A 114,021-nucleotide genomic window follows, 5' to 3' on the forward strand; every position below is an offset into this window, starting at 1 on the left:
TTCTGGAGCCCATTGGAAATATTCCGCCAGCCGAAGCCGAGGAGCGATATTACGCCATGCTGGACGAACCAGCCATGGCCGCATAACTTAAACCAAACAGCCTCCGGCAGACCCGGTGCGGTTCAAATTTATCAATCTTCGAACCTTCTATCCCCGCCGCGTCGAGTTCAATGAGTACCTTCAGTGGGCGGCGGACAAACTGCAAGATTTCGCCAGGTTTAAAACAGAAGTCCGGTCGGTATCGCTCGCGATCCCCGGAAACCCCGCCGCCTCTCCTATCATCGTTGAAACAGTGGACAGCGCTGGCAAAAGTACCTTTCGAAAAACTCGAAACCTGATTCTGGCTGACGGCGGCTCTCCTAAACTACCGGTCGGATTGACCCCGACAAAGCGCGTATTTCACGGCAGCTCAACACTAAAGCATCTTGAGGAACTGGAGTTGGTTGATACGCCCAATACCGTGTTCCACATCATTGGCTCAGGCCAATCCGCCGCAGACATCTTCGCCTATCTATCAACTGAATTCCCATTTTCTCAGATTAAGATGACCCATCGATCCTTTGCTATGAGGCCTGAGGACGATAGCCACTTTGTGAATGAGCTCTTCATGCCATCAGGAGTGGAGCTTTTCGAAAAGCTACCTCAGGAGTGGAGGGATAAAGTCGTTAAGGATTATTGGCATGTCACTCACAATGGCGTGACGATTGATATGTTACCCAAATTGTATGAGGCGGTGTATTACGACCGCACATCCGGCACTAACAGGTTCTCATTTAATCCATTTTCGGAATTGACGGAGGCGGAAGAGCTGAATGGCCGAGTTGTCGCCAAAATCCGGGACTTGCCTTCTGGACGTGTGAGTGAAGTCAGGTCCGACGTGCTCATTATGGCCACGGGCTATGACCGCCCGTGCCCACATCCCCTCCTTGAGCAAATCCAACCCCTGCTGAAGACAACGGACGATGGACGGTCCTATCTGCTGGACGGCGATTACAAGGTGGAGAGCTCATCTGGTCCACTGGGCTTCAACGTGTTCCTCCAGGGCTATGCGGAGCGTACGCACGGTTTCTCGGAGGCGTTGTTATCCCTGGTTCCTGTCCGCGCACAGCGTATCGCCAAAGCGGTGATGCAGTAATGGCGAGTGATCCCGTGGGCGACGGCGTCGGGAGCGATGCCCAACAGCTATGCGCTCTCTTCGGGCTAAAAGAACCTGTTGAAGGCAAGACCCTCTATAGAAAGATAACCGATCAGCTCGGAGTTGGCGAAACTATCAACCTCGCCACAATAAAAGGGCTTTCGCTTCTACCAAGCGGCGCTGATTCCCGTGCAATCATCAAAATCGAAGGCGATTTCCCATATGTGATCAAGGTGGGGGCGGCCCGTATAGTCGAGAACGAGAGACGATTCCTGGAAGATGCCGGTGCGGCATTCCCGCGAATTCTTGGTTATGGAAACTACGGCAGTGATCGATGGTACGCTATGGAGGCAGGCGAACCGACATCAACAGAACGTCTGGTTTTCAGCGACCTGATCAAAGGGACGCTTGCCGGCGATTGGTTCGAAACGGTTCGCGACATGACAGCGGACTTGAAGGAGATGATGGCGTCTTCCATTATCGAGCACCGCTGCAATGTTGCCAACTACCATTACACCAAGCGTATTCGCACGATTTTCGGCCGGGCGGATTTCCTTGAATTTGCGGAGAAATGCCTCGGTTCCCGCGAGAACGTCAGCCGTGTTATCCATCAGGGTATCCGGTTGAACGGCGAACAGCTACGAGGCGCCTCAAACTACGATGATGCTGTAAGCCGCTTTTTGCGCGAGTTGCCGTCAACAAAGTCCTCGAGAATACATGGTGACTTTCACCTTAAGAATGTCCTACGACGACGAGGCGGGGGTCGCTTTCTCCTTATCGATCCACGTCTTCAGTGGGACGATCAGCCGATCGACAAATTTGGCTACAGCGATCCTATTTATGACTTGAGCACGATGCTCCACAGCGTTGCTGCGATGACGCAGATTTTGGCAAACATCGATGCTCAAAGATCGGATGAAATCTGTGTGGTTTCGATCAAAAACGAGGCTATCGAGCTAGATCTGAAAATTGATGTCACGACTTCGATAGAGACCTTCCTTTCAAGAGCGGATGAGTTGGTTCCCCGAGAATGTTTAACCCCCGGATGGGAGGTGCGCCTTTTGACAGGCGCAGCAAACGCGCTGTTTGGGTGGTTGAAGTATGAGAACGCAATCAAGACGCAGTCCGCCTGGGCCGCCGTGTACGGGGTCGCGGTACTGTTTCTGAAGGAAGCGGCAACAAGAACAGAGGCTCGTTAAGGAAGACCATGGACAAGATCATCGCCGTAATTGAAAGCAGTTCCATCGGTACGAGCAAACTTCTGCTCGACGGGCTACTTGCCGGTGGATACACACCTCTTTTCCTCAGCCGAGACCCAGGGCGCTTTCCTTTTTATGGAAATCCGGCGATCCGATTTATTGAAACAAACACAAATGACGAAGCCGGGATGCTGCGTGAGCTAAACGAGTTCAACCGCAACTCTGCGAATAAGATTCTCGGCGTCACAAGCGCATACGATTATTATATGCCGGCAGTCGCGTTTCTCGCCGATGCTTTGGGCCTCCCCGGCCAAAAGCCGGAGGCCGCGCGGTATGCGCGCCACAAGCACAATCAGAAAGAAGCTTTTGCTGCAAAGGGGTTGCCGCTTCCAGCGTTTCAAATTTGCAGATCAGCGGCCGACGTCGAAGATGCCGCGCTGAATATCGGCTTCCCCGTCGTCTGCAAGCCAGTCAGTGGCGCAGGGAGCATGGGCGTTAAGAAGTTCGACAACATGCCGGAATTGCTGGCGCACGCAGTCGATTGGCTGCGACAGGCAACCAATTACCGCGGTATACCGATAGAGCAAATGCTACTCCTGGAGAAATTCGTTTCAGCGCCTGAAATCTCGGTTGAGGTCTTCAATGGGCGAGCTCTGGCCCTGACCGAGAAATACATCACTCCGCCTCCGATCTTTCTTGAAACAGGACATCAAGTCCCGGCAAAGCTTGCACAAGAATGGTACGCCGCCGCAATGGAGCTGGCCGAGCGCGCAGTTGCAGCTCTCGACCTATCCTTTGGGTGCTGCCACGTAGAAATGCATGTTCTTGGGGACGGCTTCTCATTAATCGAAGTAAACCAGCGGATCGCGGGGGATCTGATACCCCTTCTGGTTAGAGAGGCGTTTGGCATCGACATGATCGATGCTGTGATAAAATCAACGATCGGCGCGCCCATAGATATCCATGCAGCCCCATCAACATCGGTGTCACGCATAGGTTTCTTGCTTGCCGGTGAGGTCGATGAAAAGTCGCGATCAGCGTTGGAAACAGTTTCTGGCATTCCAAACGTCGTCGAGTGCTATCTGGCAAAGGACCTGCCGACCCAAGTAGAATTTGGAGACCCAAGGGATCGCGTCGGCTACGTCGTTGTGTCGGCTCCAAGTGCATCAGACTGTGAAATCGCACTCAGATCAGCTTTGAAGGCTCTGTCTCTCAAAGACGAGTTCTTTGCCCTTCCCGATAACAAAGCAAAAGCAGCATGACCAACGAAATCGCGGACTTTGACACAGCGTCGCTCATCGGCTCTCCCATCCCTGACACAGACCTGATCTCCACCGATGGTCACCCTGTCAATCTGAGAAACCTCCAAAGTCGATTTCTTGTTGTCTATGCCTATCCTCGTACCAGCGCGCCTGGTGTGGCTCCACTGAAGGATTGGGATGTGATTCCAGGAGCCAAAGGATGCACGCCTCAATCGTGTTCCTTCCGCGATCACCACGATGAACTAAGTGGCCTGGGTGCCGCCGTGTTTGGAGTGAGCACACAAGAGACCGATTATCAGCGAGAGGCTGTCCGAAGGCTTCACCTCCCCTTCCCGCTTCTAAGCGATAACGAGTCGACCTTTGCAAAGTCCTTGGGGCTGCCAACATTTGAAGTCGAGGGCCTGATTCTGCTTCGCCGGCTAACCCTGATTTCGGAGAACGGCTATATCCGGCAGGTGATGTACCCTATCACAAAGCCAGAAGAAAATGCGTCGGAAGTCGTTTCTGTCCTTCGGGACTGGAACAAATGAGGTCACGCTACAACCTGACCATCATCGAACGGACATGGCAGCTAGCCGATGCTTTCGTCATCGCGAGAGGCGCCAAAACCTCGACAACGACCTTGGAAGTTCAACTTTCAGATGGCAGCTTCATGGGCAGAGGCGAGTGCGTGCCAAGCGGCAGCAATCACGAAGACCTGGCTATGGTAAAGGCTGATTTGCAAAATGCCGCACTCAGTTTTGAAGCTGGCGCGAACCCCGGCGACGTCATCGCAGCGATGGTAACCGGCACGGGGCGCAGCGCAGTCGACTGCGCTCTATGGGATTTTCGTGCCAAACAGGCTGACAAACGCGTATGGGACTTGGTGCAGATTCCTGTTCGTTCCACCGTTTCGTCTTGTGTTTCCATAGGCATAGGCTCTCCTTCCGACATGGCGTCAAAGGCCGTGTTGCTTCGCAATTTCTCCACACTCAAATTGAAGCTGCTTGGAACTGGTGACATCGAGCGGATCGCTGCCGTTCGCTCGGTGCGGCCAGATGCGACCATCATCGTAGACGCGAACGAGTCTTGGTCCCCCGCGTATCTTCAGACGTCACTGCCTGAGCTCGAGGCGCTTGGCGTCGCACTTTTGGAACAACCGCTTCCCAGAGACGCTGATGACAGTTTATGCGAAATAGACCGCTGCGTCCCCATTTGCGCCGATGAGAGTTTTCGGAATGCCTTTGATTTACCGAACCTTGTCGGGAAATACGATTTCCTGAATATCAAACTCGAGAAGGCTGGCGGGTTAACTTCGGCCCTCGAAGCAGCCAGAAAAGCATCCGATCTCTCATTCCGCCTGATGGTCGGCTGCATGGTCGGCACCTCTCTGAACGTTGCCCCGGCACGGCTTCTTGCAGAGTTGTGTGAGTTTTGTGACCTGGACGCTCCGCTGCTACTCGCGCAAGATCGCAAAAACGCACTTGCGATTAACAGTGGCCTCGTCGGCCTTCCTCATCAAGCCCTGTGGGGATGACATGGTCCCATTGCTCTTCCAGAAACAAATAGCCTCAGCTGCTTTAGTAAATCTATCCAGAACAATTTACATCACAACCTTGTCGTGGACAGCTATGCAAGTCGGCCGTGACTTTTCATCAGTCGGGCAAGTTCTGCTCTGGGGCAACGTTGCTGGTTTGGTTATTTCGCCGTTTTCTGGCGTGCTCATCGACAAAAACGACCGAAAACTGATAGCGCTGTCCGCAGCTGCTCTGTTTTCGATATCGATGATGGCTTTTGCGGTTATTGCTCATCAAGCAAATGGTATGCCGATCTTCTGGCTATTGTCCATCGTTGCGGGGCTAGGACAGGCAGTCGTAATTCCCACGCAGGAAGCAATCATCCAGGGAGCCACTCCGGAAGAATTGAGGAGATCGCTTGCCCCCACGCTCAACATGGTGCGTCAGGCCGGGCTCATCCTGGGCACTTTGATCGGCGGCTTTCTCGTCTGGTTGTCCCCAACCATGGGGTTTTGTGCAGCGGCAGCCACCATGACGACGAGCGCGCTCCTACTCTTGAGCGTTAATGATAGGGTGCTGCATAACTCGAAGCCTTCAGCGAGGCAGTTTTTTCAAGGGCTTTCCGAAGGTGCGCGATTTATGAAGCAGCCGGTCATATTGTCTTACGCGATCATCTCGGTGAGCGCGTACGCAGTGGGACAAATCTCCAATTCGGTATTGCCAGGCTACATCGAGCAAGTGCTCTCACTTTCAGCCTGGCATTTCGGCGTTGTCGATTCCATGTGGTCTCTAGGCGCTTTTGGCACAGCGCTGGCCATCGCCCGAAGTGATACTCCGAAAGACCGACCATGGCTCGCCCGATTTGGCCTGGTTGTAATGGCGGGATCGTTCGTCGTCTTGTCCGTTATCCATTCTTTTCTGATAACGATCGTCATGTTTCTTGCAATGGGTTTAGGATTTTCGGTTTCGAAAATCCTCTCGGACAGCTATCTTCTGGTGAGTGTCCCTAATCAATATTTCGGTAGAGTGCGGAGCAATCTTTCAACATTCACATCTTTGATGGGGATCCTAATTTACGCACTACCATCTGTATGGTCGAACGCAACAGTACAAGATATTCTGCTTTTCGGTTCAGTCCTCCTCATCATCGCATTTGCGGCAACGTACTTGGTGGACCGCGATAACCACGCCCGAGTCGGGCCTCGGTCATAAACCTCCTAACATTCGACGCGGCGGTGAAACCTAGTGCGATGTAATCAGTGGCGGTCGCGGATGATAAGCCGTTTCGAGTCAGACAAAACCGGGTGACATTAGCCGGATGCGACCGCATGCCAGTTGGATCTAACCTCGGTATTCCCGAAGCGGCGGGCTAGGATGCTGCGTCCACAAGGCCGTGAAACAAAGCATTTCCTGGATGGTCCGCATCAACAAATAACTCCTGGTGCCATTGCAGACCAATCGCAAACGAGTTGGAAATCACCTCGATAGCCTCAACGATACCGTCATCAGCGTAGGCACTTGCGAGAACGGCCGGTGACAGTTGTGCGATCGCTTCGCGATGGAAGGTGTTCACCTCGATGCGAGTTTTGCCAATGATCTTCGCCAGGCGGGATTCCGGGACAATCTCGACCGCATGAAGGTGGTCTCGTTTGTCGTGTTCATTGGCAGTCGGATAGAATGCACGTAGATCGGGCGTCAGGCGACAGCCGTTTAGGCATGCGAGCATCTGCATGCCGGCACATATGCCGAGGATGGGTTTGTCCCTTTCCAGGAAACCCTCGACTATTGCCCTTTCGACCTCGAGACGCTCCGATTGAGGTGCTTTGGATATCTCGCCTGAGATGTACCAATCATCGGGATAGGCAAACCGGCCGCCGACGGAGACCAAGCCGTCGAACTCGTTCACAACAATGTCCACGACTTCAGGAAGATACGGGATGCCAAAAGGAAGACCTCCGGCTTTACCCACTCCCCTGAAATAGCCCTTGGCGGTCTCGTAACGCGTTCCGCCCGTAGTGGTGTTTTCATCAAGAATGATGGCGATGCGTGGCTTACGCATTGGCTCCCGATCCCGTCTCAGTTTTTCAAGGATGAATTTCTGCACGCTGAGGATTAAAAAAAATCGATAGTTGCCGGTTTCATACCAAAACTTGTGAGTAACAACGGACCGAAAGTGGGTTGGTCCGGCGGATTTCGGAAGCGCCGATCGCAGACGATCAGGATGAGACGAGTCTGACCTTGTTTGTCGCCGCGCGGAAACGCCGGAGCAACTCGTATTTCTAAGAGCCGACGGTTTTAGCCGGATGAACTCACTGCGGATCCGCAATTCACAACCTCTATGAAGATATGCCGGAACATCCCCTGAACCATCAACCTCCACAGGTTCCTCAGATCTAAACAAACGGCATTAGGCAGCAACATTATCCAGCTCCGACAGTACCTCCGAGGGAAGCTCTATCGTGGCCGCTGCGAGGTTTTCCCGCAGATGGACTCGTGATGAAGTGCCAGGGATCAGGAGAATATTCGGCGATCGTTGGAGAAGCCATGCAAGCGCCACCTGCATCGGCGTGGCGTTGAGCCGGGCGGCGAGGCTCGACAGGGTCGAGGATTGCAGCGGCGAAAAGCCGCCAAGAGGAAAGAACGGGACATAGGCGACACCTCGAGCGGCGAGCGTGTCGATTAAGGCTTCGTCCTGGCGATGCGCAAGATTGTACTGGTTCTGCACACAGACGATCTCGGTGATCTTGCCGGCTTCCTCAACCTGCTTGGCCGTGACATTAGACAGTCCAATATGCCGGATCAGGCCTTGTTGCTTCAACTCCGCCAGAACCTGAAGCGGCTCATCCAACGAGCCTTCGGCGGGACCATGCACGTCGAACATGGCGCGCAGGTTCACTACATCGAGCACATCGAGCCCGAGATTGCGGAGGTTGTCATGAACGGCCTGTGTCAGGCCGGCGCGCGAAAATGACGCGTTCCACGAGGCGTCAGCTCCCCTGACTACGCCGACTTTCGTGACAATCACCAGGTCGCTGCCATAGGGATGCAAGGCCTCGCGTATGATCTCGTTTGTAACATGCGGGCCGTAGAAGTCGCTGGTGTCGATGTGGTTGACACCGCTTTCCACCGCCTCGCGCAGCACGGCTATGGCCTCCGGACGATCGCGCGGAGGCCCGAAAACGCCTTTGCCCGCAAGCTGCATCGCGCCATAACCCAACCGGCGCACCATATGGTCACCAAGCTTGTAGGTTCCTGAATTTTCAATAGTGCTCATGGATGTATACTCCTTGTCGTCCCCAGAAATAGATGTCTGGCATATGCGGCACAAGCAGCTATAATGTGGACAGGTCGTCCGCTTGGACGGACAATCAGTCTCACGAGTTGGAGAATCGGGTGCCTGACATTACGGACGTCAATGCGTTTCTGCTGGTAGCTCGATCCAGAGGTTTTCGGCAGGCCGCGCGCGAAAGTGGCATCAGCTCCTCGGCGTTGAGCGATGCCGTCAGACGCCTGGAAGAAGACCTTGGGGTAAGACTATTCAATCGCACCACCCGCAGCGTACTCCCAACGGAGGCCGGACGTCTCTTGCTGGAGCGCACCGGACCTGCCTTTGCAGAGGTGGCATCGGCACTCGACGAGGTAAAAAGCAGCCGCGGTCGCACCTCGGGGGAGCTCAGGCTAAATGTCCCGATGAGCGCGGCAAGGCTGGTCCTGCCTGCGATCGTGCCGCCGTTCTTGGCAGCCTATCCGGACATAAGACTGGAAATCGTGACCGACGAGAATTTCGTCGACATCATAAAAAGCGGCTGCGATGCTGGCATCCGTTATGACGAACGGCTCGAGCAGGATATGGTGGCTTTGCCGATCGGCCCGCGTCAGCAGCGCTACGCCCTTGCCGCGTCGTCGCGTTATCTCGCAAGGAGGGGTCGACCGCAACATCCACGAGACCTGCTTTCGCATGATTGTATTCTAGGGCGGTTTTCGGGGCGTGCACTCCCCTCTTGGGAATTCGAACGCGATGGGGAGGAAGTCATCATAAATCCGAAAGGTAACCTCGTGGTCCAGTTCGGCGGCGGCACCGATCTTGGCATCGACGCAGCCATTGCCGGTTCTGGCATGATTTATATTTTCGAGGACTGGCTAAGGCCACACTTCGATCGAGGAGATCTGGTGCCGGTGATGGAAGAATGGTGGCTGCAGTTTTCGGGCCCGTTCCTCTATTACCCTGGGCGGCGCCTTGTGCCCGCGCCATTGCGCGCATTTATCGATTTCGTGAAGCAATCGCACAAGGTCGGAGTAGAATGAGCGGACGCTTCGGTTTGATCTTGAAGATCGGTCCTCGCCTTGAAGGGATACGAACCTGCGGCCCTCACACGTTGAGATCAAGCAACTGAATTAATATGATAAACGACCAAATATCGCCCGTTCGACATGTCATCCGCCGAGGTGGCTAATGAACCAATTGGATAACAGGTTGCAGGTTCAAAACTGCTTGACTGGAAATGCCGAACCCCAGACGGTCACCCGTCTGGGGTCACAATCAAAGATAGAATAGAATCCTTTTGGAATGAGCGGTTCTAAAGGTAGGCTACGCTAGAAGCCCTTTCATGGGGTAAATCAGCGTTCGAATGTTGCAATCCATTCCCCCGAGGGGCCTTTGGTAAATCCGAGTTTGTTATGAAAGGGCTTCGCATTCGCGACGTTCCCTTTGATGGAAGCAATGCAAATTAAGCCCGGCCCAGATGTGCTTTTGGCGCATTCACCGAGGGTCACGATGTAATCGCCTTCCTTTTTCTCGCCCCAACTCATTCCCATTGAGTTCGTCGCTTTGACGTACGCTCGCGCTGCTTCTCTGGGAGAGGGTAAATCCAGCGTCTGGGCCATAGCTGATGCACTCAAAGCAGCGCTTATCAACGTTCCGAAAGTTGTAGCTATTTTCATATTGAATTAAATCCTTGTACTCGTAGCTTGCTAACGGCGGCGAGCCTGCGTTGGCACTCGCACTCGTTCGTGCGTGATCTCAATCATCGCCTTTTCCCTGATGGGTCTACAATATATTCTACGGCGAAGGCGCATTGTTAAGCGGTATGGATAACGGCTCCTTGCAGATCATCGCCGCTTGGCGCTCCGCCGCTCCGCCCTACGCCACCTTCCGACGCCACACTGTGTTCTGGATCGGTGCGAACGCATTGTGTTATCGACGGGGACACGCTCTGGCGCGAAGGTGTGAAAATTCGCATCGCAGATATTGATACGCCTGAGATTTCCAATCCCAAGTGCGAGTCAGAAGCGGAATTGGGATCGCGGGCCACTTCACGGCTGTTGCTGCTCGTCAATGCCGGGCCCTTTAAAATTTTGAAATGGGAAGGTCGCGACGAGGACAAGTACGGCCGCAAGCTTCGTGTTCTAGTGCGCGATGGAAGGAGCCTTGGTGAGCTCGCCAGGGCATGGACCGGCCGCCGGCAACCTTGATGCTAGGGCATTATCATCGCGAAAAAAGCCCGCTAGAATCGGGCTCTTTTCTGAATAGAGTTCTGATTTTGGCCGAGGTCTCTCCCCCTGTTTTCGGCACTTCTGTTGCGCTGGCTGGCTGTTTTTCGCGCGCGGCAACAGGGGGCACAGGTGTTGCATCGGCTACCTTTGCCGCAGCTGCTCTCTTTTCGTGCTCTACTGGAGCGAAAGGATTTGTCGCGGCGATGTGAAGTGCTTCTTCAAAGCCTGCCATAAGACTGCGTAGCTCAACACCGACGCGACATCTTCTGCGTTCGGGCCTTTCGCTTTATACGCAAAGCCCATTTCCCTGCGCCAATTGAACGGCTGATTGCAATATTCCCTCCACCACATTCCAGTTAACGCCCGATTGTTCCCGTTATGGGAAATATTTCTCTTGTTCCCAATTTGGGAATATGATAGCAAAAACTATGCAGATCATCGCCAAGTCCACACTGAGACAATTCTGGGAGCTTCACGCTCAAGCCGAGACGCCCCTAAAAACGTGGCATGCGATCGTCAGCAAGGCTGAATGGGCGACGCCGGCCGATGTGAAGGCAACATTTGGCGCGGCGGTAGATTTTGTTTCCGACAATCGCATCATTTTCGATATATCGGGCAACAAATACCGGCTTATCGTCCACGTCGCCTACCCCTACAAGCGAGTGCTGATCAAGTTCATTGGCACTCACAAGGAATACGACCAGATTAACCCGGAGACAGTGTAATGGATAACATTCGCGCCATCAGAAACGATGATGACCTCGCATGGGCCATTGCAGAGGTCAGCCAGTATTTCGATAACCCGCCTGATCCTTTCAGCACCGATGGCATGCGCTTCGATGTCCTTTCCGATCTCATCGAAGCATACGAAGATAAGCACTACCCCATCGATGCGCCCGAGCCGATTGAACTTATCAAGGCCCACATGGAGCTGACGGGACGCAGCCAAAGTGACCTCGCGACGCTGTTAGGTTCTCGCTCCCGTGCATCCGAAGTGCTGAACAAAAAACGTGCCCTGACTGTCGAAATGATTCACCGGCTGCACAAGGAATGGGGAATTCCTGCCGATTGCCTTGTCGAGCCTTATCATCTCGCCGGTCCGGAACTGAAATACGCCTGACGACTGCCAGCGTCATTCCAAAACTCCAAATAACGCCTGAGAACAACCGCCTGATCAGCCAAGACAGCAAATGGGCAGACAATTCCGACACCTATCAAGCGCGGTCTCTACGCCACCTCTGCGCGCGGGAGGCAGTTCGTGGTAAGCGGCCGCGGTCGAGTTGAATACGGCGTACTTCGAGGTTTTCTGTAACCGGTGTTCTGCGCCACATTGTGCGCGCCGCCGCGTGATCTGTGATCGATGTTCCCTAGACGATCGACAAGGAGTTTTTCCACGGAGGCTACCGCGGAGGTTCTCACGGGTCGACGGGAGGTCCATCGTCACTGGCTTGACCAAGTCAAGCCGGGGATCGTCTCGCAGAGCTTGCGGCTCGGCGTGACGGTGAACGAAGGGGCGGAACGTAGGGTCTGAGGGCGAACCACCTCTCGTCTGAGCCGCCGAGTGTCACCCCGGTTTCCCGCGCCGAGATTGTCGTAGGCCCGGTCACAATCCGTCTTGAGGAAGGTACGTCTGCTGCCCGGATCGCCGCTATCGCGCGGCGCGTCGTTCAGACGTGGCAATCGCGATCACTCGACCGGCTGCGCTCTAAATATCTCACGGATTGACTTCGCTCCTTGCCGCGATTTGTAACCGAAGAGGCCTCCGGAGGGTGCGCGACCATCCTTGCCATTGCAATCGCAAGAATTTCGCCGGCTCTGCCAGACAGAGAAAGGCGATGGCTTGAGAGCCACTCGCGCAGCTGCGGAAGCGCGGACGATGCGGAGCCGCCCGCCAGGCAGAGGCCTTGTACACCAGCAAGGTAGGCCTGAAAATTATCGCTCTGAGAGATAGCATCATCTCCTTCTGTTAAGCCGGCTTCAATCAGGTTTAACATTGCGGGAACGGCTGCCTCCCCGTAGACGTGAAGTCTCGTAAGCGCCGCCCTCATCCAGAGCCGTGCTTCCGGTTGCTCGGAAAGCCGCGCCATCTCGACAATATACGGCTCAAGGTATTTATCAGGCAAAGCCGCAATGCCACTGCTCAGGTTTTCGAGTGACTGCTCTAAAGTGACGTCAATCGAGTCCGGCCAGGTTCTACCGGCAAGCGCACGTTTGATCATCTCGCTTGCTAGCACAGGCAACGCCGCCCGTTCGTTCTCACGCGCGTCGTGCACCAGAACGCCGAGACGCGGAGGTGGTGGCAATATCGGATCTGCCAGAATTTTAAGCTGGAGATCAAATGCCGGCTTGGAGAGTTCATCGACCAGCGGCAGACTGTTGTGATAATCCGTGTAAGCTCTCCACTCCCCAGTCGTTGGTGCGCGCCCAGCCGCTATTGCAGCCTCGATATTGACTGTTATCTCTTCTTCTATACGACTGGTGTCGATTGTCAGCTTGATCCCAAGCGTATCAGTCAGAAATCTGCTCAAATCTTCTTCCCTGTCTACATGTCTTTCACCCCGGCTCAACCGCCGATCAATTTGCCACCAACCAATTTCCTGGACCCAGCCGCCCCCTTGTAGGACAGGCAGCAACAAATATCCGAGCGTACGGTATTTTACTTCGGTGTGCCGATAGATTTCACGAAACGATGCCGACGCCGCGGCTCTGGCATGGGCACTTAACCTGTATACCGAAAGCGCGTCGTCGTAGCCGCGCTGTTTTCCTTCGAATGAGTAACCGCGGCTCTTGACCTGTTGTCGTGTGACCACGAGGTCGGCTTCGGAAAGTGTGGCGTGTTCGCTGATGAGACATAGCCCCTGGCTTGCTTTCAGACTAACGACATCGTTGACGCGGACCGGCGGTGTATGCCGGGTCGGGTGAGGCTGGACTAGCGCGTTTGCACTAAATTTTCCCTGGGCAACCGGGCAGACTGGCCTTCTCTCAAACCGAAACGCATTTGCGCTCTGCTGTGGTTCCAGCTCCATTTGCCCGGGGATCGTCCGCGCCACAATCACCTTTTCCACTGAGCCTGCCAGCAATACAAGAATGCAGAACTCATCGCATCTGTCGCCCTCTGCTTGGCGGAATGCGATCGTCCGTGAATTGAGCGGAAGGCTGACGCGGTTGAGATCGTCCGAAACCCACTCTCGTGCCTCCAGATAAAGCGGTAGTGTCAGGATAAGGGGCAACAAAGCAAGCGTGGTTGGCACGAGCGCGACCGAAAGAAACACGCGACGTGGCCCGCGAAATGGTAAAAACCTGAAGATGATCAGAAAGACTATGCAACTGAGTAGAAGTGACGGCGCCGCCCACAGCGCCAACGCTATTGGAAGACCGATAATGCTTATCGCCGCAATCGTGACCAATTGAGGAATATTGACGACGAGTATTGTCAGGATGACGAGGGCAAGAAGTACCGGAAAAAACGCCTTGTAGACCATAATGCAGCACTATTCAAAATTGCGGTGCATCCGCTCGGTAGGTTGGTTACCTCATTCGCTATTGCCGGAGGTTGCTATTGTAAAGCAAAGTCGGCTGTCATGATTAACGCGAGAAGATTCTTGGATCCAGTCGCAACAGCACATCAGTATCGCGCTTGCGACGCAAGTTCATCCATTGCGAGGCAGTTACGGTAGATGGAACGATCGAATGTTTTAAGCTCTTGATGAAATGCGGATGCATCGACCAGCCGTTTCGTTTGGGCACCGAGCCTTTCGCCTTCCCGCCATGGCGTTCGGCAACAGGTGGCGGATGCAACTGTCGCGCCGGAAACAAGCCATCAAAAGTTGCAGAAAAAGATTGACTCTCGCAGCCACCTGAGTGAGCTTCGCCAAGAAAATGACGGGGAAAACATCAAATCATCATGTCACCAGAACGCTTTAATCAATGCCTGCGGGTGATCCGCTGGACGCCGATCAATATTGCGTCCGCCCTGCAATGCGAACTTTCATGGATTGAGGCGCTGGAAGCGGGCAACGAGGAGGTTCCCGCTGGCCTGGCGACATGGCTTGAGACGCTGGCGCAAGCCCATGAAGCGCTTCCGCCGCCAGCCGCCTACAGAGGAAAACGGTCGACATTGTGATGCGACCGGCAGCTTTCAGCCTTCACCAACGATTGGATTATTCGAAATGAAATATGTCATAGCAGCTCTTGGCATGATCGCCTTTTCAAGCCCCGTTCTCGCGGCATCCTGCGAGAAGAACTTCACGGTCTCAGGCGTACCGATGGTGACGGCCGTCTCTTACAAGTCCTGGCAGGAGCTGCCGAAGGCGAAAGCGCCTGCCGTGCTTCAAAAGCTGGCTCAGGCCGTGGCGGCGGAGGGTTTTTCCGGCATCCAGATCAACAAGGCGCTGTCTTCCATCGATGCGCACCAGGAGACCAGTGGCAGCGGCAGAATTCAGACGCTGCGGGTCGTGGCCCGGCAGAAAGGCGCCGCTGTGCGGATCGATGCTGTCTTCAACATTCAGGCTGGACAGATCGCGGACAAGAACGTCATCCGCGAGGGCATCTGCAACATCATCAATGGCGCATGACGCGCGGTGACTGGACTGCCCGTTCGCAGACTTGAAGCCGGTGCACGCTGACATCGGGGATGGGCAACTGAACGGGTGCGGCGCATTTGTTGCGAGCGGATGCGGCGGCTTGCCCGCCACGGGCGGTGGGCCATATGCCGGTTCATGCCGTTGATGGCGATGCTTATGGTATGGCGGGCAAACCCGGAATCTGCGATGGGTGCAGCCAGGGATAGTGTCCGCGGCCGGAAGCAGGCGGCGAATCGACGGGGAAAACATGCCGATCTACGAACTGGCTGCCGTGGGCGCCGCGACCTGCTGGGCAATGACCGGGCTTCTTTCGGCCGGCCCGGCGGGGCGGCTTGGAGCGCTGGCCTTCAACAGGACGCGGCAGCTTTTTGTCGCCGCTCTGCTGGGTGTCTATGTGTTCGCCTCGGGCAGCTGGCGGGAGCTTCAGCCGGAGGCGCTGTCTTCGCTTCTCCTTTCTGGCTTCATCGGCATTTTCGTTGGCGACACGCTTCTCTTCACCTGCCTCAACCGGCTGGGGCCGCGTCGCTCTGGAATCCTGTTTGCGCTGAATGCCCCGATCGCCGCGCTGCTGGGATGGGCGGTGCTTGGCGAGCAGCTTCCCGCCAGCGCCATTGCCGGCATAGGCCTGACGCTGGGCGGCGTGCTGCTGGCGATCCTCTTCGGCAAACGCAAGGCGCAGCTGCACGAATGGGAAAGCGTGAAGGGGCCGCTCTGGCTCGGCGTGCTTTTCGGCCTTCTTGCCGCGCTCAGCCAGGCGGTCGGCTCGCTGATTGCAAGGCCCGTGATGGCGACCGGGGTCGATCCTCTTGCCGCCTCCATGCTGCGCGTCGGGGTGGCCGCTCTTTGTCTGACGGCGCTGACGATGCTGCCCATCGAGGCTGTCAAGCCACGAGGCAGGCTGACCGGAAGCCTGTTCCTGCAGACGGCTCTCACGGGCATCATCGCCCTGGCTTTCGGCATGACGCTGCTTCTCTTTGCCCTTTCCGGCGGCAAGGTGGGCATTGTCTCGACACTTTCGGCAACGACGCCTGTCATCATCCTGCCGCTGCTGTGGCTGAGGACACGGGAGCTGCCGGCGCCCGGCGCATGGGCGGGTGCTGCACTTGTCGTGGCCGGCATGGCGCTGATGTTCTGGCGGTAGCTTCAGCCGGATGGCGAACGACTGCTGCAACACCGCCTCCGCCCCGCGATTTTTCACGCCTTGATTAAGCCGGCAACGATCACTTGCTAAGCAACTTTTGCGTGCTTAAAAGGCGGTCAATATCAGTTCGTTAGAGAGGACCAACTTCGTGGAACAGGAAAACATCCAGACCGGCAAGGGTCGGCGCAGGGCGCTTTGGGCGGCGGTTGCGATTATTGCCGTTGCCGCTGCGGGCGTCGTCGGCGGCAAGACCTTCTACGAAGCGAAGGTGAAGGAGCTGGTTGCTCGCAGCGGTGCGACCGCCACGTCCATCGAGGTCGATTTTCTCGGGAAAATTCATGTTCGCGATCTGACGCTGCCGCTCGAAGACGGCAGGAATATCAAGATCGCGGCTATCGACGGACGTCCGAAACTTCCGTTTCTGGACGGCGCGATTGACATGAACACCATCGACATCGATGTGCCGACCGGAAAGATTTCGATGGCGCAGGCGCGCATCGAGAATGCCGCCTTCGAAAAACCGGGACAGGCGGAAGGAAACGGCGGCTCCCTCGCCCGCCGCATCGAGCGCTTCGCGGCCGCGCGCATCTCCACGCCGGAGGTGACGTTTACCCAGTCGGTCGCGACCACCGAGCAGAAGACCGTTTACAGGAACCTGGCCCTCTCCGAGATCGCCGGCGGCCGCATTGCCAGCTATTCGATCGACAATGGCAGCTACGACATCAAGATGCAGCTTCCCGACAGCGACGGCGCGATGAAGGATAAGCATATGGTCGTGTCGACCGGCGCGATCGCCGGCCAGGACATCGACGTCGCTTATCTCGCCCGGCTCTATACGGAGAAGGCCGGCCCGCAAGACAAGGAAGCGAAACCGCTCTACGGCCCGCTCTCCGTCAAGGCGGTTTCCTTCTCTGACGGAGACGGTCATTTCAGTTACGATGAAATCCGCAGCGACGGCTTTACCGCCCGCATGCCGTCCGAGCCGCTGCTGGACACCCTCAAAACGCTGACGACCACCCAAGATCCCGACGAGCTTTCACCGGAGGCGCGCCAGGCGCTCTTCGCAAAAGTCGTGTCCATTCTCGACATGGTCGGCAAGAGCAACATGCAGCTCATCGGCCTCAAGGCCGACGCGCCGGACGAAAAAGAAGGGGCGGCCGGCAAAAGGGTCAAGGCCGCCATCGACCGCATCGACATGCAGATGGACAGCCGCACGCTCGACTTCGGCTTGAATGGCATGTCGATCGGCGATGGCGACAGCAGGATCGAAGTCGCGGAAGCAAGCCTCAAGGGCTTTGACTGGAGCTCGACGCTCAAGGGAATTTCCGAGATCATCGCGCTCGACGAGACGCAGATGGAGACCTTTCAGTTCAATCGCCTGATACCGGAACTTGGCCGGGTGCGCGTCGGCGGCATCAACGTCGATATGGCCGCGCCGGAAAAGCCGGAGGAGGAGACGGAAGAAGAAGTGGCCGGAACGCCGGAACGTATCAAATTCTCACTCAAGAATTTCGAGATGGGGCTGACCAAGCCCTTCAACGGCATTCCGACCGATATCGAGATCCGGCAGGACGACCTCACCGTTCCAATCCCGGCAGATTCGGAGGAGGAAGTTTTCGTCGAGGCCCGCAAACTGGGTCTCGAAACGCTGGCCTTCTCTTATGGCCTCGCCGCCGGCTGGGACGAACCGAACAGCAATCTGGTGATCCGTGATATCTCGCTTAGCAGCAAGGATTTCGGCAGCGTCAATTTTGCCGGTCTGGTGAGCGGCTTTACCGAAGAGTTCTTCTCTTTCGACGTCAATCGCGCGCAGGCGGCGCTCTTCGGGCTCGCCGGCCGCGAAGTGAAGCTCACGATCAAGGACGAAGGTTTGATGGCCAAGGCGATCAAGCTTTATGCCCTGCAGAACGACATGACGGAAGATCAGGTACGCGCCACCCTGACACTGGTGGCGAGCATGATGCTGCCGCAGGTGGCGGCTGAACAGCCGAAGCTGCAGAACGCCGTGGAAGCGCTCGTCCAGTTCATCAGCAAACCCGGGACCCTGACGGTAACGGTCAAATCCACGGGCGCAAACGGCCTCGGCATTTTTGATCTGGTTGCCGCCTCCGACAATCCGATGGGGCTTCTCGACAAGGTCGATATTCAGGCGACGGCCGAATAAACCGGCCACTCCTCCGGCAAAGGTCTCAAGCCCGGTTTTTCGAGCTTGAGGCCGCCGGAACTGCTATTCTCATGAGATTATGACCTGAATGTCCGAGAAGTCCGCCTCTCCTGCGGGCAGAACATGAGGAGCATCAAGATGAAAACCGAGCAACTCACTTTCGGCCCCGGCGGGCAGGTTCCCAACAATCAGACCTTTGCCGTCATCATTTATCGAAACGTTGGCCCGGACTCGGACTCCCCGGATTTCAAGGCCATGTTTTCCCGCAACAAATGGAGCGGCATCTGGCGCAATGGCGTGTTCGACTACCACCATTACCACAGCGGCGCGCATGAGGTTCTGGGCGTGGGACGTGGCGAGGCGACTTTGCAGATCGGCGGGCCCGAGGGGCAAATTCTGGAGGTCACACAGGGCGATTGCCTGATCCTGCCCGCCGGAACCGGCCATATGAAGCTGAGTGCTTCTGCGGATTTTCAAGTGGTGGGTGCTTATCCGCCGGGGCAAAAGGCCGATATTCAGACTTCCGCGCCCAGCGATGAAATGCTCGAGCGGATTAGATCCCTGCCAAAACCTGCGACAGACCCTGTGCACGGAGCCTCCGGCGGCCTGACCGAGATATGGCGCTAAGGGGCGATCCATTCGGTCGCGACACAGGCCGTAGCTAATGCAGCCACTCGCAACTATAGGCGAGGACCGGTTCGGCAAAGCCTTTCAGCCTGTAACGATCGCCATGCACGAGGACATCGGCGCCGCCATATTCCTGGAAGGTCTTGTCCGAAATCAGGATCTGATCGCTCCCGGCGGCTGCACAAAGCCTTGCGGCCAATTGCACGGTCGTGCCGAAGAAATCATTGCTGTCTTCGATTGGCTCCCCGCAATCCAGACCGATGCGGATGTGGATGGGCTCGCCCCTGTCGCTGTTGTAACGATGGAACTCGCGCTGGATATCGATGGCGCAATCCACGGCAAACGGCGTGGAGGAGAACACCGCCATTATGCCATCGCCGGTGTGCTTGACTTCCCGTCCCGAGCGCCGCCCCAAACAACCGCGCACGAGAGCGTCATGCGCCCGAATGAGTTCCGCCGCCATACGATCGCCGAGGCGGGCCGTCATTTCGGTTGAACCGACAATGTCCGTGAAAAGGATCGCACGGTGGCCGGCGTCCATATTTTTCGAGGCCGCCACAGGCGCCACCGGATCCTGTATTCGCCCGAGAAACGCTTCCACCGCCGACAGGGCGACTTCCACCACTTCGCTGGCGACGAAGCCGTGCGCTTCGCGATGCACGCACTGCGCGGTTTCAGCGTCCGGGGCATCCATAAGGCAAAAGGCCGTGCCACGCCTTTCATCGAACCAATAGGTCAAAAACCTGACACCGTACCGATCCTGAATGTTGATATCTTTAAGATGTGCCGCGGCGATATCCGCAGCGGAAACGCCGGCAAGCTCGTGCCGGTCCATGAAGATAGGCATTGTTTCCTCCCCAAGAGTATATCTTTGCCTCCTCTGCCCCCCATTTTATGACTTCACCGAATTGTCGTCCATCGTTCTTACGGGTGACGCCGGACAAGACCCAAACACCGGAAAGGGCGATATTCGTTAGCGTTAGAATTTCGGGGCTGTGTAGACCGAGCACACACGACGGCTGGAGCGACTGACGGCCTCTCACCTGCGTTTGACCATGCGCCGTAGCAGGAAGCCGGGTCGGGCCTTACGGGGAATGAGGTGGATGTCGCTGACCAGCTTTGCTCCGCCTTCCCGGCGTTCCAAGGTGATCTTTCGGCTATGGAAGGCCTCCAGCTCGGCACGATGCGCCACGCTGACGATGGTGGCGTCGGGCAATTCGTCGATCACCGTCTGCATCATCCTGTCCTGGCTTTTTTCGTCGAGAGCCGCAGTCGCCTCGTCCATGACGATGATATCCGGGTGGTTCAGCAACAGGCGGGCAAAGGTCAGCCGCTGTTTTTCACCGCCAGACAGCGTCTGATCCCACGGCGCTTCCTCTTCCACCTTGTCTTTGAGATGGCCGAGACCGACCTTGTCGAGAGCCCCCCCTATCTCTTCAAAGGTCCAGCTCTCGGCCGTCTGCGGATAACAGACCGCCCGGCGCAACGTCCCGGAGGGAATATATGGCCGCTGCGGCAACATGAAAAGCCGACTGCCGGCGCGAAAACTGACGCTGCCCCCGCCCCATGGCCACAGGCCCGCAATTGCCCGAACGAGCGTGCTTTTGCCCGATCCGGATTCGCCTGCGACGAGCACTCTTTCTCCCCGCCCGATTTCCACATCGGTCTCCTTGACGACGGCGGTGCCGTCGCCGAGCGACACCGAGACATCCTTGAGGCTGAGCATCGTTTCGCCTTCCGTTTCACCGCGCACGATCCGGCCGAGCTTGTCGCTCTGTTCGGCCCGCTCGAGCCCGTCAAGCGACATCATCAGGGAGGCAACGCGGCGTGCACAGGCATTCCAGTCCGCCAGCCGGGGATAGTTGTCAACCAGCCAGCCAAAGGCGGATTGGACGATGGTGAAAGCGGATGCCGCCTGCATGACCTGGCCGAGGGACATGCTTCCATCAAGAAATTTGGGCGCGCAGAGAAGAAGCGGAACAACGGGCGCGATCAACATCGACCCATGCGACACAACGGTGGTGCGCATATATTGCTGCGCCATCTGCTTCCACTGGTGCCGGACATTGCGGAACCTCCTGTCGAGGTCGCTCCGCTCCTCCTCTTCGCCGCCAAGCAGGGCAATGCTCTCCCCGTTTTCCCGGACGCGGGTCAGCGTGTAACGGAATTCCGCCTCCAGCTGGTTCTTGACTTCGGAGACCTTGACGAAGTTCCGGCCGATCAACGCGATGGAACTCGATGTAATGAGCGCATAGATTACCGCCGCTATCACGAGAAAGCCGGGTATCGTGACAGATACCCCGCCGATGGGCAGCGTCAGCGCGCCGCCAATCGTCCACAGGACGACGATAAAGGTGGAGGCCGATACGAAGGCGGCAATGACGCCCGCTACGAAATCCACCGGCGCTTCGGTGGCGATCCGCATATCTTCCGACAGCCTCGCCTCGGGGTTTTGATGGTCGCCGTCGATCAGGTTGAGCTGGTAATAGCGGCCATTTGCAATCCATCGGGAGACCAGCACCTTGGTGAGCCACGACCGCCAGCGCCGCTGAATGCGCATTCTGACGTAAACCTGCGAGGTCACAATGAAAACGCTTCCGAGAACCAGCGGCGGAAATATGGAAGCAAGGAAGTAGACCGTCGATGCATCCCGTTTTTCAATCGCATCGAAAATTCCGCGATTCCAGACGTTGATGCCATATTGGAAACCGACATTTACGCCGATCATAGCGAGAAGCCCGATGGAGAACGGCCAGGCCAGCCCATCCCCACGGCGGCTCCAGAAACCCCGGGCGCTGATCCAGAAGCGCTTCAGGAGATATCTCTTGCGCGCCTCTTCGGCCTGCTGCGGGGTCAAACCCGAAGCAGGTTCCATTTCTTCCGGCGGGAGGGGATCATCAGGGGCGTGGTTGGCATGAACATTCTCTGCACCGTTGTGGCCGGTGCCATCGACTGGTTTGGGTTTTGCGTCAGCATCGGTCATGGATGCTTAAACGGATGACGGTTTGAAAGGTTGCCGTTCCGGAACGGTTTGCGGTCGGCCGAAGACGCCGGGCTAGCGACCTCGGTTTTTTCTCCATTTCAGCAGATAGCCAAATCCCGGTCCGAGCAGAGCGCCGGCGATGATCCATTCCATCAGGCCCAGCGGGGTTTCATCGGGATCATGCCCGGTGAGATAGAGAAAGAGAAAAAAAGCCATAAGGCCACCGACGATGAGTGCGGCGGCGATAATCAGGTCCAGGGAAGAATTCGACATGGTAATCCTCTCCAAAATGGCTGCGTATGCGGTTCATGTAGCACATTCAGGCCGCGTTGCTTCACGCCTTTGGTTTGCGATGAATGTTTTCGCCTCACTCGGCAGCACCGTCACCTTCAATATCGGGCTCATAGCGCTCGAGAATCGTCATGACAGCCTTGTTCCCGCTTTACTGCCGTTTGAGGCGGGCCAAATCGGCATCGCTTCCGCGGCACAGCCGGTTCAGTGCTTCTTCTATTTGGGCACGGCGATCACGATCAGTGGCTTCCTCGCCACGGAAATGATCACAGCCATCCCGGCGGCTGACGAAAGCGCTGACTTCGTCTGGAAGTGACGGTTGCTGCGCAAATGACGGCGCTGCAAACCCCATAAGCGCCAATGCGATGCCGGCACTCTTCGCCCTATGACGGCCCATCATCATTCGACCTGATCCTCCAGTTGCTTTGCGACGGCTTCGTAATGCCGGGCCGAGGCCGCATTGCCGTCCCGGGCATAACGCCCGGCCACTTCCCGCGCAGCTTCGGCCGCGAGGCGAAAGGCGTCCAGCCCGACCTGCGGTTGCTGTTGCGCGTCGCTGCCGATGTCGCCCTTGCTGAACGCGCCAACGCGATAACCTTCATCATCGATAACGCCGATCACCGGCACGCCCGCCTGCATTCGCCCATAAAAAGCGGGACCGGTCTTGTCACCATCGCGACGGCGAAGCATGCCGAGGCCGGACGCCTTGTTCCCCGGGCATGCGCCGGTCCAATATGTAGGACCGACCGTTAGCGACACTGGTGAAACGAATTCGCAACGGCTGGCGGGATCCCTGGTCCAGGTCAATCCACTCGCCGGTTCCTGCGCATGGGCGCCGGATGCGGCGACCATCCCCGCCACAATTGCGGCCTTCAGCGGTTTCGAGTGCTGCAACGCCATTTTTTGTCTCCAGCCCGGTACAAGTCCGTTTTTTTTAAAGGTTTTAGCCGAGCCGTGTGGCGAACAACAGTCGCATTTTGCTGAGATTGAGGACTGAAGACGTTCGGCCCACGCACGGATAAGGGAACCATTCGTCCCGCTCTGCACTCTTATCCCTGAGGGAGCAGTTCAATGGACACGCGCGTCACACATCGCAAAATCTCCGTTGCCGGAATAGAGACTTTCTACAGGGACGCTGGCTCGCAGGATGCGCCGGTCATTCTGCTGCCGCACGGCTATCCCTGCTCATCCTTCGAGTTCCGAAACCTCATGCCCAGATTGGCCGACAGATGGCGACTGATCGCACCGGATTTTCCGGGATTCGGCTATAGCGGCAATCCCGAAACCTATTCCTATAGCTTTGACGGTTATGCCGTCTGGCTCAATGCCTTTGTTGAAGCCCTGGGTCTCGACCGTTTTGTTCTCTACCTGCACGACTTTGGCTCTCCCATCGGCGCAAGGCTTGCCATCATGAAGCCGGACCGCATCGTGGGACAGATCATCCAGAATGGCGATATTCCCTATGAAGACGCGCTTGGCCCGAAATATGCCGATATCGAAAAGTTCTGGTCGCTGCCTGCAGACCGGATGCGCGCCGCATTTCGCGATGCCGTCACCGAAGAGAATTTTCGTGACGAGTTTCTGAATAATGTCCGCCCCGAGCTTACCGCACTCATTCCTCCTGACCTCTGGCAATTGCACTGGAGCCTTGTGACCGAAAGGAGGAAGGATATCGCCGCAGAACTACTTTCCGACCTGAAGGCAAATCGCGACTGGTTTCCGATCCACCGCCGCTACCTGCAAAGCTGTCGGCCGCCGACCGTCATCATCTGGGGACCGCAGGATCATTACATGCCCGAGCGCTCCGCCCGCGCCTATCTCCGCGATCTGCCGGATGCCGAGCTTCATTTGCTGGACGGAGGACACTGGCTCCTGGAGACAAATCTGGAGGACGTCATCCCCCTGATCAGGAGCTTCCTTGATCGCATCCGCCACTGACGGGACCCCGCTTTCATCGTGCCATCATTCAGACACGTCTGCGCCGGTGCGCAATGGCATTCGCCTCATGCCAATTGCGTGATCAAATGTTGTGCGATGCACAAATTTCGGAGGAATAGGCATGAAATTCGGATTTTTAGATACATATCATCCGGGAAAAACCGTCTAAAACTCTCTCAACTCAAGGAGAGACGTCATGACGGACACAACATCGCAGTTTGATGGGGTAGCTATCCCCCTGGAAACCACAGAAGAACCCGCATGGACGGCTGCGACCTGGTTCGCCGTTCTTTCCATGGCGGCCACCAGCTTCGCGCTGGTATCGGCCGAGTTCCTGCCAGCGGGCCTGTTGACGCCCATGGCGCGCGATCTTGGCATCACCGAAGGCACAGCCGGGCAGGTCGTCACCGCCACCGCCTCCGTAGGCGCGGTGACGGCTCTGTTGAGCAATGTTATGATCGGCAAGCTGAACCGCAAGACAGTGCTTGTCGGTCTTAGCGCGCTGGCGATCGCCTCCAACATTCTGGCATCGGTTGCCGCCGATTTCTGGCTATTGCTGTTGGGCCGGGCCGGGCTGGGTATTGCACTCAGCGGTTTCTGGGCGCTGTCGGTGGCCGTTGTGGCGCGGCTCGTCGGCGCAAATTCAACCGGGCGCGGCATGGCTATCGTTACCCTCGGCGTTTCGCTTGCCACCATTGCAGCTCCTTCGATGGGCGCCCTGATCAGCGACTGGCTGGGATGGCGCATCGCCATGTCGATGACGGCCGGACTTGCCATAGTTGCCATGCTGCTTCAGATACTCAGCCTGCCGTCGCTGCCGGCAAGTACAAGCAACAGTCTTTCCGATGTCCTTGGATTGACGCGACGCCGCAGCGTTCAGCTCGGTATGCTTGCCATCCTGTTGCTGATGACGGGGCATTTTGCAGGCTCGGTCTATGTGCGTCCCTTCCTCGAAAAGGTCACGCTTCTTGACACCACGCCGATTGCACTCGCCCTGCTCGGCTTTGGCGTTGCCTCCGTGATCGGCAATGTCGTCGGCGGCCGGATGGCTGACGCCAGTATCCGTGTTGCTCTCATCGTCACTGCCGCGGTGATGGCATTTGCGACGATCGCCCTCGTTATCTGGGGCGCTCATACGAGTGCGGCTTTTGCTCTCGTCGCACTTTGGGGCCTTGCATTCGGCATGGGGCCGGTCGTGCTGCCGACCAATCTTTCGCGCGGCGCTCCCGATGCTCTGGAGGCAGCAGGCAGCCTGATGGTCGTTTCCTTTCAGGTGGCTATCAGCATCGGTGCGGTTTTCGGCGGCTACATCGTCGACTCCTACGGTGCGACCGCACCGCTGGCGCTGACCGCGATACTGGCTGCATCCACTGTCGCTCTGGCCTTGCTGCAGCGTCGCGATTGACCCTCTCTGTGACGCCAGATGCCTAAAACGTAAGTCCTGCCCGGAATGTGGTCCGGGCAGGACTCTTTTGAAGAGCCGATTTTCTTGCAGTCGCTCTGGTTACTTGCGGTAGGCTAGCCCACCCCAGATGCGGCCTTCATCTCTGTGGCGACCGCCGTCTACTGCGCCGATATAGGCAGCCGCAGCGGAAACGAGCGCGGAAGCGGCCAGCAGGAACGCTGTCAGAATACCCGCGACGCGTGCTTTTTCTGCGGCATCCGCAGCCTTGGTCTTGGCATCGTCCAATGCCTTCTGCGCCTCAGCCTTCACGGTCTCGACCTGCTTCTGCGCTTCATCGACCTTCTTCTGCGCTTCCGCCCTGACGGCCTGCACACGCTGGACCGTCTGGTTCACGCGCGTTTGCGCATCGGTCTGGCTGATGTTTGTGCGGGCAGCGACCTGATTGGCGAGCCATGTTTTGTCGGCATCAGATATCTCGCCTGTTGCCATCAGATTGCCGAGGATGCCGCTAATCTGGCGCTGATAGTCACCGGCGCTCTGTTCACCCGTCAGAGGGGTGGCGGGCGTATCGGTCCTCAGAAGCGTATCCGTGAAATAGTCGATCGGGTTAGTTCTCAGGCCCTGCGGAAGCATCTGCTCAATGCTGGGTGCTGCAGCCTGACCGGCTCCTTGCGCCAGACCACCGGCCGCACTGCCAGCGCCGGAAATGATGCCGCCCGCTATTTGGCCAGCCCCTTGAACGGCGCCGCCGACTGCGGAACCCGTGGCCTCGACGGCGGTCTGCGCCACGGTGCCAACAGCTTTGGCGCCACCGGACAGCACGCCGAGCGCGAGAAATGCCGAGACGACCGTCCCGAGACCCCATACGACCAGGCCATTCACACCATCGCGGACCGTCAGTTCGTTCCTATCGGCAGCGCCGGCAGGCCGACGCATCCGGCCGGCAATATAGCCACCCAGCATGTAGGAGCCGACCATAGAAATAATAACGAAGAGCGCGGTTATGATGAGCCAGACTGTGCTGATCTCGCCGCCATCGTCGGCCGAGATCGAACTCAGGCCTAGGCCGCCCGCGAATGCGGTGAGGACTGCCATGGCGCCCGAGGAGATGACGGCACCGGCGAAAATCGCTGGCCAGTCCACATAGCTGCGGTTCGGATTCGTTTCGATACCCGTTGGATCAACCATTAGCGTAGCCCCAGCAATGAGAGAATGAACAGGACAACGACGACGAGTCCAACTAGATAGATGATGGAATTCATGCGGTATCTCCTCCGAATGGACGATCAATCCTCCGCGTAGCGGCGATTTTATGCAGTGAGACATGCGAGCTGATTGCTCTCTCACCAAACTCGCCGCGCTCCAATAAGTTTCACAAAATGTCGGAAAGAGGGGTGACGGGAGAAATGTGCCCGCGCCCGGCAATTATATGTCTTCTCAACGCAGACAACGAGGATGATCAGCCAGAGGCAAGCCAACCGAACCAGATTGCGACCGAAGGAGATATACAATGTCTGCAATCGATCGAATTGGCCATGCCGCTCTGCTTTATCCACGCGCGCGGCCGCAGGACGTTTCCCAGGCCGTGCCCAATCCCACACCCGAACGGTCGGCATCGTTGATCGGCGGGAGCACCGCGCCTTCGCTTTCCTCCAATCTTGCCAACGCACTCTGGTCGCTACGGGGGCAAGAGGGCGGAGTAGAAGAGACGCCGCTTGAGAACGGCGGCACAGGCTCGGATGAGGACGAGCTCAGCCGCTGGGCCAATATGAGCCTTGGCGAGAAAATCCGGGCGCAATATCTGGAGGCGCGGGGATTGTCCGAAGGCGACCTTGCCGCCATGCCGCCCGACGAAAGAAAGGCCATCGAGGACGAGATCCAGAAAGCAATAAGGGTCGCGATGGAGGCTCCAAAAGACGATGACGTGGGCGTGCTCGCCGACCTTTGAGCGTGACATGCCTTCGAGGGCACTGCGCAGCGCTACGATTTGATACATAAATGCGGGTTTCAGGAAACATGCCGGATACCTGCAGGGCAGATCATTGCCTGATCTATTTCGGATCAGGCAGGATTTCCCATGAAGAGGCAGATTTTCTTCGCCGTCGCCCTATCGGTTGCGGCAGCAGGTTTTGGAACCGTTTATTCGAGCTCAGCGGACACGCCGCCCGGACTTGCCTCTCCCATCTACGGTGTCACGCTTCCCAAAGGATATCGTGACTGGAAGTTCATCGCGCCCGCGCTGGAAGCGCCTCCGTTGGACGAGCTTCGCGCTGTTTTGGCAAATGATATCGCCGTCAATGCCTATAAGAGCGGAAACCTGCCCTTTCCTGACGGCTCGATACTGGTGAAACTTGCCTATAAGCGTCAGCAATCTGCTGAGTTTCCGCCGGCCACGGTGCCGGGAGCGGCAACCACGGTGCAGGTGATGGTGAAAGACTCCAAGAAATATGCCGGCAGCCACGGCTGGGGCTTCGGGCGGTTTGTCAACGGCAAGCCGGTGGACGCCGTCCAGCATGAGACCTGTCTCTCCTGCCACGAGGGCAACGTTAAAGATCATGATTTCGTCTTCACGCGCTATGCGCCGTGACGAATGACGGAGGCATGCGGTTTGGCTTTTGCGGCCGTGCGCCTGAGGCGGCTTTTACACTCGAATACAAATTCACCGAACCCCCGACACATCAGGGATACGTGAGGCCGGGAAATTGGCGCCATCGCCGGGTCGCCTTCGCCGACCGAGCCCCGAACTCCTGCCTGAAAGGAAAAGATGATGACGTTTCTGGTCATTGCCTATCTTGGAGGGGCGCTGACAATTCTCAGCCCCTGTATCCTGCCTATTCTTCCCTTCGTTTTTGCGCGGGCTGGGCAACCGTTTTTGCGCAGCGCGCTGCCCCTGCTCGCGGGAATGGCGGCGACCTTTTGTGCCGTCGCGACACTGGCCGCGGTGGGCGGCAGCTGGGCAATCAGCGCCAATGAATATGGCCGGCTCGCGGCTCTTGCGCTGCTTGCGGTCTTCGGCGTGGGACTGGTCTCGCCCCGTGCGGCCAGCATCATCACGCGCCCGGTCGTCGAACTCGGCAACCGGCTTGCCAATGCCGCCGGCAAGCCCGGGGCAATGCCGACGGTCGCGGGTTCACTGTTACTCGGCATCGCCACCGGCCTTTTATGGGCACCCTGCGCCGGACCGATCCTCGGGCTTGTGCTGACGGGTGCGGCCCTGAAGGGGGCCAATCTGGAAACCAGCCTGCTGCTTGCCGCTTACGCCGCCGGGGCCGCGACCTCCCTTGCCGTCGCCATCCTCGTCGGCGGCAGGGTATTTGCGGCCATGAAGCGGTCTTTGGGTTTCAGCGAGCGGATCCGCCAGGCTCTTGGCGCGGCGGTGCTTTCCGGCGTCGTGGTCATCGCGCTCGGGCTGGATACGGGTTTCCTGTCGCAGATTTCCTATGCGAGCACGGCATCCTTCGAACAGCAGGTGCTCGACGGGCTCCACACTGCCAAAGCGCCTGAAGTGGCGGCGGCGGGCGTCAGCGCTGCTGCGGCCCGGTCGGAACTGCCGGTTGAGGGCAAGGCCCCATCCCTCGACGGCGCCGTCGAGTGGCTCAATTCCCCGCCGCTCACGCGCGAGCAATTGCGTGGCAAGGTTGTCCTCATCGACTTCTGGACCTATTCCTGCATCAACTGCATCCGCACCATTCCCTATGTGCGGGCCTGGGCGGACAAATACCGGGATCAGGGCCTCGTCGTCATCGGCGTTCACGCCCCCGAATTCGCCTTTGAAAAGAAGATCGACAATGTCCGCCAGGCCGTCACCGGCTTCAAGATCGACTACCCCGTGGCAATCGACAACGACTACAGGATCTGGCGCGCCTTCGATAACAGCTATTGGCCGGCGCATTACCTGATCGATGCCAATGGCCAGATCCGCTACCACCATTTCGGCGAGGGCAACTACCGGCAGACCGAAGAGGCGATCCAGGACCTGCTGCGCGAGGCCGGCAGCAGCGCCTCCGCCAGCGCACCGGTGGCCCCAGAGGCGACGGGAGCCGAAGCCGGTGCGGATATCGGGCACATGCTGTCTGGCGAAACCTATATAGGCTATCGGCAGGCTCGAAGCTTCGCATCGAACGAGCCGATGCGTGCAGACGCACCGCGCGACTATTCCGTTACGACGCCCTCCCTCAACGAATGGGGACTTTCCGGCGCCTGGACGGTTGGCGCGGAGGCGGCGACGCTCGATGCGGCTGAAGGCGGCATCACCTATCGCTTCAACGCCCGTGACCTGCATCTGGTTCTTGGGCCGGATGCAGCCGGAAAACCGGTTCGTTTCCAGGTCACCATCGACGGGCATCCGCCGGGTGCGGATCATGGCGCTGATACGGATGCCGAGGGCAATGGCGTCGTCACCTCAACCCGCCTTTACCAGCTCGTCCGCCAGTCCGGCGCCGTCGAAGCGAGAACCTTTACCATCCGCTTCCTCGAGCCCGGCGTGCAGGCCTATGCCTTCACTTTCGGCTGACCCGGATTTCCTCCCGTTCCCATCAAAACCAAAGGAGAAATATGATGCACCATCGTCTCATGCCAAAATTCGCGCTTGCCGTCGCAACCGCACTGATCGCTTTTGCCGCACAGGCGGCAGAGGTGAAGAATATCGTCATCGTCCATGGCGCGCTGGCCGATGGTTCGGCCTGGCGCAGGGCGACAGACATCCTTGAAAGCCGTGGTTTCAACGTCACGATCGTGCAGGAGCCCATCACCTCTCTTGCCGATGACGTGGCGGCCACCACCCGTGTTCTCGATCTCCAGCAGGGGCCGAGCCTGCTCGTCGGGCACAGCTACAGCGGGATGGTGATCTCGGAAGCCGGTAACCGGCCGGATGTGGCCGGGCTAGTCTACGTCGCCGCCTTCCAGCCGGAGAAGGGAGAGAGCCTTCTCGACCTCGCCGGCTCGAAACCGCCGGCTGGCAACGGCATCAAGCCGACAAAGGATGGCGCGTTCCTTTATCTCGATCCCGCCGTCTTTGGACAAGATTTCGCCGGCGATCTGCCGCGTGAGGACGCGGCCTTCATGGCAAGAAGTCAGGTCTTCGCCGCCAAGGCCGCCTTTGCCGCCAAGGCCGGCGAACCAGCCTGGAAAACCAAGAAAAGCTGGTCGATTGTCGCAACGCAGGACCGCTCGATCAACCCCGATCTCGAGCGCGACATGGCCAAGCGCGCCGGCAGTGCGGTGACCGAGATTGCGGCAAGCCATGCGGTCTTTGCCTCCCAGCCCGAAAAGGTGGCAGACGTCATCGAACAGGCCGCCCGGCAATCCGCGAAATAAACCGCGCCCGCCTCGAAATCCAACACAGCCGCCCCAGACACCGGGGCGGCTGATTGCGTAAGGAGGACGGACCGAATGTATCAGTCTGTATCCGGAATGCCCCTTGCTACAAAACCATTCACATTCGTCCCCCTTGGGACACATCGAGGATACACGCACCGCGTTACCTGCCCGCATCCAACATGGACAGGAGAGACAGCAATGAATTCCCAGATCAATTTCCAGCGCCGCCGCTTCTTCGGCATTGCCGCAATGACAGTTGCCGCCGTCGAACTCGGGGCCGCAGGCCTTGCTCATGCCAAGGGCGAAGCGCCTTCGCCTCAGCCGTCAACCGGACGCGACGGCGCCACCTCCTTTGGCGCCCTGAAGCAGGTTGAAGCGGGCGTACTCAGCGTCGGTTATGCAGAAGCCGGCCCCGCAGACGGCCCGGTCGTGCTGCTGCTGCACGGATGGCCTTATGACATCTACAGCTATGTCGATGTCGCACCCACCCTTGCATCGGCTGGATATCGGGTACTCATCCCCTATCTGCGCGGATATGGCACGACCCGTTTTCTCTCGGACGACACCGCACGCAACGGACAGCAGGCGGCGCTTGCGGTCGACATGATCGCCTTTCTCGACGCGCTCAGCGTGAAGCAGGCGGTCGTTGCCGGTTATGACTGGGGCGCTCGCACCGCCGACATCATGGCAGCGCTCTGGCCCGAACGTTGCACCGGGCTCGTATCGGTCAGCGGCTACCTTATCGGCAGCCAGGAGATCAACAGGAAGCCGCTTCCCCCCAAGGCGGAACTCTCCTGGTGGTATCAGTTCTATTTCGCGACGGAACGCGGCCGTGCAGGCTATGCCGCCAACACCCGCGACTTCGTGCGCCTGATCTGGCAGACGGCATCTCCGACCTGGAAATTCAGCGACGAGACCTTCAATCGTTCGGCCCCCGCATTCGACAATCCCGACCATGTGGCCATCACTATCCATAACTACCGCTGGCGGCTGGGACTGGCCGACGGAGAAGCCAAGTACGATAATTACGAGCGCCAGCTTGCGAAACTTCCCGTCATCACCGCGCCGACGATAACGCTGGAAGGCGACGCCAACGGCGCGCCGCATCCGGATCCTTCCGCCTACGCATCGAAGTTTTCCGGCAAGTACCAGCACCGCAACATCAGCGGCGGCATCGGCCACAACCTGCCGCAGGAAGCGCCCGAGGCTTTTGCCAAGGCTGTTCTGGACGTCGCAAAGCTTTAAACTTGCCGAAGCCCGCGAACCGTTGTCTTACTGCATGTGACGCAGGGAACGCGGTAGCGGGCCACTCTAACCGTCCGGACGACGAAGGCATCCAATGGAACATATCGACCATATTCTCGTCGTAGACGACGACAGGGAAATCCGGGAGTTGGTCTCCAGCTACCTGAAGAAGAACGGCCTGCGCACGAGCGTGGCGGCCGATGGACGGCAGATGAGAAGTTTTCTCGACGGCAATACCGTCGATCTCATCGTGCTCGACGTGATGATGCCTGGCGATGACGGGCTGGTCCTATGCCGTGAGCTGCGAGCGGGGAAACACAAAGCCACGCCGGTCTTGATGCTGACCGCCCGCGATGACGAGATGGATCGCATTATCGGGCTCGAAATGGGAGCCGACGACTATCTGTCGAAGCCCTTCGCTGCCCGTGAGCTTCTTGCGCGGATCAAGGCCATCCTGCGCCGCACGCGGATGCTGCCTCCCAATCTGCAGATCAGCGAGGCCGGGCAGCTCCTGACCTTTGGTGACTGGCGCCTCGACACGGTGGGCCGTCACCTGCTCGACAGGGAGGGCACGACCGTTGCCTTGAGCGGGGCTGAATACCGGCTTCTCAGGGTCTTCATCGATCATCCCCAGCGCGTCCTCAACCGTGACCAGCTGTTAAATCTCACCCAGGGACGCGATGCCGAGCTTTTCGACCGGTCGATCGATCTTCTCGTGAGCCGCGTGCGTCAGCGCCTGGGGGATGACGCGCGCGAACCCATTTACATCAAGACGGTACGGGCGGAGGGTTATGTCTTTGCGGTGCCCGTGGAGATTTCGGAGCCGAGGATATGAACGGCCCGCGCCTGCTCGCCGGCTGGTGGCCGCGCTCATTGCGGTCCAGACTTTTTATCATCCTTTTTGCCGGCCTCGCCATCGCCTACGGCCTGTCGTTCAGCATCCTTTTTGCCGAACGATATATGTCGGCAAAGGCGGTCATGCTCGGCACTCTGGAGCAGGATCTGGCGGTATCGATCGCCATCATCGACCGGCTGCCTGCGGAAGAGCGGGCGCAATGGGTCCATCGCCTGAGCCGCAGCAATTATCAACTCGTCCTCGGCCCCGGTCTTCCCGGTGTTTCCGACATGACCGGCCGCGGCGCTGAAATTGCGCAGAGAATCGAGGAAGCCGCGGGACACCGTTTTCCCGTCAGGGTCGAGTCCATTCCCGGCGACGGCAAGCGGCTTCAGGCACACCTGACGCTTTCGGACGGCTCGCCCCTGACGATCGACGTGACACCGCGCGGCGTGATGCCCCTGGCGGAATGGCTGCCTTATGTCTTCGCCGCGCAGATGGCGCTTCTCCTCCTCTGCACCTGGTTTGCAGTGCGACAGACGACCAGACCCCTCAGCGCGCTTGCTGCGGCAGCCGAAGCGCTGGATCCGGGGGAAAAGGGGTTGCCGATGAGTGAGAGCGGCCCAAGCGAAGTTGCTCACGCCGCCCGCGCCTTCAACGCCATGCGCGATCGCGTCGCGCAATATCTCGAGGAGCGCGTCCAGATTCTTGCGGCGATCTCGCACGACCTGCAGACGCCCATCACCCGGATGCGATTGCGGGCCGATATGGCAGACGATACGCCGGAAAAGGAAAAGCTGGTCAGTGACCTGCGTGAAATCGAACGCCTGGTGCAGGATGGGATCGCTTACGCACGCAGCGCTCACGGCAATGGCGAGAAATCCTCCCGTATCGATCTGGCCTCTTTCATCGACAGCATTGCCTACGACTATCAGGATACCGGAAAAGCCGTAACAGTTGCCGGCATGGTGCGCGGCACCGCGTCGACAAAGCCACATGCATTGCGAAGAATCCTGACGAACTTCATAGATAACGCCCTCAAATTCGCCGGCAGCGCCGAGATTAAAGTGGACCGGCGTGGTGAAGGCACCGTGGTCATCACGGTGCTCGATCGGGGGCCGGGCATCCCGGACGAGATGCTGCAAAATGCCATGCAGCCCTTCTTCCGGATCGAAACATCGAGAAACCGCGATACGGGCGGAACGGGTCTCGGACTGGCGATCGCGCAGCAACTCGCCGGAACGATCGGCGGCTCGGTTCGCCTCTATAACAGGCAGGGCGGCGGGCTTGCGGCCGAGGTGGCTTTTCCCTGAGAGGGAAACGGGTCGACGATAACCAGTGACAAAGCGCCGATACTTTTCGATACAGTTTCGCAGTTTCCGGAAACATGCCGGATACGCTGATCCATCACAAAGCTCCTATCACGAAACGCCGCAGCAGCGGCAAATGAAAGGAGCCTCCCATGACCAAGATCGAGACTGTTCTTTATACCGGCAAGACCCACACGACCGGCGGGCGTGACGGATCGGCGCAAAGCGATGATGGCGCGCTGGGCATCAAGCTCTCGCCTCCGGGCAGCGGAAAGCCGGGCACGAATCCCGAACAGCTTTTTGCGGCCGGCTGGTCGGCATGTTTTATCGGCGCCATGACAAAGGCGGCGGCGAAACGCCAGCTCCGGCTTCCCGCCGACACCGCCGTCGATGCGGAAGTCGACCTCGGCACGACGGGCGGCGAGTTCTTCCTGCAGGCTCGCCTGTCGGTAAGCCTGCCCGGGATCGATCGTCCCGTAGCACAGGCCATCATCGAGGATGCCCATCAGATCTGCCCCTATTCGAAGGCAACCAGGGGAAACATCGATGTTACGCTCAAGCTCGCTTAAGCCGATTGTCTCCGCCCGTGCGCTTGTCATCGCCATCGTGTTTGCGGCGATATTCGCAGCACCGTGCGTATATGATGCAACATCCGACGAGCCCTCGCCGGTTGCTGGACTTCTGGGCGCGGTCTCATCGATGTGACCACAAGGGAACGGCTCGGCGCCCGCCGCAGCCGTTTTCGCGTTTCCACTTCTTCCTGCCATCCCTCTGATCAACTCAATGAAGCCTGCTTGGACCCATGCGGCGCGCCTCCAGCGCGTTCCGCGGCGGCCAGACGAGCCGGATTTCCAACCATCTTAAACGAGGCCAGATCAATGCGATCAATTGAACACATCTATGTCGACGGTAAATTTGTGGTGCCAGACGGCAATGAACGGCTGGACCTTTTCAATCCGGCAACGGAAGAAAAAATCGGCGATGTCCGGCTTGGCAATGCTGATGATGCAAGGACCGCAGTGGCAGCCGCGAAACGGGCTTTTCCCGCCATGGCAACATCCACCAAGGCGCAGCGTATCGATATGCTGCGCAGCCTGCGCGATACGATCGAAGAGCGACCGGATGAGCTCACGCAGGTCATGACCGAAGAATACGGCGCACCCGCTTATTTCACGGCTTTCTCCGTTCAAAACGCAGCGTCGATTTTTGATGTTATGGCTGAGACCGTGGCGAACTACGACTTTGACCGGGTCGTGGGCAAAAGCAAGGTCAGGATGCTGCCGCGCGGCGTTCTCGCCGCCATCACGCCCTGGAACAGCAATTTCGGTTTTATCGCCACCAAGCTTGCGCATGCAATCGGTTCAGGCTCGTCCCTCGTTATCAAACCGGCCGAGCAGAGTGCGTTTCAGACGGATATTCTCGTGCGAAGGCTGCATCGGGCCGGCCTGCCGGCAGGGGTTTTCAACATTGTCAACGGCACGGGTCCGGTGGTCGGTGCGGCGCTGACGCAGGATCCCGACGTGGCGACCGTCAGTTTCACCGGTTCCACCCAGGCGGCAAAGATCATTCAGCGTGCGGCGATCGACGGCATGAAAAGGGTGGTTCTGGAGCTGGGAGGCAAAGCACCCACCATTATCCTGCCGGATGCCGACCTCGACAAGGCTATACCTGTCGCCCTGATGTCGGGCTTTGCAAACAGCGGCCAGGCCTGCGTCGCCGGTACCCGCATCCTGGCTCCGAGGTCCCGTCTCCCCGAGATTGCCGAGCGGTTGAGAATGGCGGCTGAAAAATTCAAAGTTGGCGATCCCCGTGATCCGGAGGTTCGGGTAGGCCCTCTCGCCAGCCTTGCCCAGTGGGAGAGGATCCAGACTTACATCCGGCTTGGTGTCGAAGAAGGAGCAACCCTGCTGACAGGCGGAACCGGACGACCGGCCGGGATTGAAAAAGGATGGTTCGCCCGCCCGACAATCTTCGCAGATGTCACCAACGAAATGCGCATCGCCCGTCAAGAAATCTTTGGTCCCGTCCTGTGTCTTCTCGCGTATGAGGACGAAGATGAGGCCGTCAAAATCGCCAATGATAGCGACTACGGATTGCAAGCCTATGTGCTTGGATCCGACCTCAGACGTGCCGAACGCATCGCCGAGAGGCTGATGGCCGGCCGCGTCGTCATAAACGGCGCCCCGCATGATCCTCGCGCGCCCTTCGGCGGTTTCAGGCAATCCGGTATCGGCAGGGAGATTGGTGCCTTCGGTCTCGACGGCATGCTCGAACCGCGAGCCGTTCTCACCCCGTAACGCGAGAAGTCTGCAGCGCCGGTCCCGGCGCACTCTCCGTTCTGCTTCAGGCCGACTTTGTATCCAGAAGTGTCAGCCGTGTGAAAACCGACGTTTGGTGACGCAACAGCAGGTCGAAAGAAACAGCCGGGATACGATCAACATCTACCTGTTTCGGACGCGAAATGGTCGCGTAACACACCGATATGGAGAGAAATATGACCGACGTCCTTCACCCTGCAAAAGGCGGACACAACACCGCGATTGTCCTTGGGTCTGCAATGGCCGTGTTGATGGCCTTCGCCCCTGCTTTGGCGGTTGAGACTGTCAAACCACCCCAATCCGAAACCGCCTCTGCCGACAACAGCATTCGGCCGTTCCAGGTTCATGTCGATCAGTCGCAGATTGACGACCTCAAGGCGAGGATCAGGAATGCGCGCTGGCCGGATAAGGAAACCGTTGGCGATATTTCCCAGGGTATCCAGCTGGCGCGGGTTCAGGATCTCGTCCGATACTGGGGCAGCGACTATGACTGGCGAAACGCCGAGAAGGAACTCAACGCCTTGCCGCAGTTCATCACCAGGATCGACGGCGTCGACATACACTTCATTCATGTCCGCTCACGCCATCCCAACGCCCTGCCTGTCATCCTCACCCACGGCTGGCCGGGTTCAATCTTCGAGTTCACAAAAGTCATCGCCCCGTTGACGGACCCGACCGCTTATGGCGGCAAAGCCGAAGACGCGTTCGACGTGATCATCCCCTCCATCCCCGGCTACGGTTTTTCAGGCCATCCGACCGATCTGGGCTGGGGACCGGACCGTGTTGCGCGGGCCTGGGACACCCTTGTGAAGCGCCTCGGCTACACGCGCTATGTTTCCCAGGGCGGCGATCATGGTTCGGTCATTTCCGATGCGCTTGCCCGGCAGGCGCCAAAGGGTCTGCTCGGTATCCATCTCAATATGCCGGCCACCGTTCCCGACGCGCTCATGAAAGGCATCAACAGCGGTGATCCAGCCCCTGCGGACTTGTCTGCGCCGGAACGAAATGCCTATGACTCGCTCAAGGAGTTTTTCGGCAGCAACGCTGCCTATGGCGCAATGATGGTCACAAGACCGCAGACGATCGGTTATTCCTTGTCGGATTCACCTGTCGGTCTTGCATCTTTCATCTACGAGAAATTCGCGCAATGGAGCGACAGCAATGGCGAGCCCGAAAGCGTGCTTTCCAGGGATGAAATGCTCAACGACATCACTCTCTACTGGTTGACCAACAGCGGCGCGTCCGGCGCGCGCTTCTATTGGGAAAACAACAACAACAACTTCAGCGCGGACGCCCAAAAGACCAAGGACATCAAGATCCCAGTCGGCATCACCATCTTCCCGAAGGAAATCTACCAAGCGCCGGAGAGCTGGAGCAGGCAGGCCTATCCATCGCTGACCTATTATCATCAGGTCGATCATGGCGGACATTTCGCCGCCTGGGAGCAGCCCGGGATTTTCTCGAGCGAGCTTCGTGACGCCTTCAGAAAACTGCGCTGAGAGACGTCATTCTGGAAGCGCGGTTCCCGGACCGCGCTTCGCCACATCCTCGTATTGCTGTCCGATTTAAAGCTTGGGCGTTTCTGCACCCAAAAAGCCGTCGCTCGACGCCAGTCGAGAAACGGCTTTTTCCGCATCAGATGCCAGGAGATTTCAGGCCGCAACCGCGACACGTTCCGCCATCCACTGATCCAGCGCAGACCGCAGCATTGATCCGGACACGGCGTCCGTGGAGGCGATCCCGATCAGGTATTTTGCGGCGTCGACGGCTATCGAGCAGCCAATCGGCAGGCGGTTCTCTGCGCAGAACTCATTCAAAACCCTGCGGATCGACAGAAGCGACACTGCGTTGCTCATCTCGAATCTCCATCATGAATAACGATATTGCGCCACTTGATGGAGAAGCGTTGTGTCGAGAGTTTTCCATCGAAACCGAAAACGGTACCACGATGTAGCCTGTCTGGTTGCTGATACAATAAGCTACGGTCGAGGACGGCAATCACATCGATCAGACCTGAAATTTCATTTCGTTGTTCGAAGGATCCGGCTTCGCATCGACGCGCTTTTCCGTCTCCGCCTGCTGCGACAGAGGAAGCTCCAGTTGGATATCCTCCATCTCGGGCAGGCTGGCGATGCCGTCACGAAGGGCAAGGTCTTCATAAGATGGTTTGAACGGCATCGGAATCTCCTTCCGCGCGGGAAATTGGTAGCCATCCGCTTTTTCCGGCGGCGACCCTTTACCGGTGATCAGCTCTTCACGAAGGCCAGCAGATCCGGATTGATGATGTCGGCATGAGTTGTCAGCATGCCGTGCGGATATCCCTTATACACCTTCAGCGTGCCATTCTTCAGCAATTTGACCGACAATTCGGCAGAATCTGCGATCGGCACGACCTGGTCGTCATCGCCGTGGAGAACGAGCGTCGGCACCGTGATCGCCTTCAGGTCTTCCGTCTGATCGGTTTCTGAGAAGGCCTTGACGCCGTCGTAATGGGCCTTGGCGCTGCCCATCATACCCTGACGCCACCAGTTCTGGATAACACCGGGAAAGACTTTGGCATCCGGACGATTGAAGCCGTAAAACGGACCGGTCGGCACGTCGAGGAAGAACTGGGCGCGGTTTTCGGCCACACCCTTGCGGAAGCTGTCGAAGACTTCGATCGGCAGACCGCCGGGATTGGAAGGCGTCTTCAGCATCAGTGGCGGAACGGCGGAGACGAGAACGGCCTTGGCGACACGGCCCTGCGGTTCGCCGAATTTTGCGACGTAACGCGCGACCTCACCACCGCCAGTCGAGTGTCCGATATGAACAGCGTTCCTGAGATCGAGGTGTTCGGCAACGGCGGATGCATCGGCGGCATAATGATCCATGTCGTGACCGTCGCTCACCTGCTGGGAACGGCCGTGGCCGCGACGGTCATGGGCGACGACGCGGTAACCGTTGTTTACGAAGAACAGCATCTGCGCATCCCAGTCATCGGAGGATAGCGGCCAGCCGTGATGGAACATGATCGGCTGGGCATCCTTCGAACCCCAATCCTTGAAATAAATATCGACGCCGTCCTTGGTCTTTACGAATGATTCGGTCATTGGAAATGCTCCTTCGTTGCGGGATGGGGTGGATTTTGAAAAGGCTGTTAATGGCACTGCCATCGCAGCGGAAAGCGCGGCACCGGCCAGCAGAAGACGTCGTCTCGAAAGCGCCAGCGCGATTGGATCGTCGGTCATGTCGGTTTCCGGCCTGGCTTCAGCGGGAGCGACGGGTGGTTTCGAACAGGAACCATGTGCGGCGCTCGGTCTCGTCGATCCAGTTTTCGATCAGGCTGGTGGTGGCGTGATCGTTGAGGTCGGAGGTGAGGTTGTGCGTTTGTCGCAGGATGGCGGTCAACTGCTTGTTGTCCTCGCGCAGTTCGGCGAGCATGTCCTCCGGCGTGACGAAGTCGGCATCATTATCAAGGAGACGCTGGAGGCGGCCGATATGACCGATGGAACGGATGGTGGTGCCGCCGACCTTGCGCGCCCTTTCAGCAATGTCGTCGGTCATCGCGAATATCTGCGCTCCCTGTTCGTCCAGCAGCATGTGATAATCACGAAAATGCGGGCCGGAAACATGCCAGTGGAAATTCTTGGTCTTGATGTAGAGCGTGAAGACATCCGCCAGCAGGGCGGTCAATGCGGCGGCGATGTCGCGGCTCGCTTCGGCACCGAGGTCAATCGGCGTTGCGAGTGGAAGCTTGCGGTTGCTGGCAACTGTGGTCATGTCCATGATCGTTCTCCTTTTGCAATCGACCGCCCGATGTTGAGCGCCCCTGTTGCGGCTGTCTGATCGGCACCGAGGATAGAAAGAAGAATGGCTCGGGAGAAATCGGCTGGTGGTACAGTCCACCCGATACCTAAGTGTAGTTTCGGCGGGTTCTCACCCGGGATAGTTTTTGCCTGTCGCCCCGCCCCAGGGCGATTGGCTCGCAGAAGCCATGAACTCCGGTGTCCCCTCTCCCGGAGCCGCGGATCTCCTCCCGATCCGCCAAGGCCGCCCCCGCCGCAGGAGGCGGCCTTTTTCGTTCCGCCCTCCAGGAAGCAGGCAACCTATGCCTGAGTATGATGTTTACCCATCCGCAGTTGCGCTAGCGTCAGCGGGCACGACAATCGTCAATCTGCAAAATCGAAGGAACTCCGACATGGCAGAAGAGCGGCCGGAAGGTATTGAAAAATACGATCATCCCGCTGGCGGCTGGGATGCGTTGAAAGCTGTCGCGAAAACGCTCGCGCATCAGCAGATCGTCGCACAGGGCACGATGACGCTCCTCAAGGCCAATAAGCCCGAAGGTTTCGACTGTCCCGGCTGCGCCTGGCCCGACCCCAAACACACCTCATCGTTCGAGTTCTGCGAAAACGGCGCCAAGGCAATCACCTGGGAATCGACGGCGAAACGATCCGGACCCGAATTTTTCGCGCAGCATACGGTTTCCGAACTGTGGCAATGGACCGATCACAAGCTTGAGGATGCCGGCCGGCTAACCCTTCCCCTGCATTACAATTCCGAGAAGGATCGCTATGAACCGATCGCCTGGGACGATGCCTTCCGCCTGATCGCACGGGAACTCAACAAGCTTGACGACCCCGACAAGGCTGAGTTCTACACGTCCGGCCGGGCATCCAATGAGGCTGCGTTTCTCTACCAGCTTTTCGTGCGCGCGTACGGGACAAACAATTTCCCTGACTGTTCCAACATGTGCCATGAAGCCACCAGCGTCGGCCTTCCGAAATCCATCGGTGTCGGCAAAGGCACGGTGACGCTGGAGGATTTCGATCATGCCGATGCGATCTTCAGCTTCGGCCACAATCCCGGCACCAACCATCCCCGCATGATGACGACTCTGCAGAATGCCGCAAAACGCGGCGTGCCGATCGTCGTGTTCAATCCGCTGAAGGAACGCGCGCTCGAACGGTTCGCCGCGCCGCAGGACCCGATCGAGATGGCGACGCTCTCTTCGACGCCGATCGCCTCCGCCTATCACCAGCTTCGCACCGGAGGCGATCTCGCCGCCCCCAAGGGCATTATGAAGGCGGTGTTCGAACTCGATGCGGAGAGCCTTCAGGCGGACCGCGGGGGCGTACTCGACCGGGCTTTCATCGATGAACATACCGCAGGCCTCGACGCGCTTCGCGCCGATATCGACGCGACGTCCTGGGATATGATCTGCTCAGTCAGCGGGCTGACGAAGGAGGCTATAGAGAGTGTTGCGAGGATTTATGTGAACGCTTCTAACGTCATCATCTGTTACGGCATGGGTATAACCCAGCACGCCAAGGGTACCAGCAACGTACAGCAGATCGCCAATCTCCTGCTGCTGCGTGGAAATATGGGTCGCCCCGGCGCGGGAATAGCGCCCATTCGCGGCCATTCCAACGTTCAGGGAGACCGTACCGTCGGCATTACCGAAATCCCTAATAAGGCGCTGTTGGACGGCATGGAACGCGCTTTCGGTTTCCGCCCATCTGCGGAGAAGGGTCACAACGCGATAGAAGCGGTGGAGGCAATCATCGCCGGCAAATCCCGCGCACTTATCTGCCTCGGCGGCAATCTCGCCGTCGCCATGTCGGATACAGGCGCGACCTTCGAGGGCATGCGCAACCTCGATCTGGCCGTTCATATCGCAACGAAGCTCAACCGCTCTCATCTTTTGACAGCAAAGACATCGCTGATCCTGCCTTGCCTTGGACGCACCGATCTGGATACTCAGGCGTCAGGACCGCAGGCCGTAACAGTCGAGGATTCGATGTCGATGGTGCATGCCTCTCGCGGTTTCCTCAATCCACCAGGGGAACTGGTGAGATCAGAGCCCGCCATCATCGCCGGCATCGCCAAGGCAACCGTCGGAAACCGTCACGGAATTGATTGGGACTGGCTGATTGCCGATTACGACCGAATCCGTGACAAGATCGAAGAGGTCTTTCCAGATTTCAGGGATTTCAACAGCCGGGTTCGGGTAAAAGGCGGTTTTCGCCTTGATGTCGCGGCCTCCTTCCGCCGTTGGAACACGCAGAGCGGCAGGGCTAATTTCCTTGTCGCCACAGGACTTGAGGAAGACCCGCTCATCTCCAATCCGGAAGCACTCGTGCTGACCACGATCCGCAGTCACGATCAGTACAATACGACGATCTATGGCATGGATGACCGTTATCGCGGCGTCTTCGGCCGAAGGGACATTATCTTCATGAACCGGCACGACCTTGCCGCGCGCGGCCTGAAGGATGGTGATCGCATCGATATCCACGGCATCGGCCCGGAAAATGAGGACCGACACCTCGTTCAGGGTTTCACCGCGGTCGAATACAATATCCCGAAGCGTTCGGCCGCAGGCTATTATCCGGAGATGAATGCGGTGGTGGCGCTCGGCCATTATGACCGCCTTTCCGGAACGCCCTCCTACAAGGGTGTCCCGATCACGGTGAGTCCGGCAGCCGCCTGATGGCCGAAGGCCCGGCGCGCAACGCAACGGTCTTTGCGCGCTCTTTTCCCACCGTTTGGGTTGGACGTCACCTCGCGCATCAGCATGGCCTGTGGAAGACCGGCCATATATGCGGATTTTTCGATATATCGCCGTGCCGTTTTACCGCTATCCTGATGTTTCGACGACGGTGGCAACCAAGACCTATGTATAGGTCAGGTTGTGCTGAAAAAACCGTATTGTTCGGCAAAAATCACATCGGGGGAACAATGTCGATTGCGTCAAGGATGTTTCGCGCGCGCGAACCTGAAGGTGGAGCGCACCATCTGGCTTTTGGCCTTGGGGCGCTGGCGCTGGCGGCCGCGGTATTTTACGTTGATACCTATACCGACATAGAAGGCGCGATCGCGGTGCTTTATGTCATCACGGTCCTTTTGGCCGCGCAGACTGTAAGCTGGTCGGGACTGATCGTGATCTCCTGCGCCTGCGCCATTCTTTCCCTCCTGTCCTATGCAGCGACCCACGCGCAGGATGCGGATTTCCAGTCGGCGCTTCGGTTGGTCGTCGCCCTTGCGGCACTTGCCGTCACCACCATGCTGCTTTTGAAAACGGAGACTGCCCGGCTGGCAATGTTGTCCGTCAATACGGCGCTGAAGGAAAGCGAGGAGCGTTATCGCTCCATTTTCGACCGTACGCGCGTCGCACTTTGGGAACGCGACTATTCGAAGCTTCACGCCCTGCTGATGGGCCTCAAGCAACGGGGCATCACCGACATGCGGGCCCATGCCCGCGCCAATCCGGGTTTTACGCAGCAGTGCATCGATCTCATCACGGTCGTTGCATCGAATGAAGCCGGAAAGGAAATGCTGGGTTACGATTCCTCTATCCGCGGCACCCTCCAGCGATCGGTCGTGTTTTCGTCCGGCAAGTTCGTCGATGTACTGCAGGCGATCATCGACAATCAGGGTGTCTTTGAAGACAAGGTGGTGGTGCGCACCGACAGCGGCGAAGACAAGCTGGTGCTTCTTTCAATCAGTTTCCCCGCGGAGGCGGCCTCCTTCAATCGTGTGGTGGTCAGCATGGTGGATATCACCCAGCGCGAAATGGCGCTGAAGGCGCTGGCCGAGGCACAGGCGGAATTGACAAAGGCCTCGAAGGCGGCGGCCGTCGGAGCCATGTCCGCATCGCTCTCCCACGAACTGAACCAGCCGCTTGGCGCCATCATCGTCAATGCGCAGACATTGCTGCGCTGGCTCGATCGCGATCCGCCGGATCTCGCCGCCGCCCGCCGCTCGGCCGAACGCATGATCCGCGACGGGCAGCGTGCTAGTGAAATCATCCAGAACACGCGCAGCCTGCTCGCCCATACGAGCGGCAAGGTGGAAACCTTCGACCTCGATGAGTTCATCGACGAAACGCTAAGCCTTCTCGAACATGAGCTGGAACGCAGCAGAACCACGGTGCACGTGGAAAAAGCGGCCACGCCGCCGATAACAGCCGTCAGGATCGAATTGCAGCAGGTCCTCATCAATCTTCTCACAAACGCCATTCAGGCCATGGAAGAGGCGGGCACCGGCAATCGCACCATCACGGTGCGGAAGGAACGTGAAGACAGGGACAATATTCATATTGCGGTTCACGACAACGGACCGGGTTTCCCGGCGCAGATGAAGGAAAAGCTGTTTTCGCCGTTTTTCACGACCAAGGAAACGGGAATGGGCATGGGGCTTTCCATCTGCCGCACGACACTGGAAGCACGGGGCGGCAGGCTTACCGGTGACAATCATCCTCTCGGCGGGGCGGTCTTTACCATTTCCATGCCGATCAGCCAGGAGATGGAACATGCCTGAGCAACGCAAGACGACAAAGGAGCCGCCGTCACCCATCGTGTTCATCGTCGACGACGATGTGTCGATGCGCGAGGCGCTCACCGATCTTTTCCGCTCCATGAAGTTCGATGCCGAAGCTTTCGACAACGCCGCCGCCTTTCTTGAAAAAGCCAATCTGAACCGGCCTGGCTGCCTGCTGCTTGATGTGCGGCTTCCGGGCATAAGCGGCCTGGATTTCCAGATGCAGCTGGAACGCGTCGGCAACCGGATGCCGATCATTTTCATGACCGGCTTCGGCGATATTCCGATGAGCGTGCGGGCGATGAAGGCGGGCGCCGTGGATTTTCTGACCAAGCCCTTCAAGGAACAGGACATTCTCGACGCCGTCGCGGCCGCGATGGAGCGGGATGCGTCGCGACGCCGCGAAAGCGCCCAGAACGACGCCGTCACCTCCCTTGCCGAGCAGCTGACGCCAAGAGAACGCGAGGTCATGGGCGCGGTTGTCCGCGGCCTGATGAACAAGCAGATCGCCTACGAGCTCGGCATAAGCGAGGTCACCGTGAAGCTGCATCGGGGCAATGTCATGCGCAAGATGGAGGCGAGATCCCTCGCCGATCTCGTGCGCAAAGCGGAGCTGATCGGCGAGAAGCTACGGCCACCTGTATCTTAGTATGGTATCTTTGATAGCGGCATGGGCGCATAGAAGAAGAAAGAAAAACAGAAAAGGTCGCTTTCATTGCCCCCCGTTCCCGTCATTGCTGTCGTCGACGACGATCCCGCCATTCGCGAAGCCATGGATGATCTGATCATGTCCTTTGGTTACGAATGCCGCCTGTTTGCTTCTGCCGAAGAATTCCTGGAATCGAAGCAGCAGGCGGGCATCGACTGCATCGTCGTGGACGTGAAAATGCCCGGTCTTTCCGGCATCGAATTGCAGAGCGAGCTGAACCGGCGCGGCGACCATCCGCCCATGATCTTCGTCACCTCCTATCAGGATGAGCGCACCCGGAACGCGGCTTTGAACGGCGGCGCATTGGCCTTTCTCGGCAAGCCAGTCAATGTCGTCAGTCTGATCGGATGCCTGCAATCCGTGCTCAACGCGCAATCCTGACGACAATCTTTCCCCAGTGAAATCCGTTGCTATTTCAAGCTCCGACGCGTGAGTCCGGGCATGCGTTGTCGTTGGGCGCGCGCCATTTCCTAGATCGTTTCGCCGCCAAGACGTTCCGCTATACGAACTAGACCTCTGTATAGATGCCGGCCCCGCCTCTCCGCCGTAACCTTTGCTCCAGTCAAGCGTCTCCCTTCCGAGACGCTCCCGACGACACCACCACCCCTTTCAGGAGCAGGGCATGACCTCCATCAGCAAGAATGCCGACGCGCAAAGACGGCGTCACCTCAAAGTCGCAGCAATGTTGGTACTGGGTGCGGTCGCCTTGTTCGGAGGAAATGTATTCCTGATCAGGGATAGCGAGCCGGCGCTCGCGGCCTCCGAAGACGTCGCATCAGCCAGCGCCTTCCGCATCCTCACACCGCTGACGATCGACAGGCCTTACGGACATTCCGCGCCTGTCGCGTCTGCCGACGATGCAACCGAAGGCAAAGAGACTGTAGCGGCCACCGACGACACATCCTGCGTCGCCATCCGCGCCGCCCGGAAAACGGACCGGCACGACACGTTCGATCCAAGAGCCTTCTGTCAGCTCCAACACCGCCTCTTCAATGCCGAGCTGATCGACCGCATCGCCTTGCTCCAACTCGCATCACAGACCCACACAATCGACACCTCGTCCCAAGTCGCAATGAACAAGGAGTTCTGAAATGGAAACGTTGACCAGACGCGCAGTCCTCGCAATCGGCGCCGTCGGCGGCACCGCCCTTGCCGCAAGCGCGGCCGGAGCAGCATCGTTCGGCAATCCCGATCAGCCCGCCGAGGGAGCAATTAATGCCAATGCCGCCGGCCTCAGCGATCCCGGCCCGAAGAACCCTGCGATCAACAATCAGTTTCCGTCTTTCCAGAGCCCACCGGCGACCGATGTCGGCGACATGCAGCTTTTCTGGGGCTCGTTCAACAACGCCGCCAAACGCATCCAGAATGGCGGCTGGGCACGTCAGGTGACCAAGTCGGACTTCGCGATTTCGGATGCCGTGTCCGGCGTCAACATGCGGCTCGGACCGGGCGGCATTCGTGAGATGCACTGGCACCGCGCCGCAGAATGGGCGATCATGACCAACGGGCGTTGCCGCATCACGGTGCTCGATACGCAGGGCCGCGCTTATGTGCAGGATGTGGAGGCCGGTGATCTCTGGTATTTTCCGGCCGGCTACCCCCATTCGCTGCAGGGACTTGGTCCCGACGGTTGCGAATTCGTCATCGTGTTCGACGAAGGCGACCAGTCCGAATATGGCACCCTGCTTCTCACCGACTGGTTGGCGCACACCTCTCCCGAACTGCTGGCCAAGAATTTCGGCATCGCGCCGGACGTGTTCCGGAACATTCCACTGCAGAACCTCTGGATATTCCAGGGCAAGGAGCCGGGACCGCTCTCCCGGGATCAGGAAGCCGTTGCCGGCGCGGGGCTTCCCCCGTTCCCGTTCACCTATAAGCTCGCGGCATCAACGCCACTGAAGGAAAACGCTGCCGGCGTCATTCGCCTCGCCGACAGCAGCGCCTTTACCGTGTCCAAAACCATCGCCGCCGCCATCGAAACGATCAAGCCCGGCGGGGTGCGCGAAATGCACTGGCACCCCAACGCGGACGAATGGCAATACTGGATCAAGGGTGAAGGCCGAATGACCGTGTTCGACGCGGGGCCACGCAGCCAGACCGCGGATTTCCGTGCTGGCGACATTGGCTACGTGAAGAGGAGCCAGGGCCACATCATCGAAAATACCGGCAAGACCGACCTGCAATTCGTCGCGGTCTTCAAGACCGCCGAATACCAGGAGGTCAGCCTATCGTCCTGGCTGACCCACACCCCGCCGGCGCTCGTAGCCCAGCACCTCAACGTCAGCATCGAGGATGTGGCGAAGTTTCCCGCAAACCAGCCGGCGATCATGCCGGGCTGAACATCCTGCCCACCCTCTGACCGGCGTTTCGGCATACGCGATCCGGAGGTCTTCCAAGACAGGACGCAACGCAAAACCAGTATCGAAAGTCAGGAACAGCCATGAAACCATTGACGATCCGGATCGCCGGCGGCTCGCTTGCCGGTCTCTTCACGGCGATATTGCTTCAGCAGGACGGGCACGATGTGAAAGTCTACGAACGCTCTGCATCCGGCCTCGCAGGGCGTGGTGCAGGACTGGTGCCACAGCAGGAATTATTCGAGGTTCTGGACCAGATCGGCTGCGAAGACGTCCCCCATGTCGGTGTGGTTGCGAAGGAGCGCGTCTACCTCGACGCCGGCGGCCACGTCGCCCAGCGCCAGAAGACGCCGCAGATGCAGATTTCATGGGACTATCTCTTTGAGCGCGTATCCTCCCGCCTCCTTGCCGATACCTATCGTCTCGGACACCATATCAACGCGGTTCGGGAAGGCCCTGATGGAGTGACACTATCCTTCACCGACGGCACAGAAGACCGCGCTGATCTGGTGATCGGCGCGGATGGCTTGGGTTCAGTCATCCGCAAGGCGGTTAATCGCCATTCAGAAAACGCCTTTGCGGGTTACGTCGCCTGGCGCGGACTGATCCGGGAGACCAAATTGCCGGCCGATGCAGCCCTGCTGCTCGACCGCTTCGCTTTTTATATCGCACCCGGAATTCATGTTTTGGGTTACCTCGTGCCGGGCCCAAAGGGTGAGACACAACAGGGACAGCGCCGTTACAACTGGGTGTGGTATCGCCCCACACCGGCTGACGAGCTGCCCCGCACCTTCGCCGGCCGCGACGGCAGGCATTTCGAGCATTCGCTCCCCCGAGGTGAGTTGGCCGAACAGCGCCGCGAGCAACTGCGCAGGGACGCGTTTTCCCTTCTGCCGCCGCAACTGGCTCTTGCGGTGGAAGCCGAGGAAACCCCATCGATCCAGGGCGTTTTTGACTATGAGGCCGAACAGATGGTGTCGCCACGTATGGCGCTGGTCGGGGATTCCGCCTTTGTGGTTCGCCCTCACACAGCAATGGGCGTTTCCAAGGCCGCCGGCGACGCAATGGCACTACGCGACGCCCTGCGACAGACGGACGACCTGCCTGCAGCCCTTTCACGATATCAGAAAACCCGCCTGCCGGTGGGCAAGTCAATTGCCGCCTATGGCCGGAGGCTTGCCGAGACCGCGATCTGACTACGGGTCAAAATCAGGTCCGCCCGGTGTCATTGTCGTCCGGGACTTGTGCCTACGGCTAAGCGCAAGGGGTCATGCGGATTTTGCGATCAGCGAGCGAAATCGCTCGCTCATTTCAGGGTTGGCGGGATTATAGACCATCATGTTGAGATCCGAGCGTCCCTCCACCGCAAAGCATGAAAACTCCAGTTCGATTGTTCCCAGAACCGGATGGTGTAGGCGCTTGAGGCCCTCGTGCATGCTTGTGACCTCGTTGTCATCCCACATGGCCTTGAATTCGGAGCTGGCGGCCGAGAGCTCATCGACAAGTTGCTGGATGCCGGCGCCAGCGCCGGCGCGCGCGGCATCTGCCCGGAACGCGCCGACCACGTAGCGGGCGACATTGCGCCAGTCCTCCTGGGCAGTGCGCACCCGTTCATCGGAGAAAATCAGACGCAGAATGTTGCGGTTCTCCCTTGTCAGTTTGCTGTAATCCGTGAGGATGACGGCGGCGGCGCGGTTCCATGCCAGAACGTCCCATGTCGCCGTTCTGATGATCGCGGGGCTGAAGGGCAACGCGTCAAGCACGCCCTGAAGACGGGGCGTTATCGTCTCGGGCTGGCGATAATGCTGCTCGGGCGGATGTCCGAAGGCCAATATATGCAGGTGGTCGCGCTCGGGATCGGTCAGCATCAGTCCTTTGGCGATACGATCCAGCACATCCGCCGAGGGCGAACCGCCGCGACCCTGCTCCAGCCACGTATACCAGGTCGGACTTATGTTAGCACGCTGGGCGACCTCCTCCCGGCGCAGACCCGGTGTGCGGCGGCGACCGATGGGAAAACCAAACGTTGCAGGATCAAGCCGCAGGCGGCGATCGCGCAGGAAGGTGCTAAGTGCATTCTCCGTCATTGCATTCCTCGCCGCAGCCTGTTGAGAATTATACCATGATAAAGTCACTACTTTAACAGGACAATTCTTCATGAGATCACCCTCCCCGTCAACGCGGGAGATTTTGTATGCGTGTTTTTCTGACAGGTGCCACCGGGTTCATCGGCTCCCGGATTCTTCGTGAACTGCTCATCGACGGCCATGAGGTGATTGGCCTCACCCGCTCGGAGGCCGGCGCAAAAGCGCTGCAGGCCGCTGGAGCTTCCGCCCACATCGCAACGCTGGAAGATGCGGCCAGACTCGCCGGGGGTGCAGAGACTGCCGATGCCGTCATCCATACGGCTTTCGACCATGATTTCGCGAATTTCGCCGCCAATTGCGAAAAGGATCGCCGGGTGATCGCGGCGCTCGGTGCCGTATTGGCTGGTTCCGACAGGCCGATGCTCATCACCTCAGGGGTCGGCATGGGTGATCCCGGCAATGGCGAACCCGCCCGGGAGGATGTGTTCGATACGCATCATTTCAATCCGCGCATCGCGTCGGAACTCGCGGGCCAGGAGCAATTGCAGGCGGGCGTCAATCTCGGCGTCATCCGGCTCCCGCAGGTGCATGACACGGTAAAACAGGGCCTCATCTCGCCCTATATCGAGATGTCGCGCGAAAAAGGCATCGTCGCTTATGTCGAGGACGGCGGCAATCGCTGGTCAGCCGGGCATGTGGACGATGTGGCGAAGCTCTACGTGATGGCGCTCCTTCGGGCCGAGCGGGGTGCTCGCTATAATGCCGTGGCGGAAGAAGGCGTTATGGTGCGCGATATTGCCGGGATAGTTGCCGAGAGGCTGGGGCTGCCGTTCGTTTCCATAGGCAAAGAGGACGCCGCCGGCCATTTCGGCTGGTTTGCCCTGTTCGCCGCCATGGATCTTACGGCCTCCAGCGCGCTCACCCGGGAGAAACTAGGTTGGATACCGACTGGACCGGGCCTGCTCGACGATCTCAGAGCCATGGACTACGCGACGATCGAATAACCGGCAGGCAGGCGTCCGCACTCACGCCTGTCGTCAGGATCAGATGCGGCGAAGATGGCAACACGGCAGCACCGGGAAAACCGATGCTGCTTCCAAACATGGTGGATGTTCAGATGGCAGGCATCACTTGCCCGACGCCCGTCTGCCAAGGCCCAGCAGGTGGTAACAGGCAATCGCCCCGATTGTTGCCGTGCCGATGCCGTCGAGCGTGAAACCCGCGACATTGAGCTTGAAGTTGCCGGCGCCCAGCACCAGAGCGATACCCACGGTGATGAGGTTGCGCGGCTCGGAAAAATCGACCCTGTTTTCAACCCAGATCCGCCCAGCTGTCGCCGCGATGAGGCCGAAGACCACGACGGAAAGGCCGCCGATGACCGGTCCGGGAATGATCTGAATGAGCGCACCGAATTTCGGCGAAAAGCCGAGAATGATGGCCACCAGTGCAGCTACGACGAAGACGAGCGTCGAGAAAATGCGGGTTATCGCCATGACACCCATGTTTTCGGCATAGGTCGTCATGCCGGTGCCACCGAAGGCGCCTGAGAACATCGTCGCAATGCCGTCACCGATAAAGGCGCGACCGAGATAACGATCGAGGTTCTGCCCGGTCATCGCGCCTATCGCCTTGATATGCCCGAGATTTTCCGCCACGAGGATGACGACGACCGGAGCAATCAGCGCAATCGCGGAGCCGGAAAATACCGGCGCGGTGAATGTCGGCAGACCGAACCACGATGCGGCCGCAACGCCTGCAAAATCGACCGGTTTGCCGAGACCGAGGCCGTTTGCCACCACGAGATAAGCGATATAGGCAATCGCGCCGCCGAGAAGAATGGGCAAGCGGCGCGCCATGCCGGGCGCATAGACAGCAATCGCGCCGACCGATGTGACTGTCAGGATCGCAATCCAGCGCGACAGCTGGTCGCCGTCGGGATTGCCCGGGCCGGAGCCGGAGGCGCTTGCAATCGCAATGGGTGCGAGAACGAGACCGATTGCCGCAACGATCGCGCCGGTCAGAACCGGCGGCATCAGCTTTTCGATCCAGTCATGGCCGGCGATCATGACGATGACGCCGATCAGCGCATAAAGCACACCGGCGGCGATGATGCCGCCGAGTGCCAGCGCGATATCAGGACTCGCCGCACCCGCGGCTGCACCCGTTGCCACGAGCACCGGTCCGATGAACGCAAAGGAAGAGCCAAGATAGCTCGGGACACGTCCGCCAACGGCGATGAAGAAGATCAGTGTAGAGATGCCCGAAAACAGGATAGAGACGTTCGGATCAAACCCCATGATCAATGGTGCAAGAACCGTCGACCCGAACATCGCCACGACATGCTGAAGACCGAGCACCGCGGTCTGCCCCGCAGGCAGACGCTCATCGGGCAGGATGCGCCCTTCGGTTTTCAGTCGCCAGCGCGGAAAATAACCACCGGTATCACTCATGTCGCCCCCCAAGAAACAGCCGGCACGCGCTTCACGGGTTTTCCGGTTCAGTTCGTCGCCGCGCAAAAGATTTGCTTTTTATGATTTGCGCCCGCCTCCGGAGATCGAATCGGCGGCCGATGCATCTTTTCTCCGTTAGCGCGATCGGCCGCACCTGTCATCGGCAACGGACCGTTTCCCACTGTTACGCATTCCGGCGCGGAACAATCAGCTCCTGCGCCGGTAAAATGATACCAGATCGACGGTATTAGCGCGCTTTTTCAAGCGCCGTCAGAATCTCATAGGCCGCCGAAACCCGCTCCTCATTGGGGTAGTTTTTATTGGCCAGAATAACGATCCCCAATTTCTGCTTTGGCATGAACGCCACATAAGCGCCAAAACCACTGGTGGAGCCGGTCTTGTTGATGAAGACATCCTGGCGCGGCTTCATGGGCGGTGAGATTTCGGAAACCGGAACAGTCTTGAGCAAGGCACCGGAATTCAGCTCTCGCAATGTCTTCAGCGGTGCGGGATGGGTATATTGCTCCCAGACCATGTCCTGCGTCATGGCGCCGACGCTGAAATATCCCGTATGGGTATTGGTGAGCGCCTGCTGGATTTTTCCGTCCAGCTTTTCCAGTCCCATATTCGCATTGACGAAACGGATCATATCTTCCGCTGTCGATCTGACGCCGTAGGCTTCCGAGGAGAGAATGGCCGGTGTCACGCGGGCGGGCTCGCCGGTTCGCTTATAGCCCTGCGCGTAATCGGCCATCTTTGCCTCGGGCACCACGGTGAAGGTGTTCTTCAAGCCCAGCGCGGGGAACAGTGTATCTTTCATGGCGTCATCGAAGCTTTGGCCCATGGCCTTTGCGGTGATGTATCCGAGCATTCCGATACTGGGATTGGCGTAGGTTCTGTGTGTTCCGGGCTTGTATGAGGGTTTCCAGGCCTTGAGGTAGGTCAGCAACTGCTGTTCCGTCTTGACGTTATCCGGCACCTGCAGCGGAAAACCGCCGGCGGTGTGGGTGCCGAGTTGCATCAGCGTAACATCGCCGAAGGGCTTGCCCTTCATGGAGGGAAGATAATCTTCCACCTTGCCGGAAAGCGAAAGCTGGCCATTCATCTCGGCATAGGTGCTGAGGGTGACCGTGAAAGTCTTGGAGATGGAGCCGAGTTCGAAAAGCGTCTGCGCCGTCACCGGCTGGCCCGAGCTTTTGGACATGACGCCATAGGTGAAGATGTGGCTTTCACCATCGACACTGATACCAACGGCAAGGCCCGGAATGCCGTTTTTCTCCATGACCGGTTTGATCGCGGCATCTGTTATCGCCTTCAGCTTCGCATCATCTGCGGCGAAGGTCTGCGTGAACAGGCTTGTCGAGAGCAATGCGGCCAGTGCGACGTGTCTGCGATTAAGTTTCATCTTTCGCGTTCTCCAAAACCTTGGGTGGATTTTCAGCCCGTGGGCCGTCCCCAGCGAAAGACGTTTAACCGGGCTACATTGCACGAACAAATCATGATATCTCGGAGGAGACACAAGAAAATCTAGGTCTTGAATGGTTCGGCAATTTCTTCCCCTGAACGGCTTGCGGGCTTTTGAGGCATCGGCGCGGCACCTGAGTTTCACCCGCGCGGCAATCGAATTGTGTGTGACGCAGGCGGCTGTGAGCCAGCAGGTGAAAGGGCTGGAAAAGCGGCTTGGCGTTTCGCTTTTTCAGCGGCTTCCGCGCGGCCTGAAGATTACCGCCGAAGGCGAGGCCCTGCTGCCGACGGTGACCAGTTCCTTCGACCAGATGGCGACGACGCTCGACCGGATCGAGGCTGGGCAGGTGCGCGAATTGCTGTTTCTGGGTGTCGTGGGAACCTTTGCGGTGGGCTGGCTGCTGCCCCGCCTGAATGCCTTTCAAAAGCAGCATCCCTTCATCGATGTCAGGGTTTCCACCAATAATAACCGGGTGGATATGGCGGCTGAAGGGCTGGATTTCGCCATTCGTTTCGGCCAGGGTTCCTGGCATGGCACGGATGCCTTTCGTTTATTCGAGGCGCCTCTCTCCCCGCTCTGCACGCCGAAACTGGCGGAGACGCTGAAAACGCCCGCTGATCTGATGGAAGCCACGCTGCTGCGCAGCTACAGGGCCGATGAATGGAGCAACTGGTTTGCCGCGGCCGGCGTGATGCCCGCGGCGCAGGTGAATGCCGGCATTGTTTTCGACACGTCTCTGGGCATGATGGAGGCCGCCCTGCAGGGGCTGGGCGTGGCGCTGGCGCCGCCATCGATGTTTTCGCGGCATCTGGCCTCCGGCGCGATCATCCAGCCTTTTCCGGTTACCATTTCGCTCGGGAGCTATTGGCTGACCCGGCTGCAATCGAAACCGCCCACCCCCGCCATGCATGCCTTTTCCGACTGGATGTTCGACAGCATCGGCGCTGCGGGATAAGGCTTATGTCAGGGTGAGCAGAACGCCGCCGCCCGCGCAGAGGACCACCACGGCCCATGGCGGGGTTTTCCAGGTCGTCAACAGGATGAAGCCAGTGAGCGCCAGGGTGAAATCCTTCGGGGTGAAGATGGCGCTTGTCCAGACCGGATCATAAAGCGCTGCACCCAGAATGCCGACGACGGCGGCATTTGCACCGCGCATGGCGGCCTGTGCCAGAAGGTGTTTGCGGAACCCTTCCCAGAAAGGCAGTGCGCCGACGAGCAGCAACATGCCGGGCAGGAAGATCGCGACAAGGGCGATCGCCGCACCTGCAACGCCGTTTGGCTGCGGCCCCACCACCGCGCCGAGATAGGCGGCGAAAGTGAAGAGCGGGCCGGGCACGGCCTGCGTTGCGCCATAACCGGCGATGAAGGCATCCTCCGTGACCCACCCCGTGGCGACGACTTCCGATTGCAGCAGCGGCAGCACCACATGGCCGCCGCCAAAAACGAGCGCGCCGGCGCGATAAAAGGCATCGAACAAGGAGAGGCCCTGTGACGCCGCGACCGCTGCAAGCAGCGGCAGGAGGCCAAGAAGCAGGGCAAAGGTGGCGAGCGCAATGTACCCGGCGCTTTTCGGCACCCGGAAGGCGAGATGGGTGGCCTGACGCGCGGCATCAGCGCGACAGAAGACAAGCCCGGCGAGCGCGCCGACGGCAAGCGCCAGGATCTGCCCGAAGGCGCCGGCGACAAACACGACGCAGACGATGCCGGCAAGCGCGATGCTGGCCCGCTCACGATCCGGCGCAAGGCTTTTTGCCATGCCCCAGACCGCCTGCGCCACGACGGCGACCGCGACGATTTTCAGCCCATGCAGGAGGCCGGTGCCGACCGGCCCTTCGATGGAGGCGGCGACCATGGCGAAGAAAAAGAGGAGAATGGCGGATGGCAGGGTAAACGCCGTCCAGGCCGCCAGCGCGCCGAGCGGGCCTGCCCGCAGCAGCCCGAGCGCAAACCCCACCTGACTGGAGGCCGGGCCGGGAAGAAACTGGCAGAGCGCCACGAGATCGGCATAACCGGCCTCGTCGATCCATTTGCGCCGCACGACCAGTTCATCGCGAAAATAACCGAGATGGGCGATGGGGCCGCCGAAGGAGGTGACGCCAAGCTTCAGGAAGGCCGCGAAAACCTCACCGGGCGTGCCGTGTCTCTGGCCGTGCACTTCGGTCTCCATGCTTCGCGTTGACGATTTCACCAAAGAACTCCCTGCGTGCAACGGCTAGTCGTCAACACATATCAGCCTCAATACGGTTTCGGTATCAGATACCATTATGACAGGCATATGAAGGGGCTGACGGCGTTGACGCCGGAACGTTGCGATAACGTTCCGGCGTCGTTTGGCGATTATCCGGCGAAGGGCCTATCGCTCGGTCGGCAACAGGTCGGCGAAGTGCGAAATCCAGCCATTTTCATCCGTGCCGCCCGAAAAGCCCGTTGCCTCCCAGATGATGTGATGCCTGTTACTGCCGTTGTGAATAGTCACCGCGGCGGCAATGGGGGTCGGGGATCGCCACGAAAAGTTGCGGTTCGCCCCGGGCTCGAGATGGCTGAGGGATTCGAGCTGAACATCATCGAGGAAAAGCACCGTGCTCATCTGGGTCTCATACAGGTACTCCCATCGGGCCTGCGCCAGCGCATTCGCTGCCGCAACGAGAAGATTGCTCTCACCGACGGGATCGGCCAGGGCCGCCAGGCGCCAGGCGGCGAAGATATTGGCGATATCCCCCGTGCTGAGCCCGAGGCTTGAGAGGAATTCGATGGTCTGCGCATTGCCGAAAGCATCATAGCCCGCTTCACCAAAGGGCCGGATATGCTTGACCACGAAATTGCTGAGAATTGGCATGTGTGTCTCCTTTTTTGGATATGAGCCACCTGTTCCCGGACGTAGACGTGCGGAATCGCATGGGGGGACCTGTGGGTTGATTGGGTGCCGGATATCTCCGGCAATCGAGGGGAATGCGGTCGGCTTGCCGGCTTAACCGAAGGCGATGGCGACGCGGGCCGGCATGCCCAGAAATTCCTGCAGGCCGATGCGGGTTCTGGCTCCGCCCCGCCCGGCCGGCCATGGATCGAGGATATGAAGTTCGAGATCCTTGCCGTTCACGGTGTAGCCGTAGACGAGGTAATAGTGGTACTCCGTTCCGATCACGAAGACGCGGTTGTTATCGATCTCGTGTCTGACGATATCGGCTGTCAGGCCATTGACGAAGTGGCCGCCCGTCGTGGTGTGATCGAAGGCGTTCCACTGGCTGGAAACCAGCTTGACGACATTGCTGTTCGCATTGGCGCCGCCCTGTTCATTGATGCCGGCGGATTGATCCAGAACCTGCGCCAGCTCCCAGCGTTCCTGAACCTGCGGATCGACGGTCGCAAGCGCTTCGGTGTTGCGCCTTGCAATCTCGTATTGGGTGGCCGCGGGAAGCCCGTAATAGGCCCGCACCATCTGCTCGACGGCGGCAAAGCACCAGGCGGGGGTGTCCTGAGGCACCAAAATGGGAGGGTTGTTGACTGTCGGCATGGTCTTCTCCTTTCTGAAAATGACGTGGCATGGGGCGCTTCGATGGCGGCCGGATGCCTGTCGTTGATTTGGTGAATGTCGAAGTTTCGGCGGCCGTCCTGCCGGCATCTGCGCCGGCAGGACATTGCCCATGATCCCATGCCCGAGGGGACGTGTTCGGCCGGGACCATGGAAACGCTTCCTGCCGGGCCGGGACAGGAGCGGCAGGCTCCCGCCGGATCAGGCGGTCTTGCCCAGATCCTGACGATAGGCCTGCAACGACGCGATTTTTGCGTCCGCAGCGGCCTCGCGTTCGGCGACGATGGCGGTGAGCTTTTCCGCGACACCCGCCAGATAGGCCGGCAGATTGGCGCTGTCGATATATCCGCCCTGCAACTTGTTCAGCTTCGACCATCCTTCGGCAAAGCTGCGGTTGAAACGGTCGGAGACGATCAGCACCGCATGCCACTGGGCGGTTTGCCGGACGAAGAACTCGTCGACGGAGCGGATGAGCTGCGCGAAGCGGTTCTTTCGCAGCGTCTCCTGCCCGGCGACATTTTCGATGCCGGTGATCTGATGCTGGGCATCATCTGCAACCGCCTGCATGAAATCGGCGAAGCCCTTGAAGAAGAAGGCGATTTCTTCAACGATTTCCTTCATGCGTTTCAGCGCCGAAATGCTGACATTGAGCGATTGCACCGCAAGCTTGATCTTGTCATCCTCGGCCTGCTTTCCCTTCAGGAGGGCGTTGATCCTGATGAGTTCGGCCGCCTGGGTACGGCGTTCCTTCTCATAGGCCTCCGCCTTGTCGATCATCTGCATCTGGATTTCGCGCAGGCTCGACGCCTGCTGCTGCTGCTCTTCGGTAAGCTTGCCCAGCCCCTGGGTTAAGGCATCGAGCGAGGCCTGCAGGCTGGAAATCAGGGTTTGCTGCGTGGCGACCTTTTCCTCCTGCGCTTTCAGCTCCGCTGCGCGGGCGGTCAGACGTTTGTCGAGTTCGGCAAGCTCGACGGCCTTGCTCGATTTGGGATCCGCGCTCTCCGCGTCCTCCGCAAGCTTCGCCTTGGCGTCCTCAAGCGACTTGACGTCCCCCTTCAAAGCGTCGCGTTTTTCCTCGCTCTTGCGAAGCTCGGCTTTCTTTTCGGAAAGCTCGCTCTGCTTGGCGGCCGCATCGGCCTTGCTTCCGCCGCCGGACGGGGTGCGGGAGCCGCCGCCCTGCCCCTGCCCGTCGGCATCCTGCCCGGCCTTGGACTGTCCCGAAAGCGCGCCGCCAACCGACGAGGCCAGCATGGAGGCGGGACCGCCCGCCACCATGGCGATGGCGGGAATTGCGCTTGAAATCATCTGCGCGCCGACACGGACGATCGACATGACAAAAGCACGCTGCTCGGCCGTATTGGCCCGCTGCTCATATTCCCGGGCCTTCTTTTCGAATGCCGCAACCTGTTCCTTGAGATCGTTGACGAGCGATTCAAGCTGTTCCCGCCGCGCGTCCGCCTCCCGGATTTCCCGTTCCATCACCGCTTTATCGGCGAGGCGTTTGCTCAAGGCCGTTTCGCTCATATCCGTGGTTTGCGCCGTGTCCCTGATGATCGCGTCATAGGTCGCAGCAAGGGCAAGAAGCTCGTCTCGAACGCCGAGCGCCCTATCCCGGATACTCGTTGCGAGCTTTATCAGATCGTTGGAGACGAATGCCTTGATTTCGGTCTGATCGTTTTCTTCCCTGACGTCGAGCCAGTCCGGGAAAAGATCGGCGATGGACAGGCCGATGCGGGTGGCCGCCGCCATCGCGTTCTTCATGACTATTTCGCTTTTCTGCTGCGACGTGATCAGCCTGTTCATGATCGCGCTGATGCGGACGCGAATATCGCCGTTTTCCTGCGGCGTCGTGTTATAGGCGATGTAAAGCAGGTCGATCGCATTGTCGGTGTCGCGCTTGGCGCGCTCGACATCATAGGTTCCCTGGATCTTATCGACATAGGACCGGACAAGCGCCGTATCAGACTTGGGAAGACTGAAATTCGGCTGCGAAACGATCGCATCGACGCCGGCGTCGATTGCGCTGTTGATCTGGGCGGTCCGGCTTTCGAAAGTCACGACATTGTTCATTTTCATGCTCCTGTTGATGGGTGGTTACGGAGAGTCTTTTTTTGGGGGGGCGATCGTTCACGATCCGCATTGTTTCTTCGCGTCATCCGGCAGTCCGGCCTCGGTGGAGGAAATGAACTGCGGCACGTCTTTGGTCAGGCCCTCGATCTCGGTGGACAGCCGCGTAACCTGACGTATTTTCGCGTCGTCAGGATTGACCTCGCTCGCTTCCTTCAGAGCGCTGGTGAAGTTGCCGACTTGAATGTTGAAGTCCTGAACCTTGACGTTGATGGTGGAGATCGCCGCTTTGAGCCTGGTGATCTGCTCCTCCAGAGTTTTCACCGCCTTCTGGTTTTCCGCGTGGCTCTGCTGTGCCGCCGCAAGCTGGCGGCGATTGTTTTCGAGCTGGTTGCGAACGCCTTCGAGAGCCGCCCGGGCATTTTCCAGACGTGGCTGCGTGGTGCGGTATTCCCGCTCCGCATCGTTCATCCAGCCGAACGCTTTGACCGCGGCGTCACCGGCCTGGCAAATTCCCGGCAGGAAGAAGAGGACGCCGCTGCATATTTTTACTCTCTTGGCCTGCTCATCCATTTCCCTCCGGGCTTTTTCGAAGGTGGCCTGACGCGCCCTGACGTTCTCGCTCTCGGACTGAACCAGTTCCTCGTAGCCCTTCACGCTGGTTTCGGACTGCACCACCTGTCGCTCCAGCTCGATCTGCAGGTACATGGCCTGCCCCAGCGCCTTTTCACGGTCGGCGCTGAGCTGCTGTTGCGCCGTCAGATGCTCCATCAGGCACACGGATCGGCGGCCGAGCAGCTCGCGGCTCGCTTCCGCCTGTTCCAGTTTCGACTGGAAGGCCGCCGTCTGCTCGGCGGTGAGGGTTGCCGCGTTCGCAAGGGCGGGGTGGCCCATGGACGGGATATCGAATTGCATTGCGAAGGCCGCAAGGCCGGCAAAAACAACGTGTTTAAGTTGCATCATTTCAACCTCCTCTGGAGAATTGGGGATGAATAAAAGGCATGACGGGCTCCATGCGCCGCCCGGCATCGCTGCCGACCGTGCCAGAGACATGGCAGTAACATTCGGATATCGGGTGGTTTCGGACGCATCGTCTGCGACGTCGTCAAGACCTAAAAAACAACCATCAAAGATTGCATTCAGGGCAAATGAACGGAAGATTCCGCATCCGACACTTTATAAAATTATGCAATAAAAACAGGATATAACGCCATTGTCAGCGTTACTCTCGCAAACCGTCTCAAAAGGGAACACATTTTTACGCGCCCCTTAACATTCAATTTATGAGAGTATTTTTTAATACCGCTCAACAGAGCTTCGGGGGAGTGCAACAAAATGCACGCATCTTCCGGAGCGGAACCTTTCGGCTGTCATGACTGCCCTGCACGGCCGTCGTCAGCCAACAGAACTCACGTTTTCGAATTCGCCATAAAGTAGCGATGAGCAAAAAACCGCGGGAGAAAGGTATCCGGAAAAGCAGGCGCCCCAGCTTCAAAGACGCACCCGAACAGGGACTTCGTCCGGCCTCGGCCGGACATGCTTCGAGAGAGGCTGGGCTTACTTGCGAACCGAATCCTGAACGACGATGCCTTTGGTGATGCTGTCGCCTATCTTTGCGCCCACATATCGACCGCCTTCAAACAGGAGCAGCGCCTCGTCCGCGCGCTCGGAGACTTCGGCGCATTCGCCACCGTCATGTGCGCCGCAGGCATCGCATCGGTCCATGGCGGGCAATTTACGCTGGCGGCGGTTCAGGCAGTCGTCGTTCCACCCGGCTGGGCATCCAGCCGCAGGACACGCGCATTGATCGACTGGCTGGAACTGGAAAATACCGCGCAGCGTCACCCGCCCGGCGGCGATAACCGCGAACGGCCGTGGTCGCTAAACGGGTGGATTATTTCGGCAATCGAGACGCTTGCCAGCACCTATCGCCTCGCGGCCTCGCCGTGGGAAACCCTCCCGGCGCCTGCGGAGGGAGCAATCGGAACGGACGCCCTTATCGACGGTGTGAGCTGGTTTCTGCGGCACGCGCAGGATCTACCTTTTCTCTCAGAGGAAATGCGGATGTTCCTTGGGCATGCGCCGGGTTTCCCCATCCTGCTGGACCTGCTATCCGCCGCGAAGACAGATGCGTGCGATGCGGCAGGTTGCGTGTTCTCCCGCAAGGCGACGGCGCGCGCCTATGGGGTCAGCCGCGCTCATGTCACGGCCATCCTTGCCAGGGCCGAGCGGTTGAACATCCTGAAAAGAAACGGATCCAGAATAGTTCTGAGCGATCTGGCATTGCAGAACGTCCAGCGCGATCTGGCCTATCAGCTCGCCTTCGTCGTTTTATGGGCGGAGGCGGTGAGAACGTCTCCACCGTCTGCCGATGCCCCGGAGAGCCTGTCCGGCTGGAATGGCTCCAGCAATCCGCGATAGGGCTTGGCGAGCGGCGTGGCATAAGCGCCGCGCTTGGCGGTGGACAACCCCATGGACACCAGCGATTCCGCCTGCTTGACGGCCGCCGCGACGCCATCGACGACCGGGACGCCGAACTCATCGCGCAGTTCGGCGGCAAGGTCCGCCATGCCGGCGCAACCGAGCACGATCGCCTCCGCCCTGTCCTCTTTCAGGGCCAGCGAGATTTCCGCGCGCAGCCTTTCGCGGGCGTTCGAGCTGGGGTCTTCCAGCGACAGGACCGGAATATCGGCGGCGCGCACATTGCAGCGGGCGGACATGCCATAACGATGGACGAGATGTTCCAGCGGCAGCCGCGAGCGTTCCATCGTCGTGACGATGGTGAATTTCTGGGCGATGAAGGCGGTGGCGGAGACCGCCGCCTCGCAGATGCCGATAACCGGAATATCGGCGAGAGCCCGGGCCGCATCGAGCCCGGTATCGTCGAAACAGGCGATGATCGCCGCGTCGGCGCCAAGCGCGGGCGCCTTTGCAAGCTCCAGCAGCAGGCCGGGCACGGCGAAAACCTCGTCGTAATAACCTTCGATGGAGACAGGCCCCATGGAAGAGGTTACGGCCATTATGTCCGTATCGCGGCCGGCTATCCGCGTCGCGGCGTCTGCGATGGTCGCGGTCATGGATTGCGTGGTGTTGGGATTGATGACGAGAATGCGCATTTTACGTTTCTTTATCCGCGCGAATGGCGGCGATTGAGCGTGACGATCAGGCCGAGCGTGGCCGCGATCACCAGGAAGGAAAACAGGGTTGTAACAGCACCGAGCGCATAAAGCACCGGCGTCGTGACATTGGTGGTCATGCCGTAGATTTCCAGCGGCAGCGTGTTGTAGGTGCCTGACGTCATCAATGTGCGGGCGAACTCGTCATAAGAAAGCGTGAAGCCGAAAAGGCCGACGCCGATCAGGCTCGGCGCGATCATCGGCAGCACCACATGGGCGAAGGTCTGCCAGGAGGATGCCCCGAGATCGCGGGCCGCTTCCTCATAGGACGGCGAAAACCGGTTGAAGACGGCCAGCATGATGAGCACGCCGAAAGGCAGCGTCCAGGTGAGATGCGCGCCGAAGGCGGACGTATACCATGACGGCTCCAGCCCGAGCTGCTGGAACAGAACGCCGATGCCGAGCGAAATGATGATCGACGGCACCACGAGGCTTGCGACCGACAGATAGAACAACGGCGTCGCACCGATGAATTTGCGCCGGAAGGCAAGGCCCGCCAGCAGCGAGACAAGCACGGTGACGGCCATGACCATCAGGCCAAGAGCGAAGGAGCGGCGGAAGGAGCCGCCGAAATCGCCGACGGCCTGCTGTTCGAAGAGATTGCCGAACCAGTGCAGCGAAACGCCGTTCAGCGGGAAAGTCAGGCCGCCATTCGGCCCCTGAAAGGCGAGGATGAGGATGGCCGACAGCGGACCGTAGAGGAACAGCACGAAGAGGGCGAAAAAGAAGGCGAGGATATAGAATTCGCGGCCGCGTTTTTCCTGATGCATGGGATCAAAGCTCCTTGCGGATATCGACGATGCGCAGGATGCCCGCGACCATCAGAAGAACGAGGATGAGCAGGATGACGGCGTTCGCAGCGGCGGCCGGATATTGCAGCAGCGACATCTGGTTCTTCATCATCAGCGCCACCGAGGCGCTCTGGCCGCCGGACATGACCTGAACGGTGGAGAAATCGGCCATGACCAGCGTGACGACGAAGATGCTGCCAATCGCCATGCCGGGCTTGGCAAGCGGAATGATGACGTTGCCGAGCGTCTGCCAGCCCGTCGCGCCGGCGTCACGCGCCGCCTCGATCAGCGATTTGTCGATGCGCATCAGCGTGTTGAAGATCGGCGTGACCATGAACAGCGTATAAAGATGCACCATGGCCAGCACCACGGCGAAATCCGAATAAAGCAGCCATTCGATCGGTTCAGGAATGATGCCGGTGCCGACCAGGGCGCTGTTGACGAGGCCGTTTCGCCCAAGCACCGGAATCCAGGAAATCATGCGAATGATGTTCGACGTCAGGAAGGGCACGGTGCAGACGAGAAAGAGCACCATCTGCATGGTGGTGGTGCGAATGTGGAAGGCAAGGAAATAGGCGACCCAGAAACCGCAGAACAGCGTGATCGCCCAGACCATGGCGGCATATTTCAGGGTGTTGAGATAGGTCTGCCATGTGACCCAGGAGCCGAGCGTTTCCAGATAGTTGAACGTCACGAAATCCGGATACATCTGGGCGAAATCGTAATCCCAGAAGCTGACGACGGCGATCATGAAGATCGGCAGAGCCAGGAAAAAGCCGAGGATCAGCAAAAGCGGTGCGGCCTGAACATAGGACACGAGCTTTTGCGGCAGCGCGAAGCTGCGGGGCGGCCTGTCCTTTTTGTCGCTGACGCCGATGAGTCTGACCGTCACCATCATGAAGCCTTTCGCTGTTTATGGGCAGGCACCGGCGGCATTGACCGCCGGCGCCGTCTTTTCAGGGCATCAGGCCGCGATGAATTCGTTCCAGCGGCGGACCATGTAGCGGTCTTCGTCCATGACGGAGTTCCAGCACGCGACCTTGCCCATGCGTTCCTCGAAGGAGCCGCCATCGCGCACCGCGCCGGCCTTTTCCATGACCTTGCCGTCAGGCGCGATGATGTCGCCCTGCGCCGGCTTGCCTTCGACCCAGTAGCCCCACTCGTCGGCGCTCATGTGCTCCTTGGCCGTTTCCATGGCGGCGGAATAATAGCCCTGACGGTTGAGGTAAGCGCCGACCCAGCCCGAGGTGTACCAGTTGATATATTCATAGGCCGCATCGAGCTTCGCGCCCGAAAGGTGCTTGGCAAGCCCGAGACCGCCGCCCCAGGAGCGATAACCTTCCTTCAGCGGCTGGTATTTGCAGGCGATGCCCTTGGAACGGACCGCCGCGACGGCGGGCGACCACATGGACTGGATGATGACTTCGCCCGAGGCCATGAGATTGACGCTTTCGTCGAAGCTCTTCCAGAAAGCGCGGAACTGGCCGTCCTTCTTGGCCTTGATGAGGAAGTCGATGGTCTTGTCGATCTCCTCCTTGGTCATGTTGCCCTTGTCGGCATATTTGATGTTGCCCACGGCTTCCATGATCATCGCCGCATCCATGATGCCGATGGAGGGGATGTTGAGAATGGAGGTCTTGCCCTTGAACTTCGGGTCCATGATATCGGCCCAGCTGGTGATGTCGCGGCCGACGAGATCGGGGCGGATGCCGAGCGTATCGGCATTGTAGATGGTCGGAACCATGGTGAAATAATCGGTCTCGCCCTTGGCGAACTTCTTGTCGCCGGGCTTTTCGACGAAACCGACCGTGTGCGGGGCCGTGCCCTGCGCCACGACGCTGTCCGGCTTCAGCTTGCCGTTTTTGAACAGCGGCACGATCTTGTCGTAATATTTCAGCTTCTTGATTTCCATCGGCTGGATGACGCCGGCCGGATAGACCTTCTTCAGGATCCAGTATTCGATGTCGGCGATATCGTAGGAATTCGGCTGGGTGACGGCGCGCTGGGCGGCGGCATCCGAATCCGTCGCCGTCATTTCGAGCGTGATGCCGAGATCGGCCTTGCACTTTTCGGCAATGGCGTTGAGGTTCGATACACCCGTGCCGAACTGGCGGATGGTGATCGGGTTCTGCGCCCAGATGGTCGGGAAGCCGGTGATGAGGCCGGAGCCGATCGCCGCACCCGTGGCGGCAGCGCCCGCCTTCAGGAGGCCGCGGCGGGACAGGCCCTTTTTGCTGCTGGTGGTATCGGTCATTTCAAAGTTCTCCTCTGGTTATTTTTGGGGTCACTTCTCTACCCGGCCGAGCACGATGGCATCGGCCGCATTCCATGAAAGCGGTATGGCGTCTCCGGTCCTGACCGGATTTTCGAAGAAGGCGGCATCGCTGAGGATGACGTTGAAATCCTCGATGCCCGCGCCGGTCACGGCGATCTTCACGCTTGCGCCGCGATATTCGACATTCGAGACGATGCCGGTGAAACCGAGGCTCGGCTGCTGCGCCTCACCGACGCGCACCCGGTCGGTGCGCACGGCGATATCGACTGCGCCGTCATCCGGGGCGACGCCGCTTGCGGTGAAAGTGCCGCCGCCCGCCACTTCGAGCGTGACGAGATCGTCCGTTTTTTCCCGTAAACGCCCGGAAATGACATTGTGGTCGCCCATGAAGCGGGCAACGAAGGCGGTGGCGGGACGCTCGAACACCTCACGCGGGGTGGCTGCCTGTTCGATGCGCCCGTCATTCATGACGACGATGATATCGGCCAGCGCCATGGCCTCTTCCTGGCTGTGGGTGACGTGGACGAAGGTGATGCCGAGCGAGGTCTGCAGCTTCTTCAATTCTGCGCGCATGCGGATCTTGAGGAACGGATCGAGCGCTGAAAGCGGCTCGTCCAGCAGCAGCGCCTCGGGATCGGTAATCAGCGCACGCGCCAGCGCCACGCGCTGCTGCTGGCCGCCGGAAAGCTGGGCCGGACGGCGGCTGGCATAGGGTTCGAGCTGCATCAGCCGCAACATTTCGAGCGCCTTCGCCCGGCGGGTTTCTTTGTCCACGCCCTTCATCTTGAGGCTGAAGGCGACATTGTCGACGAGATCGAGGTGCGGAAACAGCGCGTAGGACTGGAACATCATCGCCGTGCCGCGCCGGGCGGGCGGCAGATCGGTGACGACTGTATTGCCCAGCCGAACATCGCCGCTGGAGATGCTTTCGTGGCCGGCAATCATCCGCAATGTCGAGGTCTTGCCGCAGCCCGACGGGCCGAGCAGGCAGCAATAACTCCCGGCCGGAATCTTCAGGCTTATCGCATGCACGGCGGTGGTGTTGCCGTAAATCTTGGATACGGACGCGATGTCGATTGCTGCGGCTTTGCTCATAAACACTCTCCTGCGACGTCTTTGTCATGCAGGAGGCGTGCCAACCGGCTTAGCTATTGATGTAAAATGATATTTTTCTGCGCTCCGGAAACCCGTGTGCGGACCTGCCCAATTTTACAGCGATTGTTTTCGATTCATTGTAGAAATTGTATGCAATCCGAAACCCGAAATGCCCCGCGCTTCACCCGGCCTTGAACCGGTCGAAAGCGGTGAGATATTTGACGGTGGGATCGGCGTCCCAGCGGTAGATTTCGGTCCGCAGGAAATGCAGTTCCTCTTCGAGCTTTTCCTCCGGCAGTTCCACCCACCAGGATTTCGGCCGGCCATCGGAACCGTCCGACCAGCGATAGCCCCGCTTTTTCAGGTGATCCTTCATATCGAACGGGCTGTTTTCCGCATAGAGGCGCACCCTTGAGCGCCGGCTCGCGTCATGGAGTTCGGCAAAGGGCGTGCTGCTCTGGCAGGGGCGCGTCTGCTCCAGCACTTCCAGCAGGGCGAAACAATCGTCCACCGCGCGATGGCCATCGTGAAAATAGCCGGATTGCCCGATCAGATAACCGAGCTTGTTGCCCTCGAAACCACGCGCGCGCCAGTCTATTTCCGAAACGGAGCAGGCCCACGCCTTGTCCCTGAAGATCGGCGAGAAGGCCTCACAAAAGGGACGGTCGAAACCGGCATTGTGGGCGATGATCAGATCGGCATGGACGATAAGGGAGGTCAGCCGATCCATGTCTATCGACTGTCCCGCGACCATCTCGTCGGTGATCCCGGTCAGGCGGGTGATTTCTTCGGGAATGGCGATACCCGGCTGCCGCAACCCGCCATAGATGCCGGTGACATCGCCGATTGTGCCGTTATCATCGAACGTGAAGGTGATGACGCCGATTTCGATGATCTCGTTCGTGCGATGGTCGAGGCCCGTCGTTTCCGTATCGAGGATCACACCCTGGCGGGAAAATTCCGGCCTTGGCCGATCAACGACCGCGCGTGGCTGCAGCCGGCGCAGGACACGATAATTGCCGGTGGATTGAAGATAGGCGGCAAGGGCCTCATCGTCCGTACCGGTCTTTTGGGCCGTTTCGCGACCACCCGCTTTTCGCCCTCTTTCAGCCTGCGGAAGCCGCGCTGCCGCGGGTGCGAAAAAATCCAACTGGGAGGTCATTATGCGCCTGTCCGCCGTGCCCGGAAATCAAGATTGAGTATTCCAACATATGCGCACAGGCTCACAGTAACAACAGCGGTCGCTCTCATCCACAGAAACGGCATAACTCACGGGGTACAGTTAAGGGTTGCGGCTTCAATTTACGATGGTAAAAAAAGCGCACCGTTCCCGTGTTCAGGAGAGAAGAAGAATGCCGCTTCCATCGCCTTCCAACCCGAAAACGCTCGCTGACCAGAGCCGGCTGAAGCTGTTTCCGCTGCAAAGCGGGCCGCATTTCGCCAATGCAGGCCTTACCAACGGGGCGAGCGGCATTGTCTTTACCGGCTATACGCGCGATGCGAGCCTCGACAACGAAGCCTTTTCCTGCTGCGGCAGTTACACCCTGCGCAATTCCGTCCACGCCGCGATTGCCGGCACGACAAGCGACAATTGCACGGTCTTTGCCCTGAAGAGCATCATCAACCAGCGCCCGTGCCTGGCGGTCGGGAAGTTCGACCCGGATGGCAAACCGCTGCCATTGTCGAAGTCGGAATTCGAAGAGGTCACCAAACCCCTGTTCCAGTTCGCGGACAAGGTTTCGCCGATTCTCGGCAGCGAACCGGCGCCGGGCATCCAGATCCGCAGCGGCGACGCCTCCTATAATTATCAGGTGGACGCACGCAGCGGCCGCTTCCGCTTCACCTATAAGGACGCCATGAACGGCGGCCGGTTCGGACCTTCGGCCGACGGCAATTTTTCCCTGGAACATGACGGCCATCGCCTCGCCAGAATAAGCGCCGGCGGCAGCTATAGCAGCTCGGACAATTCGATTGCCGCCTCGGCCTATCGCGACATCGAATCCCGCGGCTTCGAAACGACGGTGCGCAGCGGCCAGGCTTCCGCCATGTTCGGAAGAACCTACACGGAAAACGCCATTACCCGCAAAATTGGCGTCGGTTACGGCGACACCTCGTTCCGGCGCGAGGATACGCCGGGAGGAACGATCAAGGAAACCCTTGGGCACAAGCTGGACAAGGTCACGCTTGAAGTCTCCCGCACGCGTGACCGGGCGAAGGGCACCGAATATATGCTGACCATCAAGATGGAGCTTTGAGGCTTCGGCAAGCGGAACGGCCGCGACAGCGATTCCTCAGGAGGCCTGCCGGTCGAGAAGGTTTTCGCAATTGGCCGGATTGCCGATGATCTCGCTCGTCCTGACGATGGAGGCGGCATCCGCCGTTATCTTGACGATGCAGTCGCGGCGATGTTCCTTGATCTTCATGCCCTCGGTTTCCGAGACCTGCGCCTGCCCGTCGACGGTCTTGACTTCGCGCCTGTTGCTGAGGCCGGCATAAATCTCCCTGTCTACTTTCAGCCAGTAGGATTCGGTTTCGCCGTTTTCGATGATGACCTTGTTCGGGCGGCCGAGTCGGGCGATTGCGGCCTCACGCGGTTGCCCCACGAAACCTGCGACAGTGCGGGAAATCTCCGTCTCGCCGGCACTGGTGCACGCCGCAACGACGGCCAGCACGGCCGCCAGACATCCTCTTTCAAGCCATCTCATTTCCAGATCATTCCCTACAAAACCTCGCCGGCCCCGGTTCTCGGTCGGCATCCGGGGCAAATCTAGGCACGATCATTTTGCACGGAAAGATGGAACGGCCGCAAAGCCGATCAACTTGTTATGATCAGACCTGTCGCGAAAGGACGATTTACCGGTTCGGCGCGCGCCTTTTTTACCTGTTGCGGAACACAGTGCAGGGAACGCCAGCCCGTCGGATATCGCCACAAAGCGCATTGGCTTCGGCTCTGGTTTCCCGGCCGATGCGGGCGGCATAACGCGGCCGCGAACCGAAATTCCCGCCCCGCTGCCGCACGATCAAAGCCCGCTCGGCATTCAGCGGTTCCGAAAGCTGCAGGACCGCCCGGGTGAAAAGCCGGTTCGCCACGGCCGGATTATAATGCGCCGCAAGCTGCACGCCCCAGGGCGCCCAGTCCGCCGATGCAATGAGAACGGGATCGTTCATGGTGCGGGTGTCGGCGAGACGCACGCAGGCATCGAGGAAGGAACGGTTGTCATCCAGCGCCGGCGCCGCCTTTTCCGGCGGATTGTCCTTCCATGTCTCCACCGGATAACCGGTGATCGCGAACACATAATCGCGGGTTTCTGTCGGCAGGCGACCGTTGGCGATGAAGTTCCGCAAGCCCGCCTCCCCCGCATTGTAAGCTGCGGCGGCAAGGCCGAAATTGCCGAACTGCACGTTCAATTCGGAGAGATATCGGGAAGAAGCCTCAAGCGCGGCGATGATGTTGAAACTGTCTTCGAGACCGCGCAACCGCGCCGTTCCCGGCATGAACTGGGCAATGCCCTCCGCCCCCTTCGGACTGACCGCATTGGGCCGGAACAGGCTTTCCCGCCAGATCAGCCGGGCGAAATAATCCGGCGGAATGGCATGGCGGGCGGCGAGAACCTCGATGGCATGGCAAAGATCGTTATTGTAACTGTCGGCGTTGATGCACAGGTCCGGCGCAACATCATGGGTATAGGCGCAGGCGGCTTTTTCCCCTGCGGGCTCTTCGGCTTGCGCCTCACCGAAGGCTGCGGTCAGCAGACACAGGGCAAGAGCCATGCGGCTTGTCGATATCCCTGCCAAGCGAAAGTCCCCGAAAATTCCAGACGCGATGTGCCGATTATCGGCCAATCCGGAAGATATGCCCAGCTTTCCGGCTTGTCATCACGTATCGAACATCGAATGGACTGGCGCCATCGGATGGGGCGCGGACGGCGGGCAGCCCCTTTTCAGTCAGTAATGGAGGGCCAATATTCTCTCGACGTCATCCTCGGCCCTGTGCCGAGGATCTAATCACGTCGAATAAAATCAATACGTTGCAGATCCTCGGGACAGGCCCGAGGATGACGTCGGCGTGATTGGCTCGGCTTGCTGCGGCCTCACTCTAGAAGTCCTGCCACTCCTCATGCTTGACGGCAACCGCAGCGGAACCGCGCGCCGCAAGCGGGCGGGATGCGCTGCGATGCGAGCTCACCGGCGCGGATTGCTGCTCGAAGCCGCTGCGCGCGGAGGCGGAGGAGCGCGGGGTGTCCTCGAACCGGAATTGCCCCAGAAGTTCGAACAGGGCCGCCGCTTCCCGCGCAAGGCTGTGGCTTGCGGCGGTCTGCTCCTCGACCATGGCGGCGTTCTGCTGGGTGCCCTGATCGACGGTGTTGACCGCCTGATTGATTTCCGCGAGCGCCGTGGACTGTTCGCGCGCCGCATCGACAATCGCAACGACATTGGTGTTGATATCCCGCACCTGCTCGGCGATTTCCTGCAGGGCCGAACCCGCCCTGGTGACGAGGCCGACGCCGTTTTCCACCTGCGCGCCGGAGGCATTGATCAGGCTCTTGATTTCCTTGGCGGCCGTTGCGGAACGCTGCGCGAGTTCGCGAACCTCCTGCGCAACCACGGCAAAACCCTTGCCCGCTTCACCCGCGCGGGCGGCTTCCACGCCTGCATTCAATGCCAGAAGATTGGTCTGGAAGGCGATTTCGTCGATCACGCCGATAATGTTGGAAATCTCGCGCGATGATTTTTCGATCTGGTCCATGGCGCCGATCGCATCGCGCACCACCTGGCCAGAATGTTCCGCATGGTCGCGGGCACGGGCGACGATCTTGCCGGCCTCTTCGGCGCGGCGGCTTGAATCGTTGACGGCAGTGGTGATTTCTTCGAGCGCGGCTGCCGTTTCCTCGATCGAGGCAGCCTGCTGCTCCGTGCGTCTGGCGAGATCGTCGGCAGCGGACCTGATCTCGTTGGAACCGGACGAAATGGCGCCGGCATTTTCAGACACCAGCGTCATGGCCCTTTTCAGCTTTTCCGAAGCCGCGTTGAAATCCGTGCGCAATCTTTCAAGCGAGGGGATGAAGGGTTTGTCGATGCTCTGGGCAAGATCGCCCTCGGCCAGATCGGTGAGGCACTGCGCCAGCTTTTCGACGTTTTCGACGCGGCCGGTCACGTCGGTCGCGAATTTGACGACCTTGAACACCTTGCCGTTGAGGTCGAAGATCGGGTTATAGGACGCCTGAATGAAGACCTTGCGGCCGCCCTTGCCAAGCCGCATGAACTCGTCCGCCACGAGATCGCCGCCGGCCAGCCTTTCCCAGAACTGCTTATATTGCGGCGACTGCGTATAGGCCGGTTCGCAGAACATGGAATGGTGCCTGCCCTGCACCTCCGCCAGCGAATAACCGAGCGCCGCCAGAAAATTCTCGTTTGCCGTCAAAACCTCGCCGTTCGGGGAGAATTCGATAATGGCCTGCGCCCGCGAGAGCGCATCGATCTTGCCCGCATCTTCCGCCGCCTTCAGCTTGCGGTCGGTAATATCGGTGGCGATCTTGACCACCTTCACCGGCTTGCCGCGACGAAACACCGGATTGTAGGACGCCTCGATCCAGACTTCCCGGCCGCCCTTGCCGATACGCTTATATTGCCGCTGATCGAACTGGCCGGCCGAAAGCTTGGACCAGAAGCCCTTGTAATCCTGCGAGGACACGACCGCGGGTTCCACGAACATGCTGTGGTGCCGGCCGACGATTTCCGAAAGCTCATAACCGAGCGCCCGACAGAAATTCTCATTGGCGGTGAGAATCTTGCCCGAAAGGTCGAATTCAATGATGGCCTGGGATTTGGAAAGCGCGGCGAGAACCGCGAAAGCATTGGCACCACGATCAAGAATACTCACGCGCGTTTCTCCGATGAAAAGGGATGATTTCTATTCAAAATCATTCGTGAATATTATGATTACATTATTAAATAATATTTAAGGATAAAGTTGATGTTCGTCATCTGAAGTTGCAGATAGCGTGGCAATGTGTTGCCTGCCGGTGTTCCCGCGCTGCCGCTTTTTTGGGAACGTTCGGCGCATGGTCGCATTCTATACCGAATGGGGAACCGGCAATGGCCGGCGAATTTCCGCGTCGGCACGACGACGATTTCAATTTGGGAGGAACACACTAATGAAAAAGAACACGATCTGTATCTGGTACGACAAGGATGCCGAGGCTGCGGCCAGATTTTATGCCGAAACCTTTCCAGATAGCGCGGTAACCGGCGTTCACCACGCGCCGAGCGACTATCCCTCCGGCAAGAAGGGAGATGTGCTGACGGTGCAGTTCACCGTGGCAGGCGTTTCCTGCATCGGCCTCAATGGCGGGCCGGTCTTCAAGCAGAGCGAGGCTTTCTCGTTCCAGATATCGACCGAAGACCAGGAAGAAACCGACCGTTACTGGAACGCCATCGTCGGCAATGGCGGCGAAGAAAGCGCCTGCGGCTGGTGCAAGGACAAATGGGGCGTCTCCTGGCAGATCACGCCGCGCGTGCTGATGGAAGCCATGGCCGCCGGCGGCGCGGAGGCCAAACGCGCCTTCGACGCGATGATGGGCATGAAGAAAATCGACGTTGCCGCCATCGAGGCTGCACGTCGCGGTTGACTGGCGAAAGCTGTTCAGCAGCAAGTAGCAACGCAAGTCGGAAACAGTAAGCACTTGATAAACAAGATCAAATTCCGATTTTCCGCATTTGTCGCACTTTTTTCGCCGCGCAGAATGGGCTGCGCGGCCAGTCATCATAAAACGTTCAACAAACTGTAAGCCATCCGTCAAAGACGGCTGTTAGCAGAGCCCGTGGCTACGTGCCGGGGACATGAGGTCCTTGCCGAGCAGGCCATCATTCCATCAACGGGGCTCAACTCATGAAATCTTCCGCTCTGACTTCCTTCGTGGCCGGCGTCGCCATCGCCGCCGCCTTCGGCGCCACGGCTGCCCAGGCAGAAAAGACCAAGTTCGAATTCTGGTACGGTCTTTCCGGCGATCTCGGCGACCGCGTTCAGGAAACCTGCAAGAAGTTCAACGACTCCCAGGCCGAATTCGAGATCGTCTGCACCTCGCAGAACGATTACGAATCCACCCTGCAGAACACCATTGCCGCCTATCGCGCCAAGAAGCAGCCCGCCATCACCCAGATTTATGACGCCGGCACGCTGGACATGATGCTGTCCAAGGCTTTCGTTCCCGCCAAGAAGCTGATGGCTGACAATGGCTACAAGATCGACTGGAACAATTATTTCCCCGGCATCGCCAATTATTATGCCACGGCTTCGGGCGAGCTGAACTCCTTCCCCTATAATTCTTCGACCGCGATGTTCTATTACAATGTCGACGCTTTCGAAAAAGCCGGCATCACCTTCAAGCCCGACACCTGGGAACAGGTCGAAGAAGCTTCGAAGAAACTGAAAGCCGCCGGCTTCGAATGCCCGCTCGCCTTCAACTTCGACACATGGATGCTGATGGAGCAGTTCTCCGCCATCCACAACCAGCCGATCGCCACCAAGGCCAACGGTTATCAGGGTCTCGACGCGGAACTTGCGATCAACAAGACCAAGTTCGTCGACCAGGTGAAATTCTTCAAGAAGATGCAGGACGAGAAGCTGTTCGTCGTCAAGACCAAGCAGCTCGGCATGGATATCCTGCCGGCCTTCACCTCGCAGACCTGCCAGATGTTCATGACTTCCATCGCCAACCACGGCACCGTCGGCAAGTCCATGCCGGAAGGTGTGAAGTGGGACGTCACCATGCTGCCGATCTGGAAGGGCACCGAGCGTCACAACTCGCTGGTGGGCGGCGCTTCGCTGTGGGTTCTCGCCGGCCGTCCGGAAGCTGAATACAAGGGCGCTGCCGCATTCCTGAACTTCATCGCCCAGCCTGACATGGTTGAGTGGTGGTCGACCGTCACCGGCTACATCCCCGTCACCAAGACCGGCTTCGACGCCATGAAGGCCAATGGTTTTTACGACAAGGCCCCCTATAAGGGCCGCGAAAAGGCCATCGAGAGCCTGACGTTTACGCCGCCTTCCGAATATACCCGCGGCATTCGCCTCGGCGGTTTCACGCAGATCCGCAAGGAAGTCGCCACCTCGCTCGAAGCCATCTTCATGCAGAACGCCGATATTCAGGCCGAACTCGACAAGGCCGTCGAGCGCGCCAACACCGGCCTGCGCCGCTTCGAAAAGACCTATGAAGGCGCCAAGCTGAACTAAGCGCGCTTCCATCGCCGTCAAAGGCCTGTCCGGACAGCCGTTCGGACAGGCCCGCCGAAATCTCGAACCCTGCCGGACTCCAATGGAAAAGCGTACCGTCTTCAAAAGCACATGGCTGCCTGTGCTCTTCGCCCTGCCGCAGTTCCTGCTTATCCTTCTGTTCTTCTATTGGCCGGTTGCGGCGGTGCTGAACTGGGCATTCACGCTGGAGCCGCCCTTCGGCGGCCAGGCGGAATTCGTCGGTTTAGCCAATTTCATCGAAACCTTCGGCGATCCGCTTTATTGGCAGTCGATCCTCACCAGTCTGATCTTTGCGATCGCCGGGCCGTTTTTCGCGATCCTCATCGGCCTCGTGCTCGCCCTTGCGGTCGATCGCCAGCTTCCCGGTTCCGGCTTTTTCCGGGTGCTTTATATCCTGCCCTATGCGATTGCCGGTCCCGCCGCCGGCATGGCCTTCCGCTTCATCCTGTCGCCGGAACGCGGCATCGCCGCATCGCTGAATTCCTGGTGGCCCGATATCTGGAACCCGGCCAAATACGGCGAGCACGCGCTCATCCTCGTCATCGTCATCTTCATCTGGAAATGGGCGGGCTACACCTTCATCTTCCTGTTCGCCGGCCTGCAATCCGTGCCGCGTTCGCTGACGGAGGCCGCCGCCATGGACGGTTCCGGGCCCATTCGCCGCGCCATCGACATTCAGGTGCCGCTGCTGGCGCCGACCCTGTTCTTCCTGACCGTCATCATGATGACCGAGGGTTTCGTCGGCGCGGACACGTTCGGCATCGTCGCCTCCACCACCGAGGGCGGCCCCAACCACGCCACCGAAGTGATGGTCTACCGCATCGTCAGCGAGGCCTTCGAGGGGCTGAACTATTCCGGCGCCTCGGCGCAGAGCCTCGTCCTCATCGGGCTCATCATGGTCTTCACCTTCATCCAGTTCCGCTTCGTCGAGCGGCAAGTCCATTACAAGTGAGGCGGCGATGATCCAGCGCACACCCTATGCCGACGCCCTGACCTATGCGATCATGGTGGCCGGCTTCTTCCTGCTCATCGGTCCCTTCATCGTCGTCATTTCCGGCGCCAGCCAGTCGGTCCAGCAGGTCAACAGCGTCCCCTTCAACTTCATGCCGCAGGGCGAATTCCTCACCAATGCGCAGGCCGCCTGGCAACGCGCCAATCTCGGCAACGCCCTCCTCAACAGCGTGATCATGGCGACGCTGGTGACCATCGGCAAGGTGGCGCTTTCGGCTTTCACCGCCTTCGCCATCGTGTTCTTCCGCTCGCCGCTCAGACACCTGTTCTTCTGGACGGTGTTCATCACCCTGATGCTGCCGCTCGAAGTGCGCGTGGTGCCGACCTATTCGGTCGCAGCCGATCTTTTCCAGCCGTTCCGCTCCATCCTCGGCCTGTTCGGCATCGAGGTCACGCTGGAATGGAACCTGCTGAACTCCTATGCCGGCCTCACCCTGCCGCTGATCGCCACCGCCACCGGCACCTTTCTCTACCGGCAGTTCTTCATGACGATCCCGGACGAGCTGGCGGAGGCCGCGCGCATGGACGGTTCGGGCGCGGCGCGTTTCTTCGTGGACATGCTGCTGCCGCTGTCGCGCACCAACATGCTGGCGCTCACCACCATCATGTTCGTTTATGCCTGGAACCAGTATCTGTGGCCGCTGCTGATGGTCACCGACCCGTCCTACAAGACAGTGATGATGTCGCTGCGCGCGCTTTTGCCCGCCGATGACGGCACGCCGGACTGGAACGTCACGCTGGCCGGTTCCCTCATCATCATCCTGCCGCCGCTTCTCGTCGTGGCCTTCCTGCAACGCTGGTTCGTCCGCGGCCTCGTCTCGTCCGACAAGTGACAGCGCGGCTTTCAACAACAAGGTTTTCCCATCATGGCTCAGATCGATATCCGTCAGGTCCGCAAATCCTATGGCAAGACGCCCACCCTGCACGGCGTGGACCTCACATTCGACTCCGGCGAATTCGTCGTCATCCTCGGCCCGTCGGGCTGTGGCAAATCCACGCTTCTGCGCATGATCGCCGGTCTGGAGGACATCACCTCCGGAGAGATCGCCATTGGCGGACGGGTGGTCAACACACTGGAACCGCGCGAGCGCGGCTGCGCGATGGTGTTCCAGAACTATGCGCTTTACCCGCATATGTCGGTGGCCGGCAATATCGGCTATGCGCTGAAGGTGGCAGGCGTTCCCAAGGCCGAACGCCAGCGCCGCATCGAGGAAACCGCAAAGATCGTCGGCCTTTCCGATTATCTGGAGCGCAAGCCCGCGGCCCTTTCCGGCGGCCAGCGCCAGCGCGTCGCCATGGCCCGCGCCATCATCCGCGAACCTGCCGTGTTTCTTTTCGACGAACCGCTCTCCAACCTCGACGCCAAGCTGCGCGTGACCATGCGCGCGGAAATCCGCAAGCTGCACCAGCGCCTCTCCGCCACCTCCATCTTCGTCACCCACGATCAGGTGGAGGCCATGACGCTGGCCGACCGGCTGGTGGTTATGAACAGGGGCAATGTCGAGCAGGTCGGGCATCCGCTGGATATTTATCATCGTCCGGCCAGCACCTTCGTGGCCTCCTTCATCGGCTCGCCCGCCATGAACCTGTTCACGACAAGGGTGGAGGTAGAGTCACCTGCCGTTATGCTCGCCGGAACCCCGGTGAAACTCTTCCCCGAAACCGCGTTGGAACTGCGCGGCCGCGATGTGACGGTTGGCATCCGCCCGGAACAGTGCGTGGTCAGCACGGATGGCGCCGGCGTGCCCGCAGTCGTGGATTTCGTCGAGGAACTCGGATCGGGCCGCATCGTGCATGCCGATATCGCCGGCGAGACCTTCTCGGCCGCCATCGGTGAGGACCTTTCGGTAAAACCCGGCCAGCGCATCCACCTCGATCTCCCCGCCGCCCACCTTCATTTCTTCGATCCGGCCACCGGCAAGCGGATCGAAACCGAGGGCGCCGTCGAAACCACCCGTATCGGCAACGAGAAACTGCTGGCGGTTTAGGCCCGCGTAGGATGCCTCCGGTGCGGTTTCGGATATAGTCCAACCGCACCGGCTCCGGAAGCGATGGTGCCGGATAATTGATTAAGTCTGACAAATCACATCAGAAAACATATTTAATATATTGAATTTTATATACTTTCTTATGGAGGCTTGACAGCGAAGCATCCGCCATCAACTGTCTTGCCGCGGCCACTCCGCCGTTGCACTTCAAAGATGACCGAGCGGCTGCCGCCACGGGATCATCGCCAGATGCAGAATTTCAGCAAAAATCTTTCGGTTCGGAAATCATAATCGGAATAGTCTTTGCCGCGCCAATCCCCCGGCGGGGATATCGTCGCGACGAGCAAAGGCCTGCCTGCGGCTGAAGCCCTCCGCAACGCGCCGCGCAAGCCAAAACATCGATGAAAGTGAAGCCCAATGGCAAATGATCGCAAACTGCATCTCGGCGCCTTCATGCGGCCCGTCAGTCTCCACACCGGTGCATGGCGTTATCCGGGCGCCTTTCCGGATGCGAATTTCAATTTCGCCCATCTGGCGCGCTTCGCACAGCAGCTCGAGGCTGCGAAGTTCGATGCCTTCTTCATGGCCGATCATCTGGCGGTGCTGAACATGCCCACGGAGGCGCTGCGCCGCAGCCACACCGTCACCTCCTTCGAGCCCTTCACTTTGCTTTCGGCGCTCGCCGCCGTCACCTCCCGCATCGGGCTGGTCGCCACCGCCTCCACCACTTTCGATGAGCCCTATCACGTCGCCCGGCGTTTCGCCTCGCTCGATCACCTCAGCAGCGGTCGCGCCGGCTGGAACATCGTCACCACGTCAAATCCAGACGCAGCCCGGAACTTCGGCCGCGAGGAACAGCCGGATCATGCCGAGCGCTATGGTCGCGCACGGGAATTTTACGATGTCGTCACCGGCCTCTGGGATTCCTTTTCCGACGATGCCTTTATCCGGGATGTCGAAAGCGGGCTGTTCTTCGATCCCGAAAAGATGCATGTGCTGGACCACAAGGGACCTGAATTTTCCGTGCGCGGACCGCTCAATATCGCGCGCCCGGTGCAGGGTTGGCCCGTCATCGTGCAGGCCGGAGCTTCCGAGCCGGGACGCCAGCTTGCCGCCGAGACGGCTGAGGTTGTTTTTGCCGCAACACCCACGCTTGCGGCGGGCAAGGCTTTTTATAAGGACGTCAAGGACAGGACCGTCGCCGCTGGCCGTTCGCGCGACGGAATTGTCATCCTGCCGGGCGCTTTCGTTCTCGTCGGCGACAGCGTGGAGGAGGCGAAGGCCAAACGCGCCCGGCTCGACAGTCTCGTCCATTATGACAGCGCAATCGCCTCGCTCTCGATTGCGCTCGGCCACGATGTTTCCGGCTTCGACCCCGATGGTCCCCTGCCTGATATTCCGGAAACGAACGCCAGCAAATCCAGCCGTGAAAGGGTGATCGAGCTTGCCCGAAGCGAGGGCCTGACGGTGCGCCAGCTTGCCCAGCGGCTGGGCGGTTATGCAGGTCTTGCCTTCGTCGGCACACCAAAGACCATCGCCGACGAGATGGAGCAATGGCTCCATGAGGAGGGTTCGGATGGTTTCAACGTCACCTTCCCTTTCCTGCCGGCCGGCCTCGACGACTTCACGACGCAGGTGGTGCCGGAACTGCAAAGGCGCGGGCTATTCCGCAAGGACTATGAGGGGCCGACATTGCGCGACCATCTCGGCCTGCAACGACCGGCCAATCGTTTTTTCACCTGAATAAAGCGCCGTCGCGCCGATTGCGCTCCCGGTAGGGAGATTTTCCACGCGGCTCGCAAAGTTTGGCATGAGGTTCCAGAAGGGCGGATTGACCTTAAAAACACCCGCCCATACCCTTTAAATACATAAAATACATAAATTAGGTGAATTAATATGAAGACTGAACATTCCCGCCGCCAGATCCTCAAATTCGGCATTGCCGGCGCTCTTGCCGCACCGCTTGCCACGGGCAAGGCGCTGGCCCAGAGTTCCCCGGAATTTCCTGCCGAGCTGAAGCTGGACTGGGGATTTTACTCCTCCCATACGCTGCTGATAAAGAACAAGGGCTGGCTTGAGGAGGCTTTCAAGGATGTCGGCACGAAGATCACCTGGGTGCAATCCCGCGGCAGCAACAATTCGCTCGAATTCCTGAAGGTCGGTTCGACGGATTTTGCCGGCTCGGCCGCCCTTTCCGCCTTTCTCGCCCGCGCCAATGGCGTGCCGCTGAAGGTGATCTATGTGGCGAGCTGGGGCGGTTCTTCCATCATTCAGGTGCGCCCGGATTCGCCCATCAAAACCGTCGCCGATCTCAAGGGCAAGACCATTGCGGTCACCAAGGGCACCGCGCCCTATTTCACCCTCGTCCGCGCGCTTGACCAGAACAAGCTGTCCATCGACGACCTGAAGGTCGTGAACCTGCAGCATCCGGAAGGGTTCAACGCGCTTCAGCAGGGTCAGGTGGATGCCTGGGTCGGCATCGATCCACATACATCCCAGGCCGAGCTTGCCGGCGACCGCGCGATTTTCGACGAGCGCAGCTGGCGCGACGGCAGCGTCTTCAGCGTCTCCGAGGAGTTTCTGGCGAAGTACCCGAAAGCGGTCGACAGACTTCTCGGCGTCTGGGTGCAGACGCAGAAGTGGATTCGTGAAAACAAGGGCGAATTCATCGATTTCGTCACGCAGGTCACCGGCAACGATCCCAAGATCACCAGGCTGACAATCGAGAAGCGCGACTGGAATAATCCCGTTCCGGGTGAGGAATTGCTGAACTCGATCCGCATCGTCACGCCGCTTCTGGGTGACGACGTCCTGCGCCCCGGCGTCAATGTCGACAATGTCCTCTCCTCCCTGAGCGACCCGGCACCGGCGAAAAAGGCGCTTGGCGCATGAATTCCCATCCGCGCGAATTCCAGCGCGTGAAACAGACTGCGGGACAATTCCCTTCCCGATTGCCGCTTGTGCAGAGGGTGGGGAATTTCCTTGGCCGTTTCGACCTGCGCGGCGCAATCGTGCCCGTCGGGTCGCTGCTGCTGCTTGAGCTTTTCGTCCGCCTCGGCTGGGTCAGCCCCTATGTGCTGCCGCCGCCTTCCGAACTTTACGATACGTTCCTGCGGCTTGCGGAAGGTCCCCTGTGGACGAATGTTGCGGCCAGTACCGCGCGCGTCTTCGTCGGCTTCGTCATCGGCTCCCTGCTCGCCATCGTCGTCGGTTCGCTCGTCGGTCTGGTGATTGCCGCCGAACGTTATCTCGAGCCGACGTTTCAGGCGCTGCGGGCGGTCCCGAGCCTTGCATGGGTGCCGCTGCTGATGATCTGGTTCGGCATCGGCGAAACCTCGAAAATCGTGCTGATCGCCAAAAGCGCGTTTTTCCCGGTCTATCTCAACCTCTTTTCCGGCATCCGAAATGTCGACCGCAAGCTGGTGGAGGTGGGCGAGATGTATCGCCAGCCGCTGCCCGTGCTGGTGTGGCGGATTTTCATTCCCGCCTCGTTGCCGCATCTCTTCACGGGCCTGCGTTACGGGCTGTCACTCGCCTGGCTGAGCGTCGTTGCGGCCGAGCTTCTGGCCGCCTCGGAAGGTATCGGCTACATGCTGTCCGACGGGCGGGAGCTTTCCCGGCCCGATCTCGTCATGATCGCCATCATCTGCCTTGCGGTACTGGGCAAGATTTCCGACAGCCTCTTCAAGATCGTCGAAGACCGCTGCCTGCGCTGGCGCGACACCTATCCGCTTCAGCAGGAAGGACGCCTGCGATGAGTTTGCTCAATGTCGATGTGCGCGAAAAGGCTTTCGGCGACACGGTGATCCTTCAGGATATCCAGCTCACGCTGGGCGATGGCGAAGCGGCGGTTCTTCTCGGCCCCAGCGGCTGCGGCAAGAGCACATTGCTGCGCATCGCCGCCGGCCTCGACCGACGTTTTTCAGGCGCGGTCAGGGTTCAGCAGGACGAGGAGCAGACATCCAACTCACCGCCCATCGCCTTCGTCTTTCAGGAACCCCGCCTGATGCCCTGGCTGACGGTTGCCGAAAACATCGGTTATGCGGCCGGGAGGAAATATGATGTCGGGCGGGTGGAAAGGCTGATCGACGATGTCGGTTTAAGCGGCCATGGCGGGGCGCTGCCGAAAGCCCTTTCGGGCGGCATGGCGCAACGTGTGGCAATCGCAAGGGCGCTCTACACCGAGCCGCGCATTCTGCTTCTCGATGAACCCTTCAGCGCGGTCGATGCTTTCACGCGGATGAAGTTGCAGGATCTGGTGCTGAAGCTCGTCGAACAGCGCGGCATCTCCTTCCTGCTCGTCACCCACGATATCGACGAAGCGCTCTATCTCGGCGACCGGATTTACATGATGGGCGCCCATGACGGCCGTATCCAGCAGCGAATAGAAGTGGACGTGCCGCGCCCGCGCGACCGGAGGGCGCCACAGCTCGCAAGCCTCAAGAACGAGGTACTGACCGCCCTGCACAATGCCCACGTCATCTGACGGCTGAGATTTCACCCGAGTAATCGGCGTGAAGCTGGCAGGCGAGGCTGAGCAGTGTAAAATCGGCCGCATCGGCAAGCCTGCGGCCGGTCAGCGTCTCCACCCGCTGCAGCCGCTGATAAAGCGTGTTGGAATGAATGTTCAGCGCCTGCGCCGTGCGGGCGACGGACTTCCCCTCCTGAATGTAACGCGAAAGCGTTTCATGCAGGGTGCGATGTTTGGGATCGCGCAGCAGTGGTGCGAGAATCTGCCGCGTGAATTCAAGAACATCCTGCCTCGCCCTGCCCTCCAGCAACAGCTCCACCCCCATGTCGCGGTGGCGCAAAAGCCCCGATTGGCCGCGTCGCAGCAAAGCCTCGCTTGCCTGCGCAGCCAGATCGCGCGCGGCAAGATGGCCTTCGTTCGCATCGTAGATCTCGCTCGTGCCGATGCAGATGGCATCTTTGCCGGCAATCTCGGCAACCGCCCGCAGGTTTCGCTCGAGCGCTGCGGCGGTGGAGGCGGAAACCAGCATGACGATCTGCTCGTCCTCGTGAAAGATGAGGGAATTCGACGCCGTCATTGCCTGCTGCAAATCGGATTGGGACTTGTAGAGGGATAGCTGCGGATTGGCCGAAACATCGCGCGTCGGCCCCCGCGCCACAAACACCTGATGGTAACGATCAAGCCGAAAGCCCTGATGGCCGCGACGGCCATCGGAATCGACGCCGGCGGCCAGCGCCTCGAAATGCGCTTTCGTGCGGGCATTCAGCACATCCATCCGCGACATGTCGTGCACGAAATCCAGCGCCACGAATGTCGCCAATGTGCCGAAAAGCACCTGGTGGAAACCGGCATCGCCCGAGGCCCTGAAATGAAACTGGCCGACAGGGGCCTCCGCAACTTCCACCGTCTGCCGTAGCGTTTCACCGTCTTCCGTCCAGCCGGCGGAGCGATAGTCGAGACCAAGTACATTCTCGAAGCGGAAATCGACGCGAAACAGTCCGGCAACGGCATGAAGCTGCTCCGTCAAGCCGCTGCCCGCCGCGAAGATGCGCAACAGCGCCTCATGCAATGCGACGGCACGGTCCAGTTCGGCATTCTTGCGGGCAAGGTCGCTGCGCATCTGCTCCAGCCGCCGCGAGGTGGCGACGGCGTTTTGATAGGCGAGCGAACGTTGATAGGCGACCGCGATCTGCGTCGCCAGCGATTCCAGAACAGTCCTGTCGAAGACCGAAAAAGCGCCGTCGCTGGAAAAACACAGCGTCGTCAATGTGCCCAGACGTTTGCCCTCCGCCATGACGGGAACACAGAGCAGGGCATTCGCAATCTCCGACCGCTCCATGAAAGACTGGCTTTCTGGACGCATGACGCGGTGGGCGGCGATGATGTTCTGCCTGCCATTGTGAATGGCCGGCCGACCGGTGGCGAAAACCTCGCCCGAAACGGACTCGTTCGGTTGGACGCGATAATGGGTATAGTCGTCGGGCAATCCCTCATGCGAGACGGGAATGAGAAAACCGCTCTCCTCGTCGAACAGGCGAAAGACCCCGGCATCGCAATGGGGCAGCACGTTCATCACTTCGCGAAGGACATTATGCACGATCTCCTTTTCATCCAGCGAATTGATGACCGCGGAATTCACCGAAGCCAGCATTTCGAAGGTTCTCGCCTGAAGGCCGATAACCCCTTCGTGTACAGCCTGAAGAATTCGGCCCACGACCTTCTCGCCGTCACGGTCGCAGATCTCAAACTCCGTCCGCTTGGCGGTATAATAAGAATGATCGACCGAAAGATGCCGATTTCCTTCTTTTATTTCAACGATATGGGAGATTCTGCCCGACAATTCCCGGTCGTCGGCATCGATGGTTCTGAGCTGAACCGCCTGCGATTGCACCAATTCACGCAGGATGGGATGCGCATGGAGATCGATTTTCAAGCGCAAAGCCTCCTGTGTTAATGCACATTAAGTTTCATATTTTTATGGCGCTTTCAACATATGAATTTTCCGTGACGGTGACACAAACTTAAAAATCAAAAATAATGGGGACCACTAAAATGCTTTCTGCGATAAAACGCCGCCATATTATCATTGGAATGCTGTTCGTCTGCTGGGTCGTCGGCTTTCTGGACAAGACCGCAATCAACTATGCGATCATTCCGATCAGCGAGGAATTCGGCCTTGGCACCGATCATCAGGGCATGATCATCAGCTCCTTTTTCCTCGCCTATTCGATGACACAACTGGTTGGCGGCTATCTTGTCGATCGCTTCGGTTCGCGCCGGGTATTGAGTTCGGCGGTGGCCGTCTGGTCGTTAGGCACGGTCGCCTCCGGCGTCGTCACCAGTGCGGTTGGACTGGCCGCCGCGCGGGCGATCACGGGTTCGGGGGAAGCGATTTTCCCGGCCGGAGGATCGGTCGCGATCACCGAAAATTTCGAGAAAACCCAGATGGCCCGCGCCAAATCGGTGCTGCAATCGGGCGCCTCCGTCGGCTTCGCGCTCGGCGCCATCGTCATCACCACTCTGATTTCGTTCTATAGCTGGCGCATCATGTTCTTCGTTCTGGGGTCGGTCGGCGTCATTCTGTCAATTGCGCTCTACACCGTCATGAAGCCGCGCTCGCAGACGCTGGCGGCACGAGACGCCGGCCCTAGGGTTTCCGAAAAGCAACGCATCGCCGGATTGCTGAAAAATACGCTGACCTGGAAGATCGCCTCGGTCTATTTCTTCACCAACATCGTCTTCTGGGGCCTGCAATCCTGGCTGCCTTCCTACTGGGTAAAGGTCAAGGGCATGAGCATGGTGGAAATGGGCGCATATTCCATGATCCCGCCAGCGCTCGGTTTTGTCTCCTTCCTCACCTGCGGCTGGCTGCTGGACCGCTTTTTCCACCAGAAGGAAAAATACCTCATCTGCATCGGCGCTGCCGTGTCGGCGATCTTCATCTATCTGATGGCCAACGCGCAATCCATTCCGCTGGCCTTTGCCTATCTGTCGGTCTCGAACGTGTTTCTCAACGCCATCTCGATCAGTGTCTTCGTCAGCATCATGAAACACTTTCCGCAGAATTCGATCGGCACGGCCACCGGCCTCATCAATTCGCTGGCACAGCTTGGCTCGTTCGCCTCGCCAATGCTCATCGGCGCCGTGCTTTCCGCCACCGGACAGAATTACGGCATCGCCTTTGCGGTGATCGTCGGCTGCGCCGTGATCGTCTGCGCCATCGCCGCCACTTTCCCTGCCATTCACGGCAACAAAACCGTTGAACAGACCGCCTGAAGGAAGACCATGACTTATATCGACATCATCGAGCGCACCGTCGCCACCCATGCGGATAATCTGAAATCCGTGGCGGATGCCATCTGGTCTTTCGCCGAAATCCGTTACGAGGAAACAAAGTCGGCGGCCCTGCTGGCGGACGAGCTGGAAAAAGCGAGCTTCGCCGTCACCCGCAATGCCGGCAATATCGAAACCGCCTTCGTCGCCAGCTATGGCGAAGGCCACCCCGTCGTGGCCATTCTCGGTGAGTTCGATGCCTTGACCGGCCTTAGCCAGGAAAGTGGTGTCGCCAGCCACACGCCGATCACCGAGGGTGGAAACGGCCATGGCTGCGGCCATAATCTTCTCGGCACTGGCGCGCTTGCGGCAATCCTCGCGCTCAAGGCCTGCAAGGACGAACTGAAGCTTGAAGGCACGATCCGCTATTACGGCTGCCCGGCCGAAGAAGGCGGCGGCGGCAAGGCCTATATGGCCCGCGAAGGCCTGTTTGCCGATGTGGACGTCGCCTTCACTTGGCATCCATGGGACGAAAACCTCGCTTACAATGCGCGTATGCTGGCCACCAACCAGCTCTATTTCACCTTTCGCGGCACCAGCGCCCATGCCGGGTTCGAGCCGCATCTTGGCCGCTCGGCGCTCGATGCGGTCGAGCTGACCAATGTTGGCTGTAACTACCTGCGTGAGCATATCATTCAGGACGGCCGCATCCACTATGCCATCACCGACACGGGCGGGCGGGCGCCCAATGTGGTGCAGGCGCAGGCGCAGGTGCTCTACAAGGTCCGGGCGCCCAGAATGGATCAGGTCCGCGACATCACCGAACGGGTCAAGGATGTCGCGCGCGGCGCGGCGCTGATGACTGGAACCGAGCTGCAGATCACCTTCGACGCGGCATCGGCCGATCTCGTGCCGAATGTGACGCTCGCCCGGATGATGCATCGGGAATTCGAAAAGATCGGCGTTGCCGCCTTCTCCAACAGCGAGAAGGATTTTGCCGGATCCATTCAAAAGACCTTCTCGGCCGAAGTGCAGACCCGCATCGCCAGACGCGGCAAGGTCCTTTCGGAAGACCTGAACGGTTTTCAGGAAGAGCCAACCTTCCTGCACGGTTCAACCGATGTCGGCGATGTCAGCTGGCTGGTGCCGACCGGTCAGGTCTATGTGGCGACCGAGGCCTATGGCACACCGCCCCACACCTGGCAGATGGTGGCGCAGGGAACCTCGGGTTACGCTCACAAGGGGATGTTGCAGGCCGGCAAGGTCATGGCCGCCTCCGCCGTGCAAGCGATGCTCGATCCGGCAATGATCGCCGCGGCGAAAGCCGAGCATCGCGAGCAGTTGAACGGCGAAAGCTATGTGCCGCTGATACCAGCGGATGCGACGCCGCAGCGCCTGCGCTGAGGTGCAGGGGCGGCGTTTCGGCCGCCCTTACCCCTTCACACCCGACGAAATCATGATCGCCTCCGTCACGCGTCGCTGGAAGATGACATAGGCGACGATGACCGGCAGGGCCGCCAGCATGGCGACGGCCATCAGCCGCGCATAGGCGACACCGAAAGCGTCGTTGACCTGGGTGATGCCGACCGGGATCGTCATCATGTTTTCGGAGGTGACCACGAGGAAGGGCCAGAAGAAGGCGTTCCATACCGTAATGAAGGTCACGATTGCCATGGCGGTCGTGATGCCCCAGTTGAGCGGCAGATAGACCCGGAACAGGATCGTATATTCGCCACCGCCATCCAGCACCACCGCTTCGCGCATCTCCTTCGGCACGCTGTCGAAAAACTGCTTGTAGACGATGATGACGATGGGCGTGATCAACTGCGGCAGGATGATGCCCGCCCAGGTGTTGATGAGGTTGAGGTTCTTCATCAGGATGAACTGGGTGACGACCAGCGTTTGCGCCGGCACCATGAAGCTTGCCAGCACGATGCCATAAAGCAGCCGCCTGCCGGGAAAGCGTATCTGCGACAGCGCATAGGCGCAGAGCATGGAAATGAACAGCACCGAGATGGTGACGATGACGGCTGTGCCGATGGAGTTCACATACCAGGTCATCAGCTGGGTATTGAATATCGCATTGAAATAAGCGCCGAGGCGAAACTCGTCCGGCAAAAGCGACATGTTGCCGGCAACGTTCTCATCGGCGCGAAGCGAGGTGACGAAGCTCCAGTAGAGCGGAAAAATCCAGACGAGGGCCGCCGAAAAAGTCAGCAGCGTCAGAACCAGGTTCTCGAGTTTTCTCATCGGGCTCATGAATTCCTCCGGATGCGCAGCAGCTGGAACTGGAAAACGGAAACGATGACGATCAGCAGGAAAAGCACCGTCGCTACGGCAGATGCATAACCGCCATTGTTCATCTGGAAGGCCTCGCGATAGACCTTGAGGAGCAGCACGAAGCTGGAATTGAACGGCCCGCCGCCGCTTAAGAGATAGATCTGATCGAATATCTTCAGTTGCAGGATCAGTTGCAGCGTCAGCACCAGCGCAGTGACCGGCCACAGAAGCGGCCAGGTGACGCGGCGGAAGCGCTGCCAGGTTGTCGCGCCATCCAGAGCCGCCGCCTCATAAAGCTCGGCTGGTATGTTCCGCAATCCGGCAATGAAGAGCAGCACATTGAAGCCGTTCGTCCACCAGATGGTGACGACGGCAACCATCGGCATGACCCAGTAGGGGTTCTTGAAAACGGCGACGGGTTTGCCCGCCAGCAGCGATATGACCGGCTGGAGAATGCCGAACTGCAGATCGAGCATCCACGCCCAGATTTCGGTGACGACCGAAACCGGCAGTACATAGGGCAGGAAAAACAGGCTCATGGCAATCGTCTGCTTCACGCCCGAGAGGCGGCTGACGGCCAGCGCGATCATCAGGGCGATGACCGTTGTCGGTATGACGGTCAAAAGCACAAAATAGCCGTTGTTCTTGAGCGAGGTGACGAACAGGCGGTCGCCCAGCAGTTTCGCGTAATTCTCCAGGCCGACCCAGTTTCCCTCACCGATCAGCGGCGCATCGGTGAAGCTGATGCGCACCATCTCTATCAGCGGATAAAGAAAGAAGGTGGTGAAGACCAGAACGAACGGCGTCACCATCGACAGCGCGATCAGCGATTTCTTGCGCCGGTTTTCAATCATAGCCATGGAATGTCTCCGGGAGCTTGCGCATTGCACTCTGCCCTCCGGCCTAAAACCGGAGGGCAGGCTGCCGATTACCTGAGCTTGCCCTGCAACTCATCCTTGATCTGCTCCACAGCGTCGGTGCTGCTCATGAAACCCTGAATGGCAGGGGCGATGACGTTGAGAGCGGCATCATAGGCGGGCGAAGCGACCCCGGTTATGGTGGTCTTCGGATCGAACACCGCCGCTTCCGCCAGCGAGGCATAGGTGGCATTCGGCTGCATCGCCTTGTATTCGCTGCTTTCGGTGATGGACTTGTAAGCCGGAATATGCCCGGCATCGGCCCAGCTGATGGCGTGTTTTTCCATCCAGCCGATCACCTTCATCACGGCGGCGCGTTTTTCGCCGGAGACCGTCTTGTCGCCTTCATTCGGAATGGCGAAGGCATGGGAATCCGCCCAGGTGGCGCGCTTGCCCATGAGTGGCGGCACTTCCACCGCACTCCATTTGAAGCCGAGCTTGCCGTTCTTTTCCAGATCCTTGTAGGTCGGAACTTCCCAGACGCCGTTCAGCTGGAACGCGGATTTGCCGGCGGAAAACAGCGCCACCGAGGCTTCATATTCCGCCTGTTCCGGGGCCCAGCCGTTTTCCCGCCATCTGGACATGGTCTCGATGGCCTTTGCCGCCTTTTCGGCATTGTCGCCGGCGAGAACCTCCTTTTCGGTGACGAGTTCGCCGCCCTGTTGCGACAGCAGCGTATAAAAGACGCGCCACACCCCGCCTTCGCCACCCGATTGATAGGTGATCGGCGTCTGCACCCCATTGTCCTTCGCCCAGGCCAGCGCCTTCTCGAAATCCTCGATCGTCTTGATGCCGGTCAGCTTGCCCTCGGCATCGAGATAGGGCGAGCCTTTGAGAAGATCGGCGTTGTAATAAAGGACAAGCGCATGGATATCGAACGGCACGGCGTAGAGTTTGCCGTTCTGGGTGGCCGCTTCCACGGGTGCGCTGAAGAAGTCTCCGGTCTTCAGCCCCGCATCCTCGAGATCCTTTTCGGTGATTTCGCTCAGCACTTTTTCTTCAAGGCCGAGCGGCGCGCGTGACAGGTGATAGGTCATGACATCCGGCCCCTCACCCACGGCGGAAGCCGTGCGCACCTTGGTATAAAAGGGCACGCCCCATTCGAGCGTCGTTCCCTTGATCTGGATGTCCGGGTGCTCCTTGTTGAAGGCATCGATCAACGCCTTCATGCGCACGCCGTCACCGCCCGACAGAAAGTCCCACCAGATGATATCCTGCTTCGCGAGAGCCGGCAGGGCGCTGAGACCCAGAGCCGCACCAACAAGCAATGTCTTGATCAGTCGCATCGTTCACTCCTCCCGTTTGATCGAACATCCCGTCGAGGGATGGTTTGCTGTTTCGAAAGACGCCTCCTCGCGCCTATCGCAACCGTCTGCCGTCATCGTCGAAGACAAGGACATGGTCGGGCGAGGCGGTAAGCGATACCGACCGGCCATCCAGCCTTTCCCGCGTGCCCTGCCGCTGCACGATGATTTCTTTCCCGGCTCCGGTGCGGGTATAGAGGTAGGAAAGATCGCCTAGCTCCTCCGCGACCTCGACGACGACCGGCAGCGCGCCCTCTTCCGTAATCGTCAGATGCTCCGGCCGAATTCCGATTTCGACCCGCTGGCCGGGGGAAACGGACTGGGCAAGCCCGGCCCTGAGATGCCCCGCCCCGCCCTCGGGCGCGAGCGTCACGATGCCATCCCTCTGGGAGACGATATCTGCCCGCAGGAAGTTCATCGCGGGCGATCCGATAAACCCGGCCACGAAGCGGTTGTCCGGATCGTCGTAAAGGGTGAGCGGCGCACCCGCCTGCTGCACGATGCCACCCTTCAGCACGAAAATCCTGTCCGCAAGCGTCATGGCCTCCACCTGGTCATGCGTGACATAGATCATCGTCGCGCCCAGCTTGCGGTGAAGCCGGGTCAGTTCCAGCCGCATCTGCACACGCAGTTCGGCATCCAGATTGGACAGCGGCTCATCGAACAGGAATACCTTCGGCTGCCGCACAATGGCGCGGCCGATGGCCACGCGCTGCCTCTGGCCGCCGGAAAGCTGCGAGGGCCGTTTGTGAAGATGCTCCTCAAGCTGGAGGATGCGCGCGGCCTCGCCCACCCTCTCCGTCACCTCCGCCTTCGGCCGGCGGGCAAGACGCAGGCTGAACGCCATGTTCTCGAACACCGTCAGATGCGGATAGAGCGCATAGTTCTGGAACACCATCGCAACGCCGCGATCCGCCGGTTCGACCGCGGTGACATCACGCTCATCGATGGCGATGCGCCCGCCGCTGGTTTCCTCAAGGCCGGCGATCATGCGCAACAGGGTGGATTTTCCGCAGCCGGAAGGCCCCACGAAGACCGCGAAGCTACCGGCTGGAATTTCCATCGAAACATCCCGGATCGCCGCGAAGGATCCGAAGGACTTGGCGACATTGTTGAGACGGACACCCATGGCCGCCTCACTGAACCTTCAGCCGCAGCACATGATAGGACAGCGCAGGCACCGAACCCTTCAATGCCCCGTCCTCCACGGCGACGCCGCTGCCCGGCACGGGCACGACGCGGTCCGGCTGATCCGGGCCGTTGCCGAGGCGCAGATCATATCCCGCCATGGCAAGATGCAGGCTGAGAGTGGCGGATGAATAGCCGGTGAGGCTGACATCGATCTCCGCCGCCTCTGTCAGATGGCGATTGAGCACGAATAGTGTCACGACGCCTTCCGCTTCGTCATAAACACCGGCAACATCGAGATATTTGACGTCATCGGCCGCGTTGCAATCGTAAGTCGGGCAATCGACGGCGACGTTCAGCGCGACGCCACGGCCATAAAGCGAGGCGAACTGATAGGGATAATAGATCGTCTGCCGCCAGGCCGGCCCGTTCTTTTCCGCCCGGATGGGGGCGATGACATTGACGAGCTGGGCGATGCAGGCAATGCGCACGCGGTCCGAACGGCGAATGAATTCATTGAGCAGGCCGGCGACAAAAAGCGCGTCCTCGAAATTATAGGTCTCTTCCAGAAGTGCCGGCGCTTCCGGCCAGTCCCAACTCTTGATGCGTTTGCCGTCTTCTTCGCGGATGTGATACCAGACGTTCCATTCGTCGAAGCAGATGGAGACCTCGTTTTTGGCGCGCTTCTTGGCCTTCACGTAATCGATGACGCCGGCGATGGTCTGGATATAGCGCCCGGTTTCCTCGATCTTGCCGAAATAATTCAGCGTATCGCGGCTGTTATTACCGAAATATTTGTGCAGCGAGATGTGGTCGACATTCTCATAGCATTCCTCCAGCACCTCGCGCTCCCATTCGGGATAGGTCGGCATGCCGTCATTGGAACTGCCGCAGACGATCGCTTCAATCGTCGGATCGAAACCCTTGAAGGCCTTGGCGGTTTCATTGGCCAGACGGCCATATTCCACCGCCGTCTTGTGACCGATCTGCCAGGGACCGTCCATCTCGTTGCCGAGGCACCACATTTTCACGCCGTGGGGCTTTTCCGCGCCGTGGCTGCGGCGCAGATCGCTGAGCGTGGTGCCGCCCGGAAAATTCACATATTCGAGGAAATTACGGGCATCATCCAGACCACGGGAACCGAGATTGACGGCGAGCATCATCTCGATGCCGGCCATCTGCGCCCAATCGGCGAATTCGTTGATGCCGATCTGGTTGGTTTCCCTGGAGCGCCATGCGAGATCGAGACGAATGGGGCGCTGGTCGCGCGGCCCGATGCCGTCTTCCCAGCGATAGGCCGAAACGAAGTTGCCGCCGGGATAACGGATGGCCGGAATTTTCAGGTCCTGCACGAATTTCAGAACGTCCCTGCGGAAGCCGTTTTCGTCCGCCTGCGGATGGCCGGGCTCATAGATGCCGCCATAGATGGCACGCCCCATATGTTCGATGAAGGCGGAATAAAGACGATCGTCGATACGCCCAATCCGGAAGTCCCGGTGGACTGAAACCCGCGCTTTCATAAGGCTCTCCTCCCCTGCGCATTTATATTTCAAAATATGATATAAACCATATTTGATAATATAGTTGCCGAGGGAATCCGCGCCTGTCAACCGCGAAAATCATACTTTTGAAAATTGGCTGGGTCAGCCCGCGGTGCGCAGGCGCAGAACGATGTCCTGATCGTAATTTCCGAAGCCGCGGCCAAATATATTCAGCCCGCCCGGATGTTTTGCATCGGCCTTGACCTCGATGCGCAAGCGGATGGAACGGTGGCTGGTCAGATCGATATCCGCCAGCGTCACATCCGAAATCCGGGTTCCGTCGACATAGGTTCCCTGCGCGGTGATGCGCCAGGTCTTGAGCATGCCATATTGGGAACCGGAGAGCTTCCACCAGTCCGGCGTAAACGCGCCGCGCTTGTCGCCGAAGTCGCCGGGCGAGGTCCAGACCCCGATTTCCCTGCCGTTAACGGATAGCGTAATATCGGACGGCCAGTTGCTGTGCGTTCCCGGCACTTCGGAGCTGACCTCCATCGAAAACTCGATTTCCTCGACTTCCCGCCCTTGAATCTTGGCATTATTGGGAAATTGATATTCCACGAAGCCGGAGGTCAACCACAACAGCGCCGCCTTCATGCGGTCCGGATCCATGAATGTATCGGGCACATCGAGCAGGCCGATGATGCCCTCCGGCGAGCAGATGCCGCAGGGCGCGGTTACCGAACTTTGGGTGTAAAGACCGAGCGGCATGGCGACCGCGATGTAATTCGATGCAGCCGGCGCCTCGGGTTTCCGGAAGGAAACAATGAGTTCGTCGCAGGTGGCGAAACAGATTTTCTGGTTGCCCTTGCGCGCCTTGCGCGTTTCGGTTCGCAGCAGCCCCGCTTCCTCGAGAACGGCCACGCCGGCGGAAACGGTGGACTGGGGGAGTTCCAGTCTCTGCGCAATTTCGTTGACGTTGAGGCCGCTCGCCTCATGCAGCAGCTTCAATATCTGCACGCGGATCAGCGACGCCGCCGCTTTCAGGACATCGAATTCTTTTTCAGCATCAACGAGGAGGAAATTGGGCGCCATTTTCTAATCTTCAGATTTATCGATCCAGATCAGAATTTCTGGCTTAAATGCCATGCACTTGTCCAGTGCTGTTTGTCACGCAGGCGCTTTTGAAAGGCGTGAAGCGCCATCCACCCCAGTCACTTCACAAAAAAGAGCACCGCCACACGGTCTCGATACCGTGCGGCGGTGCCCGTTTCGTCGTCAGCCGCGCTTGCGCAGGGTCCGCGTGCCGGTGTCGACGAGGTTTTGCGCCGCTTCATCCACGCTGGCGCGGCCGAAGGCGAGCGAATCGGCAATGGGGCGCATCACGCCACGGTCGAACTCGTTGGCGCCGATCGGCGCGGGTTCCGGATAGGTATCGAGCTTGCCCGACAGGCTTTCGATATAATCCACCGTCTTGCGCTCGGTCTCGTTGAGACTTGGCAACAGGGCCTCGCGCACGACCTTGGCCGGCGGCACGCCACGCTCGACGCCGAGCACCTTGCCGGCTTCCAGATCGTTGACGAAGAAGTTGATGAATTTCGCCGCCGCTTCCGCATTGGTCGAGGTGGACGAAATGGACCAGATGAGGCCCGGCCGGTAATAATGCCCGGTCGGCTTGCCCGGCCCCTCGCCCGGCAACATGCCGATGGACAGCGTTTGTTTATTGAGCTTCTGATAACCGACAAGCTGGTTGGAATAAGCAAAGCCGATAGCCGAATTGCCGAGCGTCAGGGCGTTGGATTCGATGGTGTTGTCGTCACGCGTCTGGATATCGGCGGAAACGCAGAGCTTGTTCTCGCGCAGATCCTCCCAATAGGCGAACCATTCCTTCGCATCTTCCTTGTTGAAGCCAATGGTGCCGTCCTGAAACAGCAGCTTGCCGCGCTGGCGCAGCCAGACATCGAAAACATAATGATAACGCGCGCCATAGGGCACCGCCCAATAGTTCCGTTTTGCCGGGCCGTTCTTCTTGAAATCGCGCGCCAGTTCCGAGAGCGCCTTCCAGGTGATCTGGTCCTGCGGCACGGAAACGCCGGCTTCCTTCAGCGTATCGGCATCGTACATCATGCAGAAGGAATTCAGCCCGAGGCCGACGCCGTAAAGCTTGCCATCGATGCGGCAGAGATCGACCTCGCTTTTGCCGAAGGTGGAAAGATCGAGCGACTTGCCGACGAACTGGTCCAGTTCCATGCAGGCGCCACGGCCGGAATAATCGGCAATGGTGGAAGGTTCGAGCTGGAAGATATCGGCGACGTTGCGCCCCGCCATCGATGTCGCAAGCTTGGTCCAATAGTCGGAACCGGCGATCATTTCGCCGCTGATTTCCGTCTGCGGGTTAGCCTTCTGGTAAAGGGCGATCACGTCGTTGGTGCGCTTGCTGCGGTCGGCCGATCCCCACCATACGCAGCGAAGCCGGGTCTCAGCCGCGGCCGCGCGAAAACCGCCCCCCACTGCACCAAGACCGACCACGCCGAGACCGGCCAGCGCCGCCGTCACCAAAAATCCACGTCTGTCGATAGTTTGCATCTGCTCCTCCCGCGTTTTGCAAATTTTTCACTGACTACTTAAATTCTTGCAAATTTTCTTTGTTTGCAATATTTGCATCATATTAGATTTTTTTGCAAGCGCAGGAGACGATATGAACGATACGCCCGACATCAGCCGCCCGCGCCAGTCGGATATCGCCCAGCGCGCCGGCGTTTCCATCAGCACCGTCTCGCGCGTTCTTGCGGGAGAGAAAGGTATCAGCGCGTCGATCCAGACCAAGGTTCTGGGGGTGGCGGCGGAGCTTGGCTATCCTTTGCGACCGGTCGCGAACCAGACCGGCGGCGTGCCGCTGGAGGGCAAGAAAATCCTCGCACTCATGTCGGCCGAAAGGGCGACCGGCGATATCGGCGCTTTTTATCACGATATTTTCGACATGCTGCGCAGCCTTGCCCAGACCGATGGTTTCGAACTCGACATCCGGCTTTTGCACCAGAAACAGGTGGATGACGCGCTGACCCAGCGGGTCTGCGAGGTGGACGGCCTTCTCGCCATCGGCCTCGACCCCGAGGACGAAATCATCCACCGCATCACGCAGGGGGTGCTGCAACCGGTTCTGGTCAATAGCGCCGATCCCTCGATGATGCTGGATTGCGTCTCGCCTTCCAATTTTTACGGCGGCGCGCTGGCGGCGCGGCGGCTGCTGGAACTCGGTCACCGCAAGGTCGCCTATATCGGCCCGCATCATCGCCACACCATAAGGGAGCGTATGCGCGGCTTCCGCCACACGATCCTTGAGGAAGAGGGAACGACCTATGAGGAGTTTCTGCTTTCGACGGCGGATAGCGGCTTCGGACAGGCGGGCGACGCGGTTCGCCAGCTATTGGCCAAAAACCCTGAACTCACCGGCATTTTCTGCATGAATGACGCGATTGCGCTCGGGGCGCTGGGGGCCGCGCAGGAACTTGGCCTCGCCGTGCCGGACGATCTTTCCATTATCGGCTTCGACGACCTGCCCTTTGCCGAACTCTCCACCCCCCGTCTCAGCACCATCCGCGTCGACCGTCGAGAAATCGCCCGCGAGGCGGTGGAGCTGATGCGCCGCCGGCTGACGGAACCTTCCGCCAATGCCCGTCAGGTGCAGCTCGGCGTGCAGCTGGTGGAAGGACAGACGGCCGGCAAGGCGAAAAAGACAGGAAAGGCGGCACGCGATGCATGACACCATGAATAAGCCCACCATGGCCAGATTCAATCCGCTGCACGGCAATCCGCTTAAAAGCCGCGCCGATGTCCGGCGGGCGCTGGATGACAGTTTTGCGCCGCTTCTCCCCTATTTTTCCCCGGGCGGCGCAAGAGTGACGCTGAGCGGCACCGCCGCGCATTTCGACCGGGCGGCGGCCGATCTGGAGGGTTTTGCCCGGCCGCTCTGGGGCATCGCACCGCTTGCGCTGAGCGGCGATCATTTCGACCACTGGCCGCTTCTGGCAAGGGGAATTGCCAACGGCACCGACCCTTCCCATCCCGAATATTGGGGCGACGTACGCCAAAAGGATCAGCGGCTGGTGGAACTGGCCGCCCTCGGTTTTGCGCTGCGGCTTGCGCCTCAGCACCTGTGGGAACCGCTATCCGACGCACAGAAAGACAATGTGCGCCGCTATCTGCTGACGGCGCGCGAGCGCAATTACGCCGATAATAACTGGAAGTTTTTCCGGGTGATGGTCGATATGGCGCTGGATCATCTCGGCATCGATTTCGACCGCAGCCTGACCGAAACATTCCAGAAGGAACTGGACGAATTCTATATCGCCGACGGCTGGTATCGCGATGGCAATTACCGCCGCATCGACCATTACATCGCCTTCGCCATGCATTTTTACGGCCTGATCTACGCGAAACTCAGCAAGCCTGACGATGCCTACGCCGCACGCTACCGGAAGCGGGCGCGGCTCTTCGCCGGCGATTTCGCCAGCTGGTTCGATGAGGATGGCGGCACGCTCGCCTTCGGCCGCTCCATGACCTACCGCTTTGCCTGCGGCGGCTTCTGGGCGGGTCTTGCCTTTGCCGATGAGGAGGCGCTGCCCTGGGGCGAGATCAAGGGGCTTTATCTGCAACATCTGCGCTGGTGGGCGAAAAAGCCGATTGCCGACCGCGACGGCGTGCTTTCCATCGGCTATGCCTATCCGCAGCTCACCATGTCGGAAAGCTATAATTCGGCAGGCTCGCCCTATTGGGCCTTCAAGGCCTTCCTGCCGCTCGCCCTTCCGGAAAGCCACCCCTTCTGGCAGGCGGAGGAAAAGCAGCCTGAAACATCGGCAAAACCAAAGGCGCTCATTCACCCCGGCATGGTGATGATGCGGACCAGTGGCAATGTCACGGCGCTTTCCAGCGGGCAGGAAAACCTCTCCATGCGCGGCGGACCTGAGAAATATGCCAAATTCGCCTATTCCTCCCGTTACGGTTTCGGCGTCGAAGTGGACGAACGCGGTTTCAGGACCAACGGTTTCGACAATATGCTGGCCTTCTCCGAAGACGGCCTGCACTACCGCGTGCGCGAGACCAACGAGAAGGTCCTGCTGGCCGGGGAAAGCCTGCGGGCGACATGGAAGCCGTTCCCGGATGTGGCGGTTGAAACGACGCTGGTTGCGGCTGGCGGCTGGCATATCAGAGTGCACCGGATCGCCTCCGCCCGCGCCATTTCGGTGACTGAAGGCGGCTTCGCGATCAACCGCAACGATGGCGACCGCGATGTTGTGCGCGAAGAGACCGGCCGGGCGACCGCCGATTGCGGTACGGACATATCCGCCATTGTCGATCTCGGTTCGAGCGTTACCCGCCACGGCGTGGCGCTGAAGGCGCTGCCCAACACCAATCTCATCAACGCCAAGACCACGGTGCCGCAACTGCGGGGCGAGATTCCGGCGGGCGAAACCCTGCTTGCCTGCGCGGTCTTTGCCGGGGTGACCGGGCCAGAAAGCGAAACAGCGCTGTCGACGGTCCCCGCACTTCCGGATATGGAGACGCTCGACCGCCTCTTTGCGGAACGGGGCGTTCCGGTCAGCAGCATGGCGGCAAGGGGAGAACCGCAATGACGAGCCCGCTTCCGCGTCTCAGCCTTGCCATGGACCCGGAGCGAACCCAGCATGTGTTGACACCGCAGGCGCTCGAAAGGCTGTCGCAGAGCGTCGATATTCTTGATACGGGGCGGATCTGCGATTTCCACGATCCCGCAGTGAAAGAGCATCTGGCGCGGACGGATATTCTTCTGACCGGCTGGGGCTGTCCGGATATCGGCGCGCGGGAGCTGGCGCTGATGCCGCGCCTCAGGCTGATTTCCCATGCCGCCGGCACGGTCAAATATTTCCTGTCGCAAGCGGTGTTCGATCGTGGCGTTACCGTGTGCAGCGCCGCCGAGGCGAATGCGCAGCCGGTCGCCGAATTTTCGCTGGCGATGATCCTGCTGGCCGGCAAGCGCACCTTCGGCTTCCGACGCCTTTATCTGGAGCATCGCGACCGCGCCCCTGTCGAGCGATTGCAGGCGCAGGCCATCGGCAATCTCGGCCTGACGGTCGGCATCGTCGGCGCATCGCGCATCGGACGTCGCGTCATCAATCTGTTGCAGCCCTTCGATCTCAACCTCATTCTTTTCGATCCGCTTCTAAGCCCTGCGGAGGCGGAAAAGCTCGGTGTACGTCTCGTCTCGCTCGAGGAGCTGATGGCGGTGAGCGATGTCATTTCGCTACATGCACCCTCCCTGCCGCAGACGCGGCATATGATCGGCGCGGCAGCGCTTGCCCGCATGAAGGATGGCGCGACCCTGATCAATACGGCGCGCGGCGCGCTGGTGGATGAAGACGCGCTTCTGGCCGAGCTGAAAACCGGACGCATCGAGGCCGTCATCGACGTGACCGACCCGGAAGTGCCGCCGCCGGATTCGCCCTTTTACAGCCTGCCGAACGTGTTCCTGACGCCGCATATCGCCGGCGCCACCGGCCTTGAACGCGCAAGGCTCGGCGACATGGCGATTGCCGAGATCGAACGCTTCTGCCGCGCGGCACCCCTGCAACAGCAAGTGCGGCCGGAACATCTGGAACTGATCGCATGAGATTTTTCGAGCCAGGCCTCTGCTCCGTCACCTTCCGCTCCCTGTCGCCACGGGCCGTCATCGAGCTTGCCGCCGCAAACGGCATCAGGTCCATCGAATGGGGTGCGGATATCCATGTACCGCCCGGCGATCTCGAAAATGCAAGGGGTGTGGCGGCGCGGACGGCGGAAGCCGGCCTCTCCGTCTCCTCTTACGGCTCCTATATCTTTGCACCGGATTTTGCGCCGGAAGATGTGACCGCCGTGCTGGAAATGGCAAAGGCCCTCGGCGCCGGCCATATCCGCATCTGGCCCGGCAGCCGCAAACGCCCATCTGCCGATTACTCCCCTGACGAACGCCGCGCGGCAACGAAAGCGCTGGCGACAATCGCCCACATGGCGCACGACTACCGCATGACAATCGGCCTCGAATATCACCCCAACTCACTGACGGACACCCTGCCCTCGGCACTGCAACTCTTGCAGGATTTGCCGATGCCCAACCTCTTTTTCTACTGGCAACCCGCCCCCGGTCTGCCGCTGGAGGACGCACTCACGGAAATATCCGCACTCGGCCCACGCATCTGCCATCTGCATGTCTTCGCGTGGCTCACCGACGCCAGCCGCCTGCCGCTTCACGAACGCGCGGAGTATTGGCGGGCGTGCGTTGAGGCTTTGCCGGAGAGCGAATGGACGAAACCGGCCTATGCGATGCTGGAATTCGTCAGGGGTGATGACATCGGACAGTTTGCGGAAGATGCGGTGACGCTAAGCGAGATACTCGCCGGCCACAGAGTGGCCGACTAGTGCACGATTGCAACCTCGCACGCGACGTCATCCTCGGCCCTGTGCCGGTGATCTAATAATGTTTAATAAAATCAATATGTTGTAAATCCTCTGGACAAGCCCGAGGATGACAAACGCAAGCTTTGCGGACTTCGTTAGCCCCCTATGGTGAGACAGCTCACCCACTCGTTTTCATATCCGCCGCCCATCCGCCCCGAAGAGATGCGTCTTCGAAAGATCGAAAGCAAAGGGAATGGTCTCGCCGATGCGGATCTGGCGCTGGCCGTCCAGCAGCACGGTGGCCGGTTGGCCGTCCGGGGTGTTGGTGTAAACCACCGTCGAACCGCCGAGATGCTCCACAAGTTGGATCGAAGCTTCGCCGAGCGAAGATTGCGCCTGCGGGTTCACATGTTCCGGGCGCACGCCGAAGGTGAGCGGTTCGCCCTGCTGCGCGGCGACCGGTTTTTCCAGCACGATGCGCTGGCCGGCGACTTCGATGGTGCGATTGGAACTATCGCCTGAAGCCACCTTGGCGGAGAGGAAATTCATCTTCGGCGAGCCAATGAAACCGGCGACGAACTGGTTGGCCGGGTTGTTGTAGAGATCGAGCGGGCGGCCGACCTGCATGATGCGGCCGTCGCGCAGCACGACGATCTTGTCGGCCATGGTCATGGCTTCCACTTGGTCATGCGTCACATAGATCATGGTGCTGCCGAGCGTCTGGTGCAGCTTGGCGATTTCGACGCGCATCTGCACGCGCAGTTCCGCATCGAGGTTGGACAAAGGCTCATCGAACAGGAAGATTTTCGGCTCGCGCACGATGGCGCGGCCGATGGCGACGCGCTGGCGCTGGCCGCCCGAAAGCGCCTTCGGCTTGCGCTGCAAAAGCGGGCCGATCTGCAGGATATCGGCGGCCTTCTGCACCCGCGCCTGGACTTCCGGTTTCTTGTAGCCTGCCGTCTCCAGACCGAAAGCGAGGTTCTTGTAGACACTCATATGCGGATAAAGCGCATAGGACTGGAAGACCATGGCGATGCCGCGCTTGGAGGCGGCGGTTTCATTGACCCTTTCGCCATCGATACGAAGATCGCCTTCGGAGATTTCCTCCAGCCCGGCAATCATGCGCAGAAGCGTGGATTTGCCACAGCCCGAGGGGCCGACAAAAACGGTGAATTCACCCGGTTCGATTTTCAGATCGATGCCGTGAACGACCGGAAAAGCGCCGAACCGCTTGACGATTTTTTCCAGAGTAATGCTGCTTGCCATGCTGTTTCTCCCGACTGTCGCGCCGCGCCAAGGGCGGCCGCGACAGTGTTGATGGTCTTATAAAATGCGTTCTCGGTCCGTTTTCCTCGGTTCAGCGTTTCATTCCCGTCGTGGCGATGCCTTCGATCAGCAGCCGCTGGAAAAACAGGAAGAACAGGAAGACCGGCACCAGTGACAGGTTGGACATGGCGAAAAGCGACGTCCAGTCCGAGCTGCCGGTGGAATCCACGAAGGATCTGAGGCCGAGCTGCACGGTGTAGGTGTTGATGTCGTTCAGATAGATCAGCGGACCGAAGAAATCGTCCCAGGTCCAGATGAAGGAAAAGATGGCGGCCGTCGCCAGCACCGGCAGCGACAGGGGCAACATGATCTTCCAGTAGATGCGGAAGGGCGAACAGCCATCCATGACGGCCGCCTCGTCCAGTTCACGCGGGATACCGCGGAAGAACTGCACCATCAGGAAGATGAAAAAGGCATCCGTCGCGAGGTACTTCGGCACGATCAGCGGCAGCGATGTGTTCACCCAGCCCATTTCCAGAAACAGGATATATTGCGGGATGAGCACGACGTGATAGGGCAGCATCAGGGTGCCGAGCATCAGCGCGAACCAGAAATTGCGCCCACCGAAGCGCAGCCGGGCGAAAGCGAAGGCGGCGAGCGAGCAGCCGACCACATTGCCGATGGTGGCGAGAACCGAGATGAAGAAGGAGTTCCAGAAGAACTGCCCGAAACTCACCTGCAGCCCGGTCCAGCCGCGGATATAACCGCCGATATCGACCGACGAGGGAATGAGCGAGGAAGAACCGAACAGCTCATCCTGCGGCCGGAACGAACCTGAAATCATCCACAGGATCGGATAGAGCATCGCAAAGGAAGCAATGATCAGCGCGGTGTGGAGCATCACCGATTTCAGCGGCGTGCGTTGCGGGCCTTGTCCGGGCCGGGGAGCGGTAACAGCGTCAGTCATCGTAATGCACCCAGTATTTCGCGCTGAGGAACGAGAAGGCCGTGAACAGCGAGATGATGATCACCAAAATCCAGGCAAGCGCCGAGGCATAGCCCATGCGGAAGAAACCAAAGGCTTCCTGATAGAGGTAGAGCGTGTAGAACAGCGTCGAGTTGATCGGCCCGCCGGTGCCTTCCGAGATGATGAAGGCGGGCGTGAAGGCCTTGAAGGCATCGATCGTCTGGATCACGGCATTGAAGAAGATCACCGGGGTCAGGAGCGGCAGGGTAATGCGGAAGAACTGCCGCACCTTGCTTGCACCATCGATTTCGGCGGCTTCATACATATCCTGCGGGATTTGTCTCAGACCCGCGAGGAAAATGATCATCGGCGAACCGAACTGCCAGACGGACAGGATGACGAGCGTGTAGATCGAATAATCCGGATTGGAAATCCAGCTCGGTCCTTCATAACCGAAAGCCTGCCACAGGATCATGTTGACGAGGCCGTCAGAGGCGAAAAGCTGGCGCCAGAGCACGGCAATGGCCACGCTGGAACCGAGCAGCGACGGCAGATAGAAGATCGCCCGGTAGAGCGTCAAACCCTTGATGCCGCGATTGAAGGCGAGCGCCACCAGCAGGGCGAAGAGGAGCTTCAGCGGCACCGACAGCAGCACATAGGTAAACGTCACCTGCATGGCCGCTGCAAATTTCGGATCATCGGTGGCGATGCGCACATAGTTTGCCGCCCCCACCCAGTCCGGCGACTGCAACAGGTCATAATTGGTGAAAGACAGGTAAAGCGACGCGAGCGCCGGGCCCAGCGTGAGGCCGAAGAAGCCTATCAGCCAGGGCAGGAGAAACAGGTAGGCGTGAATATTGCGGTCGAATATCCGCTTCACGCTGCCCCGCTTCGGGAGAGCCGCGCCACGGCTCTCCCCCACAAGAGTTTCAGATCGAAATGCCATACGCAATCACTTCCGTTTGATAACGGTTTCAGATTCCTTGACGAGACGGTCACCGCCCTCTTCAGGCGAAATCTTGCCGAAGCCAACTTCCTCCGCCGTGCGTTTCAGGACAAAGGCGAACTCGCCTGCACCCGGGGGTGGCGCCGGCGGCAGATCGCCGACGCCGGGGGTAATCTCGGCGATATATTCCACCATGCTCTTGCTGACCTCATCGAGCTTGGGGGTAAGCGCGTTACGCATGGATTCCGAAGCGGGAACGCCGCGTTCAACGCCCAGAATATCGATGCCCTGCGGGTCGGCGACCAGGAAGTTGATGAACCCAACCGCCTGCTCGATGCCGGCGCTGCCATTGGCGACGCTGATGAGCATGGAAGGTTTCAGATAGTGGCCGGAAGGGCCATCCTTCGTGCTCTTCGGATAGGAGCTTATGGCAAGCTTGGCCTTGTTGAGCTTCTGATAACCGACGAACTGGTTGGAATGGGCGAATGCGGTTGCCGCCTTGCCCGTCGTCAGCGGGTTGGTTTCGATATTGAGCTGGTCGAGTGCCTGCACATCGGCCGGCACACAGGCGCCGCTCTTGCGCAGATCCGCCCACAGGGTGAACCACTTGGTCGCATCAGCAGGATCAAAGCCGATACCGCCATCCTGCGTGTAGAGCGATTTGCCGTTCTGGCGCAGCCAGTTCTCAAAGCTCGGCTCCACGCCGCTGGCATCGGCCGTGGCATAATAACCGGGCTTCGGCTTGTTCTTGCTGAGCTTGGCGGCGTTTTCGGCAAACTCTTCCCAGGTCTGGCCGATGGATGGCGGCGTCGCGCCGGATTTTTCCCAGGCCGCCTGATCGAAGAAAACGGCGCTGGAATTGACGCCGAGATTAATGCCGTAAAGCTTGCCATCGACCCGGCCGGAATCGATGTTCATCTTGCCGAAATCTTCGATCTTCAGGCCCTTGCCGATATATTCATCGAGCGGTGCAAGCGCGCCGCGACGGCCATATTCGAAGATGTAACGATAATCCATCTGGATCAGGTCAGGCGCGTTGCGGCCCGCCACCTGCGTGGCAAGGCGCGGCCAGTAATCACTCCAGCCGGCAAACTCACCGGCAATATCGAGATCCGGCTTGACCTGCTTGTAGGCCGATATCGCCTTGTTGGTGCGATCGGCGCGTTCCTGCGACCCCCACCACAACATGCGAAGGCGCGCGGCCTGCGCCTGCGCCGACCCTCCTCCCAATGTTGCAAGCGACAGGGCCGCAAGCCCTGCTGAAAGCACACCTCTCCTGTGAAGCATCATGGGCATTGGCAACTCCTCCCTATTGACTGCCAATTGATGATGAACGTAAACGACACTTGCCGTTTTATAACTAATTGGTTACATGGGAACACTGATCGCAAACATTGTCAAGCGGGTGCTGAAATGGAAGAAACGACAAAAAACCAGCCACTCGATCCGGCTTCGGAAAAAGCGCCTGCGCCCAAGCGCAAACGCGCCACCGCACAGGTGCGAAACCCTGAAAGAACCCGTGCCGCCATCCTGGAAGCCGCCCGCCGCGAGGTGGCCGCCAAGGGACTGGCGGGGGCTCGAATCGATGTCGTCGCCCGCCGCGCCGGCACCAACAAGCGGATGATCTACCATTATTTCGGCGACAAGGATGCGCTTTATCTCGCCGTTCTGGAAGATGCCTATCGCCATATTCGCCACACCGAAAGGCGGCTCGACCTCACCCGCAAGCCCCCTTCGGAGGGGTTGCGGGAGCTTGCGCTTTTCACCTGGCACTATTTCCTCGATCACCCCGAATTCCTGAGCATCCTCGCCACCGAAAACCTCAATAAAGCCCGCTATCTCAGGCAATCTCCGACGATTGCCGCCATGCATTCGAATTTCATTTCGGAGCTGGAAGAGGTGCTGCGGCGCGGCAGCGACGCCGGCGAATTCCGCGACGGCCTCGATCCGATAGACGTCTATCTGACCATCGCTTCACTCGGCGCCTTCTATCTTTCGAACCGGTTCACGCTGTCGACGATCTTCCAGCGCGACCTGACCGACCCTGCCGAACTGGAAAGATGGGGCCAGCACATCGTCGACACACTGCTTGCTGCAGTGCGGCCAGTCTGAGCCGGCGGAACCGAATTCTCGTTTAACAACAGCGACGACGCGCTTTCGCATCCGCGAAGCGCGTCGTTTTCTTTTGCGGCGCGGTGAAGAAGCCAGACGTCGGCCTTTCTCGAAATTTGAATTTTGTCCGCCAAAAACACCTTGACAGATCGCATCCTTCACGACCACAAATAACCAAATGGTTACAAATTGCCATGTTTGACGGAAGCGGCTTTCGGGAAAAGGCCGCCTTGGGAGGAAATTCATGAAACGTATCGGCGTCATCATGCACGGCATCACCGGCCGCATGGGTTACAACCAGCATCTCGTTCGCTCCGTTCTCGCCATTCGCGATCAGGGCGGCGTGCTTTTGAAGAACGGCGAAAGGGTCATGCTTGACCCCATTCTGGTCGGCCGTAACGGCGCAAAGATCGAGGAAATCGCGAAAAAGCATAATGTCGCCCGCTGGACGACCGATATCGATGCGGCGCTTGCAAACCCTGACGATACGCTGTTCTTCGATGCCGGCACGACGCAGATGCGCGGCAGCCTGCTGGAGAAAGCCATCAAGGCCGGCAAGAACGTTTATTGCGAAAAGCCGATTTCCGACACCATGGAAGAGGCGCTGGCGATTGCCCGGCTCGCCGAAAGCGCCGGCATCAAGCATGGCGTGGTGCAGGACAAGCTGTTCCTGCCCGGCCTGCGCAAGCTCGCCATGCTGCGCGACAGCGGATTTTTCGGCAAAATCCTCTCGGTGCGCGGCGAGTTCGGCTACTGGGTATTCGAGGGCGACTGGCAGCCGGCGCAGCGCCCGTCATGGAACTACCGCCTGAAGGATGGCGGCGGCATCATTCTCGATATGCTGTGCCACTGGCGGTATGTGCTCGACAATCTGTTCGGCCCGGTGAAATCGGTGAGCTGCCTCGGCGCCACCCATATTCCGGAACGTTTCGATGAGCAGGGCAAAGCCTATAAGGCGGATGCGGACGATGCGGCCTATGCCACTTTTGAGCTGGAAGGCGGCGCCATCGCCCACATCAATTCCTCATGGGCGGTGCGGGTGCGCCGCGACGATCTCGTCACCTTCCAGGTGGATGGCACCCATGGTTCGGCGGTGGCAGGCCTGACCAAATGCTTCACCCAGCACCGCACCAATACACCGAAACCGGTGTGGAACCCCGACCAGCCGCAGACCATCGATTTCTACAAGACCTGGCAGGAAGTGCCCGACAATGTCGTCTATGACAACGGCTTCAAGGCGCAATGGGAAATGTTCGTGCGCCATCTGGTGGACAATGACCCATGGCCCTACGGGCTGATGGAAGGCGTGAAGGGCGTGCAGCTTGCCGAACTGGGGCTGAGATCGTGGAAGGAACGCCGCTGGCTCGACGTTCCCGCTATTTCCTGAGGAGGCGATGTTGAGCGAACTCAAGCTACCGAAGGACGACCGTAGTATCGAGGTCTACAAATTGTCCGGCACGCCCGTCGCGGTTGAAAAACGAAGTGCCGCGGATTTCAACCGCGTCGCTTTCGCCGCCGCCCATGTGGTGGCCGATCCGTTTGCCGATAATGACCCGTGGTTGACCCCCGCCATCGACTGGGAAGCGACGCTGCGCTTCCGTCACCGCCTGTGGGACCTTGGCCTCGGTGTCGCCGAGGCCATGGATACGGCGCAGCGCGGCATGGGGCTCGCTTGGCCGCAGGCCCAGGAACTCATCTCCCGTTCGCTAAAGGAAGCAGCCAGCCGCAAGGATGCGCTGATTGCCTGCGGCGTGGGCACAGACCATCTCGATAGTGACGGTTATGATCTAAACCAGATTATCGACTCTTATCTGGAACAGCTTGATTTTGTTCAGGGAGAAGGCGGGCGCGTTATCCTTATGGCAAGCCGCGCGCTGGCCGCTGCTGCCCGCTCGCCGGATGATTATCTCAAGGCTTATGCCAGGGTGCTTTCCCGCGCCGAGCAGAAAGTGGTGATCCACTGGCTGGGTGAGATGTTCGATCCCGCTCTCGAGGGTTACTGGGGCTCCGGTGACCACATGCAGGCCATGGAAACCTGCCTTGCCATGATCGAGGAAAATGCCGACAAGATCGACGGCATCAAGATTTCGCTTCTTTCCAAGGAAAAGGAAATCGTCATGCGCCGTCGCCTGCCGGCAGGCGTGCGCATGTATACCGGCGACGACTTCAACTATGCTGAACTGATCGCCGGCGACGAACAGGGACACTCTGACGCTCTGCTCGGCATTTTCGACGCCATTGCGCCGGCCGCCTCCAAGGCTCTCGCCAGTCTGAAGCGCGGCGCGGACAATGAGTTCTTCGATATTCTGGAGCCGACGGTGGCGCTGTCGCGCCATATCTTCAAGGCCCCGACCCGCTTCTACAAGACTGGCGTGGTGTTCCTCGCCTATCTCAACGGATTGCAGGACCACTTCACCATGGTTGGCGGGCAGGAAAGCACCCGCTCCACGCAGCATTTCGCCGAGCTTTTCCGGCTGGCGGACAAGGCCAATGTGCTTGCCGAACCCGATCTCGCAACGCACCGCATGAAGGCGTTTCTTTCGGTCCGGGGCATTGGCTGAGGCAGCAGAACTAGGGGAGATATCGATATGAGCCTTGAGGGCCTTTCCATCAATTTCGCCACCGTGCGTCAGGGCGGAGACTTCGGCGCAATCGTCGATGCCTGCCTTGCCCACGGCATCACCGCTATCTCGCCCTGGCGCGAACAGGTGCACGGCGTCGGGCTCGCGGAAGCCGCCCGCATTGTCGAACAGAATGGCCTGCGCCTCAGCGGCCATTGCCGGGGCGGTTTTTTCCCCGCCCCCGATGCGGAAGGCCGTCGCCGCGCCATCGAGGATAATAAACGCGCCGTCGATGAAGCGGCCGCCATGAAGGCCGATTGCCTTGTGCTTGTTGTCGGTGGCCTGCCCGCCGGTTCCCGCGATCTGAAAGGCGCGCGGCAGATGGTGGAGGACGGCATGGCCGAACTTCTGCCCTATGCACGGGACGCTGGCGTGCCGCTGGCCATCGAACCGCTTCACCCCTTTTACGCCGCCGAGCGAGCCTGCTTCAACACACTGAAACAGTCGCTCGATCTCTGCGACCGGCTGGGGGCCGGCACCGGTGTCGCCATCGATGTCTACCATGTCTGGTGGGATCCGGAACTGGAGGAGCAGGTGGCGCGCGCCGGCAGGAACGGGCAAATTCTCGCCCACCATATCTGCGACTGGCTGGTGCCGACCACCGATCCCCTCAATGATCGCGGCATGATGGGCGACGGCGTGATTGACCTCAAGGCATTTCGCGCCATGATCGAAGCCGCCGGCTTCCACGGCCCGCAGGAAGTGGAAATCTTTTCGCATCGCTGGCAGGCGCGCCCGATGGACGAGGTCCTCGCCACCGTGGTCGAGCGTTTCAAGACTGTTTGTTGATTATCCGGGAGAGAGACGATGCCTGAAAAGGTGAAACGCAAACGCTATGCGCTGGTCGGCACCGGCAATCGCGGCACCACCATGTGGGGCCGCGAACTTCTGGCCGGCTGGAGCGACTATGTCGAACTGGTCGGCATTTGCGACCTGAACCTGATGCGCGCCGAACGCGCCCGCGCCATGATGGGATCGAACGCGCCGCTTTATGACGATTTCGACCGGATGATGGAGGAGCAGCGACCCGAACTGGTGATCGTCTGCACACCTGACGACACCCATGACGACATCATCATCCGCGCGCTGGAAGGCGGGGCTGATGTCATCAGCGAAAAGCCCATGACCACCACCCCGGAAAAGATCGACCGCATCCGCGCGGCGGAGGCCAAAAGCGGCCGCCGGGTCGATGTGTCCTTCAACTATCGTTTCTCGCCCACCGCCGCCCGCATCAAGGAGCTGATCGACGAAGGCGCAATCGGCACCGTCACCTCGGTCGATTTCCACTGGTATCTCGATAACCAGCACGGTGCGGATTACTTCCGCCGCTGGCACGCCTTCACTGAACATTCCGGCAGCCTGTTCGTGCACAAGGCCACGCACCATTTCGATCTGCTGAACTGGTATCTCGATTCCGATCCCGTGGAAGTGAAGGGCTTCGGGCAATTGCTGCATTATGGCAAGAACGGCCCGTTCCGCGGAACGCGCTGTCGTACCTGTCCGTACAAGGATGAGTGCGATTATTTCATGGATCTCGGCGCCGATCCTTTCCTCGATGCGCTCTATGAAGATCCATCGAGTATTGACGGTTATATGCGCGATGCCTGCGTCTTCCGCGAGGAGATCGACATTCCCGACACGATGAGCGCCTCGATCCGTTATGCCAGCGGCGTGCAGGTCTCCTATTCGCTCAACACCTATATGCCGATCGAGGGCCACCACATCGCCTTCAACGGCCATAAGGGCCGCATCGAGATGCGCCAGTATGAAAAGCAGCCCTGGACGGAGCCGCCGGCCGATGAAATCCTGCTGGTGAAAAGCTTCGGCGGCGGTGTCGAACGCATATGGGTGCCGCATGAGCCCGGCGGCCATTATGGCGGCGACAACCGCATGCGCGACATGATCTTCAAGCCCGGCTCCAACGACCGGCTACGGCAGCGGGCGGGTTCGCGCGCCGGCGCCATGTCCGTTCTGACAGGCGTGGCCGCGCTGAAAAGCGCCCGTGAAGGCGGCACGGCGGCGGTGAAATCACTGCCGGTTTAACCGCCTTCGTCTGCGGCCCATCGGCAGCTGGGCCGCAGACGGCAATGGCCAAAAAAGAACGGACGATATTCCGCAGATTACGCGCTTCTTCCATGCCGGTAAAATGATCGCCGGGGGAAGAAAGAGTGAGTCATGTCCAGTTTTGAATCCTTCGTTCCGCTCATCATCATCGGCGTCAGCCTCGTCGTATTTTTCAAATGGGTCGGGCGAGATATGAACAGGGAAGAGAAAAAGCCGCGTTCCCGCCGCTGACGGCGGAAAAGCGCGCCCGTTAGGCGTGGAAACGGAACCCGCGCCTTTTCCCCAGCGTTTTCCCACCAAAAGGAGGACGCGACATGACGAAGAAAACGAAGCCGAAAACGCTCGACAAAGGACCTTCCAGCCCGAACGACATTCCTCCCGCCGGCCCGCACGCCAAACCGTCCCTCACCGACTATGACAAGACGCCGGGCGCAGGCAGCCTGCCGGATGACGGTGCGAAAGACGTGTCTCCCGGCGGAGGCTAATGCGCGCACGACCAAAGGCCGCGCCGAACCGGGTGCATGTTTGGGCCATCGGGAAATAGTGCCGTGAACCAGATACTTAGCCGATGAGCCGTCGCTCGCCGGTGCTTTTTCCTCCAAGGCCCATTGCAAAATCAAAAATTGCGCCTATATTTTCTTCATCGACCATTGCTTGTGACGTCGTTCTGGAACGCTGTGTTCCCCGTCGGATTTCCTCTCAAATAATCGATCTAATCCCGCAAGGTATCGCGGGAACCACAACGATTCTACGAAAGGAAATCGTTATGAACACTGGTACTGTAAAGTGGTTCAACGCCACCAAGGGCTTCGGCTTCATTCAGCCTGACAATGGCGGCGCGGACGTTTTCGTTCACATTTCCGCTGTTGAGCGCGCTGGCATGCGTTCGCTGAACGACGGCCAGAAGATCAGCTACGAGATCGTCCAGGACCGTCGGTCCGGCAAAAGCTCGGCTGATAACCTTCAGGCAGCTTGATATTTGTCATTTGATCCCGCAGACCACGGATGTACTGGCTGCAGGTTAGAATGATCGTGAGAGGTCGGGTCAAAGCCCGGCCTTTTGTTTTTGGGCCAGGGAAAAGCGCGTCCGCGAAGAAGCGGAAGCCATGCGCCACCGCCGCAAGAGGGCAAAGAAGAAAATTCAGCGCGAAGGGCTGCTGCCCCCCCAAAGAGGTTACGCGCCCCTAGCCGTCCGATACCGCTCTTCCATAAAGGAGAATGCCATGGCCGCGTCAAAGGAAGCTTTTTTCAAACCCGGCAAACTATCCGCACAGGACAGGGCGTCATTGACGGATAACGCCGCAAAGCAGATCATAAACGCGGAGGCTGACCAGCGCGCCCGCAAAACGGAACGCCTTCGCCAGCTTCGCGAAGCGCAGGAAGCGACGATTATCCCCGACGCGCCGGTTTCCGCAAAAAAACGATCCGGCAAGAACTGACTGGCCGGATTTCCAGCATCGCCCGGTCGAACGGGCCTTGAACGGATTGTCTCATTGCCGCTCGAGGCCGCATCAATCCAACAGGAGGAGGACACCATGGCCAAGGGTCAATTGCGCAGCAACAAGGAAATCCGTAAACCGAAGAAGGACAAGACGAAAGCACCTGCTTCGCCGCCCGCCGGTTCGCAGGTCAAATTCGCAAACGCCACGACAGCGGATAGCAAAAAGAAATAGGCGCCAGGCGGGCCGGCAAGTCACGGCGTATAAAAGCATCGCCATCTATGCCGGACTTGTTTTGGCCACATTGCCCATTTATACAACTCTCATGGCAACTGCTGGTGAGCGCGAATGAAATCGACGTTCGCAGTTGTTTTAGTCGCTTCAGACTTTTGACCACGGATGTACTGGCACTGGTGTTGAGAGCGATATGAGGAAGGTCGGTGCAATATTGCCCCGGCCTTTTTTGTTGACTGCGGCAGCGCCTGCTGCGTTGTCCCCGTTAGCGGAATTAGCTTGCCTATTCCCCCTAAACGGCGCAAGCTTCTCCATCGGTAATTAAAGGGCGTTGCCGCCGTCAGGCCTGTTGCACTCCTAGCCCTGTCCCGCCTGTTGCCCGGCGGGCACGATCCTTATTCACGAGACATGCATGACGGACGGGCCGGGAACGGTTTCCCCGACGTCGCCCGCGTTTCAAGGCGTTGAAGCGTCCCCGCACCATCTCCGGATTGAGGCGCGACGCTCCGGCTTTTGTGAACCCCACAAGAAAGGAGGACGTCATGTCTTCCGCATATGAAAATTGCATCATCACATCGCAGGACCTGAAAATGCTCCAGTCGGTGCTGGAAGGTCTCGGTTACGATCGTCACACCATGGATGACGAAGTCATTCTCTACAACAATGCCGCCCGCAAGGTGATCGAGCTTTTTCAGGATGGCTTGACCGACCCTGCCGATATCTCCGAGGAAATGCTGTTCCTGTTCGGCGTTCACAAACATGAACGCGTCAAACCGTGGAAACCGCTGCCGCGTTACGCCATTCAGGGCCTGCCGCCTCTTTACCGGTAATGGACTTGCCGCCCTTTCCGTGGCGGCCTTCAAAATCACCGATGAAAATAACGGCTTGGCAAAAGCCGTATATCAGGCAACACTGAAATTGAGCGTCCCGCGCGCGATCAGGCGTGTCCCGGGAAGTTTGGGTATGGAATGTGCACCCTGTGCGTAGCGGGACCATAACCGGTCTTCGCGAGGCTGGCGTTGTTTCCCATGCCGGTAAGTTTTGCGTCTGCGTGGAGGTGAGTATGACGTATGACTGGAGCGGCCGCAAAATGCGCCGCATGCGAGCGGCGAAACTGACGATCATCAGCCTCGTCGCAGCTTTCGTGCTGACTGCCCCGATTTTCGCCCATTATTGAGGTTTGCAGCCGCAAGGCAGGATCATACCGGCTGGTGGATTTCACTCCGCTTTCTCAACCGGTTCTTCAGCCATTTCTGAACCGGCTGATCGTAATGGACCGTCAGCCACCATGACAGGCACGTCGTGCCGATGAGGAAAACAATACCCGCCGGCAAAGCCAGGTTTTCCCGGTGCACCGCCGGGATCAGAAGCTCCGTCCAGGCCAGAAGCGGAATATGCAGCACATAGACCGCATAGGACGCCGTGCCGAGAAACACCGACACCATTCCCACCCCGCGCCCCGGAACCGTCTTGCTGGCGACGAACAGCAGCAGCGGCCAGACGACGAGGACAACCGCAAGATCGAAGAACGGCCGAAGCTCGCGCGACATGGGCACGGCCAGAATGAAACAGACCAGCAGAAGGCAAAGCGCCGCCTGAAAAGGTTTCAACTGCGGTGCGCGATTGCGGAAACGGTAAATCAGCACGCCGGCAAAAAACGAGAAGAACACCCGCCCCATGCCGGCATACATTTCATGCCAGCGAAAACCGGCATGCAGACGGCCGAACTCGGCGGCGGCCACCATCAGCACAAGGGCGCTGACCGTGAGCACCGCGGCGGTCTGTTTCGTCGTGGCCCGGACGCCGAAGCGG

The 114,021-nt window shown here is 59.3% G+C and carries 107 protein-coding genes and 1 pseudogene (1 of these 108 only partly in view); 65 read left to right on the forward strand and 43 right to left on the reverse strand.

Going from position 1 to position 114,021, the window contains the following annotated elements:
• Window positions 1–115: 115 nt before the first annotated feature.
• Genes ACIK7D_RS17415 through ACIK7D_RS17440 form a run of 6 tightly spaced genes read left to right on the forward strand, consistent with a single transcriptional unit; the run spans window position 116 to window position 6,304 of the window.
• Window positions 116–1,135, forward strand: a complete 1,020-nt coding sequence (locus tag ACIK7D_RS17415; RefSeq protein WP_400156936.1) for a SidA/IucD/PvdA family monooxygenase — start codon at window positions 116–118, stop codon at window positions 1,133–1,135.
• Window positions 1,135–2,334, forward strand: coding sequence for a phosphotransferase (locus tag ACIK7D_RS17420; RefSeq protein WP_400156937.1), 1,200 nt, complete (start codon window positions 1,135–1,137; stop codon window positions 2,332–2,334). Before ACIK7D_RS17415 ends, ACIK7D_RS17420 begins: the two co-directional genes overlap by 1 nt.
• Before the next feature lie 8 nt (window positions 2,335–2,342).
• Complete coding sequence (locus tag ACIK7D_RS17425; RefSeq protein ID WP_400156938.1) at window positions 2,343–3,596, forward strand: ATP-grasp domain-containing protein; 1,254 nt, start codon at window positions 2,343–2,345, stop codon at window positions 3,594–3,596.
• A complete protein-coding gene (locus ACIK7D_RS17430) occupies window positions 3,593–4,126 on the forward strand; it encodes a peroxiredoxin (RefSeq protein ID WP_400156939.1) in 534 nt (177 codons plus the stop codon). The genes ACIK7D_RS17425 and ACIK7D_RS17430 overlap by 4 nt, the downstream gene beginning before the upstream one ends.
• Window positions 4,123–5,112, forward strand: a complete 990-nt coding sequence (locus tag ACIK7D_RS17435) for a dipeptide epimerase (protein ID WP_400156940.1) — start codon at window positions 4,123–4,125, stop codon at window positions 5,110–5,112. Before ACIK7D_RS17430 ends, ACIK7D_RS17435 begins: the two co-directional genes overlap by 4 nt.
• A 1-nt stretch (window position 5,113) precedes the next feature.
• Window positions 5,114–6,304 carry an MFS transporter gene (locus tag ACIK7D_RS17440; protein ID WP_400156941.1) on the forward strand — a complete coding sequence of 397 codons (1,191 nt, stop codon included), beginning with the start codon at window positions 5,114–5,116 and terminating at the stop codon, window positions 6,302–6,304.
• A 157-nt stretch (window positions 6,305–6,461) separates the two neighbouring features.
• On the opposite strand, the gene ACIK7D_RS17445 is transcribed toward ACIK7D_RS17440, so the two are convergent.
• Both ACIK7D_RS17445 and ACIK7D_RS17450 read right to left on the reverse strand, forming a co-directional pair.
• Window positions 6,462–7,151 carry a gamma-glutamyl-gamma-aminobutyrate hydrolase family protein gene (locus ACIK7D_RS17445; RefSeq protein WP_400156942.1) on the reverse strand — a complete coding sequence of 230 codons (690 nt, stop codon included), beginning with the start codon at window positions 7,149–7,151 and terminating at the stop codon, window positions 6,462–6,464.
• Between the two features lie 348 nt (window positions 7,152–7,499).
• Window positions 7,500–8,366: an aldo/keto reductase family oxidoreductase gene (locus ACIK7D_RS17450; protein WP_400156943.1), complete on the reverse strand. Its 867-nt coding sequence runs from the start codon at window positions 8,364–8,366 to the stop codon at window positions 7,500–7,502.
• 119 nt (window positions 8,367–8,485) lie between these two features.
• On the opposite strand from ACIK7D_RS17450, the gene ACIK7D_RS17455 reads away from it, so the two are divergent.
• Window positions 8,486–9,397, forward strand: a complete 912-nt coding sequence (locus ACIK7D_RS17455; RefSeq protein WP_400156944.1) for a LysR family transcriptional regulator — start codon at window positions 8,486–8,488, stop codon at window positions 9,395–9,397.
• 312 nt (window positions 9,398–9,709) lie between these two features.
• Here ACIK7D_RS17455 and ACIK7D_RS17460 read toward each other — a convergent pair whose 3' ends face one another.
• Window positions 9,710–10,033: a hypothetical protein gene (locus ACIK7D_RS17460; RefSeq protein WP_174033812.1), complete on the reverse strand. Its 324-nt coding sequence runs from the start codon at window positions 10,031–10,033 to the stop codon at window positions 9,710–9,712.
• Window positions 10,034–10,183: 150 nt separating this feature from the next.
• On the opposite strand from ACIK7D_RS17460, the gene ACIK7D_RS17465 reads away from it, so the two are divergent.
• The 3 genes from ACIK7D_RS17465 (at window position 10,184) to ACIK7D_RS17475 (ending at window position 11,705) form a co-directional block, all read left to right on the forward strand.
• The gene (locus ACIK7D_RS17465; protein ID WP_174033816.1) at window positions 10,184–10,564 is read left to right on the forward strand and encodes a thermonuclease family protein; all 381 of its coding nucleotides are present in this window, start codon (window positions 10,184–10,186) and stop codon (window positions 10,562–10,564) included.
• A gap of 449 nt (window positions 10,565–11,013) precedes the next feature.
• Window positions 11,014–11,310 (forward strand): type II toxin-antitoxin system HigB family toxin, encoded by a 297-nt coding sequence (locus ACIK7D_RS17470; RefSeq protein ID WP_174033810.1) that lies wholly within the window; start codon window positions 11,014–11,016, stop codon window positions 11,308–11,310.
• The gene (locus ACIK7D_RS17475) at window positions 11,310–11,705 is read left to right on the forward strand and encodes a type II toxin-antitoxin system HigA family antitoxin (RefSeq protein WP_174033808.1); all 396 of its coding nucleotides are present in this window, start codon (window positions 11,310–11,312) and stop codon (window positions 11,703–11,705) included. Before ACIK7D_RS17470 ends, ACIK7D_RS17475 begins: the two co-directional genes overlap by 1 nt.
• Before the next feature lie 547 nt (window positions 11,706–12,252).
• Here ACIK7D_RS17475 and ACIK7D_RS17480 read toward each other — a convergent pair.
• Entirely contained in the window at window positions 12,253–14,067 is a 1,815-nt protein-coding gene (locus ACIK7D_RS17480) for a hypothetical protein (protein ID WP_174033806.1), read from the reverse strand.
• Window positions 14,068–14,489: 422 nt separating this feature from the next.
• On the opposite strand from ACIK7D_RS17480, the gene ACIK7D_RS17485 reads away from it, so the two are divergent.
• The 5 genes from ACIK7D_RS17485 (at window position 14,490) to ACIK7D_RS17505 (ending at window position 19,100) form a co-directional block, all read left to right on the forward strand.
• Window positions 14,490–14,708 (forward strand): hypothetical protein, encoded by a 219-nt coding sequence (locus ACIK7D_RS17485; protein ID WP_104680070.1) that lies wholly within the window; start codon window positions 14,490–14,492, stop codon window positions 14,706–14,708.
• A gap of 46 nt (window positions 14,709–14,754) precedes the next feature.
• Window positions 14,755–15,159, forward strand: coding sequence for a hypothetical protein (locus tag ACIK7D_RS17490; RefSeq protein WP_137005800.1), 405 nt, complete (start codon window positions 14,755–14,757; stop codon window positions 15,157–15,159).
• Window positions 15,160–15,415: 256 nt separating this feature from the next.
• A complete protein-coding gene (locus ACIK7D_RS17495; RefSeq protein ID WP_137005799.1) occupies window positions 15,416–16,309 on the forward strand; it encodes a DMT family transporter in 894 nt (297 codons plus the stop codon).
• Between the two features lie 148 nt (window positions 16,310–16,457).
• Window positions 16,458–18,473 carry a hypothetical protein gene (locus ACIK7D_RS17500; protein ID WP_400156945.1) on the forward strand — a complete coding sequence of 672 codons (2,016 nt, stop codon included), beginning with the start codon at window positions 16,458–16,460 and terminating at the stop codon, window positions 18,471–18,473.
• A 138-nt stretch (window positions 18,474–18,611) separates the two neighbouring features.
• Window positions 18,612–19,100 carry a cupin gene (locus ACIK7D_RS17505; protein ID WP_137454831.1) on the forward strand — a complete coding sequence of 163 codons (489 nt, stop codon included), beginning with the start codon at window positions 18,612–18,614 and terminating at the stop codon, window positions 19,098–19,100.
• A 34-nt stretch (window positions 19,101–19,134) separates the two neighbouring features.
• Here ACIK7D_RS17505 and ACIK7D_RS17510 read toward each other — a convergent pair whose 3' ends face one another.
• The 3 genes from ACIK7D_RS17510 to ACIK7D_RS17520 form a co-directional block, all read right to left on the reverse strand.
• Window positions 19,135–19,947 carry a nickel-binding protein gene (locus tag ACIK7D_RS17510; RefSeq protein ID WP_137454830.1) on the reverse strand — a complete coding sequence of 271 codons (813 nt, stop codon included), beginning with the start codon at window positions 19,945–19,947 and terminating at the stop codon, window positions 19,135–19,137.
• Between the two features lie 192 nt (window positions 19,948–20,139).
• Window positions 20,140–22,083 carry an ABC transporter ATP-binding protein/permease gene (locus tag ACIK7D_RS17515; RefSeq protein ID WP_137454829.1) on the reverse strand — a complete coding sequence of 648 codons (1,944 nt, stop codon included), beginning with the start codon at window positions 22,081–22,083 and terminating at the stop codon, window positions 20,140–20,142.
• 72 nt (window positions 22,084–22,155) lie between these two features.
• Window positions 22,156–22,356: a hypothetical protein gene (locus ACIK7D_RS17520; protein WP_137454828.1), complete on the reverse strand. Its 201-nt coding sequence runs from the start codon at window positions 22,354–22,356 to the stop codon at window positions 22,156–22,158.
• Here ACIK7D_RS17520 and ACIK7D_RS17525 point away from each other — a divergent pair.
• Entirely contained in the window at window positions 22,355–22,690 is a 336-nt protein-coding gene (locus ACIK7D_RS17525) for a hypothetical protein (RefSeq protein WP_400156946.1), read from the forward strand. The genes ACIK7D_RS17520 and ACIK7D_RS17525 overlap by 2 nt on opposite strands.
• Window positions 22,691–22,773: 83 nt before the next feature.
• Here ACIK7D_RS17525 and ACIK7D_RS17530 read toward each other — a convergent pair whose 3' ends face one another.
• Entirely contained in the window at window positions 22,774–23,274 is a 501-nt protein-coding gene (locus tag ACIK7D_RS17530) for a hypothetical protein (protein ID WP_400156947.1), read from the reverse strand.
• A gap of 171 nt (window positions 23,275–23,445) precedes the next feature.
• Between ACIK7D_RS17530 and ACIK7D_RS17535 the strand changes: the two genes are divergently transcribed.
• A complete protein-coding gene (locus ACIK7D_RS17535; protein WP_400156948.1) occupies window positions 23,446–24,312 on the forward strand; it encodes an alpha/beta fold hydrolase in 867 nt (288 codons plus the stop codon).
• Between the two features lie 196 nt (window positions 24,313–24,508).
• Complete coding sequence (locus ACIK7D_RS17540) at window positions 24,509–25,717, forward strand: MFS transporter (RefSeq protein WP_137454825.1); 1,209 nt, start codon at window positions 24,509–24,511, stop codon at window positions 25,715–25,717.
• Window positions 25,718–25,816: 99 nt separating this feature from the next.
• On the opposite strand, the gene ACIK7D_RS17545 is transcribed toward ACIK7D_RS17540, so the two are convergent.
• A complete protein-coding gene (locus tag ACIK7D_RS17545; protein ID WP_137454824.1) occupies window positions 25,817–26,905 on the reverse strand; it encodes a hypothetical protein in 1,089 nt (362 codons plus the stop codon).
• A gap of 322 nt (window positions 26,906–27,227) precedes the next feature.
• Here ACIK7D_RS17545 and ACIK7D_RS17550 point away from each other — a divergent pair, with 322 nt between their 5' ends.
• The 10 genes from ACIK7D_RS17550 (at window position 27,228) to ACIK7D_RS17595 (ending at window position 38,243) form a co-directional block, all read left to right on the forward strand.
• Window positions 27,228–27,665 carry a hypothetical protein gene (locus ACIK7D_RS17550; RefSeq protein ID WP_080820883.1) on the forward strand — a complete coding sequence of 146 codons (438 nt, stop codon included), beginning with the start codon at window positions 27,228–27,230 and terminating at the stop codon, window positions 27,663–27,665.
• 129 nt (window positions 27,666–27,794) lie between these two features.
• Window positions 27,795–28,304: a cytochrome P460 family protein gene (locus ACIK7D_RS17555; RefSeq protein WP_080820882.1), complete on the forward strand. Its 510-nt coding sequence runs from the start codon at window positions 27,795–27,797 to the stop codon at window positions 28,302–28,304.
• 180 nt (window positions 28,305–28,484) lie between these two features.
• Entirely contained in the window at window positions 28,485–30,230 is a 1,746-nt protein-coding gene (locus tag ACIK7D_RS17560; protein ID WP_205910550.1) for a cytochrome c biogenesis protein DipZ, read from the forward strand.
• Window positions 30,231–30,274: 44 nt separating this feature from the next.
• Window positions 30,275–31,033: an alpha/beta hydrolase gene (locus ACIK7D_RS17565; RefSeq protein WP_137454822.1), complete on the forward strand. Its 759-nt coding sequence runs from the start codon at window positions 30,275–30,277 to the stop codon at window positions 31,031–31,033.
• 201 nt (window positions 31,034–31,234) lie between these two features.
• Window positions 31,235–32,281 (forward strand): alpha/beta fold hydrolase, encoded by a 1,047-nt coding sequence (locus tag ACIK7D_RS17570; RefSeq protein WP_137454821.1) that lies wholly within the window; start codon window positions 31,235–31,237, stop codon window positions 32,279–32,281.
• A gap of 94 nt (window positions 32,282–32,375) precedes the next feature.
• On the forward strand, window positions 32,376–33,116 hold the full coding sequence (locus ACIK7D_RS17575; RefSeq protein WP_026372362.1) for a response regulator: 741 nt from the start codon (window positions 32,376–32,378) through the stop codon (window positions 33,114–33,116).
• Window positions 33,113–34,429: an ATP-binding protein gene (locus tag ACIK7D_RS17580; RefSeq protein WP_112154459.1), complete on the forward strand. Its 1,317-nt coding sequence runs from the start codon at window positions 33,113–33,115 to the stop codon at window positions 34,427–34,429. Before ACIK7D_RS17575 ends, ACIK7D_RS17580 begins: the two co-directional genes overlap by 4 nt.
• Window positions 34,430–34,578: 149 nt before the next feature.
• Entirely contained in the window at window positions 34,579–34,995 is a 417-nt protein-coding gene (locus tag ACIK7D_RS17585) for an organic hydroperoxide resistance protein (RefSeq protein WP_060726459.1), read from the forward strand.
• Window positions 34,996–35,304: 309 nt separating this feature from the next.
• A complete protein-coding gene (locus tag ACIK7D_RS17590) occupies window positions 35,305–36,723 on the forward strand; it encodes an aldehyde dehydrogenase family protein (protein ID WP_137454956.1) in 1,419 nt (472 codons plus the stop codon).
• Between the two features lie 197 nt (window positions 36,724–36,920).
• Window positions 36,921–38,243, forward strand: coding sequence for an epoxide hydrolase family protein (locus ACIK7D_RS17595; protein WP_400156949.1), 1,323 nt, complete (start codon window positions 36,921–36,923; stop codon window positions 38,241–38,243).
• A gap of 153 nt (window positions 38,244–38,396) precedes the next feature.
• On the opposite strand, the gene ACIK7D_RS17600 is transcribed toward ACIK7D_RS17595, so the two are convergent.
• From ACIK7D_RS17600 to ACIK7D_RS17615, 4 genes are all read right to left on the reverse strand, one after another.
• Window positions 38,397–38,600: a hypothetical protein gene (locus tag ACIK7D_RS17600; protein WP_137454818.1), complete on the reverse strand. Its 204-nt coding sequence runs from the start codon at window positions 38,598–38,600 to the stop codon at window positions 38,397–38,399.
• Between the two features lie 151 nt (window positions 38,601–38,751).
• The gene (locus tag ACIK7D_RS17605) at window positions 38,752–38,922 is read right to left on the reverse strand and encodes a hypothetical protein (protein ID WP_400156950.1); all 171 of its coding nucleotides are present in this window, start codon (window positions 38,920–38,922) and stop codon (window positions 38,752–38,754) included.
• Window positions 38,923–38,990: 68 nt separating this feature from the next.
• Entirely contained in the window at window positions 38,991–39,971 is a 981-nt protein-coding gene (locus ACIK7D_RS17610) for an alpha/beta fold hydrolase (RefSeq protein WP_137454817.1), read from the reverse strand.
• A gap of 19 nt (window positions 39,972–39,990) precedes the next feature.
• The gene (locus tag ACIK7D_RS17615) at window positions 39,991–40,509 is read right to left on the reverse strand and encodes a Dps family protein (protein ID WP_137454816.1); all 519 of its coding nucleotides are present in this window, start codon (window positions 40,507–40,509) and stop codon (window positions 39,991–39,993) included.
• 412 nt (window positions 40,510–40,921) lie between these two features.
• Here ACIK7D_RS17615 and ACIK7D_RS17620 point away from each other — a divergent pair, with 412 nt between their 5' ends.
• The 7 genes from ACIK7D_RS17620 to ACIK7D_RS17650 all read left to right on the forward strand — a co-directional run bounded on the left by ACIK7D_RS17620 (window position 40,922) and on the right by ACIK7D_RS17650 (window position 49,307).
• On the forward strand, window positions 40,922–43,216 hold the full coding sequence (locus tag ACIK7D_RS17620; RefSeq protein WP_400156951.1) for an FdhF/YdeP family oxidoreductase: 2,295 nt from the start codon (window positions 40,922–40,924) through the stop codon (window positions 43,214–43,216).
• 248 nt (window positions 43,217–43,464) lie between these two features.
• The gene (locus tag ACIK7D_RS17625) at window positions 43,465–45,045 is read left to right on the forward strand and encodes a sensor histidine kinase (RefSeq protein ID WP_400156952.1); all 1,581 of its coding nucleotides are present in this window, start codon (window positions 43,465–43,467) and stop codon (window positions 45,043–45,045) included.
• Entirely contained in the window at window positions 45,038–45,694 is a 657-nt protein-coding gene (locus tag ACIK7D_RS17630; protein WP_137454813.1) for a response regulator transcription factor, read from the forward strand. The genes ACIK7D_RS17625 and ACIK7D_RS17630 overlap by 8 nt, the downstream gene beginning before the upstream one ends.
• A 66-nt stretch (window positions 45,695–45,760) precedes the next feature.
• Complete coding sequence (locus ACIK7D_RS17635; RefSeq protein WP_400156953.1) at window positions 45,761–46,135, forward strand: response regulator transcription factor; 375 nt, start codon at window positions 45,761–45,763, stop codon at window positions 46,133–46,135.
• A 241-nt stretch (window positions 46,136–46,376) separates the two neighbouring features.
• Window positions 46,377–46,844, forward strand: coding sequence for a hypothetical protein (locus ACIK7D_RS17640; protein ID WP_400156954.1), 468 nt, complete (start codon window positions 46,377–46,379; stop codon window positions 46,842–46,844).
• 1 nt (window position 46,845) lies between these two features.
• A complete protein-coding gene (locus ACIK7D_RS17645; RefSeq protein ID WP_400156955.1) occupies window positions 46,846–48,093 on the forward strand; it encodes an oxalate decarboxylase family bicupin in 1,248 nt (415 codons plus the stop codon).
• Between the two features lie 101 nt (window positions 48,094–48,194).
• A complete protein-coding gene (locus tag ACIK7D_RS17650; RefSeq protein ID WP_137454809.1) occupies window positions 48,195–49,307 on the forward strand; it encodes an FAD binding domain-containing protein in 1,113 nt (370 codons plus the stop codon).
• 72 nt (window positions 49,308–49,379) lie between these two features.
• On the opposite strand, the gene ACIK7D_RS17655 is transcribed toward ACIK7D_RS17650, so the two are convergent.
• Window positions 49,380–50,198: a helix-turn-helix transcriptional regulator gene (locus ACIK7D_RS17655; RefSeq protein ID WP_137454808.1), complete on the reverse strand. Its 819-nt coding sequence runs from the start codon at window positions 50,196–50,198 to the stop codon at window positions 49,380–49,382.
• Window positions 50,199–50,305: 107 nt separating this feature from the next.
• Between ACIK7D_RS17655 and ACIK7D_RS17660 the strand changes: the two genes are divergently transcribed.
• Window positions 50,306–51,202 (forward strand): SDR family oxidoreductase, encoded by an 897-nt coding sequence (locus ACIK7D_RS17660; RefSeq protein WP_400156956.1) that lies wholly within the window; start codon window positions 50,306–50,308, stop codon window positions 51,200–51,202.
• Between the two features lie 123 nt (window positions 51,203–51,325).
• On the opposite strand, the gene ACIK7D_RS17665 is transcribed toward ACIK7D_RS17660, so the two are convergent.
• Entirely contained in the window at window positions 51,326–52,648 is a 1,323-nt protein-coding gene (locus ACIK7D_RS17665) for a solute carrier family 23 protein (RefSeq protein WP_137454807.1), read from the reverse strand.
• 247 nt (window positions 52,649–52,895) lie between these two features.
• The gene (gene ampC / locus ACIK7D_RS17670; protein WP_400156957.1) at window positions 52,896–54,053 is read right to left on the reverse strand and encodes a class C beta-lactamase; all 1,158 of its coding nucleotides are present in this window, start codon (window positions 54,051–54,053) and stop codon (window positions 52,896–52,898) included.
• A gap of 133 nt (window positions 54,054–54,186) precedes the next feature.
• On the opposite strand from ampC, the gene ACIK7D_RS17675 reads away from it, so the two are divergent.
• Window positions 54,187–55,068, forward strand: coding sequence for a LysR substrate-binding domain-containing protein (locus tag ACIK7D_RS17675; protein ID WP_400156958.1), 882 nt, complete (start codon window positions 54,187–54,189; stop codon window positions 55,066–55,068).
• A gap of 3 nt (window positions 55,069–55,071) precedes the next feature.
• On the opposite strand, the gene chrA is transcribed toward ACIK7D_RS17675, so the two are convergent.
• The 5 genes from chrA to ACIK7D_RS17700 all read right to left on the reverse strand — a co-directional run bounded on the left by chrA (window position 55,072) and on the right by ACIK7D_RS17700 (window position 60,672).
• The gene (gene chrA / locus ACIK7D_RS17680; protein ID WP_400157123.1) at window positions 55,072–56,280 is read right to left on the reverse strand and encodes a chromate efflux transporter; all 1,209 of its coding nucleotides are present in this window, start codon (window positions 56,278–56,280) and stop codon (window positions 55,072–55,074) included.
• A gap of 186 nt (window positions 56,281–56,466) precedes the next feature.
• On the reverse strand, window positions 56,467–56,949 hold the full coding sequence (locus tag ACIK7D_RS17685) for a hypothetical protein (protein ID WP_080820861.1): 483 nt from the start codon (window positions 56,947–56,949) through the stop codon (window positions 56,467–56,469).
• A 132-nt stretch (window positions 56,950–57,081) separates the two neighbouring features.
• A complete protein-coding gene (locus tag ACIK7D_RS17690) occupies window positions 57,082–57,624 on the reverse strand; it encodes a hypothetical protein (RefSeq protein WP_080820860.1) in 543 nt (180 codons plus the stop codon).
• Between the two features lie 219 nt (window positions 57,625–57,843).
• Window positions 57,844–59,712, reverse strand: a complete 1,869-nt coding sequence (locus tag ACIK7D_RS17695; RefSeq protein ID WP_080820859.1) for a tyrosyl-tRNA deacylase — start codon at window positions 59,710–59,712, stop codon at window positions 57,844–57,846.
• Between the two features lie 57 nt (window positions 59,713–59,769).
• Window positions 59,770–60,672, reverse strand: a complete 903-nt coding sequence (locus ACIK7D_RS17700; protein WP_400156959.1) for a hypothetical protein — start codon at window positions 60,670–60,672, stop codon at window positions 59,770–59,772.
• A 573-nt stretch (window positions 60,673–61,245) separates the two neighbouring features.
• Here ACIK7D_RS17700 and ACIK7D_RS17705 point away from each other — a divergent pair.
• The gene (locus ACIK7D_RS17705) at window positions 61,246–62,130 is read left to right on the forward strand and encodes a hypothetical protein (protein ID WP_400156960.1); all 885 of its coding nucleotides are present in this window, start codon (window positions 61,246–61,248) and stop codon (window positions 62,128–62,130) included.
• Here ACIK7D_RS17705 and ACIK7D_RS17710 read toward each other — a convergent pair.
• From ACIK7D_RS17710 to ACIK7D_RS17735, 6 genes are all read right to left on the reverse strand, one after another.
• Window positions 62,022–62,825: an aspartate/glutamate racemase family protein gene (locus ACIK7D_RS17710; protein ID WP_400156961.1), complete on the reverse strand. Its 804-nt coding sequence runs from the start codon at window positions 62,823–62,825 to the stop codon at window positions 62,022–62,024. The two genes, ACIK7D_RS17705 and ACIK7D_RS17710, sit on opposite strands and share 109 nt — an antisense overlap.
• Before the next feature lie 11 nt (window positions 62,826–62,836).
• A complete protein-coding gene (locus ACIK7D_RS17715) occupies window positions 62,837–63,655 on the reverse strand; it encodes an ABC transporter permease (protein WP_004432890.1) in 819 nt (272 codons plus the stop codon).
• A 4-nt stretch (window positions 63,656–63,659) separates the two neighbouring features.
• Window positions 63,660–64,571, reverse strand: coding sequence for an ABC transporter permease (locus ACIK7D_RS17720; RefSeq protein ID WP_400156962.1), 912 nt, complete (start codon window positions 64,569–64,571; stop codon window positions 63,660–63,662).
• A 69-nt stretch (window positions 64,572–64,640) separates the two neighbouring features.
• Window positions 64,641–65,930: a PotD/PotF family extracellular solute-binding protein gene (locus ACIK7D_RS17725; RefSeq protein WP_400156963.1), complete on the reverse strand. Its 1,290-nt coding sequence runs from the start codon at window positions 65,928–65,930 to the stop codon at window positions 64,641–64,643.
• Between the two features lie 30 nt (window positions 65,931–65,960).
• Window positions 65,961–67,046 carry an ABC transporter ATP-binding protein gene (locus ACIK7D_RS17730; protein WP_400156964.1) on the reverse strand — a complete coding sequence of 362 codons (1,086 nt, stop codon included), beginning with the start codon at window positions 67,044–67,046 and terminating at the stop codon, window positions 65,961–65,963.
• Between the two features lie 181 nt (window positions 67,047–67,227).
• Entirely contained in the window at window positions 67,228–68,208 is a 981-nt protein-coding gene (locus tag ACIK7D_RS17735; protein ID WP_400156965.1) for a 3'-5' exonuclease, read from the reverse strand.
• A 190-nt stretch (window positions 68,209–68,398) separates the two neighbouring features.
• Between ACIK7D_RS17735 and ACIK7D_RS17740 the strand changes: the two genes are divergently transcribed.
• Window positions 68,399–69,301, forward strand: coding sequence for a hypothetical protein (locus ACIK7D_RS17740; protein ID WP_080820853.1), 903 nt, complete (start codon window positions 68,399–68,401; stop codon window positions 69,299–69,301).
• Between the two features lie 36 nt (window positions 69,302–69,337).
• On the opposite strand, the gene ACIK7D_RS17745 is transcribed toward ACIK7D_RS17740, so the two are convergent.
• The 3 genes from ACIK7D_RS17745 to ACIK7D_RS17755 all read right to left on the reverse strand — a co-directional run bounded on the left by ACIK7D_RS17745 (window position 69,338) and on the right by ACIK7D_RS17755 (window position 72,927).
• Window positions 69,338–69,751, reverse strand: a complete 414-nt coding sequence (locus ACIK7D_RS17745) for a hypothetical protein (protein WP_400156966.1) — start codon at window positions 69,749–69,751, stop codon at window positions 69,338–69,340.
• 172 nt (window positions 69,752–69,923) lie between these two features.
• Window positions 69,924–70,817: a transglycosylase SLT domain-containing protein gene (locus ACIK7D_RS17750; protein WP_400156967.1), complete on the reverse strand. Its 894-nt coding sequence runs from the start codon at window positions 70,815–70,817 to the stop codon at window positions 69,924–69,926.
• Between the two features lie 325 nt (window positions 70,818–71,142).
• The gene (locus tag ACIK7D_RS17755) at window positions 71,143–72,927 is read right to left on the reverse strand and encodes a methyl-accepting chemotaxis protein (protein WP_400156968.1); all 1,785 of its coding nucleotides are present in this window, start codon (window positions 72,925–72,927) and stop codon (window positions 71,143–71,145) included.
• A 274-nt stretch (window positions 72,928–73,201) separates the two neighbouring features.
• Here ACIK7D_RS17755 and ACIK7D_RS17760 point away from each other — a divergent pair, with 274 nt between their 5' ends.
• The 9 genes from ACIK7D_RS17760 (at window position 73,202) to ACIK7D_RS17800 (ending at window position 82,785) form a co-directional block, all read left to right on the forward strand.
• Entirely contained in the window at window positions 73,202–73,675 is a 474-nt protein-coding gene (locus ACIK7D_RS17760) for a VOC family protein (RefSeq protein WP_400156969.1), read from the forward strand.
• A 260-nt stretch (window positions 73,676–73,935) separates the two neighbouring features.
• Window positions 73,936–75,279 (forward strand): extracellular solute-binding protein, encoded by a 1,344-nt coding sequence (locus tag ACIK7D_RS17765; protein WP_400156970.1) that lies wholly within the window; start codon window positions 73,936–73,938, stop codon window positions 75,277–75,279.
• An 82-nt stretch (window positions 75,280–75,361) separates the two neighbouring features.
• A complete protein-coding gene (locus tag ACIK7D_RS17770; protein ID WP_004432873.1) occupies window positions 75,362–76,252 on the forward strand; it encodes a carbohydrate ABC transporter permease in 891 nt (296 codons plus the stop codon).
• A gap of 7 nt (window positions 76,253–76,259) precedes the next feature.
• The gene (locus tag ACIK7D_RS17775; RefSeq protein WP_400156971.1) at window positions 76,260–77,144 is read left to right on the forward strand and encodes an ABC transporter permease subunit; all 885 of its coding nucleotides are present in this window, start codon (window positions 76,260–76,262) and stop codon (window positions 77,142–77,144) included.
• Window positions 77,145–77,177: 33 nt separating this feature from the next.
• Window positions 77,178–78,299, forward strand: coding sequence for a sn-glycerol-3-phosphate import ATP-binding protein UgpC (locus tag ACIK7D_RS17780; protein ID WP_080820846.1), 1,122 nt, complete (start codon window positions 77,178–77,180; stop codon window positions 78,297–78,299).
• 417 nt (window positions 78,300–78,716) lie between these two features.
• Window positions 78,717–80,042, forward strand: a complete 1,326-nt coding sequence (locus tag ACIK7D_RS17785) for an LLM class flavin-dependent oxidoreductase (RefSeq protein ID WP_400156972.1) — start codon at window positions 78,717–78,719, stop codon at window positions 80,040–80,042.
• A gap of 153 nt (window positions 80,043–80,195) precedes the next feature.
• Window positions 80,196–81,191 carry an aliphatic sulfonate ABC transporter substrate-binding protein gene (locus tag ACIK7D_RS17790; RefSeq protein WP_127757521.1) on the forward strand — a complete coding sequence of 332 codons (996 nt, stop codon included), beginning with the start codon at window positions 80,196–80,198 and terminating at the stop codon, window positions 81,189–81,191.
• Complete coding sequence (locus tag ACIK7D_RS17795) at window positions 81,188–82,057, forward strand: ABC transporter permease (protein ID WP_127757520.1); 870 nt, start codon at window positions 81,188–81,190, stop codon at window positions 82,055–82,057. Before ACIK7D_RS17790 ends, ACIK7D_RS17795 begins: the two co-directional genes overlap by 4 nt.
• Window positions 82,054–82,785, forward strand: a complete 732-nt coding sequence (locus ACIK7D_RS17800; protein WP_400156973.1) for an ABC transporter ATP-binding protein — start codon at window positions 82,054–82,056, stop codon at window positions 82,783–82,785. The genes ACIK7D_RS17795 and ACIK7D_RS17800 overlap by 4 nt, the downstream gene beginning before the upstream one ends.
• Here the strand turns inward: ACIK7D_RS17800 and ACIK7D_RS17805 are convergent.
• Window positions 82,778–84,703 (reverse strand): helix-turn-helix domain-containing protein, encoded by a 1,926-nt coding sequence (locus tag ACIK7D_RS17805; protein WP_400156974.1) that lies wholly within the window; start codon window positions 84,701–84,703, stop codon window positions 82,778–82,780. The genes ACIK7D_RS17800 and ACIK7D_RS17805 overlap by 8 nt on opposite strands.
• Window positions 84,704–84,822: 119 nt before the next feature.
• On the opposite strand from ACIK7D_RS17805, the gene ACIK7D_RS17810 reads away from it, so the two are divergent.
• Window positions 84,823–86,046, forward strand: coding sequence for an MFS transporter (locus ACIK7D_RS17810; protein WP_400156975.1), 1,224 nt, complete (start codon window positions 84,823–84,825; stop codon window positions 86,044–86,046).
• Window positions 86,047–86,055: 9 nt separating this feature from the next.
• The gene (locus ACIK7D_RS17815; RefSeq protein WP_400156976.1) at window positions 86,056–87,447 is read left to right on the forward strand and encodes an amidohydrolase; all 1,392 of its coding nucleotides are present in this window, start codon (window positions 86,056–86,058) and stop codon (window positions 87,445–87,447) included.
• 27 nt (window positions 87,448–87,474) lie between these two features.
• On the opposite strand, the gene ACIK7D_RS17820 is transcribed toward ACIK7D_RS17815, so the two are convergent.
• The 7 genes from ACIK7D_RS17820 to ACIK7D_RS17850 all read right to left on the reverse strand — a co-directional run bounded on the left by ACIK7D_RS17820 (window position 87,475) and on the right by ACIK7D_RS17850 (window position 95,736).
• Window positions 87,475–88,302, reverse strand: coding sequence for a carbohydrate ABC transporter permease (locus tag ACIK7D_RS17820; protein ID WP_400156977.1), 828 nt, complete (start codon window positions 88,300–88,302; stop codon window positions 87,475–87,477).
• Window positions 88,299–89,183, reverse strand: coding sequence for a carbohydrate ABC transporter permease (locus ACIK7D_RS17825; RefSeq protein WP_162936938.1), 885 nt, complete (start codon window positions 89,181–89,183; stop codon window positions 88,299–88,301). The genes ACIK7D_RS17820 and ACIK7D_RS17825 overlap by 4 nt, the downstream gene beginning before the upstream one ends.
• Window positions 89,184–89,251: 68 nt before the next feature.
• Complete coding sequence (locus tag ACIK7D_RS17830; RefSeq protein ID WP_400156978.1) at window positions 89,252–90,526, reverse strand: extracellular solute-binding protein; 1,275 nt, start codon at window positions 90,524–90,526, stop codon at window positions 89,252–89,254.
• A gap of 73 nt (window positions 90,527–90,599) precedes the next feature.
• Entirely contained in the window at window positions 90,600–91,673 is a 1,074-nt protein-coding gene (locus ACIK7D_RS17835) for an ABC transporter ATP-binding protein (RefSeq protein ID WP_400156979.1), read from the reverse strand.
• 7 nt (window positions 91,674–91,680) lie between these two features.
• A complete protein-coding gene (locus tag ACIK7D_RS17840) occupies window positions 91,681–93,192 on the reverse strand; it encodes an alpha-N-arabinofuranosidase (protein WP_137454790.1) in 1,512 nt (503 codons plus the stop codon).
• Between the two features lie 123 nt (window positions 93,193–93,315).
• On the reverse strand, window positions 93,316–94,245 hold the full coding sequence (locus ACIK7D_RS17845) for a transcriptional regulator (RefSeq protein WP_065656073.1): 930 nt from the start codon (window positions 94,243–94,245) through the stop codon (window positions 93,316–93,318).
• A 183-nt stretch (window positions 94,246–94,428) separates the two neighbouring features.
• A complete protein-coding gene (locus ACIK7D_RS17850; protein WP_080854734.1) occupies window positions 94,429–95,736 on the reverse strand; it encodes an ABC transporter substrate-binding protein in 1,308 nt (435 codons plus the stop codon).
• 112 nt (window positions 95,737–95,848) lie between these two features.
• Between ACIK7D_RS17850 and ACIK7D_RS17855 the strand changes: the two genes are divergently transcribed.
• From ACIK7D_RS17855 to ACIK7D_RS17870, 4 genes are read left to right on the forward strand one after another with little or no spacing between them, the layout of a single operon-like run.
• Entirely contained in the window at window positions 95,849–96,913 is a 1,065-nt protein-coding gene (locus ACIK7D_RS17855; RefSeq protein ID WP_065656075.1) for a LacI family DNA-binding transcriptional regulator, read from the forward strand.
• Complete coding sequence (locus ACIK7D_RS17860) at window positions 96,906–98,783, forward strand: DUF2264 domain-containing protein (RefSeq protein ID WP_400156980.1); 1,878 nt, start codon at window positions 96,906–96,908, stop codon at window positions 98,781–98,783. The genes ACIK7D_RS17855 and ACIK7D_RS17860 overlap by 8 nt, the downstream gene beginning before the upstream one ends.
• Window positions 98,780–99,796 carry a hydroxyacid dehydrogenase gene (locus ACIK7D_RS17865; protein ID WP_400156981.1) on the forward strand — a complete coding sequence of 339 codons (1,017 nt, stop codon included), beginning with the start codon at window positions 98,780–98,782 and terminating at the stop codon, window positions 99,794–99,796. Before ACIK7D_RS17860 ends, ACIK7D_RS17865 begins: the two co-directional genes overlap by 4 nt.
• Window positions 99,793–100,581, forward strand: a complete 789-nt coding sequence (locus tag ACIK7D_RS17870) for a sugar phosphate isomerase/epimerase family protein (RefSeq protein WP_400156982.1) — start codon at window positions 99,793–99,795, stop codon at window positions 100,579–100,581. Before ACIK7D_RS17865 ends, ACIK7D_RS17870 begins: the two co-directional genes overlap by 4 nt.
• Window positions 100,582–100,752: 171 nt before the next feature.
• Here the strand turns inward: ACIK7D_RS17870 and ACIK7D_RS17875 are convergent, their stop codons facing one another.
• The 4 genes from ACIK7D_RS17875 to ACIK7D_RS17890 all read right to left on the reverse strand — a co-directional run bounded on the left by ACIK7D_RS17875 (window position 100,753) and on the right by ACIK7D_RS17890 (window position 105,035).
• Entirely contained in the window at window positions 100,753–101,826 is a 1,074-nt protein-coding gene (locus ACIK7D_RS17875) for an ABC transporter ATP-binding protein (protein ID WP_080820833.1), read from the reverse strand.
• A gap of 91 nt (window positions 101,827–101,917) precedes the next feature.
• Window positions 101,918–102,793: a carbohydrate ABC transporter permease gene (locus tag ACIK7D_RS17880; RefSeq protein WP_400156983.1), complete on the reverse strand. Its 876-nt coding sequence runs from the start codon at window positions 102,791–102,793 to the stop codon at window positions 101,918–101,920.
• Complete coding sequence (locus tag ACIK7D_RS17885) at window positions 102,786–103,739, reverse strand: carbohydrate ABC transporter permease (protein WP_400156984.1); 954 nt, start codon at window positions 103,737–103,739, stop codon at window positions 102,786–102,788. The genes ACIK7D_RS17880 and ACIK7D_RS17885 overlap by 8 nt, the downstream gene beginning before the upstream one ends.
• Before the next feature lie 6 nt (window positions 103,740–103,745).
• Window positions 103,746–105,035, reverse strand: coding sequence for an ABC transporter substrate-binding protein (locus tag ACIK7D_RS17890; RefSeq protein WP_137454782.1), 1,290 nt, complete (start codon window positions 105,033–105,035; stop codon window positions 103,746–103,748).
• 117 nt (window positions 105,036–105,152) lie between these two features.
• On the opposite strand from ACIK7D_RS17890, the gene ACIK7D_RS17895 reads away from it, so the two are divergent.
• The 11 genes and pseudogenes from ACIK7D_RS17895 to ACIK7D_RS17945 all read left to right on the forward strand — a co-directional run bounded on the left by ACIK7D_RS17895 (window position 105,153) and on the right by ACIK7D_RS17945 (window position 113,039).
• Entirely contained in the window at window positions 105,153–105,851 is a 699-nt protein-coding gene (locus ACIK7D_RS17895; RefSeq protein ID WP_110760058.1) for a TetR/AcrR family transcriptional regulator, read from the forward strand.
• A gap of 244 nt (window positions 105,852–106,095) precedes the next feature.
• Window positions 106,096–107,238, forward strand: coding sequence for a Gfo/Idh/MocA family protein (locus ACIK7D_RS17900; protein WP_065116516.1), 1,143 nt, complete (start codon window positions 106,096–106,098; stop codon window positions 107,236–107,238).
• A 10-nt stretch (window positions 107,239–107,248) separates the two neighbouring features.
• Complete coding sequence (locus ACIK7D_RS17905) at window positions 107,249–108,412, forward strand: dihydrodipicolinate synthase family protein (RefSeq protein WP_137454781.1); 1,164 nt, start codon at window positions 107,249–107,251, stop codon at window positions 108,410–108,412.
• 27 nt (window positions 108,413–108,439) lie between these two features.
• Window positions 108,440–109,261, forward strand: coding sequence for a sugar phosphate isomerase/epimerase (locus ACIK7D_RS17910; RefSeq protein WP_137454780.1), 822 nt, complete (start codon window positions 108,440–108,442; stop codon window positions 109,259–109,261).
• A gap of 18 nt (window positions 109,262–109,279) precedes the next feature.
• Entirely contained in the window at window positions 109,280–110,515 is a 1,236-nt protein-coding gene (locus ACIK7D_RS17915; protein ID WP_137454779.1) for a Gfo/Idh/MocA family protein, read from the forward strand.
• A 335-nt stretch (window positions 110,516–110,850) separates the two neighbouring features.
• Window positions 110,851–111,021 (forward strand): hypothetical protein, encoded by a 171-nt coding sequence (locus ACIK7D_RS17920; protein ID WP_162936937.1) that lies wholly within the window; start codon window positions 110,851–110,853, stop codon window positions 111,019–111,021.
• Between the two features lie 281 nt (window positions 111,022–111,302).
• Window positions 111,303–111,512, forward strand: a complete 210-nt coding sequence (locus ACIK7D_RS17925) for a cold-shock protein (RefSeq protein WP_003520191.1) — start codon at window positions 111,303–111,305, stop codon at window positions 111,510–111,512.
• A gap of 100 nt (window positions 111,513–111,612) precedes the next feature.
• Window positions 111,613–111,717, forward strand: a pseudogene (locus tag ACIK7D_RS17930) (30S ribosomal protein S21); the annotation flags it as partial.
• A gap of 42 nt (window positions 111,718–111,759) precedes the next feature.
• Window positions 111,760–111,975 (forward strand): hypothetical protein, encoded by a 216-nt coding sequence (locus tag ACIK7D_RS17935; protein ID WP_080821088.1) that lies wholly within the window; start codon window positions 111,760–111,762, stop codon window positions 111,973–111,975.
• 96 nt (window positions 111,976–112,071) lie between these two features.
• On the forward strand, window positions 112,072–112,209 hold the full coding sequence (locus tag ACIK7D_RS17940; RefSeq protein WP_167857128.1) for a hypothetical protein: 138 nt from the start codon (window positions 112,072–112,074) through the stop codon (window positions 112,207–112,209).
• A gap of 542 nt (window positions 112,210–112,751) precedes the next feature.
• On the forward strand, window positions 112,752–113,039 hold the full coding sequence (locus ACIK7D_RS17945) for a hypothetical protein (protein WP_127757505.1): 288 nt from the start codon (window positions 112,752–112,754) through the stop codon (window positions 113,037–113,039).
• A 369-nt stretch (window positions 113,040–113,408) separates the two neighbouring features.
• Here the strand turns inward: ACIK7D_RS17945 and ACIK7D_RS17950 are convergent, their stop codons facing one another.
• Window positions 113,409–114,021, reverse strand: the 3' portion of a protein-coding gene (locus ACIK7D_RS17950) for an acyltransferase (protein WP_137454778.1). Its footprint extends 485 nt past the window's final position; only the last 613 of its 1,098 coding nucleotides appear in the window; its start codon lies beyond the right edge, outside the window; the stop codon is at window positions 113,409–113,411.

It is taken from the genome of Agrobacterium sp. P15N1-A (assembly GCF_044626815.1).
Taxonomy (GTDB): Bacteria; Pseudomonadota; Alphaproteobacteria; order Rhizobiales; family Rhizobiaceae; genus Agrobacterium; species Agrobacterium leguminum.

Bases quoted from the DNA above. Each gene is read 5' to 3' on its own strand.
- ACIK7D_RS17420 (WP_400156937.1), top strand. From the start codon at position 1,135: ATGGCGAGTGATCCCGTGGGCGACGGCGTCGGGAGCGATGCCCAACAG.
- ACIK7D_RS17425 (WP_400156938.1), top strand. From the start codon at position 2,343: ATGGACAAGATCATCGCCGTAATTGAAAGCAGTTCCATCGGTACGAGC.
- ACIK7D_RS17430 (WP_400156939.1), top strand. From the start codon at position 3,593: ATGACCAACGAAATCGCGGACTTTGACACAGCGTCGCTCATCGGCTCT.
- ACIK7D_RS17435 (WP_400156940.1), top strand. From the start codon at position 4,123: ATGAGGTCACGCTACAACCTGACCATCATCGAACGGACATGGCAGCTA.
- ACIK7D_RS17440 (WP_400156941.1), top strand. From the start codon at position 5,114: ATGGTCCCATTGCTCTTCCAGAAACAAATAGCCTCAGCTGCTTTAGTA.
- ACIK7D_RS17445 (WP_400156942.1), bottom strand. From the start codon at position 7,151: ATGCGTAAGCCACGCATCGCCATCATTCTTGATGAAAACACCACTACG.
- ACIK7D_RS17450 (WP_400156943.1), bottom strand. From the start codon at position 8,366: ATGAGCACTATTGAAAATTCAGGAACCTACAAGCTTGGTGACCATATG.
- ACIK7D_RS17460 (WP_174033812.1), bottom strand. From the start codon at position 10,033: ATGAAAATAGCTACAACTTTCGGAACGTTGATAAGCGCTGCTTTGAGT.
- ACIK7D_RS17470 (WP_174033810.1), top strand. From the start codon at position 11,014: ATGCAGATCATCGCCAAGTCCACACTGAGACAATTCTGGGAGCTTCAC.
- ACIK7D_RS17475 (WP_174033808.1), top strand. From the start codon at position 11,310: ATGGATAACATTCGCGCCATCAGAAACGATGATGACCTCGCATGGGCC.
- ACIK7D_RS17480 (WP_174033806.1), bottom strand. From the start codon at position 14,067: ATGGTCTACAAGGCGTTTTTTCCGGTACTTCTTGCCCTCGTCATCCTG.
- ACIK7D_RS17485 (WP_104680070.1), top strand. From the start codon at position 14,490: ATGTCACCAGAACGCTTTAATCAATGCCTGCGGGTGATCCGCTGGACG.
- ACIK7D_RS17490 (WP_137005800.1), top strand. From the start codon at position 14,755: ATGAAATATGTCATAGCAGCTCTTGGCATGATCGCCTTTTCAAGCCCC.
- ACIK7D_RS17495 (WP_137005799.1), top strand. From the start codon at position 15,416: ATGCCGATCTACGAACTGGCTGCCGTGGGCGCCGCGACCTGCTGGGCA.
- ACIK7D_RS17505 (WP_137454831.1), top strand. From the start codon at position 18,612: ATGAAAACCGAGCAACTCACTTTCGGCCCCGGCGGGCAGGTTCCCAAC.
- ACIK7D_RS17510 (WP_137454830.1), bottom strand. From the start codon at position 19,947: ATGCCTATCTTCATGGACCGGCACGAGCTTGCCGGCGTTTCCGCTGCG.
- ACIK7D_RS17515 (WP_137454829.1), bottom strand. From the start codon at position 22,083: ATGACCGATGCTGACGCAAAACCCAAACCAGTCGATGGCACCGGCCAC.
- ACIK7D_RS17525 (WP_400156946.1), top strand. From the start codon at position 22,355: ATGGTAATCCTCTCCAAAATGGCTGCGTATGCGGTTCATGTAGCACAT.
- ACIK7D_RS17520 (WP_137454828.1), bottom strand. From the start codon at position 22,356: ATGTCGAATTCTTCCCTGGACCTGATTATCGCCGCCGCACTCATCGTC.
- ACIK7D_RS17530 (WP_400156947.1), bottom strand. From the start codon at position 23,274: ATGGCGTTGCAGCACTCGAAACCGCTGAAGGCCGCAATTGTGGCGGGG.
- ACIK7D_RS17535 (WP_400156948.1), top strand. From the start codon at position 23,446: ATGGACACGCGCGTCACACATCGCAAAATCTCCGTTGCCGGAATAGAG.
- ACIK7D_RS17540 (WP_137454825.1), top strand. From the start codon at position 24,509: ATGACGGACACAACATCGCAGTTTGATGGGGTAGCTATCCCCCTGGAA.
- ACIK7D_RS17545 (WP_137454824.1), bottom strand. From the start codon at position 26,905: ATGGTTGATCCAACGGGTATCGAAACGAATCCGAACCGCAGCTATGTG.
- ACIK7D_RS17550 (WP_080820883.1), top strand. From the start codon at position 27,228: ATGTCTGCAATCGATCGAATTGGCCATGCCGCTCTGCTTTATCCACGC.
- ACIK7D_RS17555 (WP_080820882.1), top strand. From the start codon at position 27,795: ATGAAGAGGCAGATTTTCTTCGCCGTCGCCCTATCGGTTGCGGCAGCA.
- ACIK7D_RS17560 (WP_205910550.1), top strand. From the start codon at position 28,485: ATGACGTTTCTGGTCATTGCCTATCTTGGAGGGGCGCTGACAATTCTC.
- ACIK7D_RS17565 (WP_137454822.1), top strand. From the start codon at position 30,275: ATGCACCATCGTCTCATGCCAAAATTCGCGCTTGCCGTCGCAACCGCA.
- ACIK7D_RS17570 (WP_137454821.1), top strand. From the start codon at position 31,235: ATGAATTCCCAGATCAATTTCCAGCGCCGCCGCTTCTTCGGCATTGCC.
- ACIK7D_RS17575 (WP_026372362.1), top strand. From the start codon at position 32,376: ATGGAACATATCGACCATATTCTCGTCGTAGACGACGACAGGGAAATC.
- ACIK7D_RS17580 (WP_112154459.1), top strand. From the start codon at position 33,113: ATGAACGGCCCGCGCCTGCTCGCCGGCTGGTGGCCGCGCTCATTGCGG.
- ACIK7D_RS17585 (WP_060726459.1), top strand. From the start codon at position 34,579: ATGACCAAGATCGAGACTGTTCTTTATACCGGCAAGACCCACACGACC.
- ACIK7D_RS17590 (WP_137454956.1), top strand. From the start codon at position 35,305: ATGCGATCAATTGAACACATCTATGTCGACGGTAAATTTGTGGTGCCA.
- ACIK7D_RS17595 (WP_400156949.1), top strand. From the start codon at position 36,921: ATGACCGACGTCCTTCACCCTGCAAAAGGCGGACACAACACCGCGATT.
- ACIK7D_RS17600 (WP_137454818.1), bottom strand. From the start codon at position 38,600: ATGAGCAACGCAGTGTCGCTTCTGTCGATCCGCAGGGTTTTGAATGAG.
- ACIK7D_RS17605 (WP_400156950.1), bottom strand. From the start codon at position 38,922: ATGCCGTTCAAACCATCTTATGAAGACCTTGCCCTTCGTGACGGCATC.
- ACIK7D_RS17610 (WP_137454817.1), bottom strand. From the start codon at position 39,971: ATGACCGACGATCCAATCGCGCTGGCGCTTTCGAGACGACGTCTTCTG.
- ACIK7D_RS17615 (WP_137454816.1), bottom strand. From the start codon at position 40,509: ATGGACATGACCACAGTTGCCAGCAACCGCAAGCTTCCACTCGCAACG.
- ACIK7D_RS17620 (WP_400156951.1), top strand. From the start codon at position 40,922: ATGGCAGAAGAGCGGCCGGAAGGTATTGAAAAATACGATCATCCCGCT.
- ACIK7D_RS17625 (WP_400156952.1), top strand. From the start codon at position 43,465: ATGTCGATTGCGTCAAGGATGTTTCGCGCGCGCGAACCTGAAGGTGGA.
- ACIK7D_RS17630 (WP_137454813.1), top strand. From the start codon at position 45,038: ATGCCTGAGCAACGCAAGACGACAAAGGAGCCGCCGTCACCCATCGTG.
- ACIK7D_RS17640 (WP_400156954.1), top strand. From the start codon at position 46,377: ATGACCTCCATCAGCAAGAATGCCGACGCGCAAAGACGGCGTCACCTC.
- ACIK7D_RS17645 (WP_400156955.1), top strand. From the start codon at position 46,846: ATGGAAACGTTGACCAGACGCGCAGTCCTCGCAATCGGCGCCGTCGGC.
- ACIK7D_RS17650 (WP_137454809.1), top strand. From the start codon at position 48,195: ATGAAACCATTGACGATCCGGATCGCCGGCGGCTCGCTTGCCGGTCTC.
- ACIK7D_RS17655 (WP_137454808.1), bottom strand. From the start codon at position 50,198: ATGACGGAGAATGCACTTAGCACCTTCCTGCGCGATCGCCGCCTGCGG.
- ACIK7D_RS17660 (WP_400156956.1), top strand. From the start codon at position 50,306: ATGCGTGTTTTTCTGACAGGTGCCACCGGGTTCATCGGCTCCCGGATT.
- ACIK7D_RS17665 (WP_137454807.1), bottom strand. From the start codon at position 52,648: ATGAGTGATACCGGTGGTTATTTTCCGCGCTGGCGACTGAAAACCGAA.
- ampC (WP_400156957.1), bottom strand. From the start codon at position 54,053: ATGAAACTTAATCGCAGACACGTCGCACTGGCCGCATTGCTCTCGACA.
- ACIK7D_RS17675 (WP_400156958.1), top strand. From the start codon at position 54,187: ATGGTTCGGCAATTTCTTCCCCTGAACGGCTTGCGGGCTTTTGAGGCA.
- chrA (WP_400157123.1), bottom strand. From the start codon at position 56,280: ATGGAGACCGAAGTGCACGGCCAGAGACACGGCACGCCCGGTGAGGTT.
- ACIK7D_RS17685 (WP_080820861.1), bottom strand. From the start codon at position 56,949: ATGCCAATTCTCAGCAATTTCGTGGTCAAGCATATCCGGCCCTTTGGT.
- ACIK7D_RS17690 (WP_080820860.1), bottom strand. From the start codon at position 57,624: ATGCCGACAGTCAACAACCCTCCCATTTTGGTGCCTCAGGACACCCCC.
- ACIK7D_RS17695 (WP_080820859.1), bottom strand. From the start codon at position 59,712: ATGAACAATGTCGTGACTTTCGAAAGCCGGACCGCCCAGATCAACAGC.
- ACIK7D_RS17700 (WP_400156959.1), bottom strand. From the start codon at position 60,672: ATGATGCAACTTAAACACGTTGTTTTTGCCGGCCTTGCGGCCTTCGCA.
- ACIK7D_RS17705 (WP_400156960.1), top strand. From the start codon at position 61,246: ATGCTTCGAGAGAGGCTGGGCTTACTTGCGAACCGAATCCTGAACGAC.
- ACIK7D_RS17710 (WP_400156961.1), bottom strand. From the start codon at position 62,825: ATGCGCATTCTCGTCATCAATCCCAACACCACGCAATCCATGACCGCG.
- ACIK7D_RS17715 (WP_004432890.1), bottom strand. From the start codon at position 63,655: ATGCATCAGGAAAAACGCGGCCGCGAATTCTATATCCTCGCCTTCTTT.
- ACIK7D_RS17720 (WP_400156962.1), bottom strand. From the start codon at position 64,571: ATGGTGACGGTCAGACTCATCGGCGTCAGCGACAAAAAGGACAGGCCG.
- ACIK7D_RS17725 (WP_400156963.1), bottom strand. From the start codon at position 65,930: ATGACCGATACCACCAGCAGCAAAAAGGGCCTGTCCCGCCGCGGCCTC.
- ACIK7D_RS17730 (WP_400156964.1), bottom strand. From the start codon at position 67,046: ATGAGCAAAGCCGCAGCAATCGACATCGCGTCCGTATCCAAGATTTAC.
- ACIK7D_RS17735 (WP_400156965.1), bottom strand. From the start codon at position 68,208: ATGACCTCCCAGTTGGATTTTTTCGCACCCGCGGCAGCGCGGCTTCCG.
- ACIK7D_RS17740 (WP_080820853.1), top strand. From the start codon at position 68,399: ATGCCGCTTCCATCGCCTTCCAACCCGAAAACGCTCGCTGACCAGAGC.
- ACIK7D_RS17745 (WP_400156966.1), bottom strand. From the start codon at position 69,751: ATGAGATGGCTTGAAAGAGGATGTCTGGCGGCCGTGCTGGCCGTCGTT.
- ACIK7D_RS17750 (WP_400156967.1), bottom strand. From the start codon at position 70,817: ATGGCTCTTGCCCTGTGTCTGCTGACCGCAGCCTTCGGTGAGGCGCAA.
- ACIK7D_RS17760 (WP_400156969.1), top strand. From the start codon at position 73,202: ATGAAAAAGAACACGATCTGTATCTGGTACGACAAGGATGCCGAGGCT.
- ACIK7D_RS17765 (WP_400156970.1), top strand. From the start codon at position 73,936: ATGAAATCTTCCGCTCTGACTTCCTTCGTGGCCGGCGTCGCCATCGCC.
- ACIK7D_RS17770 (WP_004432873.1), top strand. From the start codon at position 75,362: ATGGAAAAGCGTACCGTCTTCAAAAGCACATGGCTGCCTGTGCTCTTC.
- ACIK7D_RS17775 (WP_400156971.1), top strand. From the start codon at position 76,260: ATGATCCAGCGCACACCCTATGCCGACGCCCTGACCTATGCGATCATG.
- ACIK7D_RS17780 (WP_080820846.1), top strand. From the start codon at position 77,178: ATGGCTCAGATCGATATCCGTCAGGTCCGCAAATCCTATGGCAAGACG.
- ACIK7D_RS17785 (WP_400156972.1), top strand. From the start codon at position 78,717: ATGGCAAATGATCGCAAACTGCATCTCGGCGCCTTCATGCGGCCCGTC.
- ACIK7D_RS17790 (WP_127757521.1), top strand. From the start codon at position 80,196: ATGAAGACTGAACATTCCCGCCGCCAGATCCTCAAATTCGGCATTGCC.
- ACIK7D_RS17795 (WP_127757520.1), top strand. From the start codon at position 81,188: ATGAATTCCCATCCGCGCGAATTCCAGCGCGTGAAACAGACTGCGGGA.
- ACIK7D_RS17800 (WP_400156973.1), top strand. From the start codon at position 82,054: ATGAGTTTGCTCAATGTCGATGTGCGCGAAAAGGCTTTCGGCGACACG.
- ACIK7D_RS17810 (WP_400156975.1), top strand. From the start codon at position 84,823: ATGCTTTCTGCGATAAAACGCCGCCATATTATCATTGGAATGCTGTTC.
- ACIK7D_RS17815 (WP_400156976.1), top strand. From the start codon at position 86,056: ATGACTTATATCGACATCATCGAGCGCACCGTCGCCACCCATGCGGAT.
- ACIK7D_RS17820 (WP_400156977.1), bottom strand. From the start codon at position 88,302: ATGAGCCCGATGAGAAAACTCGAGAACCTGGTTCTGACGCTGCTGACT.
- ACIK7D_RS17825 (WP_162936938.1), bottom strand. From the start codon at position 89,183: ATGGCTATGATTGAAAACCGGCGCAAGAAATCGCTGATCGCGCTGTCG.
- ACIK7D_RS17830 (WP_400156978.1), bottom strand. From the start codon at position 90,526: ATGCGACTGATCAAGACATTGCTTGTTGGTGCGGCTCTGGGTCTCAGC.
- ACIK7D_RS17835 (WP_400156979.1), bottom strand. From the start codon at position 91,673: ATGGGTGTCCGTCTCAACAATGTCGCCAAGTCCTTCGGATCCTTCGCG.
- ACIK7D_RS17840 (WP_137454790.1), bottom strand. From the start codon at position 93,192: ATGAAAGCGCGGGTTTCAGTCCACCGGGACTTCCGGATTGGGCGTATC.
- ACIK7D_RS17845 (WP_065656073.1), bottom strand. From the start codon at position 94,245: ATGGCGCCCAATTTCCTCCTCGTTGATGCTGAAAAAGAATTCGATGTC.
- ACIK7D_RS17850 (WP_080854734.1), bottom strand. From the start codon at position 95,736: ATGCAAACTATCGACAGACGTGGATTTTTGGTGACGGCGGCGCTGGCC.
- ACIK7D_RS17855 (WP_065656075.1), top strand. From the start codon at position 95,849: ATGAACGATACGCCCGACATCAGCCGCCCGCGCCAGTCGGATATCGCC.
- ACIK7D_RS17860 (WP_400156980.1), top strand. From the start codon at position 96,906: ATGCATGACACCATGAATAAGCCCACCATGGCCAGATTCAATCCGCTG.
- ACIK7D_RS17865 (WP_400156981.1), top strand. From the start codon at position 98,780: ATGACGAGCCCGCTTCCGCGTCTCAGCCTTGCCATGGACCCGGAGCGA.
- ACIK7D_RS17870 (WP_400156982.1), top strand. From the start codon at position 99,793: ATGAGATTTTTCGAGCCAGGCCTCTGCTCCGTCACCTTCCGCTCCCTG.
- ACIK7D_RS17875 (WP_080820833.1), bottom strand. From the start codon at position 101,826: ATGGCAAGCAGCATTACTCTGGAAAAAATCGTCAAGCGGTTCGGCGCT.
- ACIK7D_RS17880 (WP_400156983.1), bottom strand. From the start codon at position 102,793: ATGACTGACGCTGTTACCGCTCCCCGGCCCGGACAAGGCCCGCAACGC.
- ACIK7D_RS17885 (WP_400156984.1), bottom strand. From the start codon at position 103,739: ATGGCATTTCGATCTGAAACTCTTGTGGGGGAGAGCCGTGGCGCGGCT.
- ACIK7D_RS17890 (WP_137454782.1), bottom strand. From the start codon at position 105,035: ATGCCCATGATGCTTCACAGGAGAGGTGTGCTTTCAGCAGGGCTTGCG.
- ACIK7D_RS17895 (WP_110760058.1), top strand. From the start codon at position 105,153: ATGGAAGAAACGACAAAAAACCAGCCACTCGATCCGGCTTCGGAAAAA.
- ACIK7D_RS17900 (WP_065116516.1), top strand. From the start codon at position 106,096: ATGAAACGTATCGGCGTCATCATGCACGGCATCACCGGCCGCATGGGT.
- ACIK7D_RS17910 (WP_137454780.1), top strand. From the start codon at position 108,440: ATGAGCCTTGAGGGCCTTTCCATCAATTTCGCCACCGTGCGTCAGGGC.
- ACIK7D_RS17915 (WP_137454779.1), top strand. From the start codon at position 109,280: ATGCCTGAAAAGGTGAAACGCAAACGCTATGCGCTGGTCGGCACCGGC.
- ACIK7D_RS17920 (WP_162936937.1), top strand. From the start codon at position 110,851: ATGACGAAGAAAACGAAGCCGAAAACGCTCGACAAAGGACCTTCCAGC.
- ACIK7D_RS17925 (WP_003520191.1), top strand. From the start codon at position 111,303: ATGAACACTGGTACTGTAAAGTGGTTCAACGCCACCAAGGGCTTCGGC.
- ACIK7D_RS17935 (WP_080821088.1), top strand. From the start codon at position 111,760: ATGGCCGCGTCAAAGGAAGCTTTTTTCAAACCCGGCAAACTATCCGCA.
- ACIK7D_RS17940 (WP_167857128.1), top strand. From the start codon at position 112,072: ATGGCCAAGGGTCAATTGCGCAGCAACAAGGAAATCCGTAAACCGAAG.
- ACIK7D_RS17945 (WP_127757505.1), top strand. From the start codon at position 112,752: ATGTCTTCCGCATATGAAAATTGCATCATCACATCGCAGGACCTGAAA.